This is a genomic window from Rheinheimera sp. A13L, assembly GCF_000217935.1.
Lineage (GTDB): Bacteria > Pseudomonadota > Gammaproteobacteria > Enterobacterales > Alteromonadaceae > Pararheinheimera.
In genome coordinates, this window is the sequence record NZ_AFHI01000007.1 from 1 (window position 1) to 115,343 (window position 115,343).

96 protein-coding genes, 6 tRNA genes and 1 pseudogene (1 of these 103 running past the window's edge) are annotated in these 115,343 nt (G+C 46.7%); 51 read left to right on the forward strand and 52 right to left on the reverse strand.

What is annotated here, in order from left to right; all coding sequences use genetic code 11:
- Positions 1–25 precede the first annotated feature (25 nt).
- Together RHEIN_RS04635 and RHEIN_RS04640 are read right to left on the reverse strand one after the other, a co-directional pair.
- Complete coding sequence (locus tag RHEIN_RS04635) at positions 26–2,047, reverse strand: S9 family peptidase (protein WP_008897815.1); 2,022 nt, start codon at positions 2,045–2,047, stop codon at positions 26–28.
- A 62-nt stretch (positions 2,048–2,109) separates the two neighbouring features.
- Positions 2,110–3,633, reverse strand: coding sequence for a fumarate hydratase (locus RHEIN_RS04640; protein ID WP_008897816.1), 1,524 nt, complete (start codon positions 3,631–3,633; stop codon positions 2,110–2,112).
- 196 nt (positions 3,634–3,829) lie between these two features.
- Between RHEIN_RS04640 and pabB the strand changes: the two genes are divergently transcribed.
- The 3 genes from pabB to RHEIN_RS04655 all read left to right on the forward strand — a co-directional run bounded on the left by pabB (position 3,830) and on the right by RHEIN_RS04655 (position 7,407).
- Entirely contained in the window at positions 3,830–5,236 is a 1,407-nt protein-coding gene (gene pabB, locus RHEIN_RS04645) for an aminodeoxychorismate synthase component I (RefSeq protein ID WP_008897817.1), read from the forward strand.
- 4 nt (positions 5,237–5,240) lie between these two features.
- Positions 5,241–5,804: a CoA pyrophosphatase gene (locus tag RHEIN_RS04650; protein ID WP_008897818.1), complete on the forward strand. Its 564-nt coding sequence runs from the start codon at positions 5,241–5,243 to the stop codon at positions 5,802–5,804.
- 223 nt (positions 5,805–6,027) lie between these two features.
- Entirely contained in the window at positions 6,028–7,407 is a 1,380-nt protein-coding gene (locus RHEIN_RS04655) for an L-serine ammonia-lyase (RefSeq protein WP_008897819.1), read from the forward strand.
- A gap of 268 nt (positions 7,408–7,675) precedes the next feature.
- Here the strand turns inward: RHEIN_RS04655 and RHEIN_RS04660 are convergent, their stop codons facing one another.
- Positions 7,676–10,864, reverse strand: coding sequence for an efflux RND transporter permease subunit (locus tag RHEIN_RS04660; protein WP_008897820.1), 3,189 nt, complete (start codon positions 10,862–10,864; stop codon positions 7,676–7,678).
- Positions 10,864–12,084: an efflux RND transporter periplasmic adaptor subunit gene (locus tag RHEIN_RS04665; protein ID WP_008897821.1), complete on the reverse strand. Its 1,221-nt coding sequence runs from the start codon at positions 12,082–12,084 to the stop codon at positions 10,864–10,866. The genes RHEIN_RS04660 and RHEIN_RS04665 overlap by 1 nt, the downstream gene beginning before the upstream one ends.
- A gap of 423 nt (positions 12,085–12,507) precedes the next feature.
- On the opposite strand from RHEIN_RS04665, the gene RHEIN_RS04670 reads away from it, so the two are divergent.
- Positions 12,508–12,816, forward strand: a complete 309-nt coding sequence (locus tag RHEIN_RS04670) for an isoamylase early set domain-containing protein (RefSeq protein WP_008897822.1) — start codon at positions 12,508–12,510, stop codon at positions 12,814–12,816.
- An 82-nt stretch (positions 12,817–12,898) separates the two neighbouring features.
- Here the strand turns inward: RHEIN_RS04670 and RHEIN_RS04675 are convergent, their stop codons facing one another.
- The 4 genes from RHEIN_RS04675 to RHEIN_RS04690 all read right to left on the reverse strand — a co-directional run bounded on the left by RHEIN_RS04675 (position 12,899) and on the right by RHEIN_RS04690 (position 17,406).
- Positions 12,899–14,017 (reverse strand): beta-ketoacyl-ACP synthase III, encoded by a 1,119-nt coding sequence (locus tag RHEIN_RS04675; protein WP_008897823.1) that lies wholly within the window; start codon positions 14,015–14,017, stop codon positions 12,899–12,901.
- Positions 14,018–14,275: 258 nt separating this feature from the next.
- A complete protein-coding gene (locus RHEIN_RS04680) occupies positions 14,276–15,310 on the reverse strand; it encodes an RDD family protein (protein WP_008897824.1) in 1,035 nt (344 codons plus the stop codon).
- Between the two features lie 70 nt (positions 15,311–15,380).
- Positions 15,381–16,559, reverse strand: a complete 1,179-nt coding sequence (locus RHEIN_RS04685; RefSeq protein WP_040554531.1) for a vWA domain-containing protein — start codon at positions 16,557–16,559, stop codon at positions 15,381–15,383.
- Position 16,560: 1 nt separating this feature from the next.
- Positions 16,561–17,406 carry an AAA family ATPase gene (locus tag RHEIN_RS04690; RefSeq protein ID WP_008897826.1) on the reverse strand — a complete coding sequence of 282 codons (846 nt, stop codon included), beginning with the start codon at positions 17,404–17,406 and terminating at the stop codon, positions 16,561–16,563.
- 114 nt (positions 17,407–17,520) lie between these two features.
- Here RHEIN_RS04690 and cysK point away from each other — a divergent pair, with 114 nt between their 5' ends.
- Both cysK and RHEIN_RS04700 read left to right on the forward strand, forming a co-directional pair.
- Positions 17,521–18,492 (forward strand): cysteine synthase A, encoded by a 972-nt coding sequence (gene cysK, locus RHEIN_RS04695; protein WP_008897827.1) that lies wholly within the window; start codon positions 17,521–17,523, stop codon positions 18,490–18,492.
- A 105-nt stretch (positions 18,493–18,597) separates the two neighbouring features.
- Complete coding sequence (locus RHEIN_RS04700) at positions 18,598–19,041, forward strand: hypothetical protein (RefSeq protein WP_008897828.1); 444 nt, start codon at positions 18,598–18,600, stop codon at positions 19,039–19,041.
- 67 nt (positions 19,042–19,108) lie between these two features.
- Here RHEIN_RS04700 and RHEIN_RS04705 read toward each other — a convergent pair whose 3' ends face one another.
- Both RHEIN_RS04705 and ggt read right to left on the reverse strand, forming a co-directional pair.
- A complete protein-coding gene (locus RHEIN_RS04705; protein ID WP_008897829.1) occupies positions 19,109–19,840 on the reverse strand; it encodes an enoyl-CoA hydratase-related protein in 732 nt (243 codons plus the stop codon).
- 21 nt (positions 19,841–19,861) lie between these two features.
- Positions 19,862–21,589 carry a gamma-glutamyltransferase gene (gene ggt / locus RHEIN_RS04710; protein WP_040554532.1) on the reverse strand — a complete coding sequence of 576 codons (1,728 nt, stop codon included), beginning with the start codon at positions 21,587–21,589 and terminating at the stop codon, positions 19,862–19,864.
- Between the two features lie 283 nt (positions 21,590–21,872).
- Between ggt and rrtA the strand changes: the two genes are divergently transcribed.
- Positions 21,873–22,466: a rhombosortase gene (gene rrtA, locus RHEIN_RS04715; protein ID WP_050801150.1), complete on the forward strand. Its 594-nt coding sequence runs from the start codon at positions 21,873–21,875 to the stop codon at positions 22,464–22,466.
- Here rrtA and RHEIN_RS04720 read toward each other — a convergent pair.
- Positions 22,429–23,115, reverse strand: a complete 687-nt coding sequence (locus RHEIN_RS04720) for an RluA family pseudouridine synthase (protein ID WP_008897832.1) — start codon at positions 23,113–23,115, stop codon at positions 22,429–22,431. The two genes, rrtA and RHEIN_RS04720, sit on opposite strands and share 38 nt — an antisense overlap.
- A gap of 103 nt (positions 23,116–23,218) precedes the next feature.
- Here RHEIN_RS04720 and RHEIN_RS04725 point away from each other — a divergent pair, with 103 nt between their 5' ends.
- A complete protein-coding gene (locus RHEIN_RS04725; protein ID WP_008897833.1) occupies positions 23,219–23,878 on the forward strand; it encodes an RluA family pseudouridine synthase in 660 nt (219 codons plus the stop codon).
- 31 nt (positions 23,879–23,909) lie between these two features.
- On the opposite strand, the gene RHEIN_RS04730 is transcribed toward RHEIN_RS04725, so the two are convergent.
- The 3 genes from RHEIN_RS04730 to RHEIN_RS04740 form a co-directional block, all read right to left on the reverse strand.
- On the reverse strand, positions 23,910–26,363 hold the full coding sequence (locus RHEIN_RS04730) for a S9 family peptidase (RefSeq protein WP_008897834.1): 2,454 nt from the start codon (positions 26,361–26,363) through the stop codon (positions 23,910–23,912).
- Between the two features lie 172 nt (positions 26,364–26,535).
- Complete coding sequence (locus tag RHEIN_RS04735) at positions 26,536–28,677, reverse strand: hypothetical protein (protein ID WP_202797775.1); 2,142 nt, start codon at positions 28,675–28,677, stop codon at positions 26,536–26,538.
- A gap of 187 nt (positions 28,678–28,864) precedes the next feature.
- Positions 28,865–29,470: an FMN-dependent NADH-azoreductase gene (locus tag RHEIN_RS04740; protein ID WP_008897836.1), complete on the reverse strand. Its 606-nt coding sequence runs from the start codon at positions 29,468–29,470 to the stop codon at positions 28,865–28,867.
- Positions 29,471–29,702: 232 nt separating this feature from the next.
- On the opposite strand from RHEIN_RS04740, the gene RHEIN_RS04745 reads away from it, so the two are divergent.
- Both RHEIN_RS04745 and RHEIN_RS04750 read left to right on the forward strand, forming a co-directional pair.
- Positions 29,703–30,284, forward strand: a complete 582-nt coding sequence (locus tag RHEIN_RS04745) for a sigma-70 family RNA polymerase sigma factor (protein ID WP_040554534.1) — start codon at positions 29,703–29,705, stop codon at positions 30,282–30,284.
- Complete coding sequence (locus RHEIN_RS04750; RefSeq protein WP_008897838.1) at positions 30,268–30,936, forward strand: ChrR family anti-sigma-E factor; 669 nt, start codon at positions 30,268–30,270, stop codon at positions 30,934–30,936. The genes RHEIN_RS04745 and RHEIN_RS04750 overlap by 17 nt, the downstream gene beginning before the upstream one ends.
- 74 nt (positions 30,937–31,010) lie before the next feature.
- Here RHEIN_RS04750 and RHEIN_RS04755 read toward each other — a convergent pair whose 3' ends face one another.
- The gene (locus tag RHEIN_RS04755) at positions 31,011–33,281 is read right to left on the reverse strand and encodes an aminotransferase class V-fold PLP-dependent enzyme (RefSeq protein WP_008897839.1); all 2,271 of its coding nucleotides are present in this window, start codon (positions 33,279–33,281) and stop codon (positions 31,011–31,013) included.
- A 656-nt stretch (positions 33,282–33,937) separates the two neighbouring features.
- On the opposite strand from RHEIN_RS04755, the gene RHEIN_RS04760 reads away from it, so the two are divergent.
- Positions 33,938–34,975 (forward strand): IS110 family transposase, encoded by a 1,038-nt coding sequence (locus tag RHEIN_RS04760; RefSeq protein WP_008897840.1) that lies wholly within the window; start codon positions 33,938–33,940, stop codon positions 34,973–34,975.
- A gap of 294 nt (positions 34,976–35,269) precedes the next feature.
- Here the strand turns inward: RHEIN_RS04760 and fadR are convergent, their stop codons facing one another.
- Entirely contained in the window at positions 35,270–35,989 is a 720-nt protein-coding gene (gene fadR, locus RHEIN_RS04765; RefSeq protein ID WP_008897841.1) for a fatty acid metabolism transcriptional regulator FadR, read from the reverse strand.
- A gap of 182 nt (positions 35,990–36,171) precedes the next feature.
- Between fadR and dsbB the strand changes: the two genes are divergently transcribed.
- Positions 36,172–36,705 (forward strand): disulfide bond formation protein DsbB, encoded by a 534-nt coding sequence (gene dsbB / locus RHEIN_RS04770; RefSeq protein WP_008897842.1) that lies wholly within the window; start codon positions 36,172–36,174, stop codon positions 36,703–36,705.
- Between the two features lie 59 nt (positions 36,706–36,764).
- Here the strand turns inward: dsbB and RHEIN_RS04775 are convergent, their stop codons facing one another.
- The 6 genes from RHEIN_RS04775 to prmB all read right to left on the reverse strand — a co-directional run bounded on the left by RHEIN_RS04775 (position 36,765) and on the right by prmB (position 42,301).
- Positions 36,765–37,385 (reverse strand): FKBP-type peptidyl-prolyl cis-trans isomerase, encoded by a 621-nt coding sequence (locus RHEIN_RS04775; protein ID WP_008897843.1) that lies wholly within the window; start codon positions 37,383–37,385, stop codon positions 36,765–36,767.
- An 87-nt stretch (positions 37,386–37,472) separates the two neighbouring features.
- Complete coding sequence (locus RHEIN_RS04780; RefSeq protein ID WP_008897844.1) at positions 37,473–37,751, reverse strand: YfcL family protein; 279 nt, start codon at positions 37,749–37,751, stop codon at positions 37,473–37,475.
- 2 nt (positions 37,752–37,753) lie between these two features.
- The gene (locus RHEIN_RS04785) at positions 37,754–38,911 is read right to left on the reverse strand and encodes an ATP-NAD kinase family protein (protein WP_008897845.1); all 1,158 of its coding nucleotides are present in this window, start codon (positions 38,909–38,911) and stop codon (positions 37,754–37,756) included.
- A 46-nt stretch (positions 38,912–38,957) separates the two neighbouring features.
- Positions 38,958–40,121 (reverse strand): MFS transporter, encoded by a 1,164-nt coding sequence (locus RHEIN_RS04790; protein ID WP_008897846.1) that lies wholly within the window; start codon positions 40,119–40,121, stop codon positions 38,958–38,960.
- An 89-nt stretch (positions 40,122–40,210) separates the two neighbouring features.
- On the reverse strand, positions 40,211–41,308 hold the full coding sequence (aroC, locus tag RHEIN_RS04795; protein ID WP_040554535.1) for a chorismate synthase: 1,098 nt from the start codon (positions 41,306–41,308) through the stop codon (positions 40,211–40,213).
- Between the two features lie 48 nt (positions 41,309–41,356).
- Positions 41,357–42,301, reverse strand: a complete 945-nt coding sequence (gene prmB, locus RHEIN_RS04800) for a 50S ribosomal protein L3 N(5)-glutamine methyltransferase (RefSeq protein WP_008897848.1) — start codon at positions 42,299–42,301, stop codon at positions 41,357–41,359.
- Positions 42,302–42,336: 35 nt separating this feature from the next.
- Between prmB and smrB the strand changes: the two genes are divergently transcribed.
- Positions 42,337–42,915, forward strand: a complete 579-nt coding sequence (smrB, locus tag RHEIN_RS04805) for an endonuclease SmrB (RefSeq protein WP_008897849.1) — start codon at positions 42,337–42,339, stop codon at positions 42,913–42,915.
- On the opposite strand, the gene sixA is transcribed toward smrB, so the two are convergent.
- Entirely contained in the window at positions 42,899–43,390 is a 492-nt protein-coding gene (gene sixA, locus RHEIN_RS04810) for a phosphohistidine phosphatase SixA (RefSeq protein ID WP_040554536.1), read from the reverse strand. The two genes, smrB and sixA, sit on opposite strands and share 17 nt — an antisense overlap.
- Positions 43,391–43,562: 172 nt before the next feature.
- Between sixA and RHEIN_RS04815 the strand changes: the two genes are divergently transcribed.
- Both RHEIN_RS04815 and RHEIN_RS04820 read left to right on the forward strand, forming a co-directional pair.
- Positions 43,563–46,334, forward strand: a complete 2,772-nt coding sequence (locus RHEIN_RS04815; protein ID WP_008897851.1) for an insulinase family protein — start codon at positions 43,563–43,565, stop codon at positions 46,332–46,334.
- A 54-nt stretch (positions 46,335–46,388) separates the two neighbouring features.
- The gene (locus tag RHEIN_RS04820) at positions 46,389–48,626 is read left to right on the forward strand and encodes a putative bifunctional diguanylate cyclase/phosphodiesterase (protein WP_008897852.1); all 2,238 of its coding nucleotides are present in this window, start codon (positions 46,389–46,391) and stop codon (positions 48,624–48,626) included.
- Positions 48,627–48,741: 115 nt separating this feature from the next.
- On the opposite strand, the gene maoP is transcribed toward RHEIN_RS04820, so the two are convergent.
- From maoP to fadI, 5 genes are all read right to left on the reverse strand, one after another.
- The gene (gene maoP / locus RHEIN_RS04825; RefSeq protein ID WP_008897853.1) at positions 48,742–49,089 is read right to left on the reverse strand and encodes a DUF413 domain-containing protein; all 348 of its coding nucleotides are present in this window, start codon (positions 49,087–49,089) and stop codon (positions 48,742–48,744) included.
- 236 nt (positions 49,090–49,325) lie between these two features.
- Entirely contained in the window at positions 49,326–49,535 is a 210-nt protein-coding gene (locus RHEIN_RS04830) for a hypothetical protein (protein WP_192826705.1), read from the reverse strand.
- Between the two features lie 151 nt (positions 49,536–49,686).
- Positions 49,687–51,822, reverse strand: a complete 2,136-nt coding sequence (locus RHEIN_RS04835) for a S9 family peptidase (RefSeq protein WP_237704336.1) — start codon at positions 51,820–51,822, stop codon at positions 49,687–49,689.
- 201 nt (positions 51,823–52,023) lie between these two features.
- Positions 52,024–54,165, reverse strand: coding sequence for a fatty acid oxidation complex subunit alpha FadJ (gene fadJ, locus RHEIN_RS04840; protein WP_008897856.1), 2,142 nt, complete (start codon positions 54,163–54,165; stop codon positions 52,024–52,026).
- Positions 54,165–55,475, reverse strand: a complete 1,311-nt coding sequence (gene fadI, locus RHEIN_RS04845) for an acetyl-CoA C-acyltransferase FadI (RefSeq protein WP_008897857.1) — start codon at positions 55,473–55,475, stop codon at positions 54,165–54,167. The genes fadJ and fadI overlap by 1 nt, the downstream gene beginning before the upstream one ends.
- 337 nt (positions 55,476–55,812) lie before the next feature.
- Between fadI and RHEIN_RS04850 the strand changes: the two genes are divergently transcribed.
- From RHEIN_RS04850 to RHEIN_RS04885, 8 genes are all read left to right on the forward strand, one after another.
- Positions 55,813–56,766, forward strand: a complete 954-nt coding sequence (locus RHEIN_RS04850; RefSeq protein ID WP_008897858.1) for an AAA family ATPase — start codon at positions 55,813–55,815, stop codon at positions 56,764–56,766.
- A gap of 10 nt (positions 56,767–56,776) precedes the next feature.
- Positions 56,777–57,718 carry a DUF58 domain-containing protein gene (locus RHEIN_RS04855; RefSeq protein ID WP_008897859.1) on the forward strand — a complete coding sequence of 314 codons (942 nt, stop codon included), beginning with the start codon at positions 56,777–56,779 and terminating at the stop codon, positions 57,716–57,718.
- Entirely contained in the window at positions 57,705–58,163 is a 459-nt protein-coding gene (locus RHEIN_RS20300; protein ID WP_008897860.1) for a DUF4381 domain-containing protein, read from the forward strand. Before RHEIN_RS04855 ends, RHEIN_RS20300 begins: the two co-directional genes overlap by 14 nt.
- Positions 58,163–59,155 (forward strand): vWA domain-containing protein, encoded by a 993-nt coding sequence (locus RHEIN_RS04865; protein ID WP_008897861.1) that lies wholly within the window; start codon positions 58,163–58,165, stop codon positions 59,153–59,155. Before RHEIN_RS20300 ends, RHEIN_RS04865 begins: the two co-directional genes overlap by 1 nt.
- Entirely contained in the window at positions 59,145–60,974 is a 1,830-nt protein-coding gene (locus tag RHEIN_RS04870) for a VWA domain-containing protein (RefSeq protein ID WP_008897862.1), read from the forward strand. Before RHEIN_RS04865 ends, RHEIN_RS04870 begins: the two co-directional genes overlap by 11 nt.
- Complete coding sequence (locus tag RHEIN_RS04875) at positions 60,968–62,617, forward strand: BatD family protein (RefSeq protein WP_008897863.1); 1,650 nt, start codon at positions 60,968–60,970, stop codon at positions 62,615–62,617. Before RHEIN_RS04870 ends, RHEIN_RS04875 begins: the two co-directional genes overlap by 7 nt.
- Positions 62,618–62,738: 121 nt before the next feature.
- On the forward strand, positions 62,739–64,232 hold the full coding sequence (gene putP, locus RHEIN_RS04880) for a sodium/proline symporter PutP (RefSeq protein WP_008897864.1): 1,494 nt from the start codon (positions 62,739–62,741) through the stop codon (positions 64,230–64,232).
- Positions 64,233–64,376: 144 nt separating this feature from the next.
- Complete coding sequence (locus tag RHEIN_RS04885; RefSeq protein ID WP_008897865.1) at positions 64,377–65,600, forward strand: EAL and HDOD domain-containing protein; 1,224 nt, start codon at positions 64,377–64,379, stop codon at positions 65,598–65,600.
- A gap of 52 nt (positions 65,601–65,652) precedes the next feature.
- Here RHEIN_RS04885 and RHEIN_RS21405 read toward each other — a convergent pair whose 3' ends face one another.
- Positions 65,653–65,967, reverse strand: coding sequence for a ComEA family DNA-binding protein (locus RHEIN_RS21405; RefSeq protein ID WP_008897866.1), 315 nt, complete (start codon positions 65,965–65,967; stop codon positions 65,653–65,655).
- Positions 65,968–66,346: 379 nt separating this feature from the next.
- Between RHEIN_RS21405 and RHEIN_RS04895 the strand changes: the two genes are divergently transcribed.
- The 4 genes from RHEIN_RS04895 (at position 66,347) to RHEIN_RS04910 (ending at position 69,711) form a co-directional block, all read left to right on the forward strand.
- Positions 66,347–67,024, forward strand: a complete 678-nt coding sequence (locus tag RHEIN_RS04895) for a response regulator transcription factor (RefSeq protein WP_008897867.1) — start codon at positions 66,347–66,349, stop codon at positions 67,022–67,024.
- On the forward strand, positions 67,025–68,347 hold the full coding sequence (locus RHEIN_RS04900) for an ATP-binding protein (protein ID WP_008897868.1): 1,323 nt from the start codon (positions 67,025–67,027) through the stop codon (positions 68,345–68,347). It abuts the gene before it with no gap.
- Positions 68,344–68,736 (forward strand): lysozyme inhibitor LprI family protein, encoded by a 393-nt coding sequence (locus RHEIN_RS04905; RefSeq protein WP_008897869.1) that lies wholly within the window; start codon positions 68,344–68,346, stop codon positions 68,734–68,736. Before RHEIN_RS04900 ends, RHEIN_RS04905 begins: the two co-directional genes overlap by 4 nt.
- An 81-nt stretch (positions 68,737–68,817) precedes the next feature.
- Positions 68,818–69,711, forward strand: coding sequence for a TIGR01777 family oxidoreductase (locus RHEIN_RS04910; RefSeq protein ID WP_008897870.1), 894 nt, complete (start codon positions 68,818–68,820; stop codon positions 69,709–69,711).
- On the opposite strand, the gene RHEIN_RS04915 is transcribed toward RHEIN_RS04910, so the two are convergent.
- On the reverse strand, positions 69,702–72,182 hold the full coding sequence (locus RHEIN_RS04915) for an ABC transporter permease (protein ID WP_008897871.1): 2,481 nt from the start codon (positions 72,180–72,182) through the stop codon (positions 69,702–69,704). The two genes, RHEIN_RS04910 and RHEIN_RS04915, sit on opposite strands and share 10 nt — an antisense overlap.
- Entirely contained in the window at positions 72,172–72,888 is a 717-nt protein-coding gene (locus RHEIN_RS04920) for an ABC transporter ATP-binding protein (RefSeq protein ID WP_008897872.1), read from the reverse strand. The genes RHEIN_RS04915 and RHEIN_RS04920 overlap by 11 nt, the downstream gene beginning before the upstream one ends.
- Here RHEIN_RS04920 and RHEIN_RS04925 point away from each other — a divergent pair.
- Positions 72,887–73,492, forward strand: coding sequence for an arylesterase (locus RHEIN_RS04925; protein WP_040554537.1), 606 nt, complete (start codon positions 72,887–72,889; stop codon positions 73,490–73,492). The genes RHEIN_RS04920 and RHEIN_RS04925 overlap by 2 nt on opposite strands.
- Before the next feature lie 170 nt (positions 73,493–73,662).
- Here RHEIN_RS04925 and RHEIN_RS04930 read toward each other — a convergent pair.
- From RHEIN_RS04930 to tkt, 16 genes are all read right to left on the reverse strand, one after another.
- A tRNA-Ala gene (locus RHEIN_RS04930) sits at positions 73,663–73,738 on the reverse strand.
- 22 nt (positions 73,739–73,760) lie between these two features.
- Positions 73,761–73,836 (reverse strand) — tRNA-Glu (locus tag RHEIN_RS04935).
- 24 nt (positions 73,837–73,860) lie between these two features.
- Positions 73,861–73,936 (reverse strand) — tRNA-Glu (locus tag RHEIN_RS04940).
- Positions 73,937–73,970: 34 nt separating this feature from the next.
- Positions 73,971–74,046 (reverse strand) — tRNA-Glu (locus tag RHEIN_RS04945).
- 26 nt (positions 74,047–74,072) lie between these two features.
- Positions 74,073–74,148, reverse strand: a tRNA-Glu gene (locus RHEIN_RS04950).
- A gap of 16 nt (positions 74,149–74,164) precedes the next feature.
- A tRNA-Ala gene (locus RHEIN_RS04955) sits at positions 74,165–74,240 on the reverse strand.
- A 304-nt stretch (positions 74,241–74,544) separates the two neighbouring features.
- Complete coding sequence (locus RHEIN_RS04960; protein ID WP_008897874.1) at positions 74,545–75,810, reverse strand: tetratricopeptide repeat protein; 1,266 nt, start codon at positions 75,808–75,810, stop codon at positions 74,545–74,547.
- A 4-nt stretch (positions 75,811–75,814) separates the two neighbouring features.
- Positions 75,815–76,372, reverse strand: coding sequence for an energy transducer TonB (locus RHEIN_RS04965; RefSeq protein WP_237704337.1), 558 nt, complete (start codon positions 76,370–76,372; stop codon positions 75,815–75,817).
- 64 nt (positions 76,373–76,436) lie between these two features.
- Positions 76,437–76,838 carry an ExbD/TolR family protein gene (locus tag RHEIN_RS04970; RefSeq protein WP_008897876.1) on the reverse strand — a complete coding sequence of 134 codons (402 nt, stop codon included), beginning with the start codon at positions 76,836–76,838 and terminating at the stop codon, positions 76,437–76,439.
- Positions 76,839–76,851: 13 nt separating this feature from the next.
- Positions 76,852–77,376, reverse strand: a complete 525-nt coding sequence (locus RHEIN_RS04975; protein ID WP_008897877.1) for a MotA/TolQ/ExbB proton channel family protein — start codon at positions 77,374–77,376, stop codon at positions 76,852–76,854.
- A complete protein-coding gene (locus RHEIN_RS04980; protein ID WP_008897878.1) occupies positions 77,376–78,740 on the reverse strand; it encodes a MotA/TolQ/ExbB proton channel family protein in 1,365 nt (454 codons plus the stop codon). The genes RHEIN_RS04975 and RHEIN_RS04980 overlap by 1 nt, the downstream gene beginning before the upstream one ends.
- Before the next feature lie 6 nt (positions 78,741–78,746).
- Positions 78,747–79,520, reverse strand: a complete 774-nt coding sequence (locus RHEIN_RS04985; protein ID WP_008897879.1) for a DUF3450 domain-containing protein — start codon at positions 79,518–79,520, stop codon at positions 78,747–78,749.
- Positions 79,521–79,761: 241 nt separating this feature from the next.
- The gene (gene fba, locus RHEIN_RS04990) at positions 79,762–80,826 is read right to left on the reverse strand and encodes a class II fructose-bisphosphate aldolase (RefSeq protein ID WP_008897880.1); all 1,065 of its coding nucleotides are present in this window, start codon (positions 80,824–80,826) and stop codon (positions 79,762–79,764) included.
- Positions 80,827–80,964: 138 nt separating this feature from the next.
- Positions 80,965–82,149, reverse strand: a complete 1,185-nt coding sequence (locus RHEIN_RS04995) for a phosphoglycerate kinase (RefSeq protein WP_008897881.1) — start codon at positions 82,147–82,149, stop codon at positions 80,965–80,967.
- A gap of 50 nt (positions 82,150–82,199) precedes the next feature.
- Positions 82,200–83,213, reverse strand: coding sequence for an erythrose-4-phosphate dehydrogenase (gene epd, locus RHEIN_RS05000; RefSeq protein WP_008897882.1), 1,014 nt, complete (start codon positions 83,211–83,213; stop codon positions 82,200–82,202).
- A gap of 68 nt (positions 83,214–83,281) precedes the next feature.
- Entirely contained in the window at positions 83,282–85,279 is a 1,998-nt protein-coding gene (gene tkt / locus RHEIN_RS05005) for a transketolase (RefSeq protein WP_008897883.1), read from the reverse strand.
- Positions 85,280–85,627: 348 nt separating this feature from the next.
- On the opposite strand from tkt, the gene metK reads away from it, so the two are divergent.
- The 7 genes from metK to RHEIN_RS05045 all read left to right on the forward strand — a co-directional run bounded on the left by metK (position 85,628) and on the right by RHEIN_RS05045 (position 95,284).
- Positions 85,628–86,779, forward strand: a complete 1,152-nt coding sequence (gene metK, locus RHEIN_RS05010) for a methionine adenosyltransferase (RefSeq protein WP_008897884.1) — start codon at positions 85,628–85,630, stop codon at positions 86,777–86,779.
- Between the two features lie 509 nt (positions 86,780–87,288).
- Positions 87,289–88,851 carry an AbgT family transporter gene (locus RHEIN_RS05020; protein ID WP_008897885.1) on the forward strand — a complete coding sequence of 521 codons (1,563 nt, stop codon included), beginning with the start codon at positions 87,289–87,291 and terminating at the stop codon, positions 88,849–88,851.
- Between the two features lie 186 nt (positions 88,852–89,037).
- On the forward strand, positions 89,038–89,877 hold the full coding sequence (locus RHEIN_RS05025) for an ABC transporter substrate binding protein (protein ID WP_158005467.1): 840 nt from the start codon (positions 89,038–89,040) through the stop codon (positions 89,875–89,877).
- A 74-nt stretch (positions 89,878–89,951) separates the two neighbouring features.
- Complete coding sequence (locus tag RHEIN_RS20305; RefSeq protein WP_050801148.1) at positions 89,952–91,418, forward strand: HAMP domain-containing sensor histidine kinase; 1,467 nt, start codon at positions 89,952–89,954, stop codon at positions 91,416–91,418.
- A 123-nt stretch (positions 91,419–91,541) separates the two neighbouring features.
- Positions 91,542–93,689, forward strand: a complete 2,148-nt coding sequence (locus RHEIN_RS05035; RefSeq protein ID WP_008897888.1) for a TonB-dependent receptor plug domain-containing protein — start codon at positions 91,542–91,544, stop codon at positions 93,687–93,689.
- Positions 93,690–93,693: 4 nt separating this feature from the next.
- Positions 93,694–94,476: a citrate synthase gene (locus tag RHEIN_RS05040; protein ID WP_008897889.1), complete on the forward strand. Its 783-nt coding sequence runs from the start codon at positions 93,694–93,696 to the stop codon at positions 94,474–94,476.
- Positions 94,460–95,284: a hypothetical protein gene (locus tag RHEIN_RS05045; RefSeq protein ID WP_008897890.1), complete on the forward strand. Its 825-nt coding sequence runs from the start codon at positions 94,460–94,462 to the stop codon at positions 95,282–95,284. The genes RHEIN_RS05040 and RHEIN_RS05045 overlap by 17 nt, the downstream gene beginning before the upstream one ends.
- Before the next feature lie 19 nt (positions 95,285–95,303).
- On the opposite strand, the gene RHEIN_RS05050 is transcribed toward RHEIN_RS05045, so the two are convergent.
- Both RHEIN_RS05050 and RHEIN_RS05055 read right to left on the reverse strand, forming a co-directional pair.
- Positions 95,304–97,064 carry a thiamine pyrophosphate-binding protein gene (locus RHEIN_RS05050; protein WP_192826706.1) on the reverse strand — a complete coding sequence of 587 codons (1,761 nt, stop codon included), beginning with the start codon at positions 97,062–97,064 and terminating at the stop codon, positions 95,304–95,306.
- A gap of 113 nt (positions 97,065–97,177) precedes the next feature.
- Positions 97,178–99,655: an EAL domain-containing protein gene (locus RHEIN_RS05055; protein ID WP_008897892.1), complete on the reverse strand. Its 2,478-nt coding sequence runs from the start codon at positions 99,653–99,655 to the stop codon at positions 97,178–97,180.
- A gap of 196 nt (positions 99,656–99,851) precedes the next feature.
- Between RHEIN_RS05055 and rsmE the strand changes: the two genes are divergently transcribed.
- The 5 genes from rsmE to RHEIN_RS05080 are packed head-to-tail and all read left to right on the forward strand — an operon-like array spanning position 99,852 to position 102,829.
- Positions 99,852–100,580, forward strand: coding sequence for a 16S rRNA (uracil(1498)-N(3))-methyltransferase (gene rsmE, locus RHEIN_RS05060; protein WP_008897893.1), 729 nt, complete (start codon positions 99,852–99,854; stop codon positions 100,578–100,580).
- Between the two features lie 23 nt (positions 100,581–100,603).
- Positions 100,604–101,584, forward strand: a complete 981-nt coding sequence (gene gshB / locus RHEIN_RS05065; RefSeq protein WP_008897894.1) for a glutathione synthase — start codon at positions 100,604–100,606, stop codon at positions 101,582–101,584.
- A gap of 9 nt (positions 101,585–101,593) precedes the next feature.
- Positions 101,594–102,151, forward strand: a complete 558-nt coding sequence (locus RHEIN_RS05070; protein WP_008897895.1) for a YqgE/AlgH family protein — start codon at positions 101,594–101,596, stop codon at positions 102,149–102,151.
- Positions 102,151–102,585, forward strand: coding sequence for a Holliday junction resolvase RuvX (gene ruvX, locus RHEIN_RS05075; RefSeq protein WP_008897896.1), 435 nt, complete (start codon positions 102,151–102,153; stop codon positions 102,583–102,585). The genes RHEIN_RS05070 and ruvX overlap by 1 nt, the downstream gene beginning before the upstream one ends.
- Positions 102,575–102,829, forward strand: a complete 255-nt coding sequence (locus tag RHEIN_RS05080) for a DUF1653 domain-containing protein (protein ID WP_008897897.1) — start codon at positions 102,575–102,577, stop codon at positions 102,827–102,829. Before ruvX ends, RHEIN_RS05080 begins: the two co-directional genes overlap by 11 nt.
- Here the strand turns inward: RHEIN_RS05080 and RHEIN_RS05085 are convergent.
- Positions 102,826–103,533: an ArsR/SmtB family transcription factor gene (locus tag RHEIN_RS05085; RefSeq protein ID WP_008897898.1), complete on the reverse strand. Its 708-nt coding sequence runs from the start codon at positions 103,531–103,533 to the stop codon at positions 102,826–102,828. The genes RHEIN_RS05080 and RHEIN_RS05085 overlap by 4 nt on opposite strands.
- Positions 103,534–103,620: 87 nt before the next feature.
- Between RHEIN_RS05085 and RHEIN_RS05090 the strand changes: the two genes are divergently transcribed.
- The 4 genes and pseudogenes from RHEIN_RS05090 to RHEIN_RS05105 all read left to right on the forward strand — a co-directional run bounded on the left by RHEIN_RS05090 (position 103,621) and on the right by RHEIN_RS05105 (position 108,671).
- Positions 103,621–103,959, forward strand: coding sequence for an NIPSNAP family protein (locus RHEIN_RS05090; protein WP_008897899.1), 339 nt, complete (start codon positions 103,621–103,623; stop codon positions 103,957–103,959).
- A pseudogene (locus RHEIN_RS05095) lies at positions 103,956–104,294 on the forward strand (antibiotic biosynthesis monooxygenase family protein). The gene RHEIN_RS05090 and the pseudogene RHEIN_RS05095 overlap by 4 nt, the downstream one beginning before the upstream one ends.
- 191 nt (positions 104,295–104,485) lie before the next feature.
- A complete protein-coding gene (locus tag RHEIN_RS20310; RefSeq protein WP_008897901.1) occupies positions 104,486–106,291 on the forward strand; it encodes a PAS domain-containing sensor histidine kinase in 1,806 nt (601 codons plus the stop codon).
- Between the two features lie 4 nt (positions 106,292–106,295).
- Complete coding sequence (locus tag RHEIN_RS05105) at positions 106,296–108,671, forward strand: two-component system response regulator (RefSeq protein ID WP_008897902.1); 2,376 nt, start codon at positions 106,296–106,298, stop codon at positions 108,669–108,671.
- A gap of 62 nt (positions 108,672–108,733) precedes the next feature.
- Here RHEIN_RS05105 and RHEIN_RS05110 read toward each other — a convergent pair whose 3' ends face one another.
- Both RHEIN_RS05110 and RHEIN_RS05115 read right to left on the reverse strand, forming a co-directional pair.
- Positions 108,734–109,852, reverse strand: a complete 1,119-nt coding sequence (locus RHEIN_RS05110; protein WP_008897903.1) for a PilT/PilU family type 4a pilus ATPase — start codon at positions 109,850–109,852, stop codon at positions 108,734–108,736.
- Positions 109,853–109,857: 5 nt separating this feature from the next.
- Positions 109,858–110,922, reverse strand: a complete 1,065-nt coding sequence (locus RHEIN_RS05115; RefSeq protein ID WP_008897904.1) for a type IV pilus twitching motility protein PilT — start codon at positions 110,920–110,922, stop codon at positions 109,858–109,860.
- Between the two features lie 42 nt (positions 110,923–110,964).
- Here RHEIN_RS05115 and RHEIN_RS05120 point away from each other — a divergent pair, with 42 nt between their 5' ends.
- The 7 genes in view from RHEIN_RS05120 to hemW are tightly spaced (at most 56 nt apart) and all read left to right on the forward strand, a layout consistent with a single transcriptional unit that may run on beyond the window.
- Complete coding sequence (locus RHEIN_RS05120) at positions 110,965–111,657, forward strand: YggS family pyridoxal phosphate-dependent enzyme (RefSeq protein ID WP_008897905.1); 693 nt, start codon at positions 110,965–110,967, stop codon at positions 111,655–111,657.
- Complete coding sequence (gene proC, locus RHEIN_RS05125; protein ID WP_008897906.1) at positions 111,647–112,462, forward strand: pyrroline-5-carboxylate reductase; 816 nt, start codon at positions 111,647–111,649, stop codon at positions 112,460–112,462. The genes RHEIN_RS05120 and proC overlap by 11 nt, the downstream gene beginning before the upstream one ends.
- 9 nt (positions 112,463–112,471) lie before the next feature.
- Entirely contained in the window at positions 112,472–113,014 is a 543-nt protein-coding gene (locus tag RHEIN_RS05130) for a YggT family protein (RefSeq protein WP_008897907.1), read from the forward strand.
- Complete coding sequence (locus RHEIN_RS05135) at positions 113,015–113,308, forward strand: DUF167 family protein (RefSeq protein ID WP_008897908.1); 294 nt, start codon at positions 113,015–113,017, stop codon at positions 113,306–113,308. It abuts the gene before it with no gap.
- A complete protein-coding gene (locus RHEIN_RS05140) occupies positions 113,305–113,730 on the forward strand; it encodes a DUF4426 domain-containing protein (RefSeq protein ID WP_008897909.1) in 426 nt (141 codons plus the stop codon). The genes RHEIN_RS05135 and RHEIN_RS05140 overlap by 4 nt, the downstream gene beginning before the upstream one ends.
- A gap of 56 nt (positions 113,731–113,786) precedes the next feature.
- Positions 113,787–114,404: an RdgB/HAM1 family non-canonical purine NTP pyrophosphatase gene (rdgB, locus tag RHEIN_RS05145; RefSeq protein ID WP_008897910.1), complete on the forward strand. Its 618-nt coding sequence runs from the start codon at positions 113,787–113,789 to the stop codon at positions 114,402–114,404.
- A protein-coding gene (gene hemW, locus RHEIN_RS05150) for a radical SAM family heme chaperone HemW (protein ID WP_008897911.1) crosses the window boundary here: on the forward strand, positions 114,404–115,343 show its 5' portion. 224 nt of this gene lie beyond the right edge of the window; 940 of the gene's 1,164 nt are visible here — the first part of the coding sequence; it begins with the start codon at positions 114,404–114,406; its stop codon lies beyond the right edge, outside the window. The genes rdgB and hemW overlap by 1 nt, the downstream gene beginning before the upstream one ends.

The following is a 115,343-nucleotide window of genomic DNA, read 5'->3' on the forward strand; positions in this document are numbered from 1 at the left end:
TTTTCCGGTAGCCCTCAGCGAGTTGTTATTTTCGGGTATGCAGTTTCATCCAGTCAAATACTTCGTTGTACCAGCGCTCTGCATTACGTGGTTTTAAGATCCAATGGTTTTCATCGGGGAAAATCACTAATTTGGATTCAATACCCTTACGTTGCAAGGTAGTAAAAGCGCTCAGGCCTTGTGCATAAGGCACACGATAGTCTTTTAAACCGTGGATCACCAACATAGGTGTTTTCCAGTTATCGACAAAAGCTGCAGGATTAAATTTCTGATAATCACTGTCTTTGTTCCAGACCGGGCCACCTAAATCATGTTCAGGGAACCATAACTCTTCAGTACTGCCGTAAAAGCTTGGCATATCAAATAACCCAGCATGATTGACTAAACATTTAAATGCTTCCGGCCAGTTGCCAGCAATCCAGTTCATCATGTAGCCGCCGTAAGAAGCACCTAAAGCACAGGCATTATTGCCATCCAGCCATTTTTCTTTTTCAGTAATAAAAGCCAGACCTTTTTGTAAATCAACCAATGGCTTACCCGCCCAATCACGGGCAATAGAATCAGTAAAAGCCTGGCCATAACCTGTAGAGCCGTGGAAGTCGATCATCACCACACCATAACCCTGAGCTGCCCATAATTGAGCATTCCAGCGGTAGTTAAACATATTGCCAAAGCTGCCTTGCGGGCCACCATGCACAATAAAAGCAATTGGGTATTTCTGGCCTTCTTTGAAATTGACAGGTTTCATCCAGTAGCCATGCACTGTTTCGTCATTGGCGCCCGGAAAATTAAACTGGGCAAACTGGGCGAACTGAATATCGGCCAGAGCGTCTTTATTGACCTGGGTTAAGGCCGTTGGCGCACCGGTTTCAGCTGTGATTTGGTAGATATCTGTTGGCTTGTCCAAGCTGTGATTGGTAAAAATCAGCTTATTACCAGCCACATTTAAGTAACCCGCTGTACCGTCAGCATAGACTTTGCTGATATCACCAAAACTGGTGTTAATAGCAAAAATACCATGCTGACCCGTGTCCTGAGCTGTAACGTAAATAGTTCTGTTGTCTGGACCAAATTTATAAGTGCTGATCGATCTGTCCCATTCAGGCGCCAGTTCTTTGCGTTGCCCTGTCACCATATCCAATAAGATCAGGCCAAAACGATCGGCTTCGTACACTGGTTTTTTCATGGCTAAATAGGCCATAAAACGACCATCACTGGAAAAGGAAGGTTTGGCATCCCATGCTGCATTGTCGCGGGTTAAGTTAATCTTTTCGCCGCCATTGACCGACACCTGAAAAATATCAAAGTTGGTATGCCAGGCTTGGTCTACTCCGGGGATTTTAGCGCTGAACACCAGATTTTTACCGTCTGGCGTAAAAGACACTTCTTTGATACCGGCTATATCTGTGTTCCATTCAGGCAATAAATCTTTCGCATCTGTGACTTTTTTGCCGTTTAAATCGCTGATATACAAATGGCTTCTGAATTCATCAGCCCAGGTATCCCAGTGGCGCACCATCAGTTGATCGTAGACCATAGCGCTGTCCTGCTGACCTGCTTTTACCTGCTTGGCTTCCACTGTACAGGATAAGGTTTCGCAGCCCGGCTTAGCGGCCATTTGCAGCACAATTTTGCTGTTGTCGGCTGAAACTAAAAAACCATCGACATCCAGTGGTAAATCTGTGATTTGTTGTGCTTCACCACCTGTCATCGGCAAACGCCAAACCTGAGAACTGCCAGAGCGGCCCGCCAGAAAATACAAGGCGCTGCCATCTTTGCTCCAGGCCACAGAGTGCTCTTTGTCCTCATTGTGGGTTAAACGACTGACTTTGTTGTTTTGCTGTAAGTCGATTAAATACAGATCTGCGCTGCTATCCGCAGGAGCCAGACCACCATTTTGTTGCCCATACACCAGATAACGGCCATCGGGGGAGACAACGACATCGTAGATTTTGTTTAATTTGTTCAGGTGTTCAATGGTCAGCGGGGTTTTAGCGACGGCGGCACTGCTGAGTAATGCAGTGGCGAGAAAGATCCAGGCTTTCATAATTTCTCCCAGTAGAAAAACGCCCTGTGGGTCAGGGCGTCGTTTTCATTATAATTTTATAGTCAGGCGCTTTGGTCAAGCTCAGCAATCTTCACTTTCCAAATAGCAGGCCCTTGTTTATGCACGTTATTTCCCTGACTGTCAACCGCCACTGTCACAGGCATGTCTTCTACGTCAAACTCGTAAATAGCTTCCATACCCAAGTCGGCAAAGGCCACAACACGGGACTTTTTAATGGCTTTGGAGACTAAATAAGCAGCCCCGCCTACCGCCATTAAATACACAGCTTTGTGCTCTTTAATGCTTTCAACAGTTTTGTCGCCCCGTTCTGACTTACCTATCATGCCAAGCAAACCCATCTGGCCTAACATCATGTCAGTGAATTTATCCATACGGGTGGCCGTTGTTGGGCCTGCAGGGCCAACCACTTCTGAACCTACGGCATCGACAGGGCCAACGTAATAGATAAAGCGGTTTTTAAAGTCAACGCCTTCTGGCAGCGCTTCGCCTTTGGCCATCATATCTGCAATACGTTTATGCGCAGCATCGCGGCCCGTCAGCATTTTGCCGGACAACAATACAGTTTCACCAGCTTTCCATTCCAGCACATCGGCAGGAGTGACAGTATCTAAATTGACACGGCGCACATTGTTACCCAGCTCCCAGGTCACTTCCGGCCAGTCTTCCAGCTTAGGAGGAGTGAGTACCGCAGGGCCTGAACCGTCTAAATGGAAATGCACGTGACGTGTGGCCGCACAGTTTGGGATCATCACTACAGGCTTAGATGCAGCGTGAGTGGCAACAGACTTAATTTTCACATCCACTACTGTGGTTAAACCACCTAAACCCTGAGCACCAATACCCAGTTTGTTCACTTTGTCGTACAGCTCAACCCGCAGTTTTTCGTCGGCCGTTTCAGCGCCTTTTTCCAGTAAGTCCTGAATATCCACAGGCTCCATCAAAGCTTCTTTGGCAAGCACCGCAGCTTTTTCAGCTGTACCACCAATACCTATGCCTAACATGCCTGGCGGACACCAGCCAGCACCCATTTTAGGCAGAGTTTCCAGCACCCACTCCACCACTGAGTCAGATGGGTTTAACATCACCATTTTGGTTTTGTTTTCAGAGCCACCACCTTTGGCAGCAATAGCCACTTCAACATGGTGACCTGCAATCATATCGATATGCACCACTGAAGGTGTGTTGTCCTGAGTATTTTTACGGGCACCTGCAGGGTCAGCCACAATGGAGGCGCGCAGCGGATTATGTGGGTTCAGATAAGCACGGCGTGTGCCTTCATCGACCATTTGCTGCACTGTCATATCGGTTTTATCCCATTTGACGTCCATACCAATTTTGACAAAACAGGTGACAATACCAGTGTCCTGACAAATAGGTCTGTTGCCTTCAGCCGACATACGGGAGTTGATCAGAATTTGGGCTATGGCGTCTTTGGCGGCCTGGTTTTGTTCTTTGTGATAGGCCTTTTCTAAAGCCTGGACAAAATCCAGCGGATGATAAAAAGAGATGTACTGCAACGCATCTTCAATGCTGTCGATAAAGTCTTGCTGGCGAATTACCGTCATAGTCTGCTTGCCCTTTTACGAATTGCTTATTGGGAATATGTTTAAATGTAAGCCCTCTGTCTGTTCTGCATTCAGGCCAGACGGCTTTTCCTGTATTCATAATGTCAGTTGGGCTGATATGATACAGCGCAACAGATCCAGCGGCTAGTCAACAAGCGTATTTTTGCCGGAATTAGCCCGTTTTATGAGACAACTTATGTCACAGTTTTTAAAGTTAGATGCCAAAGCACCGCATCTGTTGGACTATTTTTCAGCTATAGCAGCAGAACCCTGGGCCATGCTGCTCGACTCAGCTGCCAGCAGCCACGTCAATAGCCGCTTTGATATTCTGGTGGCTCGTCCTGTTGCCACTTTAGTGTTTCAACGGGGTGAATTAACCCAAACCGAACAAGGCCAAAGCCAATTGCTGCAAATGGACCCTTTTGGCGCTTTGCAGCACCTGATCAGCAGTTATTTTCCGGATAAACCAGAGTGTTCAGATCATACTGATTTACCTTTTGTCGGTGGTGCTTTAGGTTATTTTTCCTATGATTTAGGCACTGTGATTGAACCCGTACCACAAGCCGCAGATGCGGGTGCTTTGCTGCCGGATATGGCGGTGGGTATTTATCTGTGGGCTATTATTCTGGATAAACAACAGCAGCAGCTTTGGTATGTGGACTATCGTGGCAATGCGGCAACTCACTGGGCAGAAACTGCTCTGTTGTTTCACACCGCAGCAACCAGCAGCACCTTTGAACTCACCTCTGACTGGCAAGCCAATATGGATAAGGCCAGCTACAGCCAAAAGTTTGATCAGGTGCAAAACTATCTGCAAAGCGGCGACTGCTACCAGATTAATTTAGCCCAGCGTTTTGCAGCCAGTTACAAAGGCGATGAATGGCAGGCTTATTTAACGCTTCGCAGCAAAAATGCCGCACCTTTTTCAGCCTTTTTGCGTTTGCCCCAAGGCGCTGTTTTAAGTCTGTCGCCTGAGCGTTTTTTACAACTCAAAAACGGACAAGTGGAAACCAAACCTATTAAAGGCACCAGACCTCGTTTTGCAGACCCGGCGCTTGACGAGCAAAGTGCAGCACAGCTGCAAGCCTCGCCAAAAGACAGAGCCGAAAATGTGATGATTGTCGATTTATTGCGTAATGATTTAGGTAAACATTGTGTGCCAGGCACGGTCAAAGTGCCGGCTTTGTTTGCTATTGAATCCTTTCCGGCAGTACATCATCTGGTCAGTACCATCACAGGCAGCTTAAACCCCAATGCCGATGCCTGTGATTTATTGCGTGGCGCTTTTCCGGGCGGCTCTATTACCGGAGCACCTAAAGTACGGGCTATGCAAATTATTGCAGAGTTAGAACCTCATAGCCGCTCTGTGTATTGTGGCGCAGTGGGTTATATCAACAGCAACGGCGATATGGACACTAATATTGCCATCCGCACTTTAGTGATGGCACAAGGCCAGGCCTTTTGCTGGGCTGGCGGTGGCATAGTGGCTGACTCACAAGTCGATGCTGAATACGAAGAAACCTTTCATAAAGTAAATAAAATTTTGCCTTTGCTTGGCAATATAGAACGCCCGCCTTTGATGGCAAGGACAATGGAAGACTAACCAGATGAACCGGCAGCAGTTTTTACAACGTTTTTTCCTGCAACCCGGCAAGCAATCTATTTTGCTACAGGTTGAAAAAAGCAGAGCTGCTGCTGTGTTAGTGGTCCTGCGCGAACACGAAGGTGAACTGCAACTGCTGCTGACGAAGCGCAGCTCTGATTTACGGCATCACCCGGGCCAAATCAGTTTCCCCGGCGGCAAAATTGAAGCCAATGAAAGCAGCCGGCAAGCTGCTTTGCGTGAAACCCATGAGGAAACCGGCATAGCACCGGAGCAACTGCAGCTGATTGGCCAGTTGCCCAGTTATGCCACTGGCACTGGTTTTTTAATTCAGCCCTGGATTGCTTTTTTAACCGAAGAAGTGGAGCTCAAATTACAGGCCTCTGAAGTAGATTCTGCCTTTTGGCTGCCAATGCCTTTTGTATTCGAGCCACAAAATACTCACAGTGAATACTTTGCTATGCATGGCCAGTCTCATCTGGTGCATTTTATGCCCTACGGCCCCCACCTGATTTGGGGTGCTACAGCCGCTATCCTCTATTCCTTAAAACAACAGCTGCATTTTTAAACTCGTAGGGCGGGACAGCCTAATTGACATCGGATTGGAATTTGAGACGGGCGGGGACAAGCCCCGCCCCTACTACGGCTGCGTGTCTCGCTGTAATCAAATCAACACAGCACCGCAAGGAACTTTGCTGTAATAAGCACCGACCAGTTACAAGGTGAGTTACGAAATCCATCAGCTTCCGTTAGAATGGCGCCCAATTCCTATAACTAAAAGCAGGATCCGAATGATTATTAGTGCTTTTGATATGTTCAGTATTGGTATTGGCCCGTCCAGTTCTCACACAGTTGGCCCAATGCGTGCTGCCAAAAAATTCTGTGAAAACCTGCAAGCCATGGGCTTGTTTGATCAGGTCACCAGCGTGAAGGCTGAGCTGTTTGGCTCTTTAGGTCAAACAGGTATTGGTCACGGTACAGGCAAAGCTGTGATTTTAGGTTTATCCGGCTATTTACCAGAAAACATAGAACCTGATGCTATTCCTGGTTTATTGAAGAAAGTGGATGAAAGCCAGACTATACAGCTGGATCAGCAACGCTCTGTTGCCTTTCCACGGGAAGGCGCCATTGTATTTCACCGTCGAAAAACTTTAAAAGAACATTCCAACGGCATGGAACTGATAGCTTATGCGGGTCATGAAGTGCTGTTCAGCGAAATTTATTTTTCTATTGGTGGTGGCTTTATTGTAAAAGCCGAAGATTTTGCCAAAGAAAAAGAAGCCGCCAGTCAGTTTGCTGCTGACAATCCGCCACCTTTTCCTTTTGAAAGTGGCGCAGAGCTGATGAAGCTCTGTAAAGAAAACGGCTTATCCATTGCTGGTTTGATGATGGAAAACGAGAAGGTCCTGCGTAGCGAACAACAAATTCAGGACGAGCTGGGTAAAATCTGGTCGACTATGTATGACTGCGTGCAACGTGGCATTCGCACCGAAGGCATTTTACCGGGTGGCTTAAAAGTAAAACGCCGTGCCCCTGCCCTGCATAAACGTTTAATGGCGGAAAAAAGCTCGGATCCATTGCAAGTGATGGACTGGGTGAATTTATTCGCTTTAGCCGTCAATGAAGAAAATGCAGCTGGTGGCCGTGTAGTCACAGCCCCGACTAACGGTGCCGCTGGTATTATTCCGGCTGTATTGATGTATTACGATAAATACATTCAGCCTGTCACGCCGGATATCTACTGTCGTTATCTGTTAACTGCAGCAGCTATTGGTATTTTGTATAAAAAGAATGCCTCCATCTCCGGTGCCGAAGTCGGTTGTCAGGGCGAAGTGGGTGTAGCCTGTTCTATGGCGGCAGGCGCTTTAACTGAAATTTTAGGTGGCTCTGTTGACCATGTTGAAAACGCCGCTGAAATTGGCATGGAGCATAACTTAGGCTTAACTTGTGACCCTGTAGGTGGTTTAGTGCAGGTGCCTTGTATTGAACGTAACGCTATGGGCTCTATTAAAGCCATCAACGCGTCGCGTTTGGCTTTACGTGGTACGGGGGAACACAAGGTATCGCTGGATAAAGTGATTAAAACCATGTGGGACACAGGCCGCGATATGCAAAGCAAATACAAAGAAACGTCGCGTGGTGGGTTAGCCGTCAACATCATCGAATGTTAAATCCCCTGCGTCCTTGAAGCCGCAGCGTTGTTGACTGCGCTACTCGCCCCAGTCACATGTTTTAGCGGATGAACTTTGCCTTCTGGCGAGCATCCGCCTCAATCCTTAGACACATAGGACTACTATGCTCCTGGGGTCTCGCTCGCTTGTCGCCTAGCTGCAACATCAATTACTTTGGGGATTACCCTGCGTTCTTGAAGCCGCAGCTTCGTTGACTACATGCTCCATAAAAAAACCGCCTCCCGGCGTTTTTTTTGTCTTGTCACTATCACTTTTGCAGTGGTAACTCATCGGTTGGATACGTAGTCTCTTCAGAGCTTTTACTTCTGAACAAGCCTAAAAAGTCATCTAATATCACATACAACGATGGGATCAGCAGTAAGGTGATCACAGTCGCAAACAATATACCGTAGGCCAAAGACACGGCCATAGGCACTACAATTTGCGCCTGTAAGCTTTTTTCCAGCACTATAGGGGCCAGACCTAAGAAGGTTGTCACAGAGGTCAGCATAATAGGCCGAAAACGTCTGGTACCTGCCCCTACGACCGCTTCTTTTAATGGCATACCCTCACGGCGTGATTGATTGACAAAATCGACCATCACCAGTGAGTCGTTCACCACTACACCCGCCAAAGCAATCAAACCAAATAAGGACATAATGCTGACACTTAAGCCCAGCAGCATATGGCCTAAGATGGCGCCAATTAAACCAAAAGGGATCACCGACATAATGATCAATGGCTGAGTGTAGGATTTCAGCGGTATGGCCAGCAGCGCATAAATCACAAATAACGCCAACAGGAAACCCATGGCAAGATCAACCATTGCATCGGCTTCTTCCAGGCTAGCCCCTTCCAGCGCGGTTTCAATACCGTATTTTTGCGCAAGTTGTGGCAGTACTTTCTCCTGCAACTCTTTGGTGATTTTCATCGGCTCAGCCAGGGCTTTATCCACTGAAGCACTGATGGTGACAGAACGTTCGCCATCGACCCTGTTAATCGCCGAATAGCTTGGTTGTGCTTTGTATTCGGCCACCTGAGAAAATGGAACCTCGGCACCGGACGCAGTGCGTATTTTCATATTCTCCAGATTGCCTACAGAGCGGCGTTCTTCTTTTGGATAACGCACCATCACTTTCACTTCTTCGCCGTCGCGCTGAATACGCTGCGCTTCAGCACCATAAAAGCCCTGACGCACTTGTGTGGCTAAGTCGGATAAATTAATACCCAAAGCTTCAGCCTGAGGTTTGATTTTCAGTACTATTTCATCGTTACCGCCACTGATGCTGTCTTCGATATCAAAAACGCCCTGATATTCCAGCATGGCAGCTTTGAGCTCTTCAGTGGCTAAACGTAACTGTTCCAGTTCCTTACTTTTCAGTTGGAATGAAATATCACCACCGCCACCACCACTGGTTGACGAGAAAATCTGCAGTGTTTTGACCCCGGCGATTTCCGGTATTTGCTCACGCCACAAGCGCACAAATTCATTGGCATCAATGTTGCGGCCTTCGCTTTTTGCCAGCTCAATCACAAAACGGCCACTGGTGTCCGACTGAGTAAAGGTTAAGCGGTGTTTTACCAACCCTTCTTCACCTGAAGCAATGATCTGCTCGTTGGTTTTCACCAAAGCGCTTTCCAGTTGCTGCATGGCCTGCACTGTCGCTTTGCCGGATGAGCCTTCCATCATGGTTAAATTGGCGTTGATAAAGTCGCTTGGAATATCTGGTAAAAATACCCAGCGTACATGGCCTCCGGCCACCAAACCTATAGTTAACAACAACATTGCAAAGAAACTGGTGGCAGTGATATAACGGTATTCAATACAGCATTCAATAGCGCGTTTATAGCGGCCATAAACAAAACGGTCGGTCGCTCCCGAGACTTTTAGACGAACAAACTTTAAACCGTTACTACAGGCCCTGCCCATGCCATAAAACAGGCCTTTGCGCTGCTGGTCCCAGGGCTTGTCGTCCATCGCTATTAAATGCGCTGGTAAAATAAGCTTGGATTCCACCATAGAAAAAACTAAACATAAGATCACCACCCAGGCAATAGACTCCCAGATGGGGCCCTGAGGTCCACCGACCATCAACATGGGGATAAAAGCAGCTATAGTAGTCATGACACCAAAAGTAGCAGGCATGGCCACCCGTTGGGCGCCACGGATCACGGTTTCAGCCGACTTGCCATATTTTTCAATTTCGGTGTAGGCACTCTCCCCTATGATAATGGCATCATCGACCAGAATACCCAGCACAAGAATAAAACCAAACAAACTGATCATATTAATAGAGACATTAAACATCTCTAATGGCATCAGCGCTATGGTGCCGAGGAAACACACCGGAATACCGACCATCACCCAAAAGGCGACACGGAACTCAAGGAATAAAGTTAAGCTGATCAGCACCAATAAGGCACCAATCAGCATATTGTCGGTCATCAGATCAAGGCGGCCTTGCAGGTAATAACTGGAATCACCCCAGTAATCGATTTCCATACTGTCGGGCAAATCGGCTTTTTTCTTCTCCACATAGTTTTTTACTACAGCAGCAATTTTTAGGGTGTTGTCTTCACCCACAGCATCCACTTTAATAGAGACCGAAGGTTTGCCATTAAAGGTAGAATAAGACTCCATCTCGACAAAACCATCTTTGACTTGTGCAATGTCGCCTAACAACAAACGGGTGCCGTCCGCTCTGTTAATCAAGACGATGTCGGCAAAATCCTGCTGACGATAAGCCTGGCCTTTGGCACGCAATAAAATATTGCCGTTGTCGGCTTTAATAGAACCACCAGGCAGATCCACCGAACTGCCGCGTACAGCCGCCACCATTTGATCAAAGGTCAGGCCAAATTCACGTAATTTGTGCTCCGAGACTTCGATAGATACTTCGTAATCCAAAGCTCCGACCACTTCCACCTTACTGACACCTGGCAGCTTTTTCAGCTCGTCCCGCACGTCTTTAGCAAATTCTTTCAAGCCACGCTGATCGGTATCACCATACACAGACAACCACAGCACATTACTTTGGAATTTAGTGTTGTACACCACAGGACGTTCGGTTTGCTCAGGAAAAGACGAGATGGAATCCACCTGCATCTTAATTTCGTTCATCAGAGTCTGAATGTCATAACCGGACTGAATTTCTACTTGAACTGTCGCTAAACCTTCCACAGCGTTAGAGCGGATTTTTTTAATGCCATTCAGGCTTCGCAGCGATTCTTCAATCTTGTCGACTATACCCTCTTCCACTTCCTGCGGCGCAGCCCCCGGATAAGCCACCCGGATAGTGACTTGTTCCAGCTGAATTTCAGGAAAAGTCTGCTTTTTGATGGTCATTACACTGGCGATACCAGCCAGCAATAAAATAACCATCAATAAATTTGATGCCACGCTATTGCGGGCAAACCAGGCTAACCAGCCTTTATGGGTTTGGTCCAGCTGCTGCATCAGGGTTTTACTCCTGATTCAGTGGCGGCTATCGCTGTTTTTTCCTTTTCGGCGTCATCCACGACAGGATCAGCGGATGTACGCAGCGCCATACCTTCCAGCGGGTTCGCTATAGCAGTTAATACCAGTTGCTCGCCTGAGTCTAAACCTGCACTGACATAGGCATATTCTTCGTCCATCCGCTGCACTGTAACAGTACGGATGTGTAGCTTATTATCCTTGCCAATAGTCAGTACTTTTTGATCAGGTTTTAACAGATGCCGCTCAACCAGCACCAGATTTTCACCATTTTTGCCATCGATGCGGGCTTTGACAAAACGACCAAAACGCAGTGGGTTCAGGCCGCCGGCTTTTAAGCGATAGGGGTCTTTAATTTGTGCCACAGCGTAGATCACCCTGTTTTGATCATCCAGCATGCCTTCGGTGCGCACCAGACTGGCATTCCAGTTCAGTTGCTGACCTGCCACTTCTGCAGATAGCAGCACTTCAGGTTGTTGCTGCTCAGATGGCGTTAAACCAGGCATATTTAAATAACCCACATCGTTATCCGATAAAGGCAAGCGTACTTCAGCAACCTCTGTGCCATAGATAGTGCCAAGGTCAAAACCACGACTGATAAACTGTCCAATATTGGCGTTTTTGGCTTTGACTATGCCATCGTAAGGCGCCCGGATCTCAGTACGGATCAGGTTACGACGGGCGTTTTCAAGTTCAGCTTCGGCTGAGCGAACATTGGCTAATTCCTGTGCCAGCTGTGGACGGCGTAAACCTAATTCAGGTGCTTTACCTGCACTGAATTCACTCCACTCTTTAGCCGCCACTTTACCCCTGGCTTTTTCTTCTTCTAACAAAGCCTGAGCGCGAGCCAGACTGGCTTCGGCCAATTTGACCGCCGTTAAATAGTCAAATTGCTCAACCTGAATAAGCAAGTCTCCAGCGCGAAAAAAACCACCTTCAACAAAGTTATCAGCAACCTTGACTATCACACCATTGACTTCAGAGGTCAGGTTGGTAATCACTTTAGGTTGCACCGAACCTTGTGACCACACCTGATACGTCAGGTTTTGTCGATTGACAGCTTTAGCCTCGACGAATAAATCTTTGCGTGGCTCCTTTTTTTGTTCCGGAGGCTGTTTCGACGCTATAAATGCAATAGCGCCCACCACAGCGGCCACCACAATCAATACAGGAACCCCTGCTTTTACCCACTTGCCTGCCATTTTTAGTCCTTTGGTCACAAATTGATCTGACACTATCTTACAGCTCAGTAGGCTGTAACAGTATCTGCAGTTGTTAGCTTTTTTATCCGAAATGTGTCGAATAGAAAGACGGACCACTGTTGTTTTTTCTTCAGCCAGATGCAAAAGCCTTAACACACAGGCTTTGCAGCAGATCCAATCTTCCATAGTATGTACTCTTCTTCAGGAATACTGTGAAGTTCCGACATATTTAGTTACAACTTCAGTCGTTTAATAGCGAATTCATCTATCTACATTCCAGAAAGTTATTTTGGGGACCGCTTTGGCTTGGTTATGGTGAAGAGGACCAGAATCGGGTTGTTTTTTAGACACTTTATTGTCATCACACAGCGATACACTGTAGTTTTGTGCCAATTGCCGGGTTAATTGAAGAAGGACGCAGCTATGAGTATTAGTAAACAGTATTTAAAAACCAAACCAGTATGCAAAGTCACTTTCACTTTTGCAGGTCATCAGTACCCACAAGCTCAAAGTGTAGCTTTAGCGGGAGATTTTAATAACTGGGATCCACAGGCCGTTTTGATGAAAAAAACCAAAAGCGGCGACTTTACCGCCAGCTTAAATCTGGATAAAGAAAAGCAGTATCAGTTCAGATATGTAGTAGATGGCGCAACCTGGCTGAATGACGATGAAGCCGATGCTTATGTACCGACTCAGGTCAGCTACGATCAGAACTCAGTGGTTCAGCTGTAAACTGATTTATAGGACAGTTACAAAGTTTAGACTTTGTGACTGTCCTGAATTTAAGGTTCAGAGCCAAGGCTCTGACCTTATGTTAACGTTTTTCCAGTACCAGACAACCTACTGAGTAGCCTGCACCAAAGGAGCATAAAATGGCTTTTTCGCCGGATTGAATGCCTTCTTTGTTTTTATGAAACGCGATCACAGAACCTGCTGAGGCTGTATTAGCGTAAGTATCCAACACCAGCGGCGCTTCTTCTGGCAAAGGGTCACGGCCTAAGATCTTTTTCGCGGCAAACAGGTTCATATTGATATTGGCCTGGTGTAACCACAAACGTTTTAAATCATCTGGCGCCACAGCTAAACGCTGCATCTCGTTTAAAATGACGTCGGCCACTATAGGTAACAACTCTTTAAATACCTTACGGCCTTGCTGTTTAAAAAACGGCGCGTCAGGATCGCTTTCCGGATGGCAATGTTCGGTGTAACCAATATCACAGCGAATATTGTTGGAAAACTCAGTTTTTAAACTCATGCCCAAAATACGGTAAGCGTTGTTGGACGTCACAGTCTCTTCAGCTTCGATAATAGTGGCGGTACAGACATCACCAAAAATAAAATGGCTGTCTCTGTTGGTGTAATTCACCTGAGGGGAGGCAAATTCAGGATTGACCACCAACACCACTTTGGCCATACCACCACGAATAGCATTGACTGCATTGCTGATAGCAAAAGTGGCAGATGAACAGGCCACGTTCATATCAAAAGCATAACCCGAGGCACCTAATGCTTGTTGCAGTTCGATAGATAAGGCTGGATAAGGCCGTTGAATGTTAGAGGCAGCACAAATAATCAGATCGATATCAGCCGCAGTTTTGCCCGCTTGCGCCATGGCTTCCTGGGCTGCAACTATGGCCATTTCGACCATTTCAGGGTGTTCGTCTTCGCCACGTTTCGGAAACACAGGCATCATCACGGCCGGGTCTAAAATACCTTCTTTGTGCAATACATGGCGGGATTTAATACCAGAGGCTTTTTCTATAAACTCGCAGCTGGAATACTCCAAAGCGGCCAATTCACCGGCTTCAATATCAGCCGCATATTGCTCATTAAATAAATCGACATACTGATTAAAACTGGCGACTAACTCTTCGTTAGTCACAGTTTCGGTTGGAGTAAACAGGCCTGAGCCACTGATCAGCACATTTTTCATTCAGAATAACCTTGTCATAAGTGCAACTTCTTTTAACGAGTTGCTGAATTGGTCGCTATTCTAGCCTAATTTCGCTGAAATCAGCCACTACGAATATACCCAAACTAATTGGAGTTCCAGACAGGCGACTAGCGAATGAGCCCCAGGAGCATAGTAGTCCTATGTGCAATTGGATGGAAGCTAGAGTCAGCAAGCCATACCAAGCGGATAGTCCCCAAATAACTGGGGCGAGGACGCGCAGTCAACAACGCTGCGGCTTCAAGTAGGAAGGGTATATAGCACTACAGTGCTGGCGACTTTGTCTTGTATAGCCTGACGGTTTGGATCCCAGAGTATCTGCGCGAAACCAACCAGACCTGTCGCAAGACCAGCACCATAACCGCCCTGTCTGCTAAAGGAAGCCCAAAGGCTTAATGGCTGGTTATCCAATTGCACAACCCGAATACGGGTCAGCCGCTTGCCTATGGTCTGGCCATTATTCCAACTGGTGTAAAAGGTAAAATAAGCCATAGCCCAACCAAAACCTAAACCAAAGTCGGCCAGTATACCCTTCACCCATTTGATTAGGCTGTAATCAGAGTTTTTCAGTTTATCCAGCACTGAATAAGACTCTTCCTTCGCTGGCTTTGTAACAGGCGCAGTCGTCACTTGCTCTGCAACCACTTGTGGTTCAGCCACGTATTTATCCAGCAAGGCTCGTTTTTCAGCGCCTTTAAGTTCTGTGATATCCAACACACCATCGAGCAAATCGCGCTGATGTTCAGTGGTAACACCTGACTCCTGTAACTCAAGCGCCAGCGATTTTATTTTGTCTTCAACACAAACTTCATCACAAGCTTTGGCGGACAACTCTATCGACACTTTGGCCAGTTCAGCACCTGCATGCGGAGTTAAGTTCAAATCAGCGGATGAGGTTGTCTCTTTTTCCTGCAAAAGCTGTGGTGCCCAGTTCAGCGTAAGCAGCATACACAAGGTCGCCAGTACCATCAGCAGCAGATGATTTGTCTTTTTCGCTTTGTATCTGTTCCAACAGAGATACAGCATAGTGGGTAACACAAAAATCAGGCTGGCAGACGCGAGGCCACTGATAATAACCCCATCTATGCCTATAGCCAGACCACGGCGCAGAGGTTTAGCCAAAGGCTGACCTATCAATTCATCCGACACCACAAAAGCATGAGGTGTGACTATTTCCCGTACTTCTTTTTTGGTTAACTGGTGGCCGGTTTCGTCGACAAAGGTGTCAGGCGCTACTTCTCTTAGGTCCTGATGTTCTGGCTGTTCCTGCTGCATTAAAAGTCCTGTAAATGCTTGATTAATAAGCTTGATTGATAAATCACTTTAATCAGTTCACAGCACCTTTTCAATGCCGCTTTGATAAATTCCGGATAGCACCACTTAAACCGTCCAGCGTCATGCCATACATCTGGTTTTGCATCAGCTTTTGCATAATGGCAATGGAATGATAATGACCCCACCAGGCTTGAGGTTGGGGGTTGAGCCAGACCGCATTGGAAAAATGCGCCAACAGGCGTTTTAGCCAGACTTCTCCGGATTCGGGGTTAAAGTGCTCCACACTGCCGCCCGGATAAGTAATTTCATAAGGCCCCATAGTGGCGTCGCCAACAAAAATCACTTTGTAGTCACTGTGATACGTCTGCAAAAGCTGAGTTATAGAGACGGCATCAGCGGCACGCCTTTGATGAGTGCGCCATACCTGCTCGTAAGGGCAGTTATGAAAATAGAAAAACTCCAGATGTTTAAATTCAGTGCGGGCTGCAGCAAACAGCTGCTCGCACTCATGAATGTAATCATCCATGGAACCACCTATATCAAAAAACATCAGCACTTTAACCGCATTGTGCCGCTCTGGTTGAAACTGCAAATCCAGCCAGCCCGCTTGCTGAGCAGTGGCTTTTATAGTGCCGTTTAAATCCAGCTCTGTGGCTTGTCCGGTGCGGGCAAAACGACGTAGCTGGCGAAGCGCCAATTGCATAGCTCTGTGATTTAACTCTGCATTTTGATCAAAGTCTTTAAAATCACGTTTGTCCCATACTTTGACCGCTCGGCGCTGCCCACTGCCCTGCTGCCCAACTCTTATGCCTTCAGGGTGAAAACCATAAGCACCAAAAGGCGATGAGCCGCCCGTGCCTATCCATTTATTACCACCGGCGTGTTTTTCCTGTTGTTCTTTTAAACGCTGTTTAAATTGCTCCAGCAACTGCTCAAGCCCGCCTAAAGAAGCCAGTTTAGCTTTATCTTCCTCCGACAACTGACGAATAAGTCCTGGCAGCAGCCAGTGATCCGGAATAAGCGCAGCTAAATCCAGACTCTCGACCCCTTCAAAGTATTCTGCAAAAGCCCTGTCAAATTTGTCGTACTGGCTTTCATCTTTGACCAGACACAAACGGGCCAGCAGATAAAAATCATCTGTACTTGCAAAAATAAGTTGCTGCTGCAGCGCCTTAAGTAAATCCAGCAGCTCAGTGATGCTGGATTTCAGGCCGTATTTGCGTAAAGTTAAAAAAAACGAAATCAGCATATCAACGGCCAGCGCGACGAGCCATAAAGGCCAGTTTTTCCAGCAAAGCCACATCCTGCTCGTTTTTCAGTAATGCGCCATACAAAGGCATTAAACCGCCCTGATGCTGTTTATCTTGCAGCACAGATGGCGCTATTTGCTCAGCCAATAACAGTTTTAACCAATCCAGCAATTCAGAAGTCGAAGGTTTTTTCTTTAACGCATCCACTGCACGTAAATCAAAAAATACCTCCAGTGCTGCTGTCAGTAGATCGGCCTGCAAGGTCGGAAAATGCGCCAGCACTATTTGAGTTAAAGTGTCTTTGTCGGGAAAGCGGATGTAGTGAAAAAAACATCTGCGAAGAAAAGCGTCTGGTAGCTCTTTTTCGTTGTTTGAGGTAATAACCACTATAGGCCGCTGCTGTGCGCTGATGCGCTCACCTGTTTCGTACACATCAAAAGACATGCGATCCAGTTCGTGCAACAAGTCGTTTGGAAACTCGATATCGGCTTTGTCGATTTCGTCGATCAAAAGCACTGGGCGCTTTGCTGCGGTAAAGGCGGTCCAGAGTTTACCCGGCTTAATGTAGTTACTGATGTTCGCCACCCGCTCGCTGCCCAACTGACCATCCCGCAAGCGTGACACTGCATCGTATTCATACAAACCTTGCTGCGCTTTACTGGTGGATTTGATTTGCCAGTTAATCAAATCAGTGCCTAAACTTGCTGCCAGCTCCTCAGCTAAACGGGTTTTGCCCGTACCAGGCTCTCCTTTGATCAATAAAGGTTTTTCTAAGGTGACTGCGGCATTCACGGCCAGCGCCAGTTCAGGCGATAAAATATAGTGTTCTGTGCTTTGAAAAATCATCTGTACTGCTTCATTGTTGTTAGATGGGAATATCTTATATCAAATCTTTTCTTTCGTTTTAACTAAGCCCGAGTATTCTTATAACCATTCATCAGACCCTGAAGGTTTTTTATTATGTCAAAGATCTACGAAGATAACTCACTGTCTATTGGTAACACTCCTCTGGTGCGCTTGAAGCGCGTCACATCTGGTGCCAATGTATTTGCCAAAATTGAATCCCGTAACCCAAGCTTCTCTGTGAAATGCCGCTTAGGTGCCGCTTTGATTTGGGATGCTGAGAAAAAAGGTCTGTTAGGCCCTGGTAAAGAAATTATCGAACCTACTTCTGGTAACACAGGCATAGCTTTAGCTTTTGTTGCGGCAAGCCGTGGTTATGCTTTAACTCTGACCATGCCCGCGACCATGAGTTTAGAGCGCCGTAAGTTGCTTAAGGCCCTTGGCGCCAATTTAGTGCTGACCGAAGGCGCAAAAGGCATGAAAGGCGCTATTGAAAAAGCCAAAGAGATTCTGGCATCAGAGCCGGATAAATATGTGTTGCTGCAACAGTTTGAAAATCCGGCCAACCCACAAATCCATTTTGACACTACAGGTCCTGAGATTTGGAATGACACAGATGGCAACATCGATATCTTCGTGGCTGGTGTAGGTACTGGCGGTACTATTACTGGTGTTAGCCGTTATATTAAGCAAGAAAAAAAACACCCGCTGATCAGTGTGGCGGTAGAGCCGGTCGATTCACCTGTGATAAGCCAGGCCCGTGCTGGCCAGGAAATTAAACCTGGTCCACATAAAATTCAGGGCATAGGCGCTGGTTTTATTCCGGGCAACCTGGATTTATCCATTATTGATGCGGTAGAGACAGTGAGCAACGACGAAGCCATAGCTATGGCACACCGTCTGATGAAAGAAGAAGGTATTCTGGCTGGCATTTCTTCAGGTGCAGCCGTAGTTGCCGCCAAGCGCCTGGCTGAGCTGCCAGAAAATGCCGGTAAAAACATTGTGGTGATTATTCCAAGCTCAACAGAACGTTATTTATCCAGCGCTTTATTTGCTGACTTTTTTACAGAAAGCGAATTACAAGCTTAATCAATACCTTAGATTTAAACCGAGGCCACTTTTGTGGCCTTTTTCTTTACTTTTGCCCCAGATTTCCCCAGACTGTAAGCCGAACATCTACTTTGAGTAAGACGAATGCAAAAAATTTTAGTGCTGTTATTTTCGCTGCTGTTATTAGCTTGCTCTGAAGAAGCACCCAAAGTGAATGCGGACTTAGGTTCCCCTGAATTCGCTGCTGGCGAATTTTTTCATTCTTTATACACCACCAAAGATTTAGAGAGAGCCAAAGCACTAAGCACTAAATCCTATGCCCGTATTTTGGATGCATATGGCAATACCCGAGGCGTAGTGCGAACTTTGTATAACATGAGTTTTGATGAAGTAAATATCAGCATTGACCGTACCGGCAAAAATCTGCGGGAGCAATACGGCAATACAGCTGAAATTACCATGTTGTTTGAAGGCAAAAGCAATGGTAATAAGAAGATAGAACTGCGTGTGGTCAAAATGGTCAAAGAAGACGGCCAGTGGCTGGTGGAAGGGGTTAAATCGGATCCTTACTCCAGAACCGCAGTGTAGTAAGGTCTCGACATAGGATCGAATAAAAGACGGGCGGGCACAAAACCCGCCCTTTGTTTTTATCAGCTTAACGTTTAAAAAACTGCTGTATAACCTGTTGGCATTCAGGACCTTTGAGTAAACGACTAAAATCAGCCAATTCCAGTTCTATCGCCTGCTTCACTGCACTGCCGCTTTTCATCAGTTTTTTACTGCTTTGTACTGCATCTGCAGGTAAAGCAGACAGCTTTTTCGCTTTGTTAAGCGCAAACTCCAACAGATTTTCTTTGTCGACCAGCTGATTAACCAGACCCAAACGGTACGCTTCGTTGCCATCTATAGCTTCCGACAGCAATAACATACTGCTGGCTCGCTGATGCCCAATCAGTAAAGGTAATAACAGACTGGAACCTGCTTCCGGGCATAACCCCAACTGAGTAAAAGGCAGTTGGAAACGGCAATCGGACGTGCTGTAGACCAAATCACAATGCAGCAGCACTGTAGTTCCTATACCAATAGCCAGGCCTGCCACAGCAGCCACTACAGGCTTAGGAAACTTTGCCATTTCATACAAAAACATCACTGTAGGATGAGCGTCGTTGAGCTCACCACTTTGTAGAAAGTCGGCTAAATCATTGCCTGAAGAAAAGCACTCTGCTGAGCCTTGCAGCAACACGACCTTGATTTCATCATTTTGTGCTGCCTGCTGTAACTGCTGCACTAATTGCTGATACATCAGCTTGTTGAGCGCATTTTTTTTATCCGGTCTGTTCAGGCTAAGAGTTAAAACGCCCTGATCCAGTGCTACATCAATACTCATTTTTGTTCTGATCCTTTTAGGCTACTGGCCAGCTGCTATGCCTTCACGGCGTGGGTCGGCAGCACCTTCCAAATGGGTGTTTTTAATCTCAATGGCATGAATGCCGCTGTTTAAGTCGGCTAATTTAGGTTGGTATCCAAGTACCAGCAAGGCAGGAACCAACTGGCTTAAATTGGTATTTTGCTCCAGCACTAAGCCGTCATTTCTGTGAGTAAAACGCGGTAAATTGGCGGCTTGTTGGGCATCCAACTTCCAATCCAGTACAGCTACTAAATTATGGGCCACGTAATTGATAATACGGCTGCCCCCAGGTGAGCCTGTGATATAAATCAGTTTGCCTTTCTGGTCAAACACCATCACAGGAGCCATCGAAGAACGTGGTCTTTTGTTGGCTTCCACTCTGTTCGCCACCCAATAGCCATCTACTTTGGCCTGCAGCGAAAAGTCGGTCAGCTGATTGTTCAGCAGATAGCCATTGACCAATAAACCAGAACCAAAGGCGTTTTCAATACTACTGGTCATACTGACCGCGTTGCCTTTGCTATCGACTACAGATAAATGGCTGGTATTGGCAAACTCAATAGCGCTGCCTGACGCCAGAGGTTCTACACCTTCAGGTTCGCCGGCCACAGCAGGCCCGCCTTCTGGCGCAGTCAATAAGCCTGAGCGTTGTTTTAAATAATCAGCAGCCAATAAACCTTGCACCGGAACCTTCACAAAATCCGGATCGGCAGCAAAACGTTCACGGTCGGCAAAAGCCAGTTTGCCAGCCTGACTGATCAAGTGAATAGCTTCCACTGAGTTGGGTTTGAATCTTGCCATGGGCTGATGCGCCAGCATGCCCATCATTTGCAATACAGCCAAACCACCAGAACTGGGCGGTGCCATGCTGCAAATTTTAAACTGCCGGTAAGGGATGCAGATAGGCTCACGCTGTTTAGTCTGGTAAGAACTTAAATCTTTCAGGCTAATATTGCCTGCATTAACAGGAGCTTGCTGCACTGCAGCCACCAAAGCTTTGGCATTGTCCCCCTGATAAAACGCCTTGCTGCCCTCTTTGGCGATGCGCTTCAGTAAAGCCGCATAATCCGGATTTTTCCGGACAAAGCCTGCCTGCAGCCACTGGTCATCGGTTGTAAAATAAGTCGCAGTGTCAGGAAACTTAGTTAAACCCGGATTCCAGTTGGCTTTTAACAAACCAGCTAAACGGGGCGATACCACAAACCCCTGCTCTGCAGTTTGAATAGCGGGCGCAAAAAGCTCAGCCCATGGCAATACACCATGCTGCTGATGAGCCTGCTCCAGCGCTTTAATCACACCAGGAACCCCAACAGACTTGCCGCCAACAAAAGCATCACGCCAGCGCATCAACTGGCCTTGTTCAACAAACAAATCTGGCCCGGCTGAAGATGGTGCAGTTTCACGACCATCAATAGAAGTTAATTTGGCCTGCTGCTTGTTCCAGTGCAGCAAAAATAAACCACCACCAATACCTGAGCTTTGAGGCTCCACCAGCCCCAACATCAGTTGCATAGCAATAGCTGCATCCACTGCACTGCCACCTTTGGCAAGAATGTGCTCGCCCGCTTTGACCGCCAGTGGATTCGCGGCAGAAGCCATATAATGTTTGGCTGTGATCAGTTGTTTTTGTTCTATAGCCGTGGTGGCTTCAGGATCTGTTGTTGTAGCAAATAAAGCAGAACTGCTGAACAGCAATGCCGCTGTCAGGACCCGAAAATTAAACTTCAAGCCTAAGTAATTGATGTTGCAGCGCGGCGACCAGTGAGAGAGACCCCATGAACATAGCTTTCTTATGTGATTGGGGCGAGTGAGCGCAGTCAACAAAGCTGAGACTTCAAGTACGACGGGTTTAGTTGTTATCATTATTTTTCCTACCTCTTACAGACCTTCACCTTACCTAGTCGGGCCAGTTGGATCAATGACTGATCTCAGTTTTCACGTTAAAAGCCTTGACCTGAAGCGACGAATGCTTTTGCATAGCAGCATTTCTATACTGTGAATGATGATGTTGATGAATTTTCGCGCCTTTTCTTCTTTTCACTACGCTCTGCTGGTTTTTGCAGCCTCGCTGGTACTGCTGCATCTGCTGCCGGAGGCTGCCCGTTCAGTACTGGAATACCACAGAGCTCAGCCACAGCAAGTATGGCGCTCTTTCACCGGTCATTTACTGCACAGCAATCACTGGCATTTAGTGATGAATCTGGGCGCTTTGTTGCTGATGCTGATGTTGCATCAGCTGCATTACCAACTGAAATCTTTTGTGTTGTTGCTGCTGTCAGGTTGTCTGGGGATCAGCCTGCTTCTGTATCTGTTCAGCCCACAAATCCAGATTTATGTCGGTTTATCCGGCTGGTTGCACTGTTTTATTACCGTCGGTGCTTTGCTCGATATTCGACATAAAGTCCAGTCCGGCTGGCTTATTCTGCTGGGTGTGATAGCCAAAGTCACCTATGAGCAGTGGCAAGGACCAGACATGGAGCTGGCCGCCTTAATAGACGCCAATGTGGCCATAGACGCTCATTTGTATGGGGTGATTTGTGGTCTGCTGCTGGGGCTGCTGTATCTTGTCAGCACAAAGCCTGCAAAAAGTCAGGTTCAGCAGTAAAGCTCATCAAGAGCCCGCTTTGTGGGTGAGTAAATTCCAGTACAGTTGCATGCAATAGTAAACGGCTGCTTTGCTGTTGCTGCGCTTGGCTTGCATAAAATGGATCACCTAAAATGGCATGCCCTATGCTTTGCATATGCAGCCGTAATTGATGAGAGCGCCCTGTGACAGGCTCTAATTGCACTAAAGAGGCTTGCTGCTGTGGTAACAAGCTCAGCACTTTGTAGTGCGTTACAGAGGCTTTACCCTCTGCGCTGATTTTATACAAAGGCCTGTTGTCAGCGTCAGCCGCTATAGCTTTATCCACTGTACCTTCTGAAGGCTCTGGTACACCGGTCACCACAGCCTGATAAATCTTTTTTGTACCCCTGCTTTGAAACTCTTTGCTGATCGTCGTCAGCGCTTTTTTCGTCAGAGGTAACACCAATAAACCCGAAGTGTCATAATCCAATCGATGTACCACGGATGCAGAGGGGAATTCCAGTTGCACGCGGCTTATCAGGCAATCCTGATTTTGTGGATGCCGCCCCGGCACTGTTAATAAATGCGCAGGCTTATTCACCACCAGCAGATGTTCATCCTGATAGACTAACAGCCATTTTTCTGTGGTCGCGGGTAAAATTGCCAAATCATTTAACGTCATTGTCATTTTAAATAACTAGATACAAAGTTGGCGCTAGTATGCCAGAATTGACGTCATAACTGCAGTAGCTATATCTGTACTAACCATCTGTATTAATAAGAGTGAGTGGATGCAAAGGCCTTTTGTGTATAACCCACCAGCCGAACCCTGGCTGGATATTTTGTATCTGGATAAAGACATTCTGGTCGTGAATAAACCCAGTGGCTTATTAACCAATCCTGGCCGTGCTGAAGAGATGCAGGACTGCTTATTAAGCCGGGTGCAGCAGCAATTCCCACTCGCTCAATTAGTGCATCGCCTTGATATGAGCACTTCAGGTTTAGTGGTGTTTGCGCTGCGTCGTAAAGCGGAAGCAGCACTGAAACAACAGTTTGCCTCACGTTCAGTGAAAAAAATTTACCGCGCCAGAGTCTGGGGTGAAATTGCCGAACAAGGCATGGTGAATGCCCCGCTGATCGCAGATGCAGCCAAACCTCCTCTGCAAAAAATCTGTGAAAAAACCGGCAAAGCCGCTCTGACGCATTTTCAACGTTTAAGTTTTGATGGCCAAAGCAGTTTAGTGGAACTTCGTCCAGTGACGGGACGTTCGCATCAATTACGGGTGCATATGCAAAGCCTGGGACATCCCATTTTAGGCGATGCTTTTTATGCTCATGATGAAGCTTATGCCGCAGCACCACGATTGTTATTACAGGCTTTATGTTTAGAAGTGTACCAGCCGTATTCTTCGCAGCTGTTACGTTTTGAGTTGGAACCAGATTTTGAGTAGGGTCAGAGCAAAAGCTCTGACCCTGATCCTGTTAAAGCTCTTGTTCAAATAAGCGGAAGATACGTTTGTATTCATCCAGCCAGCTGCTTGGCTGACGGAAACCATGAGGTTCTACCGGATAAATCGCAGTCTCAAAGTTGGCATTTTCATGCTCAATCAAACGTTGCACTAAACGCACCACATCCTGGAAAAACACGTTGTCATCCACCATAGGCGCATTAATCAACAGCTTGCCTTTTAATCCTTCAGTGAAGTAAATCGGCGAACTACGACGATAAGCTATTGGGTCTACATCAGGGGTATTCAGAATGTTTGAGGTATAGCCATGGTTGTAATAGGCCCAGTCACTGACAGGACGTAAAGCCGCACCTGCTTTAAACAGATCAGGTTCAGTGAACAAGGCCATAAAGGTCATAAAGCCACCGTAAGAGCCACCATAAGTACCTACACGTTGTGGGTCAACATGAGCATTCGCCACCAGGTACTTCACACCATCAACTAAATCCTGAGTTTCAGGGGTACCCATCTGGCGGTAAATAGCTGTACGCCAGTCACGGCCATAACCTTTTGATGCACGGTAATCCATATCCAATACGACATAACCTTGCTGGATCAACAGATTGTGGAACAGGTATTCACGGAAATAACCAGACCAGCCCAAGTCACTGTTTTGCAGATAACCGGCACCATGGTTAAAAATTACAGCGCGGCGTTTTTCACCCTGCTGATAATCTTTTGGCAAATAAAGCTTAGAAAACACAGGCTGTTTACCATGGCTGGATGGCACAGCAACTACTTGTGGTGCAGCAAGGTTTAACGCCATCAGCTCTGCTGACACTGTATGAGTTAAACGGCTGACTTTGGCTTTAGGTTTGTTGTCCATCAGATATAACTCTGGTGGCGTTACAGTGTTGGACCAGGTCAGCAGCAGCTTGTTTTCATCCGGTGATAACTGATAGTCAGCCGAGCCTTTGAGCGCTGTCATTTGCTCCAGCTGGCCTGAAGCTAAATTGACACGATACACTTCGTAAATGCCAGGATGGCTGATATTGCCTTTGAAATACAGGTACTGATCGTTTTTAGTTAAACGCGGATTACTGACTTCAAAAGTACCGGCTGTCAGTTTTTTTGCAGTGCCATTGACGGGTTTAACATACAGATGGGCATAACCTGATTCTTCTGACAGGTAATACAAAGACTCTTTTTGGCTTAACCAGCCAAAGTCATTAAAGCTGTAGTTAATCCAGGCATCATCATGCAATCTGTGCTGATTCACCAGACGCTTCTTCGCAAAATCTACTGTCGCCAGCCAGCGGTCTTTGTTATCCCAGGCTTTGAGCATCACTGCCACTTGTGAACCTGAGCTGTGCCATTGAATAGCAGATTGATTCCAGCTCCAGTCATTGATCAGTTCAATAGCTCGAGGCGCTTTTTTCGACTGATAAGTTTTGCCCTGTGCTTTGGCATTTTCTGCTTTCACAGCCGCCAGCACATCTTCATCAAAACCAGGTAAGTCGTTGTATTTCAGCTCTGTTGCCTGCTGAGTTTTCACATCAACCAGAAACAACTGGTGCGATTGAGGTTTTTGATCCGCCACACGACGACGTACTTCTTCAGCTGCTATATCACCAGAAGCTGTGATGTAGTTGGGCATAATGTCAGTTTTATCACGCCATTCGCCTTTATCCGCTAACGCGACCAGCAACATATCGCCTTTTGGAGAGAGGCTGGCCGATGCAATGCGCTTGTCTTTATTCAGATAAACAGCCTGAATCGCCAGCGCATGGTTTTGCGCCGCCAGTAACTGCCGCTGTTCAAACTGTTCTGCTTTGTTTTTATGCGTCAAAGCAACAAAGTCGATGAGTTTGTGCTGTTCTTGCGCCAGATAGGAAGTTTCTACTTTAGGGGCCGCTGGTTTATCCGCATTTTTCAGGCTAACCAGTTCAGTGACAGCACCGCTGTTTAAATCCAGCACCTGATAAGTCCAGCCAGCACGGAATACCAAACGGCCATCCGCTAAAAACTGCACTTCGTCATAACGGGTTGAGCTTCGTGTCACTTGCGTTAACTTGCCCTGATGTTTAACAAACACATTGCCTTCAAACAAATAAGCCAGCGATTTGCCATCCTGACTGTACACAGTGCGCGCCGATCCCATTAAATGCCAGTCGGCCATAGGCACTGCTGTTGCCAAAGCGCCCTGCTCCGCTTTTAAGCTATACCAGTCCCGAATTTCTGAGCCCTGACGTTTTTGCTGAAAATACAACTGACTGTTGTTATCTGCCCAATAAGCCCCTTCAGCCGGACGACCTAACCAGTCCGGATGCGCCATAATTTGTTCCATAGTGAAAGGCGCATGGGCTGCATTTTCCGGCGCTTTTACACTGACAGGACTGAGCTGATAGGTTTGAGGTTCTGCAGCAACCGCAGAACCGATAAAACTTGCCGCGACAAAAGCCGCTACTAACCATGGTTTTGTTTTCATTGATATTCTTTTTTAGTGGTGGTTGTAAGCTCTTTATACAAAGAAATAAGCCAAAGACCAAGAGTTGTGTGAATAGCATAGGTTTAATGGCTGGTGGCAGGCGATAAATGGAAAAGCATCAGAGAAAAACAGCCTGCGAAATGACTTCGCAGGCCAGATACAACAAACAATCTTAATTCAGTTTGAACCACCAGAACACAGCACCAGCTAAAACCAGCAACAGGATCAGCAAAGTTCCCCAAGACCGTTTTTTCTCAGCAAAAGGATCGGCTAAGCTGCGTTTTGCGCCCGCAGGCAAACGAGCCAGTCCTGTTAAAGCAGCACCAAAAGGCACATTAATTTTAGCTCTGGTGTTCACCGCCCAGCCATTCGCATCCAGCAATGGCCCCAAATTACGCCGACGCAAGGTTAAAAAAGCCATCAACATCGAAGGCCCTGAGATCAGTATGAACACAGCAGCTATCACCAGCGGAATTTGCCACCAGACCAGCGAAAAAAGCCCGGCTATCATCGCAGCCAAAGCAGTACCAATAGCTCCTACGGCTAAACCCATAGCCGCAAAAATACCGGCAAACTTAGCAATATCAAAACCAGCGGCAGCAGGTGTTGCCGGCGCTGGAGCTGCGGCAACTGCAGTGACACCAGTGTTGGTTTTGGTTTCAATATCTTTATCGCGTGAGGCAGCAAACTTTTGTATCTGGCTTTCGATAAATGCAGCCACCCTTTTGTAAGGAGACCAGAATGCCTGACCAATACTGACAGGCTGAGCCACCACTTTAGTCACCATGGCCCGCCAGTCCCGGCCTTGTCTGTCGTAAAACACACCGTTCCGGCCTGGTACCATTAATTCGTCTACATCTCCTCCGGTCAAAGCCGCTACTATCTGCAACGGGGCTTCACCTTTTCGCTCACAGGTACAATACACCAGATAACAACCGCTAAAAGGTGCCATAGTGGCATGACGCGCCATATCAGACACTTTGAGTACCAGCTCACAGCTGCGCTGATCCAGATACAAGGTTCCTATCTGAAAAATAGCTTTGTTTTTACTTTGATAAAAATCACTTAAAGACACAAAGTTACGTAACAAGGTGACTAAATCACGTTGATATCGCACTAAACGTTCGACGGCGTCGACGTTATCAGCAAATACCGATGCAGAACGATCCTGAGCAATTAAGGCTTCAAGCCTGGCTTTGCCATCGCCAGCCACTATAGCCTGCAAACGCTCCGCAGCCAGTTGATGCAAGCTGGTATCAGGTTTAGCTGCTTGCCACAGACGCCACGGCTCTAACTGCTGGCAAATACTTTTCCACTGCTCCGCTGTTAAATGAGCGGCTTTCGTTTTACTTTTGCTCCCCAGCAAAGGGTCAACGACCAGGAGTTTAAATTGGCTCATCGCACTGGCCCAGGCCGGATTAATGCCTTCGCCCAGCGGTAAGGATTGCCCCGCAGCAATAGCGGCTAAAGGCAAAGCCGCAACATCCTTGTCACTGCTACTAATGGCTTTATTACTTAATAAGTCATACACAGCAACAGCAGGATTTAAGGCTTCAGCAGCACGATTATCAAAAGCGGCCAACTGACAGCGAACAAAAAAGTCATCTACCTTGGCTTTAACCGCTTCAAAAGCAGCAACAGCATCATTTGTTTTATCAGCTAAAGGACAAAACAGCGGATCAGCAGGATCAGCTGCGGCATGCCAGTCCACCACGGCAGCAGCTTGTTGGTAAAACGCATTCAGGCTATCACTGTGGATCCCCAAACCACCACTACGATCCGGCTGTCCGCCCTGAGTCTGAATAATTTCAGTGATCAGCTGCACCAGCTCGGGATCTGCGGTCAATTCGGCCATGACCACACCATCGCCATTAAAATGATGGGGCGAAAACAGCAGTGTCTTATCAGCCAGATCAGTAACCTGCAAGGGGTCGGCTTCCGTTTTACCTGTGATTTCCAGCACACGCAGCGCAGCAGCTTTGAGGTTAGCGCCTTCAGCATCCTGATCCTTAATGGCGCTCAGCGGTAAACCTGGCGCCTTAAACATGATTTCCGCATCCAGCACCCGCTCACAACTCCAGCGCACAGCAGAGAGAATTTCCGGCACCCGGATTTGGCCATCACCATCCTGATCCAACAAAGCCAGAGTCCGGCAGTCAAATTCAAGGCCAGTGGTAGGACAGTTCAATACTGTCCAGAGTTTGGGGTCTAGTTCAGTTAAATGCTGCAGATCTGCAGCAGAGTCCAGCGCCACCTGATCAAAACCACCGGATCGGAAAAAACGCCATTTATGTTGAGATTGAATAGTTGCCAAAGCATGCTCTCCCTGAGGCATTAGTTTTACCTAGCATAATTCAGAGCAGCCAGAGTTACCAAACCCTAAGTGAAGAAAGTCCTTAAATAACAACACAAAAGCAGAATTTTCTAAAAAAAGGCCACTTATTGAAAGTGGCCAAAGCTTGTGGGAAACAGAGTGAGTACAGAAAAAACCAACAGCCTCGTTAAGCAGCTACTGCCGGAGCTAATTCAGCGATACGGGCTTTTGCGGCAGAAAGTGCTTTTTCAGCGCTTTCCGGGCCCATATTTAAGCCTTCAGCATAGATAAAGTTTAAATCTTTTAAACCCATGAAGTTCAGTATTGTATTGAGAAACGGAGTTTGTGAGTCCAATGCCGTGCCCTGATACAAACCGCCGCGGGTGGCAAAAATAAAGACTGGTTTGTCTTGCAGCAGGCCTACAGGGCCGCTTTCAGTGTATTTAAAGGTCACGCCGGCTCGAGCCAGACGATCAAAATAGGCCTTTAACTGACTTGGAATACCAAAGTTGTACATAGGAACGCCAATCACAATAGCGTCAGCCTTTTTAATTTGAGCAACAGCCTGGTCAGATAAAGCAGCCAAAGCTTTTTGTTCATCGCTACGGTCTGACTCTGGAGTCATCCAGGCGGCCATTTCTGTCATAGTCAAATGGGGGTAGCTGTCCTGCACCAGATCCAGAGTTTCAGTGCTGAAACCTGCGGGTAAAGAAGCTAAGAATTGCTGACTTAGCTGAGTTGATTGACCTTTGTCGCCGCTTATCGAACTATTAATTACTAATACATGTGCCATGGTGATTTCTCCTGTCGAGTTAGTAAAAACAGAATACATTTTATTTTTTCGACAAAAAATCAGAATAAAACGAAGAAACCTTTCTATTTTTTAAACCAATCTAAAGTTGAATCCACAGCGTAAATAAAGCACAGGCAAAAATGATACAGACAGGATTGGAATAATGTTGGATCCAACATCAGTTCAAAGGCATGATGACAGGAATTATCAGAGGCCCGGTATTCAAGGATCTATGTCAGTTCAACCACCAGATAATGCGCAGTGGGAACAAGCTTTAACTTTTATTGCAGTGGATCGCGATAAAAAAGCTTATTCACAGTTGTTCAGTTACTTTGCACCACGTTTAAAAGCTTTTGGCTTAAAAATGTTTGGTAATGAGCAACAAGCCATGGAAATGGTGCAGGACACTATGTTGAATGTGTGGCAAAAGGCCAGGCTCTTTGACGCCAGCCGTGGTTGTGCTTCGACCTGGATTTTTACTATTGCCCGTAATGTACGTTTTGATATGTTACGCAAAAAACAAAGCCGTAAAGATGAACTCTCTGCCGACGATTTGTTTTTTGATGGCGATTATCCGGAACAGGAAGGAACGGACAGCAACGAATGGGACTTATGGTTGCTGGCGGAAAAAGTTGCACCCCATTTTGCCAAACTGCCTCCAGCGCAGCGTGATGTGATGGAAAAAGTGTATTTAGAGGAAAAATCGCATCAGGAAGTATCGGAAGAACTGGCTATTCCTTTGGGCACAGTCAAATCCCGTATTCGCCTTGCGCTCGACAGATTAAGAGAGGCCATTGATGATCCACGCAGTTAAACATCACCCGGCGCTGGAGCTGCTGGAACAGTATATTGAAGCCAGTCTGGCCCCTGAATTAAGCCTGGCTATTGCAGCACACCTGGATCTGTGCCCACATTGTCAACGCATTAAGATGGATTTGGAAGCTGAAGCCGGGGCACATTTGGCCGCCTTACCTCAGGCACAAAGCGCAGAAACTGACTGGCAACAGATGTTGGATTTTATTACCGATCAACCAGAAGTTGCAGCGCAGCTGACCCAACGGCAGCCTTTTGCAGTACAAATTCAGAATAGTGAAATTTTATTACCAGCTTCGCTAAAGCCGCTGCTGAAAAACAAGCTGAAGTGGTTAAATTTAGGTGGGATCAGCTCGGCAAAGCTGGCAGGTGAAGACCAACACAATGTGTCTTTACTTTATATTCGTAAAGACAGCGAAGTGCCACAACATACTCATTTGGGTTTGGAAATCACCTTAGTCCTTAAAGGTAAAATCTACGACGAATCGGGTTGTTATGGTGAAGGTGATTTATTGATTAATACACCAGACCATACTCATACGCCACGCACCATGAGCGAAGATTGTTTGTGTTTGTCGGTATTAACAGCACCACTGAAGTTTAAAAAAGGCTTAACACGTTTGTTAAACCCTCTACAGCATCTGTTTTACTAAACAGGTGCTGGCTGTTGCGGCGACCTTTATGGTCGCCCGTCTATCTGTCGAAGCTAAGTACGAAAACCAAAAGTTCAGGCTAACAAAGCCACTCCACCTTTTAAGTTAAACACCAGCTCAAAGCCTGCCCTGTTAAGCACTTTGGCGGCTAATAAACTTCGATTTCCTGAACGACAAACCAATAATGTTGGCTGCTGTTCCATTTGATGATGATCGCTGTGCTGCTCTGCCACCTGCTGTACTAATGCCGACAAAGGCACTTCCTTACAGACTAAATCCGGCAAATACACGGACAAAGCGCCAGCGGCCTGCTCGTGAGGTTCACGTACATCCCAGATCTGTAAGTTTGGATACTGTTGTATCAAGGCAGCAATTTGATCTTTATCAATGACAGCTGTGGCGTCGGATGCACAGACTTCCACCACGCCACAAAAATGCCCTGATTGCTGGTGCAGCCAGTCGGTTTGACGCTGTAACTCGCTTAACCACAGTTCTGCTGTATCTTCAGTATTCAGCACCTGTTGCAACACTGGCTGCTCCTGCAACATCAGATCCCAGCGTGTGAAAAAGCGCTGGGCATAATCATGACTGGATAATAATAAGGTTTGAGGTTCAAGCTGCTGGCTCAAAGCGCGCAAACTCTGGCGAAACGCCTGGCTGTCACCACCTGGTAAATCCAGCCGGCCTGTGCCACCCGGCAGAATAAAATCGCCAACCAAAGCAAATTTCTGCTGCTGTTTTTGTTCTGCAAATTGCCTTACCAGAATAGTCACGGCTTCAGGGCTATGACCAGGCGTTGCCACGGTTTCCAGCTGATATGCGCCCATCTTTATACGGGGTTCGGTCAAAGGCCAGCCGAGCGTAGTGGTATTTGCGTCACCCATCAGATCAGCTAATAAGGTCACCAGTTCAGGCCGGGCCGACGGATGATCTTTGTGCAAATGCGTATCCAGAATAGCCCGCACTTTTAACTGATGGCCCTGCACCAAAAGCGCGATCCGGCTGGCCAGAGGCAATACAGCATCAATAATAATAACTTCAGAAGTTTCGGCCGACACCAGCAAATAGCTGCATAAATCTTCATGTTTTAACTGCACTAAGCCTGCTAATGGCTGCAGCTCTGTACTGCTGGCGTCACTTAATACCAGACAACAGGAATTAACCACCACCTTTAGTGCCAGAATAGCCTTGCAGGCTTGCTGACACTCCTCTGCTGTCATAGCCGGGCCAAAGGATAAACGAATAGCGCCCTGACTACGCCACAAGGGTAAACCCATTGCATTCAGCACAAAACTGGTCGGAATTTTAGAGCTGCAAGCCGAGCCAGAGCTAACACGAATACCAGCGGCATCAAACAAATCCATAATGTCTTTGCTGGCAAAACCCGGCACAGAGAAGTTGATGGTGGTAGGGACTATATAAGGCCTGTCACTGTTCAGAACCAGATCAGGAAAGACCTGGCGCAGGGCGGACAGCAGTTGATCACGATAAAGCCACAGTTGCTGTTCTGGCTGAAAGACCGAACCTTCTTTTAATTTCAGTTGCTGAAATATCGCCTGCAAGGCTGCAATACCTGGTAAGTTTTCAGTACCTGAACGCAAACCACTCTCTTGCCCGCCGCCTGCTAATAATGGCTGATAAGGCGTACCTTTGCGTACATACAAAAACCCTATGCCTTTGGGAGCATAGAGTTTATGACCACTAAAGGGCGCGTAGTCTATGGTCATTTGTTCGAGCTGCAATGGCATTTTGCCAAGAGCCTGCACACAGTCCACCATCCACAAAACGTCTGGGGCAACGGCACGGATGAGTTGCTGCAAAGCGGCAAGGTCCTGCTTTACACCTGTCTCGTTATTGGCAGCCATAGTGCAAATAAGCAGGGTGTTTGGCAGTTGTGCACGAATAAAGTCAAAATCCAACAGGCCATGCTGATCGACCGGAATAGCTTTAATAGTCGCGCCCAGCTGCAACACATGGTTCCAGTGTTCAAGGCTCTGAGGCACAGCTTTGTGTTCAGTGGCCCCGTACAATAAGCTAAAAGTGGATCCTGTTTTTCCGGACATGCGGGCATGCAACAAAGCGGAGAAAATAGAACTCTGAATGCCTTCAGTGGCACCTGAGGTAAAAACGATGTCACCCGATCCTGCGCCAATCAGCTGACGAGCCAGTTGTCTGGTGCTTTCGAGCTCCACTTTGGCTTTAATACCTGTGCTGTGGCTGCTGCTGGGATTACCAAAACACTGCTGCATCGTATGCTGAACAGCTGCTGCAGCACAACTCAACACCGCTGTGGTGGCATTATTGTCCAGATAAATTTCTTGTGGCCGGATGACAGACTTTTGCATGATTCGCCCCATATAACTAAAGGTTATATTATATATGGCAACATAATAACCAGCCGTTACAGCTGTGACAAGGTGATAAAGGTAAGTACAGCTTATCGGATACAAGTAAAGAAACCACCTTCTGAAGATGGTGGCTTTGCGTGAAGCCTCTCAAAGGGGCCTTTTATCGAGTCAAAGAGTGACCACATCATCAGTTACTTTTTATTGAGTTTAAACCTAAAAACTTAATGCCTAACCCAAGCTTCGTATAGCCTACAAGAAAAATACGAACAAAGTTTCAGGTAAAGCCTGTTTGATGATAACCACCTAATGAAGTAGGTGGTTTTGGAGCCGAAAAAACAAAATCGCCTGGAGCGATTTACACTCACATCGTCCTTGATGTTCGCCTCCGGCAGCTAAAGCTGTGCAAAACAGCTATCCTGCTGTTTTGTCACTCACATCGTCCTTGATGTTCGCCTCCGGCAGCTAAAGCTGTGCAAAACAGCTATCCTGCTGTTTTGTCACTCACATCGTCCATGATGTTCGCCTTCGGCAGCTAAAGCTGTGCAAAACAGCTATCCTGCTGTTTTGTGAACATTGGAGATAATTGGACTCCCCCAGCTCATAGAGCTGGGTTAATATTTTAGTTCTCACACAAAAATATTTTGGAGTCCAACATGCACAATATAATCGCAGGTGTTGATTTAGCAAAAGAAGAAATTCAGGTTTGTGTTTGTAAACACAACAAGGTGCAGTCTAATCGGGCGCAGACACCGACACAATTTGCTTCTTGGTTAGCTTCATCAAAACCCATGACTATTGTATTTGAGGCATGCAGCACATCAAATTATTGGAAACAAATCGCGCTAACACATGGGCATGATGCACGACTTATTTCAGCCAAACTTGTTGCCAGTGTGAGACAAAACCAAAAAACGGATAAAAATGACGCCTTAGCCGTTGCTCAAGCTGCTCAACTCACTGATGTTTCATTTATTAACGGTAAATCAAAAGAGCAACAAGAACTCCAAACGTTAGCTCGCTTACGAGAACTTGCCGTTAAACATAAAGTGGCGATGCAAAATCAGATTAAATCTTTATTATTAGAATTTAATATCAGGGTGTCACCCAGCCAAGGCGGCTTAAGCCGTGTCGTTCAGGGAGTTCTGGAAGATGCTGAAAATGGCTTCTCCATGGTCTTTCGGGAAGCGTTAAATACTGGATGGCAGCAACTCCTACTCAGCATTGAAGCGATACACAAATATGATAGTTATTTAGAGAAAGCGGCAAATCAGCATGTGATTTGTAAAACTTTACAAGCATTGGAAGGCGTTGGCCCACTGAATGCGATCAATCCCTATATTGCTCTCGGTTGTGGGGAAATGGGGCAATTTAAAAAAGGCCGGGATGCTTCTGCCTGCATTGGTTTAACCCCAGTTCAACATACTTCCGGTGGTAAAGTGAAACTCGGCTCTGTGGGTAAGTACGTTCAAAATAACACGATTAGAAGCTGCTTGGTGAGTGGCGCCATGTCAGCAGTTAACCATGCAACCCGACGTACGGCAAAAACAAAGAAAGACCTATGGATACAACAAATGGTCGAACGTAGGGGGAAGCGCTGCACTGCTGTTGCGTTGGCCAATAAAACAGTAAGAACTGCCTTTGCCATGCTAGCGAATGGAACAGAATATAAAGCAGAACTTTTGGCTGCTTAAACAAGGTTTGTCAAACAACGATAATGCTCGATAAAAGATGAAAATCAGCTTGTTTAGTCAGTGCTTCGCTCAGAGCTTTTAGCTCGCTATCGAGATTTGACAACAAGTTCGCGTAAATATCATAGAGCCAGGGATAGCTACCCAATTAGAGCTCGTACATAAGCACGCATTTATTCTTTCATTGATATTAATGTTGTTGACAAGGGGGAGTCCACATAAGCGAAGCGACGATGGCCCGACAGGGTGAGCGCCATGGATGGCTGCAAATAAAAACCGCCTTTCGGCGGTTTCAGATTATTCGATTAAATCTTTTGGAATTTGTGAGCGTAAGCCAGCCCAGATTTTTCCGCTTTCTTTACCGTACTTACGTACCGCAAACACCACTTCATCATGTTTACCAGCTTCAGCATATTGCTTCAGTTGATTGTAGTACTGACGCGCCAGTTCACGGGCTTCAGCGGATGAGAAGTAAAAACGGGCAATTTTGTTATACAAGCCACGGAAGCCATTTAAAATCAGCACATAAATACGGTTGGATGAATGCAACGCCATTTCATGGTTCAGGTTGTAATCAAAAGCTGCAAAAGCTTCGGCGGTATCCGCTAAATCTTCAGCACCGGCAAAAGAGGCAATCACCTGTTCTTTATGAGTTTTGATAGCACCACGAATATAAATAGCACTGATATTAGTGCGGGCAGATAATAGCTCGTCCACCAATTCAGGCATACGTTCTTCATCTAAACGCGCCAGGGTTTCCAAAATATTTAAGCCTGAAGTTTCCCAGAAATTATTTACTTTAGTGGGCTTACCGTGCTGGATAGTCAACCAGCCATCACGGGCTAAACGCTGTAACACTTCACGTAAGGTAGTACGAGTGACCCCTATCAGCTCTGACAGTTCACGCTCAGCTGGCAGAATGGAACCTGGAGCAAATTTACCATTCCAGATGGACTCAACAATATATTCTTCAGCAAAACCAGCTGGGCTTTGCGCTTTAATCAAATTCATAGTCATGCGGAGGGGCCCGTTGTCATTATTATAATGTCAGATAAATGGCACTGATTGTACCAGAGACAAAGCAGTTAACAAGCTATGGATTAAAAATAGCTGTTCGACGTGCTGTGGGTTGTCTTTCGGCTGTTTTTGCCTTAGATTGACCGACTTATAGTTTTGTTTTATCAAACAAAGGGATCCGAATGTTATCCAGTCTGGCAAAATGGTCAAAACAACGATCGGCATGGCTCGTTTTAGCTCTGTCAGCCACGGTGTTGTTAGGTCTGGCCTTGTACTTTCAATATCAGATGAATTTGCAGCCTTGCATGTTGTGTGTTTACGCCAGAGCAGCATTAACAGGTGTGATTTTTGCAGCCCTGATTGCTTTAATATCGCCAACCAATGGTTTTTTGCGCTGGATAGCTTTATTAACTTTTATCGCAAGTTCAGTCTGGGGTGTGTTGATCACCCAGGAACACATAGGTGTAGAGGAGCTGGTGCAATCCGGCGGTTTATATACCTGCAGTTTGTTTCCTGAATTCCCGCTGGGTTTGCCGTTAGATAAATGGTTTCCGGAAATTTTTAACCCTACAGGTATGTGTGGTGATATTGCATGGCGCTTTATGGACTTGTCTATGCCCGTCTGGACAAGAGTGATTTTTGTGGTTTATACGCTGCTGTCACTGATGTTAATTTTCAGCCAGTTTAAGAAGAAAAAATACAATCCATACGACTAAGTTTCACATCTTAAGCAAAAGGAGCCAACAGGCTCCTTTTTCATTTTAAAAACAACGAATTAGCCAATAATAGCTAACAGTTCCACATCAAATACTAAAGTACTGAATGGGGCAATTTTGCCACCAGCGCCACGCTCACCGTAAGCCAGGTTGTGTGGGATAGTTAAACGTAACTTGGTGCCAACTGGCATCAGTTGCAGCGCTTCAGTCCAGCCAGCGATCACGCCAGATACCGGGAATTCAGCAGGCTGACCACGGTCATACGAGCTGTCAAACACTGTACCGTCAATTAAAGTACCGTGGTAGTGCGTACGCACTGTAGAAGCTTTGGTTGGCTTCTCGCCTTCACCTTGTACTAATACTTCGTACTGTAAGCCAGACTCAGTCACTGTCACGCCTGGTTTTTTCGCATTTTCAGCAAGGAAAGCTTCACCAGCACCGGCTAAAGCTTTGGCTTGTTCTTCCTGTTGTTCCTGCATACGCTGGCTGATCACCTGAAAAGCAGCACCAATTTGCTGTTCAGATACTTCTGGTTCATCACCCTGGAAAGCAGCAGCTAAACCTGCAGCGACCGCCAGAATATCCAAACCGTCAAACGGATTGTCAGCCAGTTGCTGACCCATTTGCAGACCGATGCCATAGCTGGCGTGTTGCTCTAAGCTGGTAAATTTAGTAGACATAAAGTTCACTTGTAGTTTGGCGCACAAAGCGCGTTGTAGAAGCGCAAATCAAATTCGGCTTCAGTTTTAATCTGATGCACTATCAGATCACGAAAGTTGTTGCAGTTGCTGCCACAGCCCCAGCACTAAGCTTTGGTCCTGCTCTGTCAGCTCACCACCGGCAATAGCTAAATCCAGACTTTGTTGTACAGAACCCATAAGTTCAGCACGCTCAAATTCCTGTTCGGTTAATTCTAAACGGCCGACAGCTAAATCAAAATGGCCACGCAAATAACCACCGGCAAATAATTCATCATCACTGGCTTTTTGCACCATTGCATCTAAAAATTGGGCCACTTGCTGAATATAGGCCTGAACGTCCTGCATTTTTACTCCTCCAGACCTAGTCTGTACATCACATAATCGTTGTAACCGACCAGCACAGGGATCAGGCCCTGTAATTGCTGATCAAGCACAGCATCGCCTGTATCTGCCAATAAGGGCCGGCCTTCAAGCTGCTGCAATTTGGTTTTAGTCGCCACCAGGCAAATATTCGAACGGCCCACAGCACGGATAACAGCAGGACTTAACTGCTGATTACCCCGACCAAACACATGGCCCTGACCACCTATTAATGTAATCACCAGTTTGCTTGGATAATCCTGCACCAGCGCCAACAACTCTGTGGCTGTCACATCGGACCCAATTAGCTTGCCATTTTCAACTACATCCACGCCCAACAGGGTATTCGGCAGGCCTAATTCTTTCATCACGGCGGCCACTGTGGAACCTGAGCCCATCACATAACGCACATCATCGTCCATGGTACTGGCGATATAAGCCGCTAAGTCATCAAGCACCAGCTCTTCGGATTCTTTGCCACCGTTTTTAACACTTTGAATGTAACGAAGTTCGGCTGGAATACGCATTTCGCCAAAACGTTTGGCACGCACTATGCCCTGCCGAAAGGCGGTTTCGTCTATGTCCATTACGGCAGCTTCGGTTAAGCTCACTAACTCGCCTTTCACCAGTTGGGCTATTACCTTACCCGCTGCCGATGGGCTGATGGCATAAACACCAGAGTGAATTTTACAACCTGCAGGTACACCGAGCACAGTAGCGAGCTCGCCGACCGCAGTACAGATATTGCGGGCTGTGCCATCGCCACCAGCAAATAACAATAAATCCACGCCCTGCTCTGCTATAGCTGCGGCAGCTTGTTCTGTGTCTTCTGCTGTAGTCTGTGTTGAGGACGGCGTATAACAAATCTGGTAATCAAAACCTAAAGACGCCAAAAGGTCAGCGCCCATAGCACCAGCAACGGTCAGTATTTGTAGTTGCTCTTTCAAAGGTAACAACTGCTCTAAGGCCAAAGCGGTTTTATTTTGCGCCTGAGGCACAGCTCCTAAAGCCAAAGCCTGTTCCACTACACCATCACTGCCTTTAAGCGCTACAGCGCCACCTACTCCGGCAACAGGATTGATAATTAAACCTAAACGAAACTGACTGGCCACAGCACCCTCTACAGCGTAAAAAAAACGCCGCATTGTAGCCTTTTACACCCCTAATGCCCAGCAAGAACTCTTTACCGGGTTAAAGGTTTTGCTGTTGCCTGAGCGTTTTTGGTAAAGAAAAGGCCATCAGCGTTGCGCCTGCAGCCGCCACGGCCGCACTGACAAAAGTTAAAGTAGCACCTGGTCCGTCCGCCCATAATACGCCGGCGCAATAAGCGCCTATAGCCCCACCCCCACCGTAGACCAAACCTGCATACAAAGCCTGACCACGGCTACGTTGTGCTGGTGCAAAAAAGCTTTGAATAAACTGCATAGCGCAGCTATGTGCAAGTGCAAAACTGGCGGCATGAAATAACATACTAAAAGCCAGCCAATACCAATGCTGTGCCAGATAAGCCACGATCAGCCAACGTAGTATGGTAAGGCCATAACAGAAGGTCAGTAAAACGCGGTAACTAAAGCGGTTAAGAACCTTACCTGCGTAGAAGAACGCGACAATTTCTGCCAGTACAGCCAGCGCTATCATTAACCCCGAGGTCAGCCCGCTGTAACCTAAATCGCGGCAATACAAAATAAAGAAACCATAAAAAGGCGCAAAACTGATTTGCATTAAAAAAGTCGCGGCCATAAAACGTAAAAACACCGGATGTTTAAACAAGGTTCTGAAGCGAATAGACTGCTGCCCTTCAGTGTTTTTCATGCTAAAAGACGGCAATAAAAACAAAGTACCAAGCAGCAACGCCAGAAAAATAGTGGCGCCCCAGGTCAGAAACTCAGGTCCAAACTGTTGCAGCAACAAGCCGCCCAGGATCACCACCAGGATATAACCCACGCTGCCTAAGCTGCGAACCTTGCCATACACTGTGCTGTCGTTATTCAAATAATGAAAAGCGCTGACTTCCAACTGCGGTAAAATAGCAGTCCAGAATAAGCTGAATAAACCCAGGCCAACGACCAGCGGCCAATAGCCAAAATCCATATAACTGCTCAGCCAACCGACAGAAGCCAGCACAGCACCAAAACGCATCACACTAATGGGATCGCCTTTGCGTTCCACCACCATAGCCCATAAACTCGGACCAATAATCCGGGTGGTGGTGACTATTGCCAGCAGCAAGCCTATATCGTGCGAATTAAAACCACGACCATCAAGAAACATCGGCAGGTAAGGTACAAAAATGCCCAATACGGCAAAATAAGCGAAATAAGCAAGCCCCAAAGCTGGGGTGGTGGCAAGTTTCATGGGTGTTCCACTACAAAAATTAACAGCACATTGGCCGCAGAGAAAAGAAAACGCCGCATAAAGCGACGTTTGTATTCTACCTCAAAGCACTAGCGCTGCCTTGCTATATCTGGTGTCGTGACCATCACATCAGCATTTTGTGCTCTGTGGCGCAGGAAATGATCCATCAACACTATCGCCAGCATGGCTTCTGCAATAGGCACAGCACGAATACCGACACAAGGATCGTGACGGCCCTTGGTGATCATTTCTGTTTCTTCACCACTGGTGGTAATAGTTTTACCTGGAATGCTGATACTGGAGGTAGGTTTTAACGCAATACTGACGTTAATATCCTGACCTGAACTAATACCGCCTAAGGTACCACCTGCATGGTTCGCACTAAAGCCTGCTAAGCTCAGCTCATCCCTGTGAGTAGAGCCACGCTGTTCAACCACAGCAAAACCATCGCCAATTTCGACAGCTTTGACTGCATTAATGCTCATCATTGCATGGGCTATATCCGCATCTATACGATCAAATACAGGTTCGCCCCAGCCCACTGGTACACCTGATGCCACTACATTTATACGGGCTCCAACTGAATCACCGTCTTTTTTCAGCTGACGCATATACTCATCTAACTGCTCAAGCACATCCACATCAGGGCAGAAAAAGGCATTTTGTTCTACCTGATCCCAGTCGAGTTTCTGTGCTTTAATAGGGCCAAGTTGCGCCATATAACCACGAATTTCGATACCAAACTTCGCTTTTAAATACTGCTTGGCAATGGCACCTGCTGCCACACGCACCGCTGTTTCGCGAGCGGAAGAACGGCCACCACCACGGTAATCACGAATACCAAACTTATGCCAATAGGTGTAATCAGCATGGCCTGGGCGGAACAGGTCCTTAATGGCTGAGTAGTCCTGTGAGCGCTGATCGGTATTTTCAATCAACAAACCTATGGATGCGCCCGTGCTATAACCTTCAAACACACCGGATAAAATCTTGACGATGTCATCTTCACGCCGAGCCGTGGTGTAACGTGAAGTGCCGGGTTTACGCCTGTCCAGTTCATGCTGAATTTGTTCCAAATCGAGTTTTAAGCCGGGCGGCAAACCATCCACTATGCCACCAATGGCCGGGCCATGGCTTTCACCAAAGGTGGTCACTTTAAACAGTTGGCCTATAGAATTACCCGACATCATTCACCCCTGCGTATCTTTGTATTTTCTGAACATTAAACTTTTAAACTAGGCTTCTAAACTATCCTGGTGTTTCACCAGGTCAGCTTTGCTGATGGCAAATACACCTAAACCACCACGTTCAAATTCCAGCCATTGCAATGGCAAATCCGGATACAGTTCTTGCAGCGCCACCATGCTGTTGCCGACTTCACAAATCAGCCAGCCGCCATCGTTTAAATGCTCTGCAGCTTCAGCCAAAATACGGCGTGTCAGTTCCAAACCATCATGACCAGAAGCTAAACCTAATTCCGGTTCGTGATGGTATTCATCCGGCAAGTCAGCCATATCTTCAGCATCAACATAAGGCGGGTTGGTGACTATTAAGTCGTAAGTCTGACCTTTAATCGCATTGTAGCCATCAGACAACATAGGAAACACCTGATGTTCCAGCTCATGTTGCTCGATATTAAATATGGCGACATCCAACGCATCTTCACTAATATCCAGCGCATCCACTTCGGCATTCGGAAACTGTTTGGCGCAGGCAATAGCAATACAACCAGAGCCAGTGCATAAATCTAAAATACGTGCTGGTTGCTCTTTAAACCAGGGCGCAAAACCCTGGCTAATCAATTCGCCTATAGGAGAACGGGGTACTAACACCCGCTCATCCACATAAAAACTCAAACCACAGAAAAAGGCTTGCTGAGTTAAATAAGCTGCCGGAATACGTTGTTCCACACGCTGCAATAACAGATCACAAAAGACCCGCGCTTCAGAGCTGGTCACACGCAGTGGCAACAGGTTTTCAGTGATCCGTGCCATATCCAGACTATGGGCCAGCAATAAAGCCGCCTCATCCCATGGATTGTCGGTGCCGTGGCCAAAATAGATATGGGCTTTATTAAACTGACTGACAGACCAACGTAACCAGTCATGGATAGAATGCAGCTCGCGGATGGCTTCGTCTATAATTTCCGCAGTCAGATGGCTGCTTTGGTGCTCTGTCATTGTGTTTTACTCGTTTGATTGGTTAGACTTCGGGCATGCGAAAAAAAACACCAGTTTTAGCTCTTCTTTCTGAAGAAAAAAAGAACACTTCTTCATCTACCAATCTTCCTGATGAAGATAAGCAGCTGTTCCGTGACTCGGTGACAGGCGCACGCCCCTTGCAGCAGGACAAGATACCTTTTGCCCGCCAACCCGGCAAGGTCAGAATGGCCGCCACTTTAACAAATAGCAGTCCAGATAGCCATTTGTTTTACTTTTCAGACCAGTACGAAGGTTTTTTAAGTGACGGTTCTACCTTAGCTTTTGTTCAGACGGGGGACGACCCCACTTTGGCCCGGCAATTAAAACGGGGCGAATTCCGCCCTGCTGTGGTGCTGGACTTACATGGCTTAACCCAACTCCAAGCCAAAACAGAACTGGCTGGCTTATTGGCTTATTGTGAACAACAGCATTTTAACTGCGCTTGTGTGGTGCATGGCAAAGGTTTAGGAATTCTGGCCAAAAGAGTACCCAATTGGCTGGTACAGCATCCAAATGTGAGGGCTTTTCATACGGCCCCAACAGAATGGGGCCGTGATGGTGCTTTGCTGGTGTTACTCAGGACACCGACTTGACCAGATGGAGCATGCCTGGACAGGCATATTCCAGGAAGATCCCTCTGTGCTGATGGTAATCAATACAAGCCACACCTGCGGTGTCAAAAATAGGTGTCTGACCACTGCGGGTAAAAGCTTCAACTAAAAAGCTGACCAGCGGCATATGAGACACCAACAAAATTTTGGCCTGCGGATTTTCGGCATACAGCATGTCAAGAAAATCGACCACGAACTGAGCATTGCCTTCAGGAACCAGATCTGTATTGAGTTCAACAGCTTGGCTTACCAACCCTTTTTGCACTAAAACTGCGGCGGTTTGCACAGTCCTGCGATAAGGGCTGGAGAAAATCCGGTCAAATGCACTATAGTGGTGATGCAGCCACTGGGCCATTTCACTGACTTCGGCCTGACCTGCTGCTGTTAATTGTCGTTCACTGTCGCTCAAGTACTGCGGTTCAGCTTCACCGTGCCGCATAATAACCAAATTAACCATTGTTGCTACCAGTTACAACTTCGCGACGCTCGCGAAAAGAGTGCGCTATGATAATGAAAGTTAATGCCGACAGTAACTGCTAATAAAGCATAAAATTGCGTTACTATATTCCTAATCGCTATGAAGAACCCTTGCCTTCCATATTTTCAGGGTTCCCGTCACGAGGCATAAATTGAAAAAAAACCAGTTAATGCAAAGCCCTAACGATAAGCGTCAGTATTTAGCGCTGACTTTAGCCAACGATCTGCCGGTGCTCTTAGTACACCAACAAGACGCAGAAAAAAGTGCTGCGGCTCTGACTGTGAATGTCGGACATTTTGACGATCCGGCCGAACGGCAGGGTTTGGCGCACTTTTTGGAGCATATGCTGTTTTTAGGCACTGAAAAATATCCGGACGCCGGTGAGTACCAACATTTTATTAATCATCATGGTGGCAGCCACAATGCCTGGACTGGCACCGAACACAGCAGCTTCTTCTTTGATATTGACACAGACTACTTTGAGCAGGCTTTGGACAGGTTTGCCGATATGTTTCGCGCGCCTTTGTTTCACGCCGATTATATCGAAAAAGAACGTCAGGCCATTGAAGCTGAGTTTTCACTCAAACTCAAAGACGACAGCAGAAGGATTTATCAGGTTCACAAAGAAACTGTGAATCCTGCCCACCCTTTTGCCAAATTTTCAGTCGGTAATTTACTGACCTTATGTGATACACCAGAACAAAGTCTGCAACAGGCAGTGCAGCAGTTTTTTAAAAGCCAGTACGGCACCCGCCGTATGAGCTTGTGTCTGGTCTCGCCTTTGCCCTTGCAACAACTGGAACAGCTGGTTCATCAGTATTTTGATGCCTTACCCAATGAGGTTTGTGCCAAAGCGGCTTTGTCGCAGCCTTTGTATCTGGCAGAACATCAGGCCCTGCAACTTGATATAGCACCTCACAAATTCAGTCAGCGGCTGGTGGCCAGTTTTGCCTTGCCTGATATCCAGCCCTGGTACAAATACAAGCTGATTTCCTTTTTGGCACATTTGTTAGGTGACGAAGGCCCCGGCTCTTTACTGGCATTTATCAAAGACAACGGCTGGGTCAATCAGCTCAGTGCAGGCGGAGGCATAGACGGCAGCAACTATAAAGATTTCACTTTGTCGTTTGAGCTGACAGAACAAGGCGTATTTGCCAAAGAACAGATTATTGAAGCTTTGTTTGGTCAGTTGCAATTACTGCGTCAGTCGCCCTTCCCGGAGCATCTGTTTCTGGAACGTCAGCGTTTAGTGCAGTGGAGCTACTTATATCAGGAGCCCAGCACCGCCTTGCAAGGAGCCTGTGATTTATCCGTCAATATGCAGCATTATCCGGTGGATGATTATGTCTACGGTGACTACCGTATGGACTTGCCGCCCGAAGCTTTGTACCGCGAACTGCTGGGGCATTTCAGACCAGACAATATGAGGGTGATGTTTATTGCCCCGGACATAAAAGCCAACCGGGAAGCGCGCTGGTATCAGACGCCTTATAGTGTGCAGCCTCTGCAGCAAAGCCAGCTAAGCCACTATTTACAGGCTAAAGTGCCAGCAAGCAGCCATCTGCCGCAAAGTAACCCTTATCTGGTGACAGAGCTGAATTTATTGGCTGACGCCGATCATATGACCAAGCCAGTGTTAGTGGCGAAGGAAAGCGGTTTTAAGTTGTGGTTTAAAGCTGATACTGATTTTAAAACACCCAAAGGTCATATTTTTGTGCAGCTGAATTTACCCAACTGCATTGGTTCTGTGACTCAGATGGCCAGCAGCCGTTTGTGGCTGGAGTTGTTTCAGGATCAGATCAACGAAAGCTTTTATGCGGCAACCACTGCAGGTCTGACTTACCATTTGCATGTGCAGCATAACGGTATCAGTTTGCACAGCAGCGGCTTAGCAGGGAACCAGATTAAATTGGTGGCAGATCTGTTAGCTCAGATGGCCTTTTGTCAGTTTGATGAGCAGCGTTTTAATGAGATCAAACGTCAGTTAATACGACACTGGCAAAACCACAGCAAAAATAAACCTGTCTCGAAGTTATTCAGCCAGTTATCCTCTTTGTTGCAACCTTTGAACCCGGATATAGATCAACTGGCGGCGGCTTTACAACAACAAAGCTTCAGCGCATTTATGGAGTTTCACCAGCAACTGCTGAAACAAGTTCATCTGGAAGCTTTTATGTTGGGCAACTGGCGTAAAGCGGACGCAGAACAGTTAAGTCAGGCGTTAAAAGGTTGGTTGTCTGAACAGCAGCAAGGCGAAGCTTTACCTCGTCAGCGTTACAACACTCAAGGGATCGGGCCTGTGTGGGTCAAGGTGCCAGTTGAACACAGTGATCAGGCGCTGGTGATTTATTTACCTTCACGGCAAAAGCGGCCTGTGGACATGGCGCTTTTTATGTTGGCTAATCATTTACTCTCCCCCGAATACTTCCATGTACTGCGAACAGAGCAGCAGCTGGGTTATCTGGTAGGGACAGGTTATGTGCCAATGAACCTGCTACCAGGTATAGCTTTTTATATTCAAAGCCCTGCGGCTTCATGCGCGGATTTATACCAGGCCACTTTGGCCTTTTATAAAAACTTTTTGTCTGAACTTGAAGAGCTGGATGAAGACGAATTTGTGCAAATGAAACAAGGTCTGGCCACCCAAATAAAAGAGCGCGACAGCAGCTTAGGTTCCAGAGCAAAACGGCTATGGCTGGCGATTGGGCAAGGCGATCATCAGTTTGATTTAAATGAGCAAATTGAACTGGCGCTGGAGCAACTCAGTCTGACCGATTTTATCGCGTTTTTTTACCAGTTATTGGCAGCAGATTACGATGCCATTTTCCTCGCTACAGGAGATAAGCCGGATCACAGTCATTTAACTGAGCAAAACCCGTTCAACTTATTAGAGAAATTGTCTTTATTGTCGGAATGGCTTTGACAGTGCGGACAACATTAGTTAACGTGAATTGATATCCATTAAAAAAGTCTGACTGTGCGCCTTACTCCTGTTTTATTGCTGCCATTAAGCCTTGTTATCACTGCACCTTTGCCTGTGTTTGCCGCAGGTTGGGAGCAGTTGCAACCTTATGTGCTGACAGTCATATCCGCCCTTTCTGTTGTTGCATTAACGCTGGCTCATCTGAGCATAGTGCGGATGCGGCGTTACCAGTCCAAACTGGAACAAAGCGAAGAACGTTTACGCTTGTCTTTATGGGGCAGCGGTGATGAGTTATGGGACTGGGATATGCTGGAAGGTCAGCTGTATCGCTCCAGTTCCTGGCATCAACCTTTGGAAAAACCGGGCGACAGTCAGCAGTTTCCACCCAATCGCTCTGAGATCCATCCACAGGATGTAGAAAGAGTCACCAGTTCACTGCAACAACATATGCATGGCATGACCCCCATTTTTGAAGCCAGCTATCGCATTAAAGCGGCAAACGGCCAATGGGTTTGGGTTTTAGACCGTGGCAAAGTGGTGCAATTAAATGAACAAGGTCAGGCGATACGGATGACCGGCACTTTAAAAAACATTCAGCAATTAAAAGAAACCGAAGAGCGCTTAAGCCTGTTTGCCCGTTGCCTGGATAATATCTCAGACGCTGTGATGGTCTGTGACACTAATTTTGCTTTACTGGAAGTCAACCCTGCTTTTGTCAGCATGACAGGCAAAAGCCGTGAATCGGTGTTGCATAGCGTATTTGAACTTTGTCTCTACCCTGCCCGGTTTTTACATGAAATCCGTCAGGCGTTGTTAGAGCAAGGCTATTGGGCCGGTGAAATTGAAGATAAACGCCATAACGGCGAGTTATTTCAGGCTGAGCTGAGTTTTGATGTGATTAGAGACGAACTGGGTCAGGTGCAGCAATTTGTTGGTGTAGTGTCTGATATCAGTGAGCGGAAAAAACGCGAAGCCGAATTAAATCGTTTAGCGGACACCGACACCTTGACAGGCTTACCCAACCGCGCCCGTTTTTCCAGCCACTTAACTCAACTGGTACGTGAACAGGTAGAACATGCACTTTTGGTGTTCGATTTAGACAACTTCAAAAAAATTAACGACTCTCTCGGCCATGAACTTGGCGATACCTTGCTGTGCAAGTTGTCTGAACGTTTAAGCCTGTTCACCCGCTTTAAAGCCAAGTTGTATCGCTTAGGGGGGGATGAGTTTGCTGTAGTACTGGAGAACACCAATGATATTCACAGCATTACCAGTTTAGCGAAAGACTTGCTGAAACAAATTAACCTGCCCTTTTTTATCGAACAGCACGAACTGGCGATCACCAGTAGTATTGGCATCGTTTTGTATCCGGAAGATGGCCACGACCCTCAGGCGCTGCTTAGAAACGCAGATACCGCTATGTATCATGCCAAACACGAAGGCGCCAACCGTTACCTGTTTTTTAATGATTCGATGAACAAACTGGCGGTCAAACGTTTGCAGGTGGAAAATCTGATCCGTCACGGCTTAAAAGAAGACTATTTCACTGTGTTTTATCAGCCAAAGATGGACATAGTCACTGGTCAGCTGGTGGGTATGGAAGCTTTGGTACGTTTTATTACCCCGAAAAAAGGCTTAATCAGCCCGGCCTCTTTTATTCCGGTGGCAGAAGAAACAGGCCAAATTCTTGAAATTGGTGAAGTGGTTCTGCAAAAAACCTGCGAGGACGTCAAACGCTGGATAGATATGGGTCTGTTTCATGGCCGTGTCGCCGTCAACTTGTCAGCCAAGCAGTTTATGCTGCCGTTTTTATGTGAGCAAATAGATGACATTCTGCAGCGCTCTGAGTTGCCCTCTTACCATCTGGAGCTGGAAATCACCGAAGGCACAGTGATGCAATCGCCAACTCTGGCGATAGATACCATGAAAAAGCTGCGCGCCCGCGGTATTCATCTGGCGATGGATGACTTTGGCACCGGCTATTCGTCCCTGGCTTATTTAAAACAGTTTCCGCTGAATACCTTAAAAATAGATAAAGCCTTTATCGACGATATGAATACGGCCCGTGGCCGCAATATGGTGGACACTATAGTCACCATAGCGCACAACCTGAACCTGACAGTAGTCGCAGAAGGGGTAGAGCAAGCTGAGCAGTTACAGCAGCTCAAGCAGCTGCGCTGTGAGATTATTCAGGGGTATTTCTATAGCAAGCCGTTGTCAGCCCACGACTTTGGTTTGTTCTTAAAACAACAGAAACAGCAAAAGCCAAAACTGACTGCAGTGACTGGTTAAAAAGGTCTTGGGGCTTTAGCCTGACCGCATCAATACCACAAAACGAAAAAAAGCAAAAAGGGGTCAGGTCTTGAATTTTGCATCAAGATGCAAAATTCAAGACCTGACCCCAATATTAATCTGCGTCGTTATCTACAAAGGAGAAGTCTTCTCCACCATCTGCAATACGCTTCTTACCAAACACGGTATGGAATTTGCGTTTTTCCTGCAAACGTTGTTTGTACTTTATCCAGACCTTTTCATACTGACTGGCTGCTTCCTGCTCGCCTTTGCAAACAGCGATAAAACGTTGCTCTTCTTCATTGACTGGCTGGCGTGAGCCTGCTTCCAGTTCCTGCATGGCGTTGCCATGTTTTTCCAGCAGATTACCCTCTGCCAGAGTAAAGCGCCCGGACCTGGTGAATCCCTTAGGGAAATTCTGGTCATCGAAAAAGCGACGGTTAGCGACAAAACTTTGCTGCATCACTTTTTTCCTCTAATTTTGTTGTCTCTACAGCTATCCGAATCAAACTGTGCGCAGTATGGTAAACAAAATCAGACTCGTCAAACAAAAATTTTGCTTTGTCAAAAGAAATGATTTTACTTTGTAGCAGAAGCGGCATTTTGCTCAGAAAATAAACGCAACTGTTTGACGAATAACCTTTTTAACCAGGCCAAACTGCAAATTTCGATACCTGAAGCATAGCGGAAAGGATCGGCTTAAAAGAAATTAGAAAAGCGACCAAAGGCACGGCGTAAGGTGAGTCTTTTGTGGTTATGAAACAAAGGCAGCACCAGAGGTCCCAAACACAAAGCAGCCAGAGCCCAGCGTTTGGCCGCCATACCGGCACGTAAAGCCGCAATATAAATACTGACACTGCTCAGACAAAAAAGGCTCAGGACAAAGACCACGTTATACTCCCCTTTCATGCTCCCGATTCAAAAACGGCCGCAGTATACCAGCCTGCTGAACGACTGACTGATAAAAATGCAGAAAAATACGCCGAAATTTCGATCACGCCTGAAAAAAAGACACAAAAAACCGGCGCGCATCACAGATACAGCGCCGGTAAATTTCAGTTTAAGACTTCGGACTTGCCGGCAGCAGAGACAAAATAAAAGCGTATTCATCGGCTATTTCAATCATACGCGAGAAGCGTCCTGATTTACCGCCATGACCCGCTTCCATGTTAGTACGGAACAATAAAGGCTGTTGATCCGTTTTGATGGTACGCAGTTTAGCAACCCATTTAGCCGGCTCAAAATACTGCACCTGGGAGTCATGCAAACCTGTAGTCACCAACATAGCCGGATAAGCCTGCTTTTTTAGCTGATCATAAGGGGAATAAGACAACATATAGTCGTAATAGGCTTTTTGTTTGGGATTGCCCCACTCATCAAACTCATTGGTGGTCAGCGGAATAGACTCATCGAGCATAGTAGTCACCACATCTACAAAAGGCACATGAGCGACCAGACCACTGTATTTCTCCGGAGCCATGTTGGCGATAGCGCCCATTAATAAACCACCTGCACTACCCCCCATCGCAAAGACTTTATCTTTAGCTGCATATTTTTCAGTGACCAGATAATCAGTCACATCGATAAAGTCAGTAAAGGTATTGACCTTGTTCAATAGTTTGCCGTTTTCATACCAGGCACGGCCCATTTCCTGACCACCACGAATATGAGCAATAGCGTAGACAAAACCCCGGTCAACCAAAGAGATCACTGTGCTGCGAAAGGATGGCGCGCTGGAGATGCCATAAGAGCCATAAGCGTACTGATACAAAGGTGCTGTGCCATCTTTTTTCAGGCCCTTTTTATACAACAGACTCACCGGAATTTTAGTGCCATCCTGAGCAGTCGCCCAGACGCGTTCCGTCTGATAATTGTTTTTATCAAAACCACCTAAAACTTCCTGCTCTTTCAACAAACGTTTTTCGCCTGTTTTCATATGCATTTCGTACACAGACGACGGAGTGGTCAAGGAGGTATAACGGTAGCGAAACCACTGACTATTTTGTTCTGGATTGTTATCTGTTTTTGCCACATAAGCGGCTTCATCGGATTCGACATACCGGGCTTTGCTTAAATCAGACCATGGCATCAAACGCACTCTGTCCAGGCCATTGCTACGCTCGTTAATCACCAGATAGTCGGTAAATAACTGGAATGAATCAATAAACACATCAGGGTTGTGGGCCAGCAACGGCTGCCAACGGCTACGATCACCTATCTGGTCATCCTTCACTGTCATCAGACGGTAGTTAGGCGCATCCCAGTCGGTCATGATCACCCAACGGTTATCTATATGCTCAACTTCGTATTTAAAATCGCGCTGACGAGGCGCTATGGAGGTAAATTTGCCAGACTTATCATCACTTTTCAGCACCAGCATCTCGTTCGACACAGTGCTTTCCAGCCAAACGACTACGTACTGATCATCTGCACTGTTGCCAACCCCCATATAAAAACTGCTGTCTTTTTCTTCATACAGCAACTCATCTTTCGTCACATCCTGACCCAGAGTATGACGGCGCACTTTGGTGCCTAATAAAGTTTGAGGATCTTTTTCGATATAAAACAGCTGATTGTTGTCCGCTGACCAGGCTAAAGAGGCTGCGGCCCCTGTAATAACAGAGGGTAAGTCTTTGCCTGTTCGCAAGTCACGCACTTTGAGGTTGTAATTCCTACGGCCACTGGTGTCTTCCGCATAGGCCAGCAGTTGCTGATTTGGACTGACCTGAAAATTGCCTATCTGGTAAAAATCTTTCCCCTGGGCCAGGCTGTTGACATCCAGCATCACTTGCTCTGCACCACCAGCTTTGGGTTTACGTGCATAGATAGGATACTCTTTACCTTGCTCATAGCGGGTGTAATAGGAATAGTCCCCTTTGATGGCAGGGACTGTGCTGTCATCCTGTTTCACCCGGCCGATAATTTCATCCGCCAGGGTTTTATTCAGTGTTTTGTAGTGATCGGCATACTGCTGGTAATACTGGTTTTCGGCATTCAGGTAAGCTAGAACTTCAGGAGCCTGCCTTTTATCATCCCTTAACCAATAATAAGGGTCTTGCCTGTCGCCATGTTCTGATTTAACCACATAGGGTTTGGTTGGCGCGACAGGGGCTGTTGACGGCATAGCGGCCATCAGTTGGATACTGGTAAGCATGGCAACTCCATAACCAAGAATACGGAACGGATTGGGCATCATTCTCTCTCTTTTTTGTGCTTGAGTTTAGTGATTAAAAACAACAAAACGTTAACACAGCCGCTGTTTTACAGCCAGAACAGCGGCAGATAATGCGACGAATAAGATGTAACAAAACAAAACGACGCCAAGACAACAGATAAAATAAGCAAAAAAAAGGCTGCTATCGGACAGATAGCAGCCTTTTCTGGAGCAAAGGATGGCTTAATAGAAAGTGGTATTTTGTTCTGCTTTTTCCAGCAACAGCTTGCTTGGGGCAAAACGTGCACCAAAACGGCTCTCAAAGCTACGCAGATGCGCTACTAAAGTGGCAGCACCCATTTGGTCGATGTAGCGGAACGGGCCGCCGAGAAACGGCGGGAAGCCGATGCCAAAGATGGCACCTATATCACCATCGCGGGCACTGCTGATAATTCCTTCTTCTAAGCAGCGCACGGCTTCGTTCAGCATTTGCACCACGCAGCGCAGCGCTATTTGATCGCCGCCCAACTTAGCCGCAGGATTTAAACCCAGTATGGTATACACCGAAGCATCCACCTGCTTTTTGCCCTTAGCTTTGGCACCGTACAGATAAAAACCTTTTTCAGCTTTACGGCCTTTACGGCCATCGGCCAATAAACGGTCAAAGGCTGCTGGTGCGGCAAAACGCTCCCCCAGTTCTTTCAGCAGAATTGGGGAGATTTTTGCGCCTACGTCTATACCCACTTCATCGAGCAAGGTAATAGGACCTACAGGGAAACCAAATTTCACCAGCGCTTTATCCAGCGCTTCCACAGGTTCACCTTCGAGCAGTATATTGGCCGCTTCGTTCATATACAGTGCCAGAATACGGTTAACGTAAAAACCTGCGCCATCTTTAACAACGATAGGCGTTTTGCCTTGCTTACGGGCAAATGCCACAGTAGTTGCAATAGTTTCAGCCGAAGTTTTGTCATGCGCTATGACTTCAACCAATGGCATTTTATCCACAGGAGAGAAGTAATGCAGACCAATCACATTTTCAGGCCGGGCCGCTTTAGCCGCAATTTGGCCTATTGGCAATGAACTGGTGTTACTGGCAAAAACAGTATGTTCTGAGCAATTGGTTTCGATATCGGCGACCATTTGCTGTTTTAAGTTTAAGTCTTCAAATACAGCTTCCACCACTAAATCCACATCATGGAAACCGCTGTAATCTGTCGTACCCGTCAGCAAGGACATTTGCTTTTGCACTTCAGTCTTAGTGACAAAACGCTTACGCAGCTTTTTCTCCAGCAGGCTGTAGCTGTATTTCATTGCATTGGAAATACCCTGCTGGCTGATATCTTTAATCCGCACCGGCACACCTGCTTTAGTCGCAGTGACATTGGCGATACCACCGCCCATCAGACCGCCGCCTAAAATAGCTGCTTTGTGCACTTTACGTGGCACCACATCCCCTGCACCAGTCTCTTTTTTCATCTGAGTGGTGGCAAAAAATAATGAACGTAAGGCTTTGGACTCGCTGGTCATGCAAAGCTCACCAAAAGCTTTGGCTTCCACATCCAGACCTTTATTAAAACCGCCATCCACGCCGGCTTTAATCGCCTTAAGGATTTTAAGCGGTGCCGGGTAATTGCCATGAGTTTTAGCTAAAGTTTGTTTTTCTGCCTGACTAAACACGATGGCGCGGCCAAAAGGTGTTTTTTCCAGCACTTTACCCACAAAGTTCAGTTTGACGTCACGAGCTGCCGGTTTGCCTTTCAGCGCCAACTGCACTGCGGCCTCCAGCAAAATACTTTTAGGGACCACGGCATCGACTAAACCGATTTTTTTTGCCTGAGCAGCACGCAGCTGCTTGCCGGTTAAAATCATATCCAAAGCTTTTTGAATACCAACCAGACGAGGTAAACGCTGAGTACCACCGCTGCCAGGCAATAAACCCAGCTGCACTTCAGGTAAACCCAGGACAGTTTTGTTGTCTGTAGTCGCAACACGGGCATGACAGGCTAACGCCAGTTCTAAACCACCACCTAAACAAGGGCCATGAATAGCAGCCACTAAAGGAATAGATAAAGCTTCGAGCTGGTTAAACACCAATTGACCCATGCGGCCAATATCTTCGGCTTGCTGTGCTGTAGTGCAACCATCCAGCATAGAAATATCAGCACCGGCGATAAAGGAATCCGGCTTGCCACTGATAATAACTAAACCTTTGATGTCTTTATTGTTTTTTATTTCACTGAGCAAAGATTTAATTTCATCAGCAAAAGCAGCCTTGAGCACATTCATGCTCTCGCCTGCCACATCCATGCTAATGACACCAATCTGATCAGGGCGAATGCTTAAGCTAAAAGTTGATTTTGTATCGAGAGTCGGCTGGCTCATTATTCAGTCTCCACTATCATGGCTGCGCCTAAACCACCTGCAGCACAAGCCGTGGTTAAACCAATACCACCACCACGACGTTTTAATTCATTTAAGGTTTGAGTGATTAAGCGGGTGCCTGTTGCCGCAAAAGGATGGCCATAAGCTAAAGAGCCACCTATGACGTTAAATTTCGCCATATCAATTTCACCTATGGCTTCAGCGCGACCCAGCTTTTCTTCAGCAAATTTCTTGCTGCCAAACATTTTCATATTGGCCAGCGCCTGAGCAGCAAAAGCTTCATGCATTTCAATCAGGGTTAAGTCTGACAGTTTCAGACCGGCACGGTCCAAAGCAATAGGAGTCGCATAGGATGGGCCCATCAGCATATCTTCCCACACATCAATGGCGGCAAAAGCATAGCTGCGGATATAACCCAGCACTTCATAGCCCATGGCTTTAGCACGGCTTTCGGTCATCATCAGTACAGCGGATGCACCGTCTGTTAAAGGGGTGCTGGTGGCCGCTGTGACAGTACCAAACTGACGGTCAAATACAGGCTTTAACTTGCTGTACGATTCCAGTTTGGAATCCATACGAATATTGTTATCGATTTCAAGGAAGGTTTTGTACGGCTCAATATGAGCGGCCATCACTTCATCTTTTAATAAACCATCTTTCCAGGCTTGCGCCGCTAAGCTATGTGAACGGTGTGCCATCGCATCCTGATCAGCACGGCTGATACCATGAGTTTTGGCCATTTGTTCAGCGGTATCACCCATCGACAAACCAGTGGTGTATTCAGCCACTGCAGGAGGTACTGGTAATAAATCTTTTAAACCTAAGCGGCGGAAAATCGCCAGTTTTTGGCCAAAAGTTTTGGCTTTGTTTAAATCCACCAAAGCACGGCCTAATTTTTTGCTGACACCAATAGGTAAAACAGAGCTTGAGTCTGCACCACCAGCAATAGCGATTTCTGTGACTCCAGCCATCATGCTTTCGGCCACACTAACTACAGACTGGAAGCTGGTAGCACAAGCACGGGTAACGCTGAAGGCATCTGTATGCACATTCATGCCTGTGCCTAACACGATTTCACGGGCAATGTTTGGTGCTTCCGGCATTTGTACAACTTGACCAAAAACCAGTTGATCTATTAACTTGGGCGACAATTCGCTACGGATCAGCAATTCGTTGACCACCAGCTTGCCAAGTTCCAGCGCTGAAACGCCATGGAATTCGGTCGCTTGTTTAGCAAATGGAGTACGCAGACCACGCACTATGGCGATACGGTCTCCCTGACGTGTGGTAAGTTGTAGTGGCGCAGCCATGGACAATCCTCTTAGTGTGACTCGTGACAGGTCTGACCTGTAGATGTTTTTGATTGTAACCAGAGATTAGGTAAATTAAAACACTTGTTTTAAAAGCAACTGAACCTTATATAAAAGCAAGTGGTCTTAGCCTAGCTTTTTTTTGAGCTAACTGCTTGGAAAATAAACAACAATATACCCAAAGTAATTGGAGTTGCAGAGAGGCAACAAGAGCGTGAGACCCCGGGAGCATAGTTTAGCTATGTGACAGGGGCGAGAGCACGCAGTCAACAAAGCTGCAGCTTCAAGTACAAAGGGTTTAACTGACGACGATAACTAAAAAACAGTAGTAGGTATTATGGTAAAGGCATTCTCCGCTTTAAAGGATTACCTGGACAGTCAGGTCTTAGGCCAGCATGCGCTGACCGAGGGTATTTTGTTGGCATTGTTGGCCAATGGTCATTTACTGGTAGAAGGCCCACCGGGTTTAGCTAAAACCAGAGCAGTCAATGCGTTGGCACATGGGGTGGAAGGTCGTTTTCACCGCATTCAGTTTACGCCGGATTTATTACCCGCCGATTTAACAGGCACAGATATTTACCGCCCTGAAACCGGGCAATTTGAGTTTCAGGCTGGCCCTTTGTTTCACCATATTATTCTGGCCGACGAGATTAACCGCGCTCCTGCTAAAGTGCAGTCGGCCTTGTTAGAAGCTATGGCGGAAAAACAAATTACCGTAGGTCGCAAAACCTACGCCTTGCCCGAGTTGTTTTTAGTGATGGCAACCCAAAACCCGCTGGAGCAGGAAGGTACTTATCCTTTGCCTGAAGCCCAGCTGGACCGTTTTTTATTGCACCTCAAAGTGGATTATCCGGATGCAGCGACAGAACTGGCTATTTTACGTTTAACCCGGGGTGAAGCTTTAGCTCATGAAAAAACCAAACTCAGCCCTATCAGCCAGGCTGATATTTTTGCCGCCCGTCAGGATATTTTAAAACTGCATATGGCCGAAAGCCTGGAAAACTACATAGTGCAGCTGGTGATGGCGACCCGCAATGCCGCAGCCTACAGCGAGCAACTGGCAAAATGGATAGCTTATGGCGCCAGCCCCCGCGCCAGTATTGCACTTGAGCGTTGTGCCCGTGCTAAAGCCTGGTTGGAAGGCCGTGATTTTGTTACGCCGGATGACATTCAGGCAGTATTTTTTAATGTGTTACGTCATCGCCTGATCTTAACCTACGATGCTGAAGCTCAGGGTTTAAGCACAGATGACGTACTCAGAGAGATTTTAAAACTGGTTCCTGTAGCCTGATGTATTTTTGATGAATACCCAACTTCAGCTTGAACAACTGGCCACAGACGGTATCCATCTGGATTTACCGCAGTTGTTGGCCTATCAGCGTCATCATGCTTTGCTGGATTTAGCCCCTAAAATGGCTATTCAAAGTAAGCTCGCTGGCTCCTATCTGGCCCGCAGTAAAGGCCGGGGTATGGAGTTTGATGAAGTACGGCATTACCAACCCGGTGATGATGTGCGCACCATCGACTGGCGGGTCACTGCACGCACAGGCAAAGTGCACACCAAATTATTCCGCGAAGAAAAAGAGCGGCCAGTGTTTATCCTGACCGATTTATCTGAGTCGATGCGTTTTGGTACACAACTACTGCTCAAGTCGATTCAGGCTGCACATTTAGCCGCCTTATTGGCCTGGCATGTGCGGGAAACCGGCGACAAACTCGGTGGCCTTGTATTCAGTGAACAGCAGTTGCTGGAGCTTAAACCTGCAGCGCGCAGTCAGGCCGTATTAAGGTATTTAAATGCACTGATTAAAGTGCAGCAACATCAGGGCATGGCGGCAGAGTCCAACATTAATCATGCTTTGGGTTTAATGCGCCGTTTAGCCCGTCCAGGTGCACTTATTTTTGTGATCTCAGATTTCAGCACACTTGACGCACAAGGCTTGCGCCATTTGCAGGCCATGCGCCAGCATAATGAAATTCGTTGTGTGCATATTACCGATCCTTTGGATCTGCAACTGCCCTTGTCTGCTTCGGGTCTGGCGGCGGTCACAGATGGTGTGGAGCTAAAAACCCTGGATTTAGGTTCCTCCCTGTTAAAAGACAGTTATAAGCAGCAGCAACACCAGTGGCAACAGGCTTTGCAATTGAACTTAAAAAAGCTCAACTGCCGCTATTTAGAAATAAGCGCAGCCTTGCCTTTGATTGAACAATTAAACAGGAGTTGGCCTGATGGCGAACACTGAACCCCAACTGGCGTTGGCTGATATTCAGGAGCCACTGCTCAACACCTTCTGGCCACCGGCCCCAGGCTGGTGGTTGCTGACTGTGCTGGTGATTGTACTTTTGGCCTATGGCTTTCGTTTTTTCTGGAAAAAATGGCAAAAAGCCTTGCCCTTGCGTCAGGCTAAAGCAGAATTGCGGCTGATTAAAGCATCAGATCAGAGCGCTGAACTGAATGAGTTACTGAAACGTCTGGTGCGCTGTTACAGCCCGGGTCATAGCGTATTGTCTGCTCCGGTGAAACACTGGCAGGAGTTTTTACAACAACAATTACCCCAACAGCCTTTACCTGATTTACAGAAAGTGCTGTATCAATCGGTATCGGATCAGGCTGAATTCGCCATTTATCGGCAATTTGCTGAAACCTGGCTGCATAAAGTTTCTGTTAAACAGCTGGAGCGGCTTTGATGTTTGAATTCAGCTACCCCTGGTTGTTTTTGTTATTCCCTTTGCCTTTGTTGCTGCGACGTAAAACGCAGCAGCAAGGCAGCCCTTTAACACACAAAGCCCTGATTAAAGCCGGCTGCCAGGGACATGGCCTGACAAGTAAAGCGCCCCGCTCTGTCAAAACCTTACTCGCTTTACTCTGTTGGTGTTTTTTAGTGCTGGCCGCCACTCAACCTCGATGGCTGGGTGAAACTGTCACCTTGCCACAACAAGGCCGGGATCTGATGTTAGCGCTGGATTTATCCGGCTCTATGGCGATCAGTGATATGCAGCATCAGGGCCAGAGCATAGACAGACTGCAAGCCGTGAAGCTGGTGGTCAGCGATTTTATTCAAAAGCGCAAAGGCGACCGTATTGGTCTGATTTTGTTTGGTGATGCCGCTTATCAACAAACCCCTTTAACCTATGACTTAACCACTATTCAAACCATGCTGGATGAAGCAGTACGGGGTTTAGTTGGTGAACGTACCGCCATAGGTGAAGCCATAGGTCTGGCCGTTAAACGGCTGAATACTTATGAAACCTCAAACAAAGTACTGATTTTGTTAAGTGATGGCGCCAACACAGCTGGAGTTATTCAGCCAATGGAAGCCTTACAACTGGCAAAAGCCGCAGGGGTCAAAGTGTACACTGTGGGCGTGGGTGCCGAACAAATGGTGCAACAAAGCATTTTTGGCCGTCAGTTGATCAACCCGTCGCAGGATTTAGATGAAGTGCTGCTGACCCGTATCGCAGAAGAAACTGGCGGTAAGTATTTCCGCGCCCGCGACTTAGCTGAACTGGCACAAATTTATAAATTGCTGGATCAGTTAGAGCCGATAGAGCGTGACCAAATCAGCTATCGTCCACAGCAAAGCCTTTTACATTGGCCTTTATTGGCCGCTTTGTTTTGTTCTGTGTTACTTGCCTTAAGCCAGGTGCGCTTTGCAGGGAGAATAAAAAATGTGGGCTGATTTTCATTGGTTAAGGCCAGAGTACTTTTGGTTAATCTTGCCTGCTGTGTTGATTTGGTTTTTGTTTGCCAAACTACGTCAGCCACAAAGCGCATGGCAACATTGGATAGCGCCGCATCTGCAAAAAGAATTACTCACAGTGCCAGCCACACAGCAGCAAAAACCGCAGTTGTGGTTGCTGCTGCTCGTCTGGCTCATTAGCGTGATTGCCCTGGCTGGCCCTAGCTGGGAAAGGTTGCCGCAGCCTGTGTTTCAACTGAAAAAAGCCACCGTCATTTTGATGGATATGTCGATGTCGATGCGCGCAACAGACTTAGCACCGGACAGATTAACTCAGGCCCGCTTTAAAGCGCTGGACTATATCAATGGTGTAAAAGAAGGGGAACTGGCTTTGGTCAGTTTTGCCGGCGATGCTTTTGTGATTTCACCTTTGACTCAGGATCACAATAACGTCCGGTTGCTGTTGCCTGAACTGAGCCCCGATATTATGCCGGTACAAGGCTCCAACCTTGAAGCCGCCCTGCTGCTGGCCGATCAGCTGCTCAAACAAGGCGGTTATCTGCAAGGAGACGTGGTGCTTTTTACCGACGGCTTTGCCTCTGGTGATTACCCTCGTTTACGTGATTTGATGGACAATTGGCCGCATCGTTTATCTGTACTGGCCTTTGGCACCACCCAAGGCGCACCGGTGCGTTTAAGTAATGGTGAGTTATTAAAAGACCGCCAGGGCGCTATAGTTTTACCTCGTGTTCCTTTGACACAGTTACAGCAGCTGGCTGAACTCCGCTCTGGTGTTTTTGCTGTGGCAGCTTCTGAAGAAAGCGATGTTGAAGCTTTGCTCGCCCTGAAGCCATTAGATAAAAAAACTGACAGCGAAGAGCAACAAAAACTTTTTGGTGATCAATGGCAGGACAACGCCGTTTATCTGGTCTGGCTGCTGTTACCTCTGGCTTTGTGGCTGCATAAACGCGGCGCCTTGACTGTATTTGTACTGGTGCTGTTTTTACCCAAAGCAGAAGCTTTTGAATGGAATGACCTGTGGCAAACAAAAAGTCAAAAAGCGCAGCAGTCTTATCAACAAGGAGATTACAACAGCGCCTGGCAAGACTTTGACGACCCGCTGTGGAAAGGCAATGCAGCCTATAAAGCCGGAGATTACTCTGCAGCTGAGCAGTCTTACCGGAAGCTCGACAATGCAGACTCATGGTATAACCTTGGCAATAGCCTGGCCCAGCAGCAAAAATATGAAGAGGCCATTGAGGCCTATCAGCAGGCTCTGGCTAAAAACCCGGAGCTTGATAAAGCCCGACAAAATATAGATGTGGTGAAAAAAGCCCAGGAGCAACAACAGCAACAACAGCAACAACAAAACCAGCAGCAAGGTGAAGGCAAAGAGCAGGATCAGCAGCAAGGCGAATCATCCGACGATCAAGGCGAAGGGTCACAATCTTCACAACAACAGTCTGATGAGCAATCCTCTGAGCAACAATCTTCCGAACAGCAGTCGGAGCAGCAAGCTGATGATGCGGCGTCTCAAAAAGATCAAGCGCCAGGTCAAAGCGAGCAACAGCTACAAGAGCAGCAACAAGCCACTGAACAAGCAAAACAAGAGGCAGAAAAACAGCAGGAAGAGCAACAGCAACACAAAGCTATTTCTGAAGCCTGGCCTAATGCAAACGCTGAACAAAGTCAGCAACTGGATAATTTATTACGCAAAGTACAAGACGATCCTTCTTTGTTATTACGCCGTAAGATGGCGCTTGAATATCAAAAACGTCGTTATGATCAACCACCAGCCGGAGTTGTCGAAGAATGGTAAAGCAGTGGTTAGGCTTATTTTTAATACTAAGTAGCCCGGTCTGGGCTTTTACTGAGTTAAAAGTATCTTTAGATAAAAACCCTTTATTGTTGGGTGAAACTGCAGTGCTGGAACTGGTCGCTGACGATCAGGTGGCACATCAACCGGATTTTTCTGTACTGGATCAACATTTTATAGTGCAAGGCCCTTCTATGGGGCAGCAAATGCAGATCATCAATGGCAAGGCCAGCCGCACCACCAGCTGGCGTTTATTATTAAAAGCCAAAAAAGCTGGTACTTTTGTTATTCCGGCCTTTCAAATTGAGGACATCAGTTCCTCCGCTATTGAAGTGCAGGTCGTAGAGTCTTCAGCCTCGACTCAAAACAGCAACGACCCTGTGCTGTTTTTACAAAGCAGCCTGGATAGCAGTGAGCTGTATGTGCAGCAATTGGCCTATCTGGACGTGAAAATCTTTTTTCAGGGCGATTTACAACGAGGTTCACTCAGCGAACCTAAAGTGGATGGCCTGAGCATAGAACAACTGGGCAAAGACAAAGAAGGCAGCGAACTGGTCAATGGCGAACGTTATCGTACTTTTACCCGCCGCTACCGGCTTATACCCGAGCGTAGTGGTACTTTTGTGCTGCCAGGTTCCACCCTCAGCGGCGAAATGCTGGACAGAAATTCAGGCCGTTATGATTATTTTGCTCAAACCAAAGCGGTCAGTGCCACAGCCAGTGATTTAACTATTGAAGTCGCTCCCAGACCAGAGCATTTTCCGGGCGACTGGCTGATTGCAGATTTAGTCAGTTTAAATGAGGAGTGGAGCCCGGCAACCGACCTGTTAACTCAAGGCGAACCTGTCACCCGTACTATTACCTTAACTGCATTAGATGTAGCAGAACATCAGTTGCCCGACTTGCCTCTGAACGCACCTGATGGTGTGAAGCTCTACAAAGAACAGCCTCAGGCCAAACAAGCAGAACGTAATGGCACCCTGGTGGCGCAAAAAGTCTTTAGCATGGCTGTGGTTGCCAACAAAACAGGCGAACTGGTGTTGCCTGAAGTAAAGCTGCCATGGTGGAATAAAAAAACCAATTCAGTGCACTACGCTACCTTACCGGAAAAGCGTTTAACGGTAGAACTAAACCCTGAACTGCCGCAACAAAGTAATGCAGCTGTGGTGGTTCCTGCTTCACAAGGAGCAGGGTCAGTCACAGAGATCACCGAAAACAATCCTTGGCAATGGAATTACACCAGTTCAGTGCTCAGTGCACTCTGGCTTTTTTCTGTGGTTGCATTGCTTTGGTTCAGACCAAAAAGAGCCCTGGCCGTAAAAACCAGAGTGCAAAGTTCAGCTTCAGCCAAAGCCAATCCGAAAAAGCTACAACAAGCTTGTCATAACAACGATGCGGGCCCGGCAAGACAGTGGCTGATGTTGTGGGCTCAGCAACAATTTGGCAAAGCCCCTGCCTCACTGACCGAATTAGCGCACTGGTGCAAAGATGAAAACTTCGCGGAGCAATTACAGTTGCTGAATCAGCAGCTGTATCAAAAAGATCAACAAAACTGGCAAGGCAAAATGTTATGGATTTGCTGGTCAAAATTATCACTGGAAAAATCTGAGGACAAAAACGCTCTGCCTGAATTGTATCCGGAATAAAAGTGAACCGTGATTGACAGCAGCACTCTGTTTATCTGACTAAAAAAACTGGCTGTAGTCCATGGCTATTGATAGCATGCGACCACTTTAAAACTACTATAAAAAAAACAGGAGAATCACAGTGGCCACGGCAACCATTTTAGCTTTATCCATTTATTTTTTATCTATGCTGGCAATAGGCCTGTACGCCTACCGCCAATCCAGCAGTAACTTATCCGACTATATGTTAGGTGGCCGTAAACTGGGCCCGGGCGTTACTGCTTTATCCGCTGGTGCCTCTGATATGAGTGGCTGGTTACTGATGGGTGTTCCAGGCGCTATGTATGTCGCTGGTATATCCCAAATCTGGATTGGTGTTGGTTTAGTCATAGGTGCTTACCTGAACTACATACTGCTGGCACCTCGTTTTCGGGTTTACACTGAATTGGCAAAAGATTCCATCACCCTGCCCGACTATCTGGAAAATCGTTTCTCCGACCCGACCCGGTTATTACGTCTGGTATCTGCCGTCGTCATAGTAGTGTTTTTTACCTTATACACCTCATCAGGTATGGTCGCTGGCGGTAAATTATTTGACGAAGTTTTTGGTCTGGATTACGAATTTGGTTTGTTCCTGACTGCTGGTGTGGTCATTACTTACACTTTATTAGGTGGTTTCCTGGCCGTCAGTATGACTGACTTCGTGCAGGGCATTATCATGTTCGTGGCTTTGGTTGCTGTTCCATTGGTCGCTTTTGGCGCTTTAGACCAACCCACTCAGCTGTTCACCACCATAGAGCAACTGAATCCAAAACATCTGGATTTATTCACCGGCACCAGTGCACTTGGTATTATTTCCTTATTGGCCTGGGGTTTAGGTTATTTTGGTCAGCCACATATTATTGTGCGTTTTATGGCAATACGTTCGGTAGCAGACTTTAAAGCAGCACGTCGTATTGGTATGTCCTGGATGATCATCTCCATTTTAGGCTCCATGGCGGTAGGTTTTGTCGGTATCGCTTATGTTCAGCAAACTAAAATACAGCTGGAAGACCCTGAAACCATTTTTATTCTGCTCTCCCAGGTGTTGTTCCATCCATTCGTAGGTGGTTTGTTATTAGCCGCTATTCTGGCGGCCATTATGAGTACCATCTCTTCTCAGCTTCTGGTCACCTCCAGCGCATTAACTCAGGATTTTTTCAAAACCTTTTTACATAAAAACGCCAGTGACAAACTACAGGTATTGGTTGGACGTGCTTCGGTTTTTGCTGTGGCTCTTGTGGCCATCCTGCTTGCCCTGGACAGCAACAGCTCCATTTTAGGTTTAGTCGCCAACGCCTGGGCTGGTTTTGGTGCAGCTTTTGGTCCTGTGGTGCTAATGAGTCTTTACTGGAAGCGAATGAATCACTGGGGTGCTTTGGCGGGGATCACAACAGGTGCTCTGACTGTACTGTTCTGGGCGTACAGCCCTTACCAGATTGATGGTAAACAGTTAAATGATTTCCTCTATGCCATGATCCCTGGTGTTTTTGTTTCTGCGCTGCTGACCTGGCTGGTGAGTCTGCTGACCTCTGCTCCAGCTGCTCATGTAAGCCAATTATTTCAGCAAGTATCTGATAAGTTAGAAAATAACTAAGTGATCTATCTGTGGGCGACCTGCGGTTCGGGTCGCCCTGCTGCTTCCTTCTGCAATCTCTGAAAAAATCTGTAAGACCATAGTCTTTTCCCACAGATCTTTGCTACATTGAAGCATGACTTCTGTTTAGCTGTTCAGGGACCTATGTACTTTTACACTGCACGCCAACCTATTCTGGATAAAGACAAAAACCTGTTTGCCTATGAATTGTTATTCAGGGATGGTGTGGAGAACGTATTTCCTGAAGTCGACAGCAACGAAGCCACCTCCCGTATGATTGAAGGCAGTCAGCTGAATTTAGGTCTGGATGAATTTCTGGGGGATAAGCCAGGCTTTATTAACTTCACCCTTGATTCTTTATTGAAAAAGTACCCTTCCATGTTGCCTTGTGAGCAGGTGGTGATCGAAATACTCGAAACAGTTCAGCCTGGTAAACGTTTATTAGCTGAGTGTGAACTACTTAAAGCTCAGGGTTATGTTCTGGCGTTGGACGACTATATTCACCAACCCGTCTGGCGACATTTTTACCCCTTGATCGACATTATCAAAATTGATTTTCGCGCCACCAGCATCGACACCATGCTACAAATTAAAGACGCCATTAAGGAATTTCCCCATATCAAACTGCTGGCGGAAAAAGTAGAAACCAATGAAGAATTTCAGCAGGCAGTGGATTTGGGTTTTGACTATTTTCAGGGCTATTTTTTCTCCCGTCCTGAGATGATGCAAAGCCGGGCTTTGTCACCCGCCCAAATGACGCTGGCTGAATTATTGTACGAGACAGCAAAAACAGAAATGGACTTAAATACCATTACATCTGTATTTGAACGGGACGTGCATTTGTCTTACAAGCTGCTGCGTTATACCAATTCAGCCGTATTTAAACGTCGTTCTGAAATAGCCACTATTAAACAAGCCATAGTGGTATTGGGGCAGGCTGAACTCAAGCGCTTTTTATCCGTGCTTTTTACCGCCCAAATCAGCAGCGACAAACCTGCAGAGCTAATGCGTCTGGCAATGACAAGAGCACGTTTTGCCGAAGATATTGCCAGACTGGCAGGGTTTTCTGACCGATCCAAAGCTTTTTTAACCGGTATGATGTCACTGATGGACGCGATACTGGATGAACCCATGAACTCAGTGATGAGCAAACTGCCACTGTCCAAAGACATTAAAGATGCACTGATCGATGGTGTTGGCCCTATGGCGCAGTATCTGCAACTGATTAAATTTTATGAACAAGCAGCCTGGGATGATGCGAATGCACTGATCCAATCCCTGAAACTTGATAGTAAGTCTGTGCCTGATGCCTACCACACTGCAGTTCAATGGGCCAATGAACAAATGAAAGCGCTCGGCGACAACTGACGAGCGCGTAGTTCAGGACCCAGTGAAGGTTATAGTTTAGCGGCTAAGCTGTTTAAAAGCTGACATGCTCTGCAATCTGAGCTGCCATTTTCTCACCAATACCTTTGACTTCCGTCAACTGCTTTTGGTCTTTAATTGGACCATTGGCGCTGATGTAATCTTTGATGGCCTGAGCTTTTTTTTCGCCTATACCAGGCAATGCGTCTAACTGCTCTACAGAAGCCTGATTAATATTCAGCTTGGCTTTATCAGCGACTTTGGCTGCAGCAGGGACGGATAAAGGGGCTTTCGCCAGTTCTTGTGCTACGGTTAAGTTAACTGCACAGGCCAGACTGGCCATGACTGCTGCAACGAGTGCGATTTTCATCACAGTTCTCTCCTTTTAACAGTTCTTTGCCTCTTCACTGTGTCGCTGAAGGTTGTTGCCAGCAACTACAATCCGGTAAGCAGAGACAAAAGAACCACTTTGAGTTGCAACCTCGTCAATAAAGATAGCCAAAACACAATTTTTTGCATCAATATTTTTACATATTTAAAACAAAATAAACCTGACGAATTGGAAGTACCACAAGTAAAGCAGCCAACAAAGCTGCGGCTTCAAGTACGACGGGTAAAAGTGTTCAGCAGCAATTCAGACCTTAGTTCTTATACTTTCAACGATTTGTCTGATGTTAAGGATTGCCGCCGCAGACAGAGTGTTTTAGCATAACCCCACTTTGTTTGTACCAGTTTAAAAAGGAAGCCCCATGCGTTTATTAGTTGTTGAAGACGAGACTTTATTGGCGGAACAAATCCGCGAGCATTTGGTGCAACAGCAATTTAGCGTAGACGTAGCCCATGATGGTGCAGACGGCTGGTTTAAGTTAAGCGAATACCCTTATGATCTGGCAATTATTGATATAGGCCTGCCTAAAATGGATGGTCTGAGTCTTATTCGTAAAGCCCGTCAGAATGAAATTAAAACTCCTGTCATTGTATTAACAGCCCGTGGCAGCTGGCAGGAAAAAGTGGAAGGACTGGACGCCGGAGCAGATGATTACCTGACCAAACCCTTTCATACTGAAGAGCTGCTGGCACGTATTAATGCTTTAATTCGACGTGCTGCAGGGCAGCCCGACCCAATGCTGCATTCTGGTCCTGTGAAGCTGAACAGCAGAACTCAGCAAGTCTGGCTTGGTGAGGACGAAGTCAGCCTGACCGCTTATGAGTACAAAGTGCTGGAGTACTTTATGCACAACCCAAATAAAGTCATTTCCAAAACTGAGCTGACAGAACACATTTATGATCAGGATTTTGATCTGGACAGTAATGTGATTGAGGTCTTTGTATTGCGTCTGCGGAAAAAACTGGATCCGGAAGGCGAGTTAAAACCTATCGAAACACTGCGTGGACGTGGTTACCGTTTCACCATGGTTGTCAGCTAAATGCAGTTATCGCTCAAGGTTCGTCAGGGTATTATCAGCCTGTTTTTGCTGTTCTTTTTATTACCCAGTTCATTTTTTGCGATAGAACAGGCTTTTTATACCCAACTGCTGACCAGTACTGAGCAAAAACTTGAAGTACATATGTACTCCATTTTAGCCGAAGTGCACCCAAATGACGGCAAAGTGGAGCTGAGTAACAACCTGCTGCCACCGGACTTTTATCGGCCAGACTCAGGTTTGGCCGCTTTTATCACCAGCGAAAACGAATTGTTATGGCAGTCCGATTCTTCTATTAATCAGCAGTTTGACCCGCCCACTCATCAGATTTTGCCTGCCTCACATGAATTTGTATTGATGGAACAATACCAACAGAAATACTGGGTATTGTCTTTTTCTGTGCTGTTTGACTTAGGTGATAACACACTGCCGCTGACCATTCATGTAGTGCAAAATGATCAACTGTTGCAGGAGCCACTCGACACCTTTAGAAAAACCCTGAGCCAGTGGTTTATTGGTATAGCTTTGGTGCTGATAGGTTTAACTTTGTTAGCCTACTATTGGATCACTAAGCCTTTAACTTCTTTAGATAAAGAAATCCACAAGCTCGAAAGTGGTCAACAGGAACAACTGCTGCACGACTACCCTTCTGAGCTAAACAAAATTAAAGAAGACTTAAACCTGCTGCTGGCCAATCAGAACAGGCAAAAGCAGCGCTACCGTCATCACTTAAGTGACTTAGCCCATGCGCTAAAGACTCCTATAGCCGTGTTACGCACCTCTAAGCTGTCTGAACAGCCTGAGCTGCGTGAACAGCTTGACCGTATTACCGGCATGATAGAGCATCAGTTAAAACGGGCTTCAAGTTCAGGCCAGGATTTATGGCATAAGCAAATTAAAGTAAAACCCTTGATTGATAAACTGGAGCAAGCTTTAAGTAAAATTTATCGGGATAAAGGTTGCCTCATTGAAATTCAGTGCACCGATCAGGTGGTATTTCGTGGGGATGAAACCGATTTGATGGAGATATTAGGCAACCTGCTTGATAATGCCTGCAAAGCTTGTAACGGACGGGTAAAAATCAGTGCTTTTGGCAAACCGCTGCAACTGGATATTGAAGATGATGGCCCTGGAATACCCCAGGATAAAAGAGAAGAATTGTTTCAGCGCGGAACCCGGCTGGATACCTACAAAGAAGGGCATGGTGTAGGTCTTTCTATTGTCTCTGAGTTGGTGAAATCCTACTCAGGTGAACTCCAGGTTTCCCAGAGCCCTTTGGGTGGGGCGCGTTTTGTCATTCGTTTTCCGGAGTCAGGACTAAAATGATCAAACTACTGTTGCTCGTAACGACTTTCAGCGCATTTTCGCTTTCTGCTACAGAAGCCTGTGATCAAAAAACATTATCGAAAGTGGAGTATATGCAATGTCTGGATCAGCAGCTTGAACAGAGTAAACGAGAGTTAACCACCTGGGAAAACAACCACTTATTTAAACTGGAAGAACAAGCAAGCAGTACAGGCCGTCAGGATGGTTTAAAGCTGTTTAATAAAGCCCGTCAAACCTTTGCCTTGTATACTGAGCAGGACTGCCGCTGGCAGTTTATTGGTCAATTACCCGATAGCAAAACTGCAGGTGCATACTACAAACAATGCCAGCTGTACCACATCAAGCAACGTATCGAACTATTAAAGCAAGTTCATGCCAAGCCACAATGAACCATAATAAGCCTCGCGACCGTATTAATACGCTTATACTTGGCAGTGTATTCAATACTTTAGTTGTGGAGGCTTTTACTTATGAAGATCCTGATCACCGGTGCCACCGGACTGATAGGCCGTGCGCTCATTGCAGGATGGCAAGGCCAGCATCAACTTTTTGTCCTTAGCCGCTCCTCAGCTAAAGCCAGAGAAACTCTTGGTATTGAGGCTGATTATCAGCAATCACTTGACGATTTTGACTTCAACCACATCGATGCAGTGATCAATCTGGCCGGCGAGCCTATAGCGGATAAACGCTGGAGCGAATCGCAAAAACAAAACATTTGCCAAAGTCGCTGGCAATTAACAGAAGCACTGGCAGAGAAAATCCAGCACTCGACTACCCCACCTAAAGTCTTGATCAACGGCTCTGCCATAGGCTTTTATGGTCGTCAGGGCAGTGAAATAGTGACGGAAGAACACAGTTCTTTTTACCCTGAATTCAGCCACGATATTTGTGCCCGTTGGGAAAACCTGGCTCAACGTGCTGCAAGTCCACAGACAAGAGTCTGTCTGCTACGCACAGGCATAGTACTAAGCAGTCAAGGCGGAGCTTTAGCAAAAATGCTGCCGTTGTTTAAACTCGGTTTAGGTGGCCCTATAGGGGATGGCAAACAATTTATGTCCTGGATCCATCTGGAAGATATGGTGCGTCTGATTGATTTCTTACTGCAACGGGATGACTTAAGCGGGCCCTTTAATGCAACTGCCCCCCGCCCTGTCAGCAACAAGCAATTCAGTCAGTTGCTGGCAGAACGTTTTGGCAAAAAGGCACCTTTTACAGTGCCTGCTTTTGTATTGCGTTTAGTTTTTGGCGAAATGGCGGATTTACTGTTATTTGGCCAGAATGTGCAACCCAAACGTTTACTGGACCATGGTTTTCAGTTTAACCACAGCCATCTTAAAGATGCCTTAAACGCCCTTCAGTTTTGAAGGGCGCGTCGTAACAAGGTACTGCCTGACATTTTCAGCAGCTGCCTGACCTGCCATGCACCAAGCACTGTGACTAAAGCGACACCCAATACAGGACCAAGCCACCACAAATTCCAGTGCGGCTGGTAAGGCAAATCAAAGAACTGCTGTTGTACTACAGCCAGCAGTACTTCTGCCAGAATAGTGGCAAAAAGCCCGGCTAAAGCCCCCAAAGCGGCAAACTCATACAAAAGCGCCGCTTTTAAAAAAGCCGATTTAGCACCTAAAGTCCGCAAAATAGCCAACTCCTGTTCCCTTTGCTCCAGCGTGGCCTGCACTTGCGCCACCAGCACAAGGACAGCGGAAGCAAAAACCAAAATCAGAATAAAGGTTAAAGCCACAGAGACCTGGCTGATGATATCGTTCACCTGTTTTAAAATGGTATCCACAGAAATCAGACTGACAGTCGGGAATTGCCGCACTATCTGGTTCAACAACTCCTGCTCTGACATATTCAGATAAAAAGCTGTGATATAAGTGGCAGGAAATCCTTGCATCAGATCAGGTGACAACACCATATAGAAATTCGGCTGTAAGCTGTTCCAGTCCACTTTGCGAATACTGGTAATAGTGGCGTCAAATACCTGGCCCCCGACAGAAAATTGCAACTTATCGCCCAGTTTTAATGCCAGTCGTTCCGCCATTTGTGATTCTACCGACACTTCAGCTTTGGAATCAGCGCTAAACCACTGGCCGCTTTCCACTTCGTTGTTGTCCGGAATACGGTTTAACCAGGTTAGATTCAGCTCGCGCCCAACACCCTGACGTTGTTCAGGTTTTTCTTTGGTGGCTTCATCGGCAAAGTTTTCACCGTTCACCGCCAGTACCCGGCCATTCACCATAGGGTAAAACTCGGTCAGCTCTAAGTTATGCTGAATAGCCAGTTGTTGCAGTGAGGTTTTGTCCTGCTCTGTTAAATTCACCAAAAACTGATTTGGCGCTCCTTCAGGCACTTGCTGTTGCCATTGATCCAGCAACTCAGAGCGCAAGAAATACAACAGCAGAGTTAAAAACAAAGCCAGACTAAAAGTGATCAACTGAAAAGCATTTGGCCATAATCTGCGGCGTAAATTCGCCAGCGCCAGCCGTAAAGCACTGCTTTGACCTGCGGCCATCGGCTTAGCCACCCGGACCATGACAGCGGCAAACCCCATCAGCAGAGCAGCGAATACCAGGCACAAAACAAATAGCCAACTGCTGATCCATAAGTCACCACTAAAGAGCCACATCAATAACCAGATAGCTACTGAGCCGCTGATTAAATGCACGGGGTCAAATTTCATTTGGTCCGGTTTTTCGCGCAGCACATTAAGTGCCGGTACTGCAGCAAGACGCCACAAAGGCCGGGCTGAAAACAAGACAGCGCAAATGGCGGCGGTCAAAACTCCAAGGCCTAAAGGCCGGACACTGAATTCTGCTAAATAGTCAGGCATCCAGAGTGCAACACCCCATTGGCTTAACTGCACCAATAACTGCCCGGCCACTAAACCAAAACCAACACTGAAAATCACCACAAACAACAGGTGACTGCCATAAATTTTCCGGCTTAAGGTCGTAGTAGCACCCAGAGCTTTCATCACAGCCACAGAGCGGGCATGACGCTGGCTATATCTGTTAGCGGCCACAGCAGCGGCACAGGCGGCCAGTACTATACCCAACAGGCCTGATAGCAATAAAAACCGCTCCGATCTGTCCAGAGCGCCACCTATAGCGGATTCTCTGTCCATTTTTTGCCATCTGTCCTGCGGGCCTAACTGTTCTTTATTTTGCGTCTCTAATAACTCCAGATCTTGCTGGCTACCCGCAAACATTAAACGGTAGGTAATTCTGCTGCCAGGCTGAATAATACCAGTAGCAGCCACATCATCCAGATGCATCAAAATACGAGGTGAGCTGCCAAATACCGACAGCGGCGCATCAGGTTCAGCCACTATCACACCAGCCGCGATAAATTCCTTTTCACCCAGTTCAAGACTGTCGCCCACTTTAATATTCAGCAAACTATAAAGACGACTTTCCAGATAAAGCTGATTAGGCTGAAGTGCAGCCACAAGGCTGGGATCGGCGACTGAAGAACTTAATTTCAGCTCGCCACGCAGTGGATAACCTCTCGAAACAGCTTTCACCGAAACCAGCTGCATTAAATCCTTGGCAAACAACATAGAGTTAAACTGCACCTGACGGGATGACTGCAGCTGCAACTCGTCAGCTTTTTGCTGGATCTGTTCGTTAAAACCTATGCTCGAGCGCAAAATTTTATCTGCGGCTATAAAATTGGCGCTGCGCTGATACAAAGCAGAACGCACAGATTCTGTGATACCGGACAAACTGACAACAGTTAATACAGCCAGGAATAATGAGAAAGCGATCACCCATAACTCGCCTCTGCTTAATTCGCGCCAGAACAGCCGCCAGGCGATTTTACCCCACATGGCGTTTATCCTCTGTCGTCTGAGTTAAATCGGCGGCTAAACGGCCTGCATGCATCTGGAATCTGTATTGGCAACGTTGTGCCAATTCATGATTGTGAGTCACCAGCACTAAGGTTGTGCCTTGTTGCTCATTTAATTCAAATAATAAATCTTCAATTTTTTCGCCTGTGGCGCTATCCAGATTAGCTGAGGGCTCATCTGCAAAAAGTACGGCAGGTTTGGTAATAAAGGCTCTGGCAATGGCAACTCGTTGCTGCTCGCCACCACTCATTTGATTGGGGAAAAAATCAGCTCTGTGGCTTAAGCCTACCTGCGCCAGCAGCTCGAGACCACGAGCCCTCGCGTCAGGCATACCTGCCAGCTCGGCAGGCAAAGTGACATTTTCCAGAGCAGTCAGGCTGGGTAACAGCAAAAATGACTGAAACACAAAACCAACAGAACGGGCTCTTAATTCAGCGCGCTCGTCTTCAGACAATTTATGCAGCGGCTGGCCAGCCAGATAGACTTCACCGGAAGACGCCAAATCCAAACCTGCCAATATACCTAACAGCGTGGATTTGCCTGAACCTGAAGCTCCCACTATGGCAACTGTCGCGCCCTGATTGATCGTAAGGTGGATATCTTGCAGTATGGTAAGCTCAGATCCAGTGAGCTGAACAGTTTTCACAACATCTTTTGCAACAATATGAGGTATAGGTGTTTTCATGATTCGATTGATCTACGTTATGCTTTTGGTCCTGTCGTTCACTGCAGCTGCAGTGCAGGCCAAAACGCTGTTAATTCTTGGCGATAGTCTGAGCGCCGGTTATGGATTAAGCCAACAACAAAGTTGGGTCTATCTGCTGCAACAAAAGCTGGACCAACAAGCCAGTGACTGGACCTTAGTCAATGCCAGTATCAGTGGCGAAACCTCAGGCGGAGGTTTGGCCCGTTTACCCGCCTTGCTGGAACAACACCAACCCGATTATGTGTTGATCGAGTTAGGTGCAAATGACGGCCTGCGTGGCTTTCCAATACCACAACTAGAAAGCAACCTGACTAAGATGGCAGAGCACATCAAACAACAGGACAGTAAGGCCGTATTAATGCAAATACGTATTCCACCGAACTATGGCCCACGTTACACCACACAATTTACTAATTTATATCCGAAAGTCGCAGAAGAGCAGCAAATACCGCTTTGGCCTTTCTTTATGGAGACCATAGCGTTAAAACAGCATTGGATGCAAGCAGATGGACTGCATCCGAACCTGGAAGCCCAACCTGTTATCGCAGATTTAATGCTGCCTTTGGTTTTGAGTCTAGAGTGAAAATGTAACGAAATTTGAGGATTGTCAGAAAGCGGCTGCAAAGTCGCTTTTTTTATTGATGTGAAAGGGTAAAGATAAAATCTATGTAGCGCCTGAGCCTGGCTTGATAATGAAGATAAATGGGATTAGGTATTTGAACATTATGAAGATGAAAATGACGCTGTAGAATTTGGTGGAGCTAAGCGGGATCGAACCGCTGACCTCTTGCATGCCATGCAAGCGCTCTCCCAGCTGAGCTATAGCCCCACTTACAGATATAACGCTGAAGTGGCGTCCCTTAGGGGATTCGAACCCCTGTTACCGCCGTGAAAGGGCGGTGTCCTAGGCCTCTAGACGAAAGGGACACTGGATAAAACTTCATATGATGTTGGCGTCCCTTAGGGGATTCGAACCCCTGTTACCGCCGTGAAAGGGCGGTGTCCTAGGCCTCTAGACGAAAGGGACAGGCGCATAAACATCACATTTTGTACTGACTAATTGGCGTCCCTTAGGGGATTCGAACCCCTGTTACCGCCGTGAAAGGGCGGTGTCCTAGGCCTCTAGACGAAAGGGACACTACAGTCAGTTTGTCAGATTTTGTTGGCGTCCCTTAGGGGATTCGAACCCCTGTTACCGCCGTGAAAGGGCGGTGTCCTAGGCCTCTAGACGAAAGGGACACTGGAACAAAATCTTTGGTGGAGCTAAGCGGGATCGAACCGCTGACCTCTTGCATGCCATGCAAGCGCTCTCCCAGCTGAGCTATAGCCCCACACCAATTGTAGAAGTTGCTGAGCAATCCCCTACAAGACGAGGCGAATTCTAGGGGCCGAGGCCAAAGGTGTCAACAGTTTTTTAGAAAGGCTTAACCGTTCGCGTATTTTTTAAACTAACTGTCGATTGAAGCAGCAATTCGCAGCAAAATAAATAACATAGACAACCCTGCCCTGCTGTACAAACAACAACAGCCAGTATCTGGAAGGAGGAAGAAATCAGACGAACAAAGAGAATAAAATGCGGATAAGTTACAAATGACAGAAAGAAAAAACCCTGCCGAAGCAGGGTTTTTTAAAGAATTAAAGCGTCACGTTATTTTTACTGGCGCGTTCTTTAATGTAGGTTTCCCAACTTGCAGCCTGACGGGCAAATTTAGGATCAGCTTTCGCTTTTTGCACAGCCTGGTAGGCATCTCTGAACTTGTTCTGATAGAAGTAAGCTTCAACCAGAGCCAAATACACTGGGCCTTTGACTTTTACGCCAGCGTCCAATGACTTATTCAGAGCCACTACAGCGGCAGAGTATTTTTCAGCAAGGATCAGTGATGACCCCTGACGACGATAAGCATCGGCATCATTGTCTAACTGAGCTGACTCACCGTAATACTGAGCGGCTTTATCCATTTCACGCGCTGCCTGGAACGAACTGGCCATACTGTTCAGCATAGTTTTATCTTTAGGGATTAAACCAGACTTAATATGTTTTTCCAGCGTTGTGCCCGCTTTGTAAGGAATATTGGCATTTGAATACAGCTGAGATAACAATTTAAACTCGTTGGCTGTATCCAGCATACCTTGCCTTGCAGCAACTTCTAAGGTCACTAAAGCTTTTTCGTATTGCTCTTCAATACTGTAAAACTGAGCCAGATAAGTCCACCAGCGTTTTTCCGAAGGGAAAATCTGCACTGTAGTCTCTAACACTTCGATCGCTTTTTTGTTGTTTTTCATCTCGTAATAAGCTGAAAACTTCAACGTATAAGGACCAGCGTTTGGCTTAGCTTTATCTTGCAGTGCAATAGCTTTATCAGCAGGTTCAATCACCTTCTGATACTGCTTGGTTTCCATATAAGCACTGGCAATACGCAGATAAAGGTTCGCATCCTGTTCACCCGTGAAATCAATCCACTGGTAATAGGTTTTGATCGCTTCATTGTATTGCTTATCGCTTAACAACAAATCGGCTAACAAACGTAAAGAAGCAGCTTGATCGGTGAAACTCAATAAATCAGGTTTTATAGCCTGACGTAAATAGTTGATCGACTTCTTCTCGTCTTTCGCAGCCCACATGTTGCCTAAAAAACGATTTACAAAAGCCTTATCAAACTCGTTGCTGGCATCAATGTCTGACAACACAGCAATAGCTTCATTCAGCTTTTCAGCACTATACAACTCGTAGGCTTTACCAATGGCTTTACCTACCCGTTCGCCAACAACAGTCGTCTTACGGTTTTTGCGTTCTTCAATTTTCGCCGGGTTCGGAGCTGCAACAGCATAAGAACTCAGAGTGGTCGCACCAAAGCTAGCCAATACGATCAACGCAGAAGTAAGTGAACTTATTTTCTTCATAGTGTTAACCCCCAGCCTGATCTAAGGAGAAGTCCAGCTGAACCATAATACCTGGTTGCTGCACCGCTTTACCATCAACCACTTTTGGTGAATATTTCCAACGCTTCAGAGCACGAATTGCTTCACGGTCGAATACACGTTTAGGTTCAGCTTCTACAACAGTAACTTCGCCAACGCTGCCATCTTCCAGAATAGTAAAACGCATTTTCACCCACCCTTGCAGGCCATCACGAGCAGCTTGCACAGGGTATTTTGGTTCAATACGAACTATCGGAGTTGCATCGCCATCACGCATCATTGCTGAAGAAGGATCGCCTAATCCTGAACTTGCACCACCTACATCAACAGTAGGCATGTTGAAGCCAATGACTCCCCCAGTGTCTGTTGACGCGGGTTCAGCAACCGGAGCCTTTGGTGGCTCTGGCGGCGGCGGTGGTGGTGGTGGCGGTACCCGAACACGAGTCTGAGCTTTAGACTCAGGCGGTGTCGAGTTTATTTCAATAACGATTTGTTCCTTTTTAGCATTGGTGAACGTATCATCCCCACCTATAAGGAATGCCATCAACACATACAGGAAAAACGTTATTACCGCACCAACTACCAGTGATAGTAATAACCTTACCATATTACTTGTTCTCCGCAGCGATCGAAATCTTATCGATACCAGCCAGCTTGATCTGATCCATTACAGAAACCACAACACCATGCTTAGCTTCTTTATCTGCCTGAATAATCACTGTATCAGTTGGCGATTCAGCCAACAGCTTTTCAACTGTTGCACCTACACGCTCAACGTCTACCGCACGTTTATCCATCCAGATTTCACCGTTTGCACGGATAGCAATAAAGATAGTGGCTGACGGCTTTTGTATAGCTTTTGTCGCTTTAGGGCGAAGTACATCTATACCTGCTTCTTTAACGAACGAGGTCGTTACGATAAAGAAGATCAGCATGATGAATACAACGTCCAACATTGGCGTTAAATCTACTGCGGCCTCTTCGCCTTCACGTCTAATTTTACGTGCCATAAATTACTCTCTATCAATGATGAGGCATGCTATCAGCTAATTCATGAACTGCTGATTTCACCTTACCTTCCAGTTTAGACGTTACAAATACACCTGATAAACATGCAACCATACCAGCCATAGTTGGAATTGTTGCCATTGAAATACCAGCTGCCATCAGTCTTGGGTTACCAGTACCTTGTACCGCCATAATTTCGAATACAGCGATCATACCGGTGACAGTACCTAACAAACCAACCATTGGACAAATAGCAACCAAAGTTTTGATTACATTGATCCGTTCATTCAGTTTGCTAGATGCCTCAGACACCCACGCGTCACGAATTTTATGCGCATACCATGAGGTTGTATCAACCCGGGCGTCCCAGTCTGCAATAATTTTATTACGCAGAACCGGATATTCCCGACTGATAAACCAGAAGCGCTCTATGATCAATACCCACATGAGGAAGAGCACTATGGCGACGATATAAAGTACATCACCGCCGGTTGCGATAAAATCCCTGACAGATTCCCAAAGCTCTATCAGGCTATGCATTACGCTTTCTCCTTCTCCGCATGAGCAGCGATGATACCAGCGCTTTGCTCATCCAGGACATGCAGGATTGAGTTTGATTTTGTTTGTAACATTGCGTGCAGGAACAGTAATGGCAGAGCACATAACAGGCCCATAACAGTTGTTACTAACGCCATTGAGATCTGGCCAGCCATGATTTTCGGGTCACCAGTACCGTGTAAGGTAATAACCTGGAACGCACCGATCATACCGATAACTGTACCTAACAGACCTAATAAAGGACCAACAGCAGCAATCAGCTTGATAATACCGATACCTTTTTCGATATCCGGAGTTTCACGCATGATAGCTTCGTCCAGTTTCAGCTCTAAGTTTTCAACGTCAACAGATTTGTTGTCATGGTAAACTTTCAGGATACGGCCCAGAGCATTTTTCTCTGAAGGGTTAGACAAGTTTTTCAGCTGAGCATTTACACCTGAAGATGCAGCCGTCAGAGATAAGAAACGTAATAAACCGATCAGCAAACCAATACCTAACAATGCTGTGATTACGTAACCAACGGTACCGCCCTGGTGGAATTGCTCTTCCAGAGTAGCTTCCTGAGTTTTCAGACGCAGTAAGTTACCACCAGTAGGGTCGATATAAACTGGCTTCACTTCACCGGCAGAAGCATTTTTGAATGCAGAAGCAGCGCTTACTACAAAAGACTCTGGTTGTTTAACCAAAGGCTGCATTTCCTGAGTGTCAGCGTTAAATACTAAGTAACCACCGTCAGAAATCAGGTTGAATGCACCAATACGAGTTACGCTTGCCTGAGCAGAGTTACCGTCCAGAGAAACAACGTTACCTTCAAACTTAGATACTTTAGCAGACTCAGTCATTTCAGTTTGCAACGCAATCCACAGTTCTTCCAGCTCTTTGATCTCTGGAATTTCTTTGGCTTCAGCCAGCTTTTGCAGCAGTTGTTCACGGCCTTTGTACTGAGCGCTGATGTTAGACATAGCGATACCACCGATAGTTTCGGTTGCGGCACCACGTACAATACCAAACATCTCACCTAAGGTACCTTGAGCTGCAACTAACTCAGCTTCTTTAGCACCTAATTTGCCTTCGTTATCGGCAAATTGCTGAGTTAAAGAACGGCCACGTGATTCTTCAGCAGAAAATTCAGCTTTTGCTCTGTTTAACAGGGCTTGCTTGTCTGCACGATCAGCTAAAAACTCTTTTTCACGCTGTTGGTTGATACGACCTTCAGCAGTACGAGACTGTTTAACTTGTTCTAATAATTGATCCAGCTTGGCAGTATCTGCTGCTGCGTTTAAACACACGCCTGCAGACAAAGTGACAGTAGCTGCAATTACTAAACCTTTAAAAACTTTCTTCATTTATGCTTACTCCGCTGCTAACACTGGAAGTTTTAACAATTCTGGGGCAGCTTGTTTACCCGCAACACGAATAGCTAACCTGGTAGATTGAATGTATTCTTCACCCAGAGCTTGCCATTGACCTGTAGCTCTGTTGAACATCCAGGCTTGTTTTTCATCCAGAGATTGCGCCAGTAAGGCAACACGACCTACGTAAACGTAGTTCACTGTAATTTCGCTGCCATCCACTGCCAGTTTGTCAGTGTATGTCACTAAAGCTGTGCCTAAATCTTTTTCGATTTGGTAGGCTTCGATCACCAGACGGTACATTTCAGAAGTGTTTACCGCTGAGTTACCTAACACTGCGCGTAAACGGTCAACACGAGCTAAACGGTTCGTCAGATCGATTGGCATATCTGCTTTGATAAAGGCTTCCAAAGTATCAACCATACGATACATCAGAGGAACGATACCTTGTTTGGTACCTTCGATAGTACCAATTTGCTTATCAAAAGAGGCTAACTGCGCGTTTTGATCGGCAACCAACTTAGCAACGTGATCGTTGTAAACTTTTAAGTTTTCAGTTTGTTCAACTAATTGACGGTACTCAGCCAATAATTCCTGGCTTTGGTCAAAAATATTGTTGATCTTTTCCTGAGACTGTACTGAGGCGCGGATATTTTGCTGACCCACTTTATGAATTTCAGACAGTTGATTTGCTGCTACTGAAGTGCTGGCCAATGCGAATGCTCCAAACAGAGCAGAAGCAACCAGACTCTTACGAATGTTATTGTTAGACATAGTTCCCAACCAATAATTGCTGATTAACGTAACCTGTTTTTGAAAGGTAATTTTTTGTAACAAAAAATAACCCGGTTAAAGGGTAAACCGCCCGCATCATTGCAGCAAACTCGCGGATTGTCAATATAACAACGACAGTCAACGATGACAGTTTTGTTGCAATTTAAAGACGGCTTATACCCTTTTAAACTTAAGCAAAATCAGGAGCTTTCCTGTATTAATAATTCATTAAATTTTTTGCTTATTTAATGTTCGGTGTTAGTTTTCCCGACTCATACAACTTTACCATTTGCTCAAGAGAAATGGCTTTTATTTTTGACGCGTTACCAGCAGTGCCAAAGGCCTGATAACGGTCTTTACAAATTTCAGTCATAGCTTTGACTGATTCCTGCAAATACTTACGAGGATCAAATTCTGCAGGGTTTTTCGCCATATAACGACGAATAGCTCCTGTTGAGGCTAAACGCAAGTCAGTATCTATATTGATCTTACGTACGCCAAACTTGATCCCTTCCTGAATTTGTTCAACTGGCACACCATAAGTTTCAGGGATAGCACCACCATATTCATTAATAATAGCAAGCCATTCCTGAGGTACTGAAGATGAACCGTGCATCACCAGATGTGTATCCGGAATACGGGCATGAATATCTTTAATGCGGTCAATCGCCAGTATATCGCCTGTTGGCGGGCGACTGAACTTGTAAGCACCATGTGAAGTACCACAAGCGATAGCCAAAGCATCAACACCTGTAGCTTTAACAAACTGGGCAGCCTCTTCCGGATCCGTCAACATTTGATCATGACTTAAGATGCAATCTGCACCTATGCCATCTTCTTCACCTGCGGCTCCGGTTTCAAGCGAGCCTAAACAACCTAATTCGCCTTCTACGGAAACACCACAAGCATGCGCCATTTCTACAACCCGACGCGTTATATCGGCATTGTAGTCATAATCCATCGGTGTTTTACCGTCAGTTCCTAATGAACCATCCATCATGACGGACGAGAACCCCAGTTGAATGGCCTGTTGGCATATAGCAGCTGAAGTGCCGTGATCCTGATGCATCACCACCGGAATATGTGGAAATTCTTCAACAGCAGCCAGAATAAGATGACGCAAAAAAGGTGCGCCGGCATATTTACGGGCACCGGCGGAAGCCTGAACTATCACAGGACTGTCAGTCGCATCAGCAGCCAGCATAATGGCACGCATTTGTTCTAAGTTATTGACGTTAAAAGCCGGTACTGCATAACCAAACTCGGCGGCGTGGTCCAGCATTTGACGCATTGAAATAAGAGCCATGAGATCCTCTCTTTTTGTGTAGGGTAAAGGTTGTGTTTTAAAACCGCTGGCTCTGCTGTCACCTGAGGTGATCTTTAATGGACAGAAACAGCGGTCATCATTTTTCAGATTTTTGTAGTTATCGGTACTCTAACAGTTTTATGTTGCGGCTTTAGCACGTTGTTCCAGAATTTCCACTGCTGGTAAGGTTTTACCTTCAAGGAACTCCAGAAAGGCACCCCCACCGGTCGAAATATAAGAAATTTTGTCAGCTAATTCATACTTATCAATAGCAGCTAAGGTATCGCCACCACCAGCGATTGAAAACGCCTTGCTGTCCGCAATAGCCAAAGCCAAAGCTTTAGTGCCTTGCTCAAAAGAGGCGAATTCAAATACCCCTACAGGACCATTCCAGACAATAGTGCCGGCGTTTTTCAGAATATCGACCAAAGCAGCACTGCTGTCAGGACCAATATCAAACACCATATCGTCTTCGTTGATATCAGCAACAGACTTAGTGGTCGCAGGAGTGTCTTCGGCAAAAGCTTTGCCTGTCACTACATCTGTTGGCACTGGAATAGAGCCGCCGTTCGCTTTGGCTTGTGCCATTAAACGTTTGGCTTCAGGAATCAAGTCAGTTTCGACCAGAGACTTCCCAACCTGATAACCCTGAGCGGCAATAAAAGTATTAGCAATACCACCGCCGACGATCAACTGATCCACAATACCGGATAAAGACTCAAGCACTGTCAGTTTAGTGGACACTTTAGAGCCACCTACTATAGCAACCAGTGGACGTTTAGGATTTTTCAGTGCTGCTGCCAATGCATCTAATTCAGCAGCCAGTAAAGGTCCTGCACAGGCCACAGGTGCAAATTTTGCCACGCCATGAGTGGTGGCCTGAGCGCGGTGTGCAGTGCCAAAAGCATCCATCACAAAGACATCACACAAAGCTGCCAGCTTTTTCGACAAGGTTTCGTCGTTTTTACCTTCGCCTTTATTAAAGCGTACGTTTTCAAAAACAACGACTTCACCGGTTTTGACTTCAACACCGTCCAGGTAATCTTTCACCAAACGCACAGGCACAGATAAAGCGGCGTTTAGATAATCCACCACAGGCGCCATAGAGAATTCGTCGCTGTAAACACCTTCCTCAGGACGGCCTAAGTGTGAACAGACCATCACTTTTCCGCCTTTTGACAGCGCCAGTTCAATGGTAGGGATCGCAGCTTTTAAACGTGCATCAGAGGTTACTTTGCCCTGTTTAACCGGCACGTTTAAATCTTCACGGATCAATACCCGTTTTCCCGTTAGATCAACATCCGCCATTTTAATAACTGACATACCAGACTCCTGTGATTTGATTAATTTTTTAGCATTAATTTAAAGAAAGCTCAGACAAAACGCATCATAGCGCGGGTTGTGTCGATCATTCTGTTCGCAAAGCCCCATTCGTTGTCACACCAGACTAAACATTTCACCAAACGTTTATGACTAACCCGGGTCTGTGAACCGTCGACAATGCACGAATGCGCATCATGATTAAAATCTACTGAAACCAATGGCTCTTCGGTGTAATCCAGAATACCAGCCAACTCCCCTGCCCTTGCACGCTTTAAAACCTGATTGACCTGTGTTAAATCAACGTCCTGATGCAAAGTCACACTTAAATCCATTGCAGTGACGTTCACAGTAGGCACACGCACAGCTATGGCTTCAAAACGGCCGGCCAGATGAGGCAGTATACGTTCTATGCCTCGGGCTAACTTGGTATCTACCGGAATAATAGACTGACTGGCAGCGCGGGTGCGGCGTAAATCAGTGTGGTAAGCGTCAATCACCTGTTGATCATTCATCGAGGCGTGAATAGTGGTAATAGTGCCACTTTCAACACCAAAATGCTGATCCAGCACCTGGATCACCGGCACTATGCAGTTGGTGGTACAGGAACCGGCAGAGACCACTGTCATGTCATCTGTCAGCAAATGCTGGTTAATGCCATAAATCACTGTGGCATCAATATCAGCGTCGGCCGGATGCGAAAACAATACTTTTTTGGCACCAGCATCTAAATGCAGCTGCGCATCTGAGCGGCTATGAAATACGCCAGTGCACTCAAGAACTACATCGACTTCTAATTCATTCCAGGGCAACTGCGCCGGATCGGCCTGACAAAATAAAGCAATTGGATCGCCATTCACCAGTAAGCCCTTTGCAGTTAACTCCACAGGAAAACCAAAACGACCATGAGACGTATCGTATTTTAATAAGTGGGCTATCCCTTTGGCATCGGCCAACTCATTTATGGCCACTACCTGAACTTGCTCTGTTAAACCGCATTCGTATACGGCTCGCAGAATATTTCGACCTATACGGCCAAAGCCGTTAATTGCCACTTTAATGGTCATTGCTACTCAATTACCCGCTTGACACTTTTACTGATCAAAAAGAGGGGCCACAAGGCCCCTTTTCATTTTTATGCAAACAACTCGTTGGCAGCTGCAACTACAGCGGCCGTGGTAATACCAAAATGTTCAAATAGCTGCTCAGCCGGAGCCGATTCACCAAAGCTGTCCATACCGATGATTTTACCTGTCAGGCCAACATATTTGTACCAGCAGTCTTTAATACCGGCTTCAACAGCCACACGTTTAGTGACGGCTGAAGGCAACACCAATTCGCGGTATGCAGCACTTTGGGCTTCAAATACATCAGTAGAAGGCACAGACACGACTCTGACCTTACGACCATCTGCTGTTAACTGATGATAGGCCTGCACCGCCAGTTCAACTTCAGAACCTGTTGCGATCAGAATAAGTTCCGGCGTACCAACAGAATCTAACAATACATAACCGCCTTTGCGTACGTCGGCCAGTTGCTGCGCTGTACGAGGTTGCTGTACTAAATTCTGACGGGTGAAAATCAAAGTGCTTGGGCCTTCGGTGCGTTCAATAGCAGCCTGCCAGGCCACAGCTGACTCTACTGCATCGCAAGGACGCCAGTTCATCAGGTTAGGTGTCACACGTAATGAAGCCAACTGTTCCACCGGCTGGTGAGTTGGGCCATCTTCGCCTAAACCAATAGAGTCGTGGGTATAAACAAAAATAACCCGCTGCTTCATCAGAGCGGCCATACGCACAGCGTTACGGGCATATTCCATAAACATCAGGAACGTAGCGCCGTAAGGGATAAAACCACCGTGCAAAGCAATACCATTCATCATGGCGGACATACCGAACTCACGTACGCCGTAATACAGGTAGTTACCGCTGGCGTCTTCTGCTGTTACCCCTTTGGAGCCAGACCAAATCGTCAGGTTAGAACCTGCTAAGTCAGCTGAACCACCTAATAACTCAGGTAATAAAGGACCAAAGGCATTTAAGCTGTTCTGAGAGGCTTTACGGGTTGCAATCGACTGTGGATTGTCCTGCAAATGTTGAATATAAGCGGCCGATTTTTCTGCCCAATCTGCTGGTAAATCCCCCGCCATGCGACGTGTAAATTCAGCGGCCAGTTCAGGATAAGCTTTGGCATAAGCTGCGAACTTGTCATTCCAGCTTTGCTGAGCAGATACACCTTTGGCTTTGCCATCCCATTCTTGATAAATATCTTCTGGGATCACAAAAGGAGCATGCTGCCAGCCTAAATATTCACGGGATGCGGCAATTTCAGCATCACCTAAAGGCGCGCCGTGGCAATCGTGTGAACCGGATTTATTTGGTGAGCCGTAACCAATAATGGTTTTGCAGCAAATTAACGTAGGTTTGTTTGTAACAGCACGGCCTTGTTCAATGGCAGCAGCTATAGCAGCTGAGTCGTGTCCGTCAACACCAGCAATCACATGCCAGCCGTAGGACTCAAAGCGTGCAGGTGTATTGTCAGTGAACCAGCCTTCGACATGACCGTCGATAGAAATACCGTTGTCATCCCAGAAGGCAATTAATTTACCTAAACCTAAAGTACCGGCTAACGAACAGGCTTCGTGTGATACGCCTTCCATTAAACAGCCGTCGCCTAAAAAGGTATAAGTGTAGTGATCAACCACCTCGTGGCCAGGCTGGTTAAATTGAGCAGCAAGGGCTTTTTCAGCAATGGCCATACCCACAGCATTAGTAATACCCTGACCTAAAGGACCAGTGGTGGTTTCAACACCAGGTGCATAACCATATTCAGGGTGCCCCGGAGTTCTGGAATGCAGCTGACGGAATTGTTTTAAATCTTCAATGCCTAAATCATAACCAGAGAGATGCAGCAGAGAATACAACAACATAGAGCCGTGGCCATTAGACAACACAAAGCGGTCACGGTTGGCCCAGCTTGGGTCTTGTGGATTGTGAATTAAGTAATCGCGCCACAATACTTCAGCAATATCTGCCATGCCCATAGGGGCGCCCGGGTGACCTGATTTCGCTTTTTGCACTGCATCCATACTCAAAGCACGAATGGCGTTAGCGAGTTGTTTACGAGATGGCATCTTCTCTCCTGCTTTATTGACTTTATATGACTTTGATCCAAGGGGTGGGGTTACCCGTATGCACTGCTCTTTTCTGTCTTTATTGGATTGGCGGCTAAGCGGGTGAACGCTGTTTTTACATGGATACGGCAAAGTTCGGCTCATTTTCACAGAGCATTGAGCAAATCGCAAATTTTAATCCATTCTAAAGCAAAGTTTTATCTACTCTGGCCGATACATTGACCAGCTTTAGCATTAAAGACGTCCGGGCGGCAGAAAGTTCTGGCATTGACTTGCAGCTTTCACTAAAATAGCGGCCCCAAATTACAGCGCCCAGGCGCGATAACAACCAACATGTGGAATACGTAAATGGCACAACACATTTTTACCTCTGAATCTGTTTCTGAAGGACATCCGGATAAAATCGCTGATCAGATCTCTGATGCGGTATTGGATGCCATTTTAGAACAAGATCCAAAAGCCCGTGTTGCTTGCGAAACCTTCGTAAAAACAGGCATGGTGTTAGTAGGTGGTGAAATCACTACCTCAGCCTGGGTTGACATCGAAGAGCTCACTCGCAACACGATCCGTGACATTGGTTATGTGCATTCAGACATGGGCTTTGATGCCAATTCTTGTGCCGTATTAAACGCCATTGGCAAACAATCTCCAGATATCAATCAGGGCGTGGATAAAAAAGATCCAAGTGATCAAGGCGCAGGTGATCAGGGTTTAATGTTTGGTTATGCCAGCAACGAAACTGATGTGTTAATGCCAGCTCCTATTACTTACTCTCACCGTTTGGTACAGCAACAAGCTAAAGTGCGTAAAGACGGTACTTTAAGCTGGTTGCGTCCTGATGCAAAATCTCAGTTGAGCTTTGTGTATGAAAACGGCAAACCTGTTGGTATTGATGCTGTGGTGTTATCCACTCAGCACTGTGACACCATTTCTACTGCAGACCTTCGCGAAGCTGTGATGGAACACATCATCAAGCCAGTATTGCCAGCAGAATGGCTGAGCGATAAAACCAAGTACTTCATTAACCCAACAGGCCGTTTTGTCATCGGTGGCCCTATGGGCGACTGTGGTTTAACAGGCCGAAAAATCATTGTAGACAGCTACGGCGGTATGGCCCGTCATGGTGGTGGTGCTTTCTCTGGTAAAGATCCATCCAAAGTGGACCGCTCAGCTGCTTATGCTGCTCGTTATGTAGCGAAAAACATAGTAGCTGCAGGTTTAGCTGAGCGTTGTGAGATTCAGGTGTCTTACGCCATAGGCGTTGCTGAACCTACTTCTATCAGCGTTGAAACTTTTGGAACCAGCCCATTGAGCGAAGATCAACTGATAGCTCTAATCCGCCGTCACTTCGATTTACGCCCTTATGGTCTGATCCAGATGTTGCAATTAGAGCGCCCGATTTACCGCGCTACTGCGGCTTATGGTCACTTTGGCCGTAACGAATTCCCTTGGGAAAATACCGACAAAGCAGAACTTCTTCGTTCTGAAGCCAAGATTTAAGTTTTTGTTTTAAAATATAGAAAATGTAAAAGGAGAGCTTAGCTCTCCTTTTTTACAGTATTCAGTCCATGGCGCATTCCGGCCAGTGGGCAGAGCCACTGGCGTTCAGCCGGGCATTACCAAACTGTTGGCAATGCTGTTTCCGGCTTCACCCTTTGGGCCAATGCTTCGCATTGTTAAAAATCGTTCCTGACGATTTTTTATGCGCCGCCATCCATGGCGCTTACCCTTTAGGGCCAGCTAAAGCTGTTAAAAATCGTTCCTGACGATTTTTTATGCGCCGCCATCCATGGCGCTTACCCTTTAGGGCCAGCTAAAGCTGTTAAAAATCGTTCCTGACGATTTTTTATGCGCCGCTGTCCATGGCGCTTACCCTTTGGGCCAATGCTTCGCATTGTTAAAAATCGTTCCTGACGATTTTTTTAATTTACGGTTTTATCAAAGCAGGATAAGGTAAAACCACAAAAAACAGTCACAGCAGATGACTAAAACAACAACACGGAGTATCCATGACATCCAGTGCCGTAAAAACCTCCTGGCTCAATCGCAGCCTCAATGCCATAGAACGAATTGGTAACAAACTGCCCGACCCCGCCATCTTATTCGCTTTATTAATGTTTTTAGTCTGGGGCTTGTCCTGGGCTTTATCAGGCGTGACTTTCACTGATATAGACCCACGCACAGGTCAGCCATTTCAGGTAAAGAACCTGTTGGAAGGTGCAGCTTTTGCTGACTTCATGGCAAAAATGGTCAGCACCTTTGTCAACTTCCCACCTTTGGGTGTGGTACTGGTTGCGATGTTAGGTTTAGGTGTAGCTGAGTACACAGGCTTTATCAACGCAGGTCTTCGCAGTATTTTAGCTGTTACCTCGAAAAGTTTACTGACTCCGGTGTTGATTGCAGTAGGTATTTTAAGCCACGTTGCAGTAGATGCCGGTTATGTACTGGTTATTCCTTTAGGCGCAGTGATTTTTTATGCTGCTGGTCGTCATCCGCTTGCAGGCATTGCAGCGGCTTTCGCTGGTGTGTCCGGTGGTTTTGCTGCCACTTTGTTTGTACCTTCAAGTTTAGACCCACTACTGGCTGGTTTAACTCAGGCTTCAGCCCGTTTATCTGCTGATCCTGCTGCTGCCAGTCTGGTGATCAACCCTTTAAATAACTACTACTTCACTACAGCTTCTGTGGTGTTGATTGTGATTGTGGGTTGGATATTAACCGATAAGTTTGTTGAGCCTCGTTTGCAACAAACCAAAGTCGATGGCGATCCTGAACAGTTGCCTTCGATGGAGCCATTAAATGACAGCGAGCGCAAGGGTTTACGTTATGCCTTACTTTCCATGCTGGTCGCTGCAGCAGTGCTAGTAGCAGCTGTCTGGCCGGAAAACTCTGCATGGCGCTCAGGCACAGGCGATCTGACTGCTGCTTCAGCCCCTTTAATGCAATCGATAGTCGGACTTATTTTTGTATTTTTCCTGCTGCCGGGCATAGTGTACGGCTATGTTTCAGGCAAAGTAAAAACCCACAGAGACGTAGTGCAAGGTATGAGCAAAGCCATGAGCGGTATGGGCTATTACATAGTGATGGCATTTTTCTGTGCTCAGTTTATTTTTGCTTTTGGTCAGTCGAATTTAGGTGCTTTGCTTGCCATTAAAGGAGCTAATTATCTGCAGGAGATGGCCTTTCCTATGGCAGTAAACCTGGTCGGTCTGGTGTTGCTGACGGGCTTGGTGAATCTGGTGATAGGTTCAGCTTCGGCAAAATGGGCACTTATTGGCGCCATACTGGTACCTATGTTGATGCAATTGGGTGTGTCACCGGACTTAACACAAGCCGCTTACCGTGTTGGTGATTCGTCGACTAACATCATCACCCCTTTAATGCCTTATTTTCCGCTGATCGTAGTGTTTTGCCAGAAGTATGTGAAATCAACAGGTATTGGTACTTTAGTGGCGCTGATGCTGCCTTATTCCATCACCTTACTGGTATGCTGGACCGCCTTTTTAATACTGTTCTGGATGCTGGGTATACCTTTGGGTATTGGTGCCAGTTACCAGTATCCGGCTGTACCTTAAACACAAATCAGGGTTATTGTTCACAATAACCCTGATTTCTTTCTGGTAAAAACTGTAATTTCATGGTTAAACTCAGGCAATACAAACAGATAACGGGTAGCCAACATAGTAATGGGCAAATTGTTGTATAAACAACTCTGTCTTATTTCTGTTTTGCTGAGCAGTCCGACGCTCCTGGCAGCAGAAGTGCTGTCAGTTATTTATCCTGAAGTGAAAGCACCTTACGATGAGATATTTAAGCAAATCGTCCAAGGTATTGAGGATGAATATCAGGGTCCGATAAAACTGTACCCGCTCAAATCAACTTTCTCAGTCACAGAAACAGTGCAACAGCTTGATCAAAACAATGAGCAAATGGTTATCGCGCTTGGAAAAAGTGGTTATCAGGTTGCAAAAGAAGTCTATCAGCGTAAATCTGTGGCCGTGGGCGCTTTGCCTATCCAACCCAACGGTATTTCAGGTGTCAGTTTATTGGCCGAACCTAAAGTATTGTTTGATTCACTTCGTTTGCTGGCTCCTTCCGTCAAACGTGTGGCTGTTTTGCACACCCCCGCGAATAAGTGGTTGATTGGCAGAGCTAAAGCTCAGGCAGATCAGTTAGGGTTAACCTTGTTACATATCGAAGTATCCGATCTGAAAAATGCGGTAGCAGAATATGACACTTTGCTCAAAGAATTAGATCCACAAACAGACGCCATTTGGTTGCCACTGGATCCAGTGACTGCTAATGAGCAGGTCATTTTACCCAAACTGCTTGAATATGCCTGGGAACACAATCTGGTGTTATTTTCCAGCAAACCAGAGCATGCCAAAAGAGGCGCTTTGTTTTCCATGTTCCCGAATCACTATGAATTGGGTAAAGGCCTGGTCTTTATGGTGGAAAGACTTCGCAGTAAAGAAATAGCCTCATCCGTATTGCCTATGGATAAAATGCAATTAGCTGTCAATCTGCGAACAGCGGCGCATCTTGGATTTGCGTACAACACCCAGCTGCGTAATAACTTCTCTATTGTGTTCAACAAATAATACTGATGCCTCATCACTCCCCTACTCTCAGGCGACAACTTCTTAAACTTCTGGTCCCTGGTCTGGTTTTTATGATGAGTTGTTTCAGTGTGTTGCTGGTCTGGATGACCACCAGCCACACCAGTACCATGGTATTTTCCAATGCACAGCAGGTCGTACGCTCCTTAGCTAATCAGTCGGTGTTGGCCTTACTGACAGAAAGCGCTGAAAACGCTGAAAACGCATTAGGACAAATCAGCAGCTTCCCTGACGTGACCGGGGTGGGTTTGCTCACTGCAAGCCATGAATTTTTGGTCTGGCATGGGTCAGAGGAAAATAAGCAAAAGTTCATACAACATACATGGCCTGAAGTACCGGATCAAAGTCTGAATTGGCAGGATCAGCACTACTGGTATCTGGCTGCTGCAGTTGTATTAGAACAAAACGACAATGCAGCAGAGCTATCCTTTGACAGTGACGGGCGCCAACATATTGGTTATGCGCTGGTCAGTTTCAGTAAAGAACGTTTGAGTGACTACAGTAACTCTATTATGTTGGCGATGCTGGCGGTCACTACCGCAGCCTTATTGCTGCTTCTGCTTGTCATAAACCATAGTGTCAAAAAGATCACTCAGCCATTGAATACCTTATCGAAAAGTATGTCAGAGGCAGATTTGACACAGCAGCATCAACAGGTAAGGGTTGCCGGAACATCTGAAATACAGCAAATAGCCCTGTCGTACAACGCAATGATGAGCGCCTTAAATGAACGGGACGAACAATTGCGTCAGCACAGAAACGAGCTAGAAGCTCTGGTGCAGATCCGTACCATAGAACTTACCAGCGCCCGTGATGCGGCCTTAACATCCAGCCGCCATAAATCAGAATTTCTGGCGAATATGAGCCATGAATTACGCACCCCTATTCAGTCGATCATTGGCTACATTGATTTGGTAAAAGAACAGCTGGAACTGCAAAATCAGTTTGATCTGCAGGATGATCTGAACCGGGTGCTTAAAAATGCAGATCGCTTGCTACAAATGATCAACAGCCTGCTGGATTTAGCAAAAATTGAAGCCGGTCGTATGGAATTGCATCCGCGCGACTGCAGTCTTTATGAGCTGATACAACAGAGTCAGGATCTGATCAACCCCTTGTTAGCCGGGCAACAAAACAGCCTGACAGTGCAACAACCTGCTCAGGATCAGCGTTTGCGGCTCGACGCAGAAAAGCTGCTGCAAATTTTAGTAAATTTACTGAGCAACGCGATAAAGTTTACGCAACAAGGAGAAATTCAATTATCAGCAGAGATAGACGGCCGTTATTGCGTATTCACAGTAAGTGATTCGGGCATAGGTCTGACCGATCAGCAAATGACCCAGGTTTTTATGCCTTTTTATCAGGCCGACGGCAGTCAAAGCCGTAAAACAGGCGGAACAGGACTGGGGTTGGCTATTACTAAACAGTTTGTCGAATTGATGTCCGGTACTATAGAAGTCAGACATGCAAAAGCGGGTGGCGCAGAATTTATAGTAAGGCTTCCGGTTGCTTTGCCGATATAAAAAATATATCTGCCTGTATGACTGGAGTTTCAGTCATCAGGTTTTACACTGAATAACAGAAATGGCTGATACAGGTAAGTTCCAGCATAACAATAAGAATAAGGACGCCTAACGGGGATTGATATGACGCAGTTACCAGCCGCTCGTTTAAATTTACTGAGTCTATGCATGTTCAGCTTGTTTTGCTCTGCTGTGGTTCAGGCAGACAATCAATTTGTCGCAGAAGATTTAGAAGACTTTTATGGTGCAACTGACTTTGTCAGTATTGCAACAGGCACCACCAAACGTATTGATAAAGCACCAGCCATTACCACTTTAATCACTGCTCAGGATATAGCCCGCAGTGGAGCAACACATCTTGATGAAGTACTGGAACAGGTTCCTGGTTTACATGTCACCCCCTCCACCATCAGCAGGTTGGATTCTGTTTACTCCATCCGGGGTATTCAGACCGGTTTTAACCCACAAGTGCTGGTACTTTTAAATGGCACTGAATTTAAAAACAGCTTTTCAGGGGGGTTGCCCTACACCTTCAGATTTCCGGCCACCATCATCGAACGTATTGAGGTGATCCGGGGGCCAGGCACAGCCGTGTATGGCGCCGACGCCTATTCCGGAGTCATTAACATAGTCACCAAAGATCTCAGTAAATCCAAATCATCGATTGGCAGCAGATTTGGCTCTTTTGACAGCAATGATCATTGGTTGCATCTGGGACATCAGTGGCAGGACTGGTCTGTGGGTCTGGCTATAGAGCAACAAAAATCGGACGGTGATAAAGACCGTATCGCTGCTACGGATCAACAATCTGTGTTTGATCGGGTCTTTGGTACTCAGGCATCAGAAGCTCCTGGCCCTTTAAGTACTGGCTATGACATTCTGGATGTACACGGCACAGTGCAAAACGGCAATCTGAAATGGGAACACTGGTGGTGGCAACAACACAAAGGTGGTTTAGGACCAGGTGGCGCCCAGTCACTTGACAGCACCGGCTATCAGAACTTCCGCGACTACAGAACTAAACTCAGCTACCTGTATCAACTCAGTCCGGAGTTAAGCTGGACCAATGATTTGTCTTATCTTGATGCCAAAAGCGAAACTTATTTTGTCCTGTTCCCGGCAGGAACCAGATTACCTATAGGAGCGGACGGTAATATTAGTTTCGCCGCTCCTGTCGGCATGGTGTCTTTCCCGGATGGATACATTGGCAGCCCGCGCGGCAATCACAAAGACAGCCGGTTGAATAGCATCTTTCATTACACCGCTTTTACCGGGCACCAGTTACGTTTAGAGTTAGGCTGGTTTGAACAAAAACTGACGCCCAGAGAACTGAAGAACTTTGGACCAGGCATTCTCGATGGCACTCAAACTGTAGTGACAGGAGAGCTGACTGACGTCACTGGTACTGATTATATCTACGTCACTCCGGTGCAGCGCAGTAACAGGCATATTAGCCTGCAGGACAGCTGGCGCTTTCAAAGTGACTGGGAACTGACGATTGGCCTGAGATACGATGATTTCTCTGACTTTGGCAGCACGCTCAATCCTCGTTTTGCTCTGGTATGGGACACAGCACATAACCTGACCACTAAATTGCTGTATGGCAGTGCTTTCCGTGCTCCCTCATTTAACGAGCTGTTTTTACAAAACAATCCGGCAGCTTTAGGTAACCCGGATTTAGAACCTGAAACCATAGACACCCTCGAACTGGCCTTTGACTATCAATTGAATTTTAACAACAGGCTGGCCCTGAATTTATATAGCTACAAAGCAAAAGATTTGATCGACAAAGCACCTATCCCAGGGACCAGTTTTCTACAAACGGCCAATCTGCAGGACTTAGATGGCCATGGCGCCGAGTTTGAATGGACCTGGCGCGCCGGAGATCAATGGAAACTGGATAGCAACATCGCCTTTCACAGCACCAAAAACAGTCTGACAGAACAGCAAATCGCTCTGGCTCCCCGCTGGACAGGTGCTATACGAGCTTATTACACCTTCAATGATCAATGGCAAGGCAGTGTCTGGGGGTACTGGGTTGCGGATAGAGCCAGAGCAGCAACAGACACAAGAAAAGCCATCAGCGACTATCAATTGTTTAACCTGAGCCTGAGCTATCAACCCGCTCAAAGCGACTGGCAGTTCAAAGGCACCCTGCGGAATCTGTTTGATAAAAAGGCCTATGAGCCCAGTACCGGCGCTGTGCAAAATGATTATCAGCTTGAAGGCCTGAGTATCGCCTTGCAAGCCAGCTATCACTGGGAGTGGTGATCAGATGTCTGAAGCTGAAGACTTTGGTTTTTCAGACAAAGCCAGAACCCGGCTTTGTCTGGAGCAACCCAGCCCAACAAATCCCTATCTGACAGAAACCTTGTATCTGGCAGGTTATGATCTGCAGCAACTGGTGCAAAAACGCAGTTTCAGTGACACTTTGTATTTATTGTTTTGTCACCAACTCCCCAATGCCGCTCAGTCAGAGCTGCTGGAAAAACTGATGACAGGCCTGATTTGTGCATCCCCACGCCATGCCGCCAGCAGGGCTGTGATGAGTGCAGGCATCAGCAAAACCAATCCGGAACATCTGTTGCCTATAGGTTTATTAACCTTAGGAGGCAAGCAGGGAGGAGCGGCCGAAGTGCAGCTGGCATATCAGTTTTTACAACAACACCTCAATACGACTGCGGAGCTGGCACTGCAGCAGAACCCCGCCAGATCCAGGCATCAGCATCCGGTCCCCGGATTTGGTGCATTATTTGGTGACGTCGATCCATTGATGCAAAAGCTTGCTGAATACTTACTCAGTCTTGAGGGTGCCGGTCCTCATTTACGCTTTGCTCAGCAACTAGCCACACTGATGGCCAAAGATGGTTATGGTTTACTCGATACCGGACTTTGCGCCGCGGTCTGCGCCGATCTGGCCTTAGGAGCGCGGGAAAGTGTGGCCTTGTACCAGTTATTCCGTGCCCCAGGTCTTATCGCTTTAGGTATGGAACAAAGTCATTTGCCCATTCACGCTTTACCTTTACTGGAGGACGAACATTATGTCTTCCAGCCCTGACAACTATTTTCTGTGGCAACAAAAGCGCGGCAACATAGTCACCAGCATAGGCAAATGGGTGGGCGGGGACGACGTGCAAGTACGGCAATACTCGTTGTTAAAAGACTTATTTCAACAGGTCAGTTATATGCAACTTCAGGTGCTAAACGCCACAGGCAAACTCGTCTCCCCGGAGTTAGGCCGCTGGCTGGAAAATAATTTTATGGTGATGAGTTACCCGGACGCCCGGATCTGGTGTAATCAGGTGGGAGCCTTTGCCGGTACATTAAAAACCAGTCCCACAGCAGCTACTGTAGCAGGCTGTCTTGCTGCCGACTCCAGAGTGTATGGCGGCAGTCAGACCTCTGAACATGCGATGCGTTTTATTCAGCAAACGCTTTTAAAATACAAAGCGGGTCAAAGTATCGAAGCGCTTGTTGCTGCAGCCCCTGTCAAGCAAGGCAAACCCGCCATCATCGGATTTGCCAGACCTGTAGCCCGCACTGACGAGCGGATTGCTCCGCACCAACAGATGACTGAAGCTCTGGGTTTTGCCAAAGGCGAGCATATGCAGCTGGCTGACTTGATCGCAGACTATATGCAACAGCATTATGGTATGGGTATTAATATTGGTGGCTACACTGCGGCTTTTATGTCTGATCAGGGCTTTTCTCCGGAAGAGGTATACAGGATCAAAAACCTCTGCGTCGCCAGTGGTGTGACTGCTTGTTATCAGGATCAACTGACAGAGCCTGAGCATAGTTTTTTACCCTGGCGCTGCGATGATATTGACTATCAAGGCCAGGCACCCCGCATGTTACCTGACTAAGCAAAACAAAAGGGCGGAATTAACCGCCCGGTGTTGCCGACCCTTTTAAACCTTTCACCCGATCTGCCATAGGCGGCACTTCTTCCGCATCGATACGTACATCCAGCAAAGTGGGACCTTTTTTGCGAAACAGTGCAGCAAAATCTACAGCCTCCAGTTGCAACGGCGTTTCAATACTAATGGCATCCACCCCCAGTGCATTGGCAAGTGCAGCATAGTTCACCCTGCCCAGTTGATAACCTGTCTGTTCTGCCCCGCCCAGGCGCTGTCCATGCATCACCATGCCCAGTACCCCATCGTTGAGTACAATCAGCACCAGCGGCAACTGCTGCTGTAAAGCAACTGTGATCTCCTGTGCGCTCATCAGGTAACTGCCATCACCTGTGACACAGACATGAGGCTGGGCGCCTTTGCTGGCCAAAGCAGAGCCTATAGCCGCTGAAATAGCCCATGCCATAGCGCCCAACCCCATAGCGATATGATAATGGCCCTGATACTCGGGTCTTTGGTAATAATGCACAGACCAGGACCAGGCATTGCCTGCATCCACAAACAATCGGGTGCCTTGCGGCAGTGCTTTGCTCAGGTAAGTGAATAAACGTTGTGGTTTTAACGGGATCGAATTATTAGTCGCAGCCTCCGGATCCTGCAACAGGCTAAAAGAGCCATTACAATTGGCTGAAACTTCAGCAGCAAAAGCGGGCCAGTCTTTACCCCATTTCCTTTTGGCTTCACTGATTTCGTCGATCAGCTTTTGGAAGATCACAGGTAAATAACCGCAGACATGCAACTTTGCCATAGGTGATCGGGTGAAATGTTCAACACTGGAATCTATGTGGATCAGTTTGTGGTTAATTAAATCATCATCCCACCCACTGGTGCCCAGTTCGCCTAAGGCCGCACCCACAGCTAATACCAGATCCAGCTTACCTTCATTATCCTGTAACAGCTCTCTGGCGCTTTGATGCCCGGCAAAACCAAAAACCCCACGGTACAAAGGATGAGTTTCATTGACCCAGCGTTTGCCCATAGGACCAGTAACAAAAGGGGCGTTTAATAGTTCTGCCAGCTTCATAATCTGCTCTGAAGCTTCTTTGCAGCCATCTCCCAGAAAAAACGCCACCCGCTTTGCCTGGGATAATTCCTGCAACAAACGTTGCAATGCAGTTTTATCTGACAATGAAAATTGCTGGGTTAAAAGTTCAGTCCTCACATTGGGTAAAAAACCGGCTTCGGCTCGTAATACATCGGAAGGAATAGAAATATGGGACGGACCAGCAGGCACTCTGCTGGTCGCCATAATGGCAGCTATCAATTTGTTCTCAAGCTGCTCATGGTGACTGACCAGAGAATTGTATCGGGTGCAATGACGAAACATTCCCACTATGTCGATGGCAGAGCAGGACGAGTCCTGCAGCGCTCTGCGACCAAACTTGGGTAACGGAGTTTGTGCTGTGATCACCAGCATAGGCACGTTGTCGGCATAGGCGCTGGCGACTCCGGTCAACAGATTGGTGGCTCCCGGCCCTGTGGTTGCACAGCAGACTCCGGGCCGCCCTGTTTCTCTGGCATAGCCATCCGCCATAAAAGCAGCGCCAGCCTCGTGCCTGGCAACTATGGCTCTGACGCCCCCTCTTCGCTCGCTACGAGCCAGGGCATCAAATAAAGGCTCAATAGCACCACCAGGCACACCAAAGACATAATCAACCTTAAGTTGATTCAGATAAGCGACCAGAAGGTCGGCATAGGTCAGAACGTCCTTGTCAATCGGCTCTTCCATGTTAAGAGCGTCTTGAATCATCACTGCATTACCTGTTTCATTTGTTGTTAAATAAACCAAAGAAGATGCAGTTTAGCCGATAAAGCCTGAACAAGTGGAGATTTTTTAAACAGTTAAGTTGTTGTTTCCAAAATGTATTTTTTTAGATTGTCGATGTCCATGGGTTTGCTGATATGGTAGCCCTGAGCATAATCCACGCCCAGTTCTTTTAGCAGATCAAGAATACGTTCATTTTCGACAAATTCCGCCACAGATTTACGATTTAACACTCTGGCTATCTCAGCTATAGACTTCACCAGTGCATAATCAATCTGATCCACATCCATTTCTCTGACAAAAGAACCATCAATTTTAATGCTGTGTGCAGGCAGTTGTTTCAGATAACTAAAAGTGCTGAAACCAGTGCCAAAATCATCAATTGAAAACTCACAGCCCAGTTGTGTCAAAGATTCAATCATCAGCCGTGTTGCCTGAATATTACTTAAACTGGCACTCTCCGTCAGCTCAAAAATAATACGGGTGGCATCTACCTGATATTGTTCCAGTTTCTGCTTAATCAAAGGCAACAATCGTGCGTCACTAAAAGCCTGAGCCGACAGATTAATAGCGACCTTATGCAATTCTGAATGTTGATGCATCATAGCAATGGCTTTAGATATCACCTGATGATCCAAAAGATTGATATCCTCAGCACGTTCCAATGCCGGAATAAACTCTCCCGGATACACCAGTCTGTCTTCGAGCTGTAATCGCACCAGTGCTTCAAAATAGCCGACTTCACCGTTGCTGACTTTGACTATAGGTTGAAAGTGCAAGGTGATTTGATCGTTAACTATGGCTTCCTGTAACTGATGGGACCATTGCAAAGACAGTTGCAGCTCACCACTGTCCTGATCGTCATCTGTATAACAATGCACCAGATTACGCCCTTTACGTTTGGCAACGTACAAAGCGATGTCTGCTTGCTGTAAATACTGTTGAGCCTCACTGGCAGAGCCATCTATTTTACTTAAACCTATACTGCAACTGATTTTATAAACCCGGTCAGCAATACGGTAATGCCCTTGTTGCAACGAAGCGCAAAGCCGTTGTGCCCGCTGTTCTGCAGAACTCAGCTCGCAATGAGTCAACAGCAAAGCAAACTCATCCCCCCCAACCCGGCACAGCACATCATCTTTTCCTAAACCAGCACTGAGCAGGCTGGCTACTTCACGTAAAATAGCATCACCTTGCGAATGACCTTGTGAGTCATTAATCACTTTAAAATGATCCAGATCCAAATACAGCAGCGCATGTTGTTCCTGGTTGTTGCGGGCAGATGCCGCCAGCCTGTTTAATTCCTGATCAAAAAAGTAGCGGTTATACAAACCCGTCAAAGTGTCATGCAGCGCCAGATGTTTGAGTTCCTGCTCTGCCTTTTTGCGCTCGTCTATGTTTTCCAGCGTGACTGTTAAACCTGCTTTCCCTTCACCGGAAAGCAGGGTCAAGTCAGCAATGACCCAGTGCAACTCGCCTTGATAATCAAAAAGTTGCAGCTCATGACGCCAGTGTGATTTACGCCCTGAAAATAGAAAATTCAGTTGTTGCTGCCACAGGAGTTTGTCCTGCTCAGCCAGATAATGACTCATCGGAAAATTTAAACCCGCAGCCCCTGCAAACCTGGACCATGCCTTGTTGGCAAACTGGATCTGCCCCCTGTTGTCCAGTTCCATCACCACAGTAGAGACGTGATCAAGTACCCGCTGATGTGTCATTGACAGGGCTTTGTACCGGGATTCGCTGCTGGCTAGAGCCTGAACTTTATGACCAAACTGTTGGTTACTAACCATAAAGTCTTCGCGTTGTGCTGCTACTTCCATCACTTTACGCAGTTGATCAGCCCGAAAGGGTTTGCTGATAAAATCAGCAGCACCTTGCAACAACATCTCTTCTGCCAGTTCAACTCCGGCGTGAGCCGTCATAACAACCACAGATTGCGATTGTTGTATCTCCATAATATGTCGCAGCACCTGCTGACCCGTCATACCGGGCAGCATCACATCCAGCAACACCAGAGTAAAGGTATCAGGTTTATAGAGTTCGACCGCTTCAAAGCCCGTGCTGGCGAGGGTGATTTTATAAAAAGGCTGCAGAATACGCCGCGCCAGTTCAGCTATATCCGGATCGTCTTCAACTAACAATATCTCTGGTTTTTTCTGCTGATTGATGGGGTGTTCAGCGTACTGCTGCAGATATTCAGGTAATTTCTGATACTGATCGAGCGGCAACACTAAATCTATACCATAGGCTCGCGCTGTAGTTTCAGTAATTCGCTCACAATAGGTAGAACTTAATAAAATAAAGGGGGTGGAAGCTGCAGATTGCAGCACATTCGATCGCAGTAGTCTGGCTAAACGCCAGCCGTCAATGTTGCCAATTTCTATTTCAGAAATCACTAATTCAAAAGCTTTGCTTTTTAACTGCACTATCGCTTCAGTGCTGTTTGCAACAGCAGTCACAGCCCAGCCGATTTGTGACCTCAACAACTGTGCAACAGAGCCTCGAATCTGCTCTTCAGCAACAACTAATAATAAAGACAGAGGTTGCGCCATCCAGAACCTAATTTAAAATTATGAGGGCTACACTGAGCACCGTACTAGTGATTTCACCATATCTGCTGCCTGCAACAGGCGCAAGATTTATTTGGTTATGGCAGCTCTATCGAGCAACGTAACTCAGGCTGTACCTTAGAGGCTTCAGCCTGCTACCATAGCCACTTTCAGAATAGATGTGAAACAGTAAAAAAACATGCGTATTCCCAGAATTTATCAGCCTGGTGCCATTGTATTGCAGCAGGATTTTTCCTTAGCCGAAGACGGCGCTAATCATATTGGCCGCGTGTTACGTATGCAGGCTGGTGACGAGTTATGTTTATTTAATGGCGACGGTTTAAATTATCAGGCTGTTATTACCTCTGTTGAAAAAAAACAGCTGTGGGTCAAAGCCATCAGTTCAGGTGACAATCCGGTGGAATCCCCTCTTAAACTGCATTTAGGTCAGGGCATTTCCCGTGGTGATCGGATGGATTTTGTCATTCAAAAAGCGGTCGAGCTGGGTGTCACTGAAATCACTCCATTGTTTACAGAGCGTTGTGGTGTGAAGCTGGATGCAGAACGTCTGGCAAAACGTACAGAACAATGGCAAAAAATTGCGATAGCCGCTTGTGAACAATCTGGCCGTAGTGTAGTTCCGCTCGTGCATACCGCCGTCCAGCTTACTAAATGGCTGGTGCAAGAAACAAAAGATTTAAAGCTGACCTTGGATCCATGGACTTCTGACTCCATTAAGACCATAGCAGGTAGCCAGACTATTCGTTTAGTCATAGGCCCCGAAGGCGGTTTTACCGATGCGGAAGTCGCTCAAACTAAAGACGCTGGTTTTATGGCTGTTCGTTTAGGCCCACGCGTATTACGTACCGAAACGGCGGCTTTAACCGCCATCAGCGCATTACAGTTACAATTTGGTGATCTGGCCTGAACAGAGCCCATACAGGAGTGAAGATGATTAAATTAGGCATAGTGATGGACCCTATTGCGGACATCAATATCAAAAAAGACTCCAGTTTTGCCATGTTATTGCAGGCACAGTCCCGTGGTTATCAGTTGCATTACATGGAAATGAATGACCTGTATTTAATTGAAGGTCAGGCCCGCGCCCGCACTCGTTTGCTCTCTGTGCAACCAAATGGCGAACACTGGTATGACTTTGGTGGCACACAAGACATAGCTTTATCCGATTTAGATGTGATCTTAATGCGCAAAGATCCACCTTTTGATACTGAATTTATTTACGCCACTTACATTCTGGAACGAGCCGAAGACGAAGGCACCTTGATTGTCAATAAACCTCAAAGCCTCCGTGACGCCAATGAAAAGCTGTACACCAGCTGGTTTGCTGAACATACACCAAAAACGCTGGTCACCCGTGACGCAGCGCGTTTAAAGGCTTTTTACCAGCAAGAACAGGATGTGATTTTAAAACCTCTGGATGGTATGGGTGGCGCTTCAATTTTCCGTTTAAAACCGGACGATGCCAACGTCAGCGTCATTATTGAAACCCTGACAGAACATGGCAGTCGTTATGCCATGGCGCAAAAGTTTATTGCTGAAATTAAAGACGGTGATAAACGAGTGTTGGTGGTCAACGGTGAACCTGTGCCTTATTGTTTAGCCCGTATTCCGGCCAGTGGTGAAACCCGTGGTAATTTAGCAGCTGGGGGTCGTGGCGAAGCTCGTCCTTTAACAGAAAGTGACTGGGCCATCGCCCGCGCTGTTGGCCCTACTCTGAAAGCCAAAGGCTTGATTTTTGTAGGCCTGGATATTATTGGTGACCGATTGACTGAAATTAACGTCACAAGCCCAACCTGTATCCGTGAAATTGAAGCGGCTTTTCCGGTGAATATCACCGGCATGCTATTTGACCAGATTGAACTACTGTTAAAGCAGAACCAATTAGTAAAACAAAATCAGACTGAGTCCTAAGGCGGTTATATGGACAATTTTCAGAATCATTTATTGATTGCGATGCCGGGTCTTGACGATCCTATGTTTAAACGCAGTGTGACTTACATTTGTGAGCACAATGCTGAAGGTGCCATGGGCATTGTGATTAATCACCCTATGCCGGTCAAAGTAACTGAGTTATTAAGTCAGCTGCAAATTGAACACGATAGTGAAAGCCAGGCGGCTAAAGCTCATGTCTGTGCTGGTGGCCCTGTGCAAAGTGATCGGGGTTTTGTGTTGCATACCCCGAAAGACGGCTACACCAGCAGTATGCGGCTGAATAACGATCTGATGGTAACCACTTCACGCGATATTTTAGAAAAGCTCACCACAGAAGAGGCGCCGGACAAATTTATTCTGGCGTTAGGCTATGCTGGCTGGAGCGCTGGCCAACTGGAAAAAGAAATGGCAGAAAACAGCTGGCTGATGATCCCGGCCGACAACAACATTATTTTTGAATTGAGCCATGCCGAAAAATGGCAAGGCGCCGCTCATGCGATGGGCATTGAAGTCTGGCAATTAAGCCCAGAAGCAGGTCACGCCTGATGAGTAGTAGCGTCACCGTATTGGCTTTTGACTATGGTTTAAAAAGTATTGGCGTGGCTGTAGGTCAAAGCATGACAGGCACAGCCACTATGCTCAAAGCCTTAAAAGCTCAGGATGGCATTCCAAATTGGGACCAGATTGAAGCGCTCATCAAAGAATGGCAGCCTAAGTTGCTGGTGGTAGGTTTACCTCTGAATATGGATGGCACAGAGCAGCCTTTTACGGCCCGGGTGCATAAGTTTGTCAATCGCCTGCATGGCCGTTACGGCTTACAGGTCAAAACTCAGGATGAGCGTTTAACCACAGTAGACGCCCGCTCGCAGCTGTTTGCTGAAGGTGGGTTTAAAAAGCTCAGCAAAGAATTGGTTGATAGTTTGTCGGCCAAACTGATTTTAGAAAGCTGGTTTGAAAACGGTGGCGCTTATGGCGATTAAAACCGGCTTCTACCGCCACTACAAAGGCCCTTTTTATCAGGTACTGGCACTGGCTCACCACAGTGAAACCAATGAAGAATTGGTGCTGTACAGGGCGTTATACGGCGATTTTGGCTTATGGGTGCGACCGCTGGACATGTTTGTCAGCAATGTCGAAGTGGCAGGCGAACTGGTGCCACGTTTTAGTTTTGTTTCAGAACAAGCCCCTGCGGAATTACCCGAGCTGCCACAACTGCCCTTTTAATCTGAGCCAGTCAAAGCCTCGCTGCTGGTTCTGAACCTGTAGCGTTTGCAAAAACTGGCCATTCCCTTCAAATGAAAATGTAAAACTCTGCTGTCGTTGTCTCTGACAGCCCAACCTTTGTTTAAAATATCCTGTAAAACCCATTGCCCTAAAGCTCCGGCCAAATGAGTCCGTCGCTCACTCCAATCCAGACAGGCTTTACACAAAGGTCGTTTTTGCTTCTCCAGCTCGGCCAGATTAACTCCAAGGGCAGTAAAAAAATCAACGCCCAGCTTTGTAAGCATCACCTGATCTGAGTGTTCAGCCAGCAATTGTTGTTCAAGCAAGCTGTGGTACAAGCCTACTCCTAGTTCCCCGGCCAGATGGTCATAACAAACTCTGGATTTACGTAACAGAGGATCTGCTGGTCCGGTTCTGGCTTTTGGATGGGTCAATACCGAACTTAGATTCAACAAGGATTCCAGCAGCTGTGCCACTTCAAGCGATTGCAACTGAAAATACTTATGTCGCCCTTGTTTTCTGACCACTAACAGCTGACCTTCAACCAATTTGCTCAAATGACTACTGGCGGTCTGAGCGGTAATGTCTGCCTCCAGTGCCAGTTCTGTTGCTGTCAAAGCTTTGCCGGATAAAAGCGCCAGTAACATGCGGGAACGAGCCTGATCCGCCATTAAGGCAGCGACAAAAGTAATATCAGGGGACATAGAGGGTTCCGGATACTTCGATGGCGGTCGAAGCAAAGTTATTTTCAGCCATTAGACTGACCGAAAATAACCAAGGAGACAAGTACCATGAAAATTACCTGCTTTATTCAATACCGGATCGATCCCTTTAAATCAGAACAATTTGCTCTTTATGCGGATAACTGGGGCAGTATCATCCCTGCCTGTGGAGGCGAATTGGTGGGTTATTTTTTGCCTCATGAAGGTAGCAATAACACAGCTTTTGGCCTGATCAGTTTTAACAGCCTGGCAGATTATGAGCAGTACAGAACACGATTAAAACAAGACCCGGCTGGCCAGGCTAATTTCGCTTTTGCACAACGTGAAAAGTTTATTCTGGAAGAAAAGCGTTCCTTTCTGACAGTGGTGCCTAAAACCTACCAAAAAGCTGCACAGGAGCTTTTATGATTGCCGTTATTTTTGAAGTCATCCCTCAACAAGGACAAATGCAGAGTTATCAAAAGTTGGCTGCAGAGCTTGCACAGACCCTTGCCACACAAGCTGGCTTTATTTCAGTAGAACGATTTCAAAGCTTGAGCGATCCGGAAAAGCTGCTGTCTTTGTCCTTTTGGCAAGACGAATAGTATGTCAATGCATGGCGTAATCAGCCAGATCATCGTCAGGCACAACAAAAGGGCAAAGAACAACTATTCAGACACTACCGCTTGCGAGTCGCTTTGGTCTGCAGAGAATATGATTTAAGCAGCAGCAATCCGGCACCAAAAGCCGACCTGAGCAGATAGACAGAAAGATGTGTAACAGAGCGAATGCCTGATTACACATCTTTCTCCAAAGCCCCCCTTAGTTTGACTTCATTAGGGGCCGCACTTTTCATTCTCTAGCACTGCATCCAATATCTTTGTTTCGACAGTCTGCCTTGATAAAACAACCACTTGTGTCTAAGTTGAGAACATGGAATTTAAGGCGCACCGACATGGAATCAAGTTCTGAATTAAAAGCTCTGGCGCTGGATGCGCTCAGTCAAGTCCTGCCTACGGGCATTGCCATACTGGATACCTCCTTTTGTTATGTCAGCATCAACTCCATTCTGGCTGAATTTAATGGTGTACCTATAGAGCAGCATTTGGGTCGCAATGTCGCAGAGGTGCTGCCCGAACTGGCGAAAACTGTTATGCCGTTGCTGAAACAAGTACGGGATACAGGCAAGGCTATATTAAATTTCAAAGTCACAGAAGATAGCAGCGACGCAGAGCAGTCACACTGGTCTGGCTCTTACATTCCGCTGTTTAACGCAGAGCAACAACTCTGCGGTATAGCTGTAGTGGCTCTGAACAGCACTATGGACTGGTTTGTACAGCAGACGCGCAAAGACGATTTGGAACGTTTGCGGAAAATTCTCGATAATATGTTTAGTTTTGTTGGCATCCTGTCACCGGATGGCACTTTACTGGACGCAAACAAACCGCCACTGGAACTGGCTGGGATCAGTCTGGAGCATGTTCGACGTAAAAAATTCTGGGACTGCTTCTGGTGGCAACACGATATAAACTCAGCCAAACGTATCAAAAAAGCAGTGGAGGATGCCAGAGCAGGTATCATTAGCCGCTTTGATATTACAGCTCAAATGAAAAATGAAGTTGTGATTATCGATTTTATGCTTGCTCCGGTGTACGACGACAACGAGCAACTGAGTTTTCTGGTGCCTTCAGCCATAGAAATCACCAGCAGGAAACGTAGCGAGCAGGAACTACAGGATAGCGAAACCCGATTTCGCCGGGTGTTCGACAGTACGGCCGATGGTCTTGTTTCTATTGATGACCAGGGCCTAATCACCTTAGCCAACACCACAGCCTTGCAGATGTTTGGTTATGAAGCAGGCGAGCTGACAGGGCAACCTATAGAGGTCCTGCTGCCAGAGCGTTATCAGCAGCATCACCCCGCATTGCGGCAAGGCTTTATGCTAGCCCCCACCACCAGACCCATGGGACAACACCGGGAGCTGCATGCAAAACGTAAAAACAATACTGAGTTTCCGGTCGAAATAGGGTTAACTTACCTTGAAGGCGACAAAAAAGCTGCTGTGCTGGCAACGATCACCGACGTATCAGCTGCCAAAGCTGCACAGCAGCATCTGCAAGGCATCATTGATGAGAAAACAGCCTTACTGGCTGAACGCACTTTATTGCTGAACGAAGTTCACCACAGAGTGAAAAACAATTTGCAGATTGTATCCAGCCTGCTCAGTTTAAAGTCGCGCGGCGCAACACCTGAATTAAAACAAGTACTGCTGGAAAGTCAGTTGCGGGTCCGTACCATGGCCCTGACCCACCAGTTACTTTATGAAAAACGTGATTTCTCCTCAGTGCCACTGGCCAGTTACTTACGACAACTTTGCCAGTTAGTCAGACAGACCCTGACCAACACCGATTTCATCAGCTTCGAATTTGACCAGATGGACGAGCAGATCGTATTGGTGCTGGAACAGGCTATACCTTGTGGCTTATTAGCCACTGAAATTTTGACCAATAGTATTAAACACGCCTTCCCTGAACAACAAAAAGGCCAGGTGAAACTGGCGTTGACTCAGGAAAATCAGCGAATAACACTGAAAATTGGCGACAACGGTATAGGTTTGCCCGAAAGTGTTGAGTTGGGCCAGGGCAATTCTTTGGGGATGCAACTGATCCCTGCTTTTATTGCACAATTAGGCGCGCAGATCGAACTGAACCGACAGCAGGGCACCCTGTATTGCATTCATTTTTCATCAACCAGGGAATAAGGTTATGCAGACTAACATTCTGATTGTCGAAGACGAGTATATCGTCTCTCTGGACCTGAAAAGCGCGCTGGAAGATTTAGGTCACAAGGTCACTGGTACTATTGCCAGAGGGGAAGACGTGCTGGCAAAAGCGATCGAGTTCCCGCCCGATTTGGTACTGATGGATATTCAGCTAGCCGATAAAATGCGCGGCACTGAAGCGGCTGAGATACTCAAAAAGCAAATGGATGTGCCAGTTATTTTTTTAACCGCCTGCTGTGATGAAAATGTCTTAAAGCAGGCAGAAAAGTCTTTCCCTCATGGTTATCTGATCAAACCTTTTGACCGAAGAGAACTGGAAGCCAGCATCCGTATGGCGGTAGTTCGGCATCAGGCAGAACTAAAAGTACGTATCTCTGAGCAGCGACTGCAACAAACGCTAAACGCGGCAAAAATGAGCCACTGGCAGTTGAACTTAACCACAGACCAACTGGACATCGACTATAGCTTTTACGACAACCTGCAACAGCCTGACATCAGAACAGGGGGGCTTTCGCAGTTAAAATCTATTCTGGCTGTTGATGAGCACCAACGTCTGTCACAATTTTTCGCCCGTAAAACAGATTTTAATGCAGTCTTTACCGCTGCCCGGAAAAAGCCGCTGCAATACCTTGAATTATTTGGACATTTTCAGAGTTCACAGGATCAGCATCTGATCAGCGGAATACTTCGTGATGTCACAGATAAACAAAAAGAAGAACTACAACTTCGACAGGCCAATACGGTATTTAAAACCACATCAGAAGCTATTTTAGTGCTGGATGACGCAGGTGAAGTGATCTCAGTCAACCCGGCTTTTAGTCTGGTCACGGGCTACAGCGAAGCAGATGTCAGAGGAATGCAACCGGACAACTTTTTGTATCCGAAGCAACAAACATCCCCTGTCTCTGTCCGTTTACAAGAGCTTAGCTCCAGCCACTGGAGCGGCGAAGTCGAATGTAAACGCAAAGATGGTTCCCTTTTCCCAGCCTGGCAACACTTATGTAAAGTGCGAGCCCCTATGACTCAGGGGACAATCAGCCATTACGTGGTGATGTTCTCGGATATCTCAGCATTGCGACGCGCCGAAGAACATTTGGCTACCTTGGCCTTCAGCGACCATCTGACCGGGCTGGGTAACAGGGTAAAACTTGAAAAAATGTTGCGGACTGAGCTGGTCAGAGCCAACAGAAATCAAAGTATGTTGGGTATTTTATATCTGGATTTGGATGGCTTTAAGCTGGTAAACGATACCCTGGGGCATCATGCAGGAGATTTATTGCTGCAGGAAGTAGCCAAACGTATCAGTGACTTGACCAGAGCCGGAGACGTCGCCACCCGGGTTGGAGGCGATGAGTTTGTATTGGTCGTACCGGATATCCATCATCCGTCCGATTGCCTGCGAGTTGCGGAAAAAATATTACATATTATAGGGCAGGATATTTCGCTGCAGGACAATATTGTCAATGTTTCCGCCAGTATAGGAATAGCCTGCTATCCGGACGATGCAACCAGTTACGAGGAACTGCTTAAATGTGCTGATTTAGCCATGTTTGCCGCTAAAGATGAAGGCAGAAACCGGTTTACTTTTTTTAATCCTTTGATGGCAGAAAAAACCAGACAAAGGGTGCAAATTGAAAAAGACCTCAAAACTGCCTTGTGTAAAGCCGATGAACTTATCATGTACTACCAGCCTATAGTACGTATCTCGGATCAGGAGCTAAGAGGTTTTGAAGCACTGATCCGCTGGGATCACCCGACTATGGGCTTTATTCCACCAGACCGTTTTATCAAAGTAGCAGAACAAAGCAACCTGATTAACGAAGTAGGCGACTGGGTGCTGCAACAGGTGTTTAAAGATGTAGCAGAACTAATTCAGCGTTATGGCAAAGACATCACAGTGTCGATTAACCTGTCAGTGCGCCAATTAGAAGATCAGCAACTCGCGGCTAAAATTAACCAGCTATCTTCAGAACACCATGTGCCCTTATCGCTGATTTATTTCGAAATTACAGAAACCGCCCTGAGCCAAAGCCATAGCTTGTTAAACACCCTTGACCAGTTACGCTGCCTGGGTGCCCGTATTTCCGTTGACGACTTTGGAACCGGTTACTCCTCCTTAAGTCGCTTGCGGGAATTGCCTATAGATTGTTTAAAAATAGACAGAGCTTTTGTGATTAGTCTGGGTAAAGATCGCAGCAGTGCCGAAATAGTCCGCGCTATCTGCGCTTTAGGCAAAGCCTTAGAGTTGATTATTATTGCGGAAGGAGTTGAAACCCAGGCTCAATATCAAATTTTAAAAGAAATAGGCTGTGATAAAGCCCAGGGTTACTTATTTGGCAGGCCAGGGCCGCTGGGTTGAGATGATAAGGACGGGGTAAACCCCGTCCCTACAACCTAAAAACAATTACGACTAATCAAGACTTAATCATTATCCGTTAACCCAGCCACAGTCACACCAGACAATAACCCTGCGCCTGTAGTGCCTTCTTTCAGCTTCATCATCAAACGTAAATCGTTTGGTGAGTCGGCGTAATGCAGCGCGTCGGCGTGGCTGATTTGGCCTGATTTATATAAATCGTACAACGCCTGATCGAAGGTTTGCATGCCCAATTCACGGGATTTGCTCATTACAGCTTTAATTTCACCTATCTCGCCACGTTTAATTAAATCAGCAATAAGCGGCGAATTCAGCAGTACTTCAATAGCAGCTACCCGTTTTTTACCATCCACAGTAGGCACCAGTTGCTGGGCCACTATGGCACGTAAATTCAGCGATAAATCAAAGAGTAGCTTGCCGTGTTTTTCTTTGGGCACCAGATGCATAATACGATCTATACCCTGGTTGGCGTTGTTGGCGTGCAAAGTAGCGATACATAAGTGGCCTGTTTCGGCAAAAGACAAGGCATATTCCATGGTGTCCTGACTACGGATTTCACCGATAAGAATCACATCAGGTGCCTGACGTAACGAGCTTTTCAGCGCCGCCTCAAAGGACTCAGTATCTATCCCCACTTCACGCTGCGTCACCAGGCTTTTTTGGTGATCGTGCACAAATTCAATAGGATCTTCGATGGTTAAAATATGACCACGGGCATTTTGATTGCGATAACCCAGCAATGCGGCTAAGGAAGTCGATTTACCAGCGCCGGTGCCACCAACAAACAACACCAAACCACGTTTGGACATAATAATGTCTTTGAGTACAGTCGGCAGGCCTAAGTCATCCGCTTTAGGGATAGTGGTGACAATACGACGTACCACCATGCCCGCCTGATCTCGTTGCCAGAAAGCGGATACCCGAAAGCGCCCTGCTTCATTAGCAATAGCGAAGTTACATTCTTTCTCCTGCTGAAACTGCGCCTGTTGTTTTGCTGTCATGGCCGATAACACCAGCGCCAGCGATTGCTCAGGGTCCAGCACTTGTTCAGCTATAGGCAACATTTCGCCATTAATTTTGGCGGATGCAGCCAGTCCTGCGGTAATAAACAAATCCGAAGCACCAGCGGCCACCATTTTGTGTAAATAATCCACTAAAGTCATAGCAGTTACCCCATCCGGCCCATATTGCCCATGCTGTTAAAGGAGTTTTTGTCCTGAGCTTTAGCCAAAGCATCTTTCTGGTTAATGGTTCCCCTGTTCACCAGATTGATCAGGCATTGATCCATGGTCTGCATGCCATGAGAGGCACCGGTTTGGATCACTGAGTACATCTGAGCAATTTTATCTTCACGGATCAGGTTTCGAATGGCCGGAACACCCAACATAATTTCGTGTGCAGCCACCCTGCCACCGCCGTTTTTCTTCAGCAAGGTTTGTGAAATAACAGCTCTCAGCGATTCAGACAACATAGAACGTACCATGGCTTTTTCTTCGCCAGGGAAAACGTCAATAATCCTGTCTATAGTTTTTGGCGCTGAGGTGGTGTGCAAAGTACCAAACACCAAATGACCTGTTTCAGCTGCTGTCATCGCCAGACGAATGGTTTCCAAATCCCGCAGCTCACCCACCAGTATTACATCAGGATCTTCACGCAGCGCTGAGCGCAAGGCGTTGCTGAAACTATGGGTGTCGCGGTGCACTTCACGCTGGTTAATTAAACTCAGTTTATTCTGGTGCACAAATTCAATAGGATCTTCTATCGTCAGAATATGGTGATTTTTGGTGCTGTTGATGTAATCAATCATAGCCGCCAACGTAGTCGACTTACCCGAACCTGTAGGACCAGTCACCAGCACCAGCCCGCGTGGGTTGTCAGAAATACTGCGAAACACATCCGGCGCATGTAAGTCTTCCAGGCTTAATACTTCGCTTGGGATGGTACGAAACACAGCAGCAGCGCCGCGGTTTTGTACAAAAGCATTGACACGAAAACGTGCTAAACCCGGCACTTCAAAAGAAAAGTCGGATTCAAGCTTTTCTTCGTATTCTTTACGCTGACGGTCATTCATAATGTCGTACACCAAAGAGTGCACTGCTTTGTGGTCTAAAGCCGGAATATTTAAACGTCGCACATCACCATCAACCCGAATGAGGGGTGGTACACCGGCTGATAAATGTAGATCCGAGGCTTTATGTTGCACACTAAAGGCGAGTAATTCGGTAATATCCATGGTGAAAAGCACTCCAAAGCAAGGGCCAAAAACAGAGTTGATATGACAAACAACATAGCAGAAGCGTTGAAATCAGCCTACAACGCCATCACAGAATTTCAGATAAAACAGCAATTAACCCAACAAAGCCGTCTGATTGCTGTCAGTAAAACCAAACCAGCCTCCTCTGTTGCAGCTGCTTATCAGGCAGACCAACGCGCTTTTGGTGAAAACTATGTGCAGGAACTGGTCAGTAAAGCGACAGAATTAAACAGCCTTGAGGGGATAGAATGGCATTTTATTGGCCCTATTCAATCCAATAAAACCAAAGACATAGCGCTTTACGCCGACTGGGTGCACAGCATAGACAGACTAAAAATTGCGGAGCGTTTATCTGCACAGCGCCCTTTGGATAAAACACCACTTCAGGTGCTGCTGCAGGTGAATATCAGCGGCGAAGAGTCTAAGTCGGGTATTGAACCTGCGGATTTAATGAATTTAGCAGCACAAGTCGCTAAATTACCGCAGCTTACACTCAAAGGTTTAATGGCCATTCCAGAGCCCGGCAAAGGCGCTGAAGCTTTTGCTCAGATGCAACAGCTGTCACTGCAATTGCAACAGCAACATCCTGATGCAAAAGAACTTTCAATGGGCATGTCCGACGACTGGCAAGAGGCTCTGCGCTTTGGCTCTACTATGATAAGATTAGGCACGGCCATTTTCGGAGCCAGGGAAACAAATTCTGATGATAGATAACACGGTAGCTTTTATAGGCGCTGGCAATATGGCTCAGTGTATTATCGGAGGCATGATTCAGCAGGGTTATCCGGCTGAAAATATTATTGCTGCCAACCGTAATGCTGAAAAATTAAAAGTTTTAAAAGACCAGTACAAGATTGAAACCACCACAGACAATATCGAAGCGGTCACCAAAGCCGATGTGATAGTACTGGCGGTGAAACCTCAGATGATGGCTGAAGTCTGTCAGCAACTGATAGAACAGGCTCCGGAATGTCAGGAGAAGCTGTTTATCTCGGTTGCCGCTGGTATTTCTGTTGAGCGTTTTGAGCAAATGTTAGGTCAGGTTCGTATTATCCGCGCTATGCCAAATACACCGGCTTTAGTGGGGTTAGGGGTCACAGGTTTATTCCCAAGCCGCTGCTCTGTGTATGAGCAGTCCTTTACCGAAAAGCTGTTTGCGGGCACAGGTAAAACTGTCTGGCTGGAAAAAGAGCAGGACATTAACGCTATTATTGCCGTGACCGGCAGCGCCCCTGCGTACTTTTTCTATTTTATGCAGGCCATGCAGCAAGTAGCGCAGGAACTGGGTTTTGATGAAAACCAGGCCAAAGCTATGGTGGCGCAAACTGCTTTAGGTGCAGCCACTATGGCCAGTCAGTCTGATTTATCTTTTGAAGCATTACGCGCTCAGGTCACCTCTAAAGGCGGCACCACACACGAAGCTATTGAAACTTTTAAACAACATAAGCTTGAAACCATGGTCAAAGACGCCATGTATGCAGCGATACGCCGTGCTGAAGAAATGGCAAAAACTCTTTAAGGACCCATAATGACCGAAGCATTCTTTTTTCTGTTAAGTAGCCTGATCAAACTTTATCTGATGGTTGTGCTGCTGCGCATCTGGCTGCAAAGCGCCAAAGCTGATTTTTACAACCCATTCAGCCAGTTTGTTGTCAAAGCGACGAATCCGGCTATTATCCCGCTGCGCCGTTTTCTGCCAAGCATGGGCCCTGTTGATACCGCCAGTTGGATCTTTGCTTTTGCTATTTGTGTACTGCATGTAGCTATAGTTCAACTACTGCAATTAGGTCAGGTACTTTATATGTATTTGCCTTTAAGTGCTTTGGTATTGCTGATCACCGAAGCGCTGCAACTGGCATTCTGGATTTTAGTGATCCGCGCTTTACTAAGCTGGTTCAGTCAGGGCCGTAACCCGGTTGAGCTGGTGATGCACCAGTTAACTGAACCTTTATTACGCCCTGTACGTAAAGTGATCCCAGCTATGGGTGGTTTGGATCTGTCTTTGCTGGTGGTACTTTTAGGTATTCAGTTTATTCAGATTTTATTGACCAATATGTTACGCGGTTTCTAAATGTTAACCCGACTGGCCAATGGCGATATTCTGCTGCAATTGCATGTGCAGCCTGGTGCCAGTCGGGATCAGTTTTTAGGTCTGCATGGTGATGCTATCAAGGTGGCTATTAAAGCGCCGCCTGTAGATGGTAAAGCCAATGCCCATTTACAACAATTTCTGGCCCACAGTTTTGACGTGGCCAAACGTCAGGTACTGCTGGAAAAAGGCGAACTGAGCCGACAGAAAAAATGGCGAATTCTGGCGCCCTGCTCTGTTCCTGAAGCCTTACAACCTTATCTGGAGTCGACATGAAAAACTATCTGATGGCAGCAAGCTTGGTTCTTGCCTTGTTTCTAAGCCCACTTCAGGCGGAGCAAAAAAAAGTACTGGGGCCATGGGATGTGCATTACATTGCCTTTGACAGCACTATTATTGACGCCAAAATAGCGCAAAGTTATCAACTGCAGCGCAGTAAATATCAGGCCGTACTGAATATATCAGTGCTCAATAGCAGCGATCAAAAAGCACAACAAGTGCGGATTTCCGGCACTGCCACAGATCTGACGCAAAAGCAGATCGAGCTGAGCTTTCGTGAAGTAAAAGAAGGTGATGCCATTTATTATCTGGCACAAGTACCTGTGCACGACCAAAAACACCTGAAGTTTAAACTGGATATCTGGCAAGGCACAGAAAACCAGAAGTTAGAGTTTTCCCAGATGTTTTATACCGAATAACCCTCTTTTATCCGGCTCAGTATCCACTGAGCCTTTTTTGTTTCAAAGGTTTCCTTATGCATAAACTTGTTTTAGCCACCGGTAATAAAGGTAAATTAGCCGAGTTGTCTGCCTTGCTTGCACCTTTTGACTGGCAGGTGTTGCCGCAGTCCGATTTTCAGGTGCCTGACGCTATTGAAGATGGTTTAAGTTTTATTGAAAACGCGCTGATTAAAGCCCGTCATGCCAGCCGTTTAACTGGCCTGCCCGCTATTGCCGACGACTCAGGTTTAGCTGTAGATGCTTTAGGTGGCGCACCCGGTATTTATTCGGCCCGTTATGCGGGTGAGCATGGCAATGATTTAAAAAACCTGCAAAAGCTGCTGGTCGATTTACAGGCTGTACCACAAGGCCAACGCGCCGCTCAGTTTCATTGTGTATTGGCTTTTGTGCGTCATGCCGACGATCCTGTGCCTGTGATCGCGCATGGCATCTGGCATGGTCAGATTGCCTTTGAAGCTGCTGGTTCAGGTGGTTTTGGTTACGACCCGATATTTATTCCGAATGATGCCCAAAGCGCAGCGTCAACTCAGTGCACTGCGGCTGAACTAAGCTCAGATCAGAAAAAACAACTGAGTCACAGAGGCAAAGCCTTACGCTTATTGGTGTCTTTGCTGAAAGGCGAACACGCCTGATGAGTCTGGCATCAACCACACAGCTGCAACTGCCGCCGCTAGCGCTTTATATCCATATTCCCTGGTGCATTCAAAAGTGCCCTTATTGCGACTTTAACTCTCATGCCGTCAAACAAGGCATACCAGAGCAGGAATATATCAGCCATTTATTGGCCGATTTACGCCAGGATTTAAGTTATGTGCAAGGCCGCGCTATCAGCTCCATTTTTATTGGCGGCGGTACACCCAGCACTTTTAGTGGCGAAGGCATTCAGGCTATTTTAGATGGGGTACGCAAAGAGCTACAGTTAACAGACGACTGCGAAATCACTATGGAAGCCAACCCAGGCACTGTGGAAGCAGCTCGTTTTGCCGCTTATGTGGCCGCTGGCGTCACCCGTTTTTCTATTGGTGTGCAAAGTTTTCAAACCGAACAACTGAAAGCTCTGGGCCGTATTCACGATTGCGATGAAGCCATTAAAGCAGCCCAACTGGCGGCCACCTTACCACTACAAAGTTTTAATCTGGATTTAATGCATGGGTTGCCGGATCAGGATGTTGCAGGTGCTTTGGCCGACTTACAACAAGCTATAGACCTGAAACCACCGCATTTATCCTGGTATCAGTTGACGATAGAACCTAATACCGCTTTTGCGTCGCGCCCTCCTGTGCTACCTGAAGACGAAGCCTTGTGGGATATTCAGGAGCAAGGCCATATGCTGTTACAACAATATGGCTACACTCAGTACGAAATCTCAGCCTATAGTCAGCCAGGCCTGCAATGCAGACATAACCTGAACTACTGGCGTTATGGCGACTACTTAGGCATAGGTTGTGGCGCTCATGGCAAAATCACTGTGCCAGAGACTGGCAAAATTATCCGGCCTGTGAAAATTAAACACCCCAAAGGTTATATGGATATCAGCAAAGGTTATCTGGATGAAAGCACTGAAGTAGCGC

Excerpts from the sequence above, each read along its gene's own strand:
- fadR (WP_008897841.1), bottom strand. The coding sequence starts at position 35,989 with ATGACTATGAATTTGATTAAAGCGCAAAGCCCAGCTGGTTTTGCTGAA.
- RHEIN_RS04905 (WP_008897869.1), top strand. The coding sequence starts at position 68,344 with ATGATCAAACTACTGTTGCTCGTAACGACTTTCAGCGCATTTTCGCTT.
- RHEIN_RS20300 (WP_008897860.1), top strand. The coding sequence starts at position 57,705 with ATGGCGAACACTGAACCCCAACTGGCGTTGGCTGATATTCAGGAGCCA.
- RHEIN_RS05110 (WP_008897903.1), bottom strand. The coding sequence starts at position 109,852 with ATGACTTTAGTGGATTATTTACACAAAATGGTGGCCGCTGGTGCTTCG.
- rrtA (WP_050801150.1), top strand. The coding sequence starts at position 21,873 with ATGAATTTTCGCGCCTTTTCTTCTTTTCACTACGCTCTGCTGGTTTTT.
- fadJ (WP_008897856.1), bottom strand. The coding sequence starts at position 54,165 with ATGAGCCAGCCGACTCTCGATACAAAATCAACTTTTAGCTTAAGCATT.
- RHEIN_RS04850 (WP_008897858.1), top strand. The coding sequence starts at position 55,813 with ATGGTAAAGGCATTCTCCGCTTTAAAGGATTACCTGGACAGTCAGGTC.
- RHEIN_RS04705 (WP_008897829.1), bottom strand. The coding sequence starts at position 19,840 with ATGAGTATTGATGTAGCACTGGATCAGGGCGTTTTAACTCTTAGCCTG.
- RHEIN_RS04875 (WP_008897863.1), top strand. The coding sequence starts at position 60,968 with ATGGTAAAGCAGTGGTTAGGCTTATTTTTAATACTAAGTAGCCCGGTC.
- RHEIN_RS04665 (WP_008897821.1), bottom strand. The coding sequence starts at position 12,084 with ATGGCAGGCAAGTGGGTAAAAGCAGGGGTTCCTGTATTGATTGTGGTG.
- RHEIN_RS04755 (WP_008897839.1), bottom strand. The coding sequence starts at position 33,281 with ATGCAAAAGTCTGTCATCCGGCCACAAGAAATTTATCTGGACAATAAT.
- RHEIN_RS05080 (WP_008897897.1), top strand. The coding sequence starts at position 102,575 with ATGGCGATTAAAACCGGCTTCTACCGCCACTACAAAGGCCCTTTTTAT.
- RHEIN_RS05035 (WP_008897888.1), top strand. The coding sequence starts at position 91,542 with ATGACGCAGTTACCAGCCGCTCGTTTAAATTTACTGAGTCTATGCATG.
- RHEIN_RS04995 (WP_008897881.1), bottom strand. The coding sequence starts at position 82,149 with ATGTCAGTTATTAAAATGGCGGATGTTGATCTAACGGGAAAACGGGTA.
- RHEIN_RS05020 (WP_008897885.1), top strand. The coding sequence starts at position 87,289 with ATGACATCCAGTGCCGTAAAAACCTCCTGGCTCAATCGCAGCCTCAAT.
- RHEIN_RS04980 (WP_008897878.1), bottom strand. The coding sequence starts at position 78,740 with ATGAAGAAAGTTTTTAAAGGTTTAGTAATTGCAGCTACTGTCACTTTG.
- RHEIN_RS05115 (WP_008897904.1), bottom strand. The coding sequence starts at position 110,922 with ATGGATATTACCGAATTACTCGCCTTTAGTGTGCAACATAAAGCCTCG.
- prmB (WP_008897848.1), bottom strand. The coding sequence starts at position 42,301 with ATGACAGAGCACCAAAGCAGCCATCTGACTGCGGAAATTATAGACGAA.
- rsmE (WP_008897893.1), top strand. The coding sequence starts at position 99,852 with ATGCGTATTCCCAGAATTTATCAGCCTGGTGCCATTGTATTGCAGCAG.
- RHEIN_RS04975 (WP_008897877.1), bottom strand. The coding sequence starts at position 77,376 with ATGCATAGCCTGATAGAGCTTTGGGAATCTGTCAGGGATTTTATCGCA.
- RHEIN_RS04900 (WP_008897868.1), top strand. The coding sequence starts at position 67,025 with ATGCAGTTATCGCTCAAGGTTCGTCAGGGTATTATCAGCCTGTTTTTG.
- RHEIN_RS05055 (WP_008897892.1), bottom strand. The coding sequence starts at position 99,655 with ATGGCGCAACCTCTGTCTTTATTATTAGTTGTTGCTGAAGAGCAGATT.
- RHEIN_RS05130 (WP_008897907.1), top strand. The coding sequence starts at position 112,472 with ATGACCGAAGCATTCTTTTTTCTGTTAAGTAGCCTGATCAAACTTTAT.
- sixA (WP_040554536.1), bottom strand. The coding sequence starts at position 43,390 with ATGGTTAATTTGGTTATTATGCGGCACGGTGAAGCTGAACCGCAGTAC.
- RHEIN_RS04730 (WP_008897834.1), bottom strand. The coding sequence starts at position 26,363 with ATGAAAACAAAACCATGGTTAGTAGCGGCTTTTGTCGCGGCAAGTTTT.
- RHEIN_RS04885 (WP_008897865.1), top strand. The coding sequence starts at position 64,377 with ATGTACTTTTACACTGCACGCCAACCTATTCTGGATAAAGACAAAAAC.
- RHEIN_RS05135 (WP_008897908.1), top strand. The coding sequence starts at position 113,015 with ATGTTAACCCGACTGGCCAATGGCGATATTCTGCTGCAATTGCATGTG.
- RHEIN_RS04775 (WP_008897843.1), bottom strand. The coding sequence starts at position 37,385 with ATGTCTACTAAATTTACCAGCTTAGAGCAACACGCCAGCTATGGCATC.
- RHEIN_RS05140 (WP_008897909.1), top strand. The coding sequence starts at position 113,305 with ATGAAAAACTATCTGATGGCAGCAAGCTTGGTTCTTGCCTTGTTTCTA.
- epd (WP_008897882.1), bottom strand. The coding sequence starts at position 83,213 with ATGACCATTAAAGTGGCAATTAACGGCTTTGGCCGTATAGGTCGAAAT.
- RHEIN_RS04910 (WP_008897870.1), top strand. The coding sequence starts at position 68,818 with ATGAAGATCCTGATCACCGGTGCCACCGGACTGATAGGCCGTGCGCTC.
- RHEIN_RS04790 (WP_008897846.1), bottom strand. The coding sequence starts at position 40,121 with ATGAAACTTGCCACCACCCCAGCTTTGGGGCTTGCTTATTTCGCTTAT.
- RHEIN_RS04655 (WP_008897819.1), top strand. The coding sequence starts at position 6,028 with ATGATTATTAGTGCTTTTGATATGTTCAGTATTGGTATTGGCCCGTCC.
- RHEIN_RS21405 (WP_008897866.1), bottom strand. The coding sequence starts at position 65,967 with ATGAAAATCGCACTCGTTGCAGCAGTCATGGCCAGTCTGGCCTGTGCA.
- RHEIN_RS04970 (WP_008897876.1), bottom strand. The coding sequence starts at position 76,838 with ATGGCACGTAAAATTAGACGTGAAGGCGAAGAGGCCGCAGTAGATTTA.
- aroC (WP_040554535.1), bottom strand. The coding sequence starts at position 41,308 with ATGTCGGGTAATTCTATAGGCCAACTGTTTAAAGTGACCACCTTTGGT.
- RHEIN_RS04725 (WP_008897833.1), top strand. The coding sequence starts at position 23,219 with ATGCAAAGGCCTTTTGTGTATAACCCACCAGCCGAACCCTGGCTGGAT.
- maoP (WP_008897853.1), bottom strand. The coding sequence starts at position 49,089 with ATGCAGCAAAGTTTTGTCGCTAACCGTCGCTTTTTCGATGACCAGAAT.
- gshB (WP_008897894.1), top strand. The coding sequence starts at position 100,604 with ATGATTAAATTAGGCATAGTGATGGACCCTATTGCGGACATCAATATC.
- RHEIN_RS04985 (WP_008897879.1), bottom strand. The coding sequence starts at position 79,520 with ATGTCTAACAATAACATTCGTAAGAGTCTGGTTGCTTCTGCTCTGTTT.
- RHEIN_RS04920 (WP_008897872.1), bottom strand. The coding sequence starts at position 72,888 with ATGAAAACACCTATACCTCATATTGTTGCAAAAGATGTTGTGAAAACT.
- metK (WP_008897884.1), top strand. The coding sequence starts at position 85,628 with ATGGCACAACACATTTTTACCTCTGAATCTGTTTCTGAAGGACATCCG.
- RHEIN_RS05050 (WP_192826706.1), bottom strand. The coding sequence starts at position 97,064 with ATGGAAGAGCCGATTGACAAGGACGTTCTGACCTATGCCGACCTTCTG.
- RHEIN_RS04690 (WP_008897826.1), bottom strand. The coding sequence starts at position 17,406 with ATGATTTTTCAAAGCACAGAACACTATATTTTATCGCCTGAACTGGCG.
- fadI (WP_008897857.1), bottom strand. The coding sequence starts at position 55,475 with ATGGCTGCGCCACTACAACTTACCACACGTCAGGGAGACCGTATCGCC.
- dsbB (WP_008897842.1), top strand. The coding sequence starts at position 36,172 with ATGTTATCCAGTCTGGCAAAATGGTCAAAACAACGATCGGCATGGCTC.
- RHEIN_RS04680 (WP_008897824.1), bottom strand. The coding sequence starts at position 15,310 with ATGCAGCAGGAACAGCCAGAACATCAGGACCTAAGAGAAGTAGCGCCT.
- RHEIN_RS04635 (WP_008897815.1), bottom strand. The coding sequence starts at position 2,047 with ATGAAAGCCTGGATCTTTCTCGCCACTGCATTACTCAGCAGTGCCGCC.
- fba (WP_008897880.1), bottom strand. The coding sequence starts at position 80,826 with ATGGCTCTTATTTCAATGCGTCAAATGCTGGACCACGCCGCCGAGTTT.
- RHEIN_RS04700 (WP_008897828.1), top strand. The coding sequence starts at position 18,598 with ATGCAAAAAATTTTAGTGCTGTTATTTTCGCTGCTGTTATTAGCTTGC.
- RHEIN_RS04660 (WP_008897820.1), bottom strand. The coding sequence starts at position 10,864 with ATGCAGCAGCTGGACCAAACCCATAAAGGCTGGTTAGCCTGGTTTGCC.
- smrB (WP_008897849.1), top strand. The coding sequence starts at position 42,337 with ATGCGAAAAAAAACACCAGTTTTAGCTCTTCTTTCTGAAGAAAAAAAG.
- RHEIN_RS20305 (WP_050801148.1), top strand. The coding sequence starts at position 89,952 with ATGAGTTGTTTCAGTGTGTTGCTGGTCTGGATGACCACCAGCCACACC.
- RHEIN_RS05070 (WP_008897895.1), top strand. The coding sequence starts at position 101,594 with ATGGACAATTTTCAGAATCATTTATTGATTGCGATGCCGGGTCTTGAC.
- RHEIN_RS04915 (WP_008897871.1), bottom strand. The coding sequence starts at position 72,182 with ATGTGGGGTAAAATCGCCTGGCGGCTGTTCTGGCGCGAATTAAGCAGA.
- RHEIN_RS04740 (WP_008897836.1), bottom strand. The coding sequence starts at position 29,470 with ATGGCACATGTATTAGTAATTAATAGTTCGATAAGCGGCGACAAAGGT.
- RHEIN_RS04785 (WP_008897845.1), bottom strand. The coding sequence starts at position 38,911 with ATGCGGCGTTTTTTTTACGCTGTAGAGGGTGCTGTGGCCAGTCAGTTT.
- RHEIN_RS04685 (WP_040554531.1), bottom strand. The coding sequence starts at position 16,559 with ATGCTGATTTCGTTTTTTTTAACTTTACGCAAATACGGCCTGAAATCC.
- RHEIN_RS05120 (WP_008897905.1), top strand. The coding sequence starts at position 110,965 with ATGACAAACAACATAGCAGAAGCGTTGAAATCAGCCTACAACGCCATC.
- RHEIN_RS04650 (WP_008897818.1), top strand. The coding sequence starts at position 5,241 with ATGAACCGGCAGCAGTTTTTACAACGTTTTTTCCTGCAACCCGGCAAG.
- RHEIN_RS04675 (WP_008897823.1), bottom strand. The coding sequence starts at position 14,017 with ATGAAAAATGTGCTGATCAGTGGCTCAGGCCTGTTTACTCCAACCGAA.
- tkt (WP_008897883.1), bottom strand. The coding sequence starts at position 85,279 with ATGCCATCTCGTAAACAACTCGCTAACGCCATTCGTGCTTTGAGTATG.
- cysK (WP_008897827.1), top strand. The coding sequence starts at position 17,521 with ATGTCAAAGATCTACGAAGATAACTCACTGTCTATTGGTAACACTCCT.
- RHEIN_RS04925 (WP_040554537.1), top strand. The coding sequence starts at position 72,887 with ATGATTCGATTGATCTACGTTATGCTTTTGGTCCTGTCGTTCACTGCA.
- RHEIN_RS04835 (WP_237704336.1), bottom strand. The coding sequence starts at position 51,822 with ATGATGCCCAATCCGTTCCGTATTCTTGGTTATGGAGTTGCCATGCTT.
- RHEIN_RS04745 (WP_040554534.1), top strand. The coding sequence starts at position 29,703 with ATGTCAGTTCAACCACCAGATAATGCGCAGTGGGAACAAGCTTTAACT.
- RHEIN_RS05040 (WP_008897889.1), top strand. The coding sequence starts at position 93,694 with ATGTCTGAAGCTGAAGACTTTGGTTTTTCAGACAAAGCCAGAACCCGG.
- RHEIN_RS04895 (WP_008897867.1), top strand. The coding sequence starts at position 66,347 with ATGCGTTTATTAGTTGTTGAAGACGAGACTTTATTGGCGGAACAAATC.
- RHEIN_RS05085 (WP_008897898.1), bottom strand. The coding sequence starts at position 103,533 with ATGTCCCCTGATATTACTTTTGTCGCTGCCTTAATGGCGGATCAGGCT.
- proC (WP_008897906.1), top strand. The coding sequence starts at position 111,647 with ATGATAGATAACACGGTAGCTTTTATAGGCGCTGGCAATATGGCTCAG.
- RHEIN_RS04720 (WP_008897832.1), bottom strand. The coding sequence starts at position 23,115 with ATGACAATGACGTTAAATGATTTGGCAATTTTACCCGCGACCACAGAA.
- RHEIN_RS05090 (WP_008897899.1), top strand. The coding sequence starts at position 103,621 with ATGAAAATTACCTGCTTTATTCAATACCGGATCGATCCCTTTAAATCA.
- RHEIN_RS04670 (WP_008897822.1), top strand. The coding sequence starts at position 12,508 with ATGAGTATTAGTAAACAGTATTTAAAAACCAAACCAGTATGCAAAGTC.
- RHEIN_RS05105 (WP_008897902.1), top strand. The coding sequence starts at position 106,296 with ATGCAGACTAACATTCTGATTGTCGAAGACGAGTATATCGTCTCTCTG.
- RHEIN_RS04865 (WP_008897861.1), top strand. The coding sequence starts at position 58,163 with ATGTTTGAATTCAGCTACCCCTGGTTGTTTTTGTTATTCCCTTTGCCT.
- RHEIN_RS04960 (WP_008897874.1), bottom strand. The coding sequence starts at position 75,810 with ATGAAGAAAATAAGTTCACTTACTTCTGCGTTGATCGTATTGGCTAGC.
- RHEIN_RS04640 (WP_008897816.1), bottom strand. The coding sequence starts at position 3,633 with ATGACGGTAATTCGCCAGCAAGACTTTATCGACAGCATTGAAGATGCG.
- RHEIN_RS04965 (WP_237704337.1), bottom strand. The coding sequence starts at position 76,372 with ATGGCATTCCTTATAGGTGGGGATGATACGTTCACCAATGCTAAAAAG.
- RHEIN_RS05045 (WP_008897890.1), top strand. The coding sequence starts at position 94,460 with ATGTCTTCCAGCCCTGACAACTATTTTCTGTGGCAACAAAAGCGCGGC.
- RHEIN_RS04855 (WP_008897859.1), top strand. The coding sequence starts at position 56,777 with ATGAATACCCAACTTCAGCTTGAACAACTGGCCACAGACGGTATCCAT.
- RHEIN_RS04870 (WP_008897862.1), top strand. The coding sequence starts at position 59,145 with ATGTGGGCTGATTTTCATTGGTTAAGGCCAGAGTACTTTTGGTTAATC.
- rdgB (WP_008897910.1), top strand. The coding sequence starts at position 113,787 with ATGCATAAACTTGTTTTAGCCACCGGTAATAAAGGTAAATTAGCCGAG.
- ruvX (WP_008897896.1), top strand. The coding sequence starts at position 102,151 with ATGAGTAGTAGCGTCACCGTATTGGCTTTTGACTATGGTTTAAAAAGT.
- RHEIN_RS04780 (WP_008897844.1), bottom strand. The coding sequence starts at position 37,751 with ATGCAGGACGTTCAGGCCTATATTCAGCAAGTGGCCCAATTTTTAGAT.
- RHEIN_RS20310 (WP_008897901.1), top strand. The coding sequence starts at position 104,486 with ATGGAATCAAGTTCTGAATTAAAAGCTCTGGCGCTGGATGCGCTCAGT.
- RHEIN_RS04760 (WP_008897840.1), top strand. The coding sequence starts at position 33,938 with ATGCACAATATAATCGCAGGTGTTGATTTAGCAAAAGAAGAAATTCAG.
- RHEIN_RS04750 (WP_008897838.1), top strand. The coding sequence starts at position 30,268 with ATGATCCACGCAGTTAAACATCACCCGGCGCTGGAGCTGCTGGAACAG.
- pabB (WP_008897817.1), top strand. The coding sequence starts at position 3,830 with ATGTCACAGTTTTTAAAGTTAGATGCCAAAGCACCGCATCTGTTGGAC.
- RHEIN_RS04830 (WP_192826705.1), bottom strand. The coding sequence starts at position 49,535 with ATGAAAGGGGAGTATAACGTGGTCTTTGTCCTGAGCCTTTTTTGTCTG.